We start from the raw sequence: 108487 nt of genomic DNA, 5'->3' as shown, positions 1-108487 counted from the left end.
GCGAAGCCACGGTGGCGCTGCCGACCGACGCGACCGGTTCGAACGGCAGTGCGACTCGTCTCGTCGTCAGCGCGACGCCTGCGGCACTTCCGAACGGGACGACGGGGCACGTCGTCCGCGCGCCGGCGGCGTTCGAACTCGCCAACGGCGGCGAGCGACTCCGTCTCGAACGGGACGGTGTCGTCGTCGACCGCGTCGCCTACGAGAACGCACCCGAAGGAGAGCGATGGCGTCGGAATCGAACGCCACGGTGGCGACCGCTCGGGTTCTCTCCTCGGTCGGTCGCCGTCGCGGGGTCGACGACGGCCGAGACGTTCGTGCTTCCCGACGCTCCCGGCGTCCCGCGACGGACGATCCGGAGCGCGGACCGGCGCATCCTCCTCGCCGGCTACACGTTCGCTTCCCCCCGCGTCGCCGACCTGCTCGTCGAGGCCGCCGAACGCGGCGTTCGCGTCCGCGTGCTCGTCGACGACGCGCCCGTCGGCGGGACGACGACCCGGCAGGCGGCCGCGCTCGACCGACTCGAAGCGGCGGGCGTCGACGTCGCCGTCGTCGGTGGCGAACGCGCACGGTACGACTATCACCACCCGAAGTACGCCGTCGTCGACGGTCGGGCGCTCGTGCTCACGGAGAACTGGAAACCGAGCGGGACGGGCGGCCGGAGCAACCGCGGGTGGGGCGTCCGGGTCGCGTCGACGGCGACGGCCGACGAACTCGCCGCCGTCTTCCGCACCGACGCGACCGGACCGGACACCACCTCGTGGTCACGGTTCCGCCGCGGTCGGTCGTTCACCGCGAGCCAGCCGGCGAACGGAACGTATCGGACGCAGTTCGACCCTCGGTCGGTCGCCGTCGACCGCGTCCGCCTCGTCACCGCACCCGGCAACGCCGAGCGAGCGATCGTCGGCGTCGTCGACAACGCGACCGACCGCGTCTCCGTCGTCCAGCCGACGGTCGGCGGCCGTCACCACCCGTACCTGCGTGCGACGCTTCGGGCCGCCGAGCGCGGCGTCGACGTCCGGATCCTCCTCTCGAGTGCGTGGTACGTCGCGGAGGAGAACCGCCGACTCGTCGACTGGCTGAACGAGCGGGCCGAACGTCGGAGCCTGCCGCTGGAGGCTCGCGTCGCCGCTCCCGACGGCCGATTCGAGAAGATCCACGCGAAGGGCGTCGTCGCCGACGATCGCGTCGTCGTCGGCAGCGTCAACTGGAACAACAACTCCGTCCGCGAGAACCGCGAGGTCGCGGTGGTTCTCGAGGGCGAGGAACCGGCGAGTTACTACCGCGAGGTGTTCGCGGCCGACTGGCGCGGTGGAGGCGGCAGTGGACGGCTGCCGGTGGGCGTCGTCGCCGTCGCGGCGCTCGCGGTGCTCCTCGGCGTCGCTGTCGCACGGCGGAGAATCGAGTTCGCGGACGGGACCTCAGTCGGTGACGGAGTGTTCGAGACCGATTAGTCGTTGATCGTCGGCGTACTCGAGAGATCCTCGTCGAGGTCGGCGTCGGCCATCTTCTCGACGAGGCTGTCGATGACCTCCTCGCGCATCCCCTTGACGAACTTGATGGAGCCGACGACGAGGTGACCGCCGCCGTTGACGCCGCCGCCGACGACCTCCTCGTTCAGTTCGGCGACCATCTGCGGGATGTCGAGGCGGACGCCGTCGGAGCGGAGGACGGCGAAGTCCGGTCCGTAGCCGATGGTGATGACGGGTTCGCCCGTCTCGGTCACCTTTTCGTCGTGGAGTTTGCCCGTGGTTTTCCCGGGTGCGGGGTAGGTGAAGCGGTGGGCGAAGCTGTCGAGGTCGATGCGGTAGAGGTGGGCTCCGCTCTCGAGGCGTTCGTGGTCGACGTGGGACTCGACGGCGTCGAGCTGTCGCTGGACGTCGCGCTCGGCGCGCGTCGAGAGGAACTCGACGAGTTCGCGGTGGCGCTCCTCGTCGTCGCAGCCGACGTTGAGCACGTCGTTGACGAACGACTCGCCGTCGGAGTAGCGCAGCCAGTGGGCGGCGTAGTCGAGCGCCTCGCCCATGTCGAGCAGTCTCTCGCGGTCGTACCCCTCGGCTTCGGCGAGGTCGACGAACTCGCTCATGGCTTCGGCCTTCGAGCGGTCCGAGAGACCGGCGACCGCCGGAACGTGGCGGAGTTCGTCCGTCACCGTCGGGTCGATCATGCGCGCGAGTTCGACACACATCATCCCGGTAGTGATGCGGTAGTCCTCGTCGTAGAGGTAGGGGTTGACGTGGGCGTCCAGCAGGTGGTTCACCGCCTCCGGGTCGGGGTGGTGGTGGTCGACGACCGCGATCGGCATGTCGTAGTGTGCGAGGTTCTGGTAGGCCGGGACGTCCTCCTCGGTCGATCCGTTGTCGAGCATGAGGAGGAAGGGGAGCTTCTGTCCGTGGCGGGCCTGTCCCTCCAGCGCGAAGTTCAGGTCGCGGGTGACGTCCTCCATCTCGTAGAACGGAGCCTTCGAGGGGAGACGCTTGAACAGGTGTCGCGGCGCGTCGGGGTCGGTGTGGACCTCGGCGATGTAGTTCTCGAGAGCCAACTGGACCGGCAGCGACGCACACATGCCGTCACCGTCGGCGTGGTGGCGGACGCGGATGGGACGTCCCTCGAGGACGGTCCGTCGGAGGAGACGGGCGACCTCGCGGAGGTCGTCGCGGAGTTTGTCGAAGGCGGGCCACTCGACGAGTTTCTCGATCTCGTGAGGTTCGGCGCGTTCGTCGAGCGCGGCGTCGCGACGCTCCCGAGCCGACTCGGCCTGTTCGTCGGTCAGGCGGGTCATCGTGTCGACCTCGAGCTGGATCGCCCCCTCGTGTTCCTCGACGCTCCCGCCGATACGGACGAGATCGTCGAGTTCGACGTCGGGGTGGGCGCGGACGCCGGCCTCCTCGAAGGCGGCGCAGGCGACGATGCCGCTCTCATCGCTGACGTGGAAGATGGTCGGCCCACCGGTCTGTTTGATCTGGACGACCGCCCCCTCGACGTGGACGTCCTCGCCCGTGCGGAGGTGCTCGATGCTGGTCCGTTCGGGTTCGTGGTCGACCGTCTCCGTCCGGTAGTCGTCGAGTTCGGCGGCGACGAACGCGAGGTCGCCGTTCTCACGGACGTCCGTGAGTTCGACGACGAGACGGTCACCGACGTCGTAGGAGTCGTTCAGGTTCGATTCGTGGACTAGCCCAGACACCTTGTCGGAGACGTCGACGAAGACGCCGTAGTCGACGACGCCGTTGACGACGGCGTGATAGCGGCGTCCAACTTCGACGTCGTCGACCGTACAATCTGGTGCGAGGTCGTAGACGACGGGTCGCGAATCTGACCCAGTGCCGGAATCCCCGGCGTTCTCGCTGCTCATAGGCGTGATAGTGTGGGGGTCGGGGTTAACCTTTCCATGTGTCTCGCCACCTTCCGCAACCCTTAGATGGCGACGAACCGGACGTTTACCCATGCGACTGTTCCGGTCGGGCGAGATCATCGGCATCGCCGCCGACACCCTCGACTTCGCGCTCGAGGCCTCCGAGGAGACCCACCCCCACGAGTACATGGGACTGCTCCGCGGCGAAGACGCCCGCGACCTCGGACTCGACCGGGAGGGGACCGTCGTCACCGACGTGCTCGTCGTCCCCGGGACGGAGTCGAACCCGGTGAGCGCGACCGTCCAGACGAGCATGATCCCCAACGACATGCGAGCGGTCGGCTCGATCCACTCTCACCCGAACGGCGTGCTCGAACCCAGCGACGCCGACCTGGCGACGTTCGGAAACGGCGACGTGCACATCATCGTCGGCTTCCCCTACCGTAAGAGCGACTGGCGGGCGTTCGACCGCGAGGGCAACGAACGTAAACTCGACGTGCTCACCGTCGACCTCGCGGACCCCGAATCGTTCTTCGACTTCACGCAGGAAGACATCGACAGCGAACTCTCCGAGAAATGACGACCGTCATCGCGCAGGGGACCTTCGACCTCCTCCACCCCGGCCACGTCCACTATCTGACCGACGCCGCCGCCCGCGGCGACGAACTACACGTCATCGTCGCCCGCCGCGAGAACGTGACGCACAAGGCGAAACCCGTCCTCCCGGACCGCCAGCGCCGCGACATGGTGGCCGCACTCGACGTCGTCGACGAGGCGCACCTCGGTCACCCCGAGGACATCTTCGTCCCCATCGAGCGCATCCAACCCGACGTCATCGTCCTCGGCTACGACCAGCACCACGACGACGACGGTATCCGCGCGGCGCTCTCGGACCGCGGCATCGACTGTGCCGTCGAACGGGCCTCGGCCCGCGAACCCCGATACGAGGGCGAACTGCTGTCGACGGGGCGCATCATCGAGCGGATCATCCGCGAACGCGTGGAGTAGCGACTGCGACAGTGCCAATCGCTCTCACGGACACCAACGCTTAGGAGCGACGGCGTTCCACCTCTCGGCCATGGACACAGAGACCCTCACGGACCGTCTGGACGCCCCCGTCGAAGTTCACGGCAGCATTCCGAACACCACCGACGAACTCAGACGACTCGCCCACGACGACGCCCCGCACGGGACGACGGTCGTCGCCGACGAACTCACCGCCGCCCGTGGTCGAACCGGGTCGGCGTGGAGCGCCCCCTCGGGCGGCCTCTGGACGAGCACGCTCGTCCGCCCGTCGTTCGACGCCGACCACGTCGGCCGGCTCACGTTCGCCGCGGGCGTCGCCGTCGCCGACGCGGTCGCCTCGTTCGGCGTCGACGCACGGCTGAAGTGGCCGAACGACGTTCTCGTGAGTAACGCGAACGAGAGCCAGTCAGTGCGAAGCGCTGACGACGCCCCCGTCGACGAGGCGAAGCTCGCCGGGATCCTCACCGAGTCCGTCCACGACGGCGTCCCGGTCGCGGGCAAACCGATCGACGAGGTGTTTCCGGCCGGAGACGCACCGCTCGACTACGTGACACTCGGTATCGGTGTCAACGCCAACGTCGACCCGGCGGCCATCGAGGCCGACAGACCGGTGACGTCGCTCCGCGCGACGACTGGCGGCGACGTCGATCGAACCGAGTTGGCGGTTCGACTCCACGAGAACCTGCTGCGTCGCTGTCGGCAGGCCGAGTCGGACGAGGGGTTCGCGGCGGTGCTCGACGACTACCGAGCGGCGAGCGAGACGCTCGGTCGGACGGTTCGAATCGAACGCCGCGGTCGAGCGTCGGTCGAAGGAGTCGCACGCGACGTCACCGAGACGGGTGCGCTCGTCGTCGAGACGGGAGGGGAAACAGTCGTCGTCACGGAGGGCGAGTGTCGGCGACTTCGAGGGCGATAGCTCGGCACGGAGTAGGCGAGAGAAAGGAGCGGTCGAGAGAAGGTGAGAGTCGATCAGTTCGCAGGCGCGAGGAGGCTTGCGGAGGCGTTACCGCCCGACTCGTTGCCGGAGGCAGTCGCGTTAGATGCCGACTCGTTACCGGAGGCGGACTCGTTACCCGACCCGTTGCCGGCGGACTTCTGTTCCTGAAGCCACTGGTCGTACTGGTCCTGCGGGAGCACCTCGACCGTGAAGTACATCTGTGAGTGGGCGACGCCACAGTACTCCGTACAGTAGCCCTGGTAGGTGCCCGGTTCCGTCGGCACCGTCTTGATGACGTTCTCCTGTCCGGGCATCGCGTCCTGCTTCAGGCCGAGTTCCGGCACGGCGAAGCCGTGTATGACGTCCTGTGAGGTGACGACGATGTAGACGTCCTGGTTCGCGGGCAGGACGATCTCGGTGCCGGTGTTGATACCTTCCTCAGGGTAGCTCATGTTCCAGCCCCACTGGAACGCCTCGGCGTGGACGACGACGTCGTCGTCTTCGGGAGCGACAGGCTGATCGGCCATGTACGTGACGTTCGGGTTCGCGAGCACGCCGTAGGAGGCGACGCCGACGAACAGCAGGATGATGGCCGTCGCGATGGTCCACGTGATCTCGAGCCGTCGGTTCTCACGAGTCGGCTTCGGTGAGTCGTTGTTCTTGAACTTCAGAACGGTGTAGATGAGGATGACCTCGACGAGGATCGTGATGGGCACCCCGATCAACAGCAGCCGCTCGTTGAGACCGTTGATGAGATCGATGGTCGTCGACTGCGCCGCGACCGGCTCGACGGCGAAGGCGAGGAGCGCCGCCGAGAGCACCGAAACGAGCGCGAAACGCTTGCCTTTCATGCTGTTCGGGGGTTAGGAGAACACGCGTAAATAGCTACTGACTCGGGGTTGCGTACGCGGGTTGACGACCGCGTTCGCGCGAGAAGCGCGTCGACTAAATACCGCGATTCCCAACCATCGGATAAGTGACTTAGCCGTGTCAGACACAGAGACACCCGACCGGTTCACCGGCCTGCTCGCTGCCACGGCGATGGGCGTCTATCTCCTCCTCGCCGTCGGCGCGACGACGGCCATCACCGACGCCACCGCCGCCTGTACCGCCTGGCCCGTCTGCGGTGACGGCTGGACCCTCCCCACGACCACCGACGGCTACGTCGCCGTCGGCCACCGTCTCGTCGCCTTCGTCGTCGGCGTGCTCGTCGTCGCAACCGCCGTCGTCGGCTGGCGACGCGGCGAGTCGCGGCGCGTCCGCGCCGCCCTCGGCGTCTCGGTGCTGCTCTACCCCGTCCAGTCCGCACTCGGTGCCGTCGTCGCCACGACGGGTGGGACGGTCACGCTCTCGGCGCTGCACCTCGTCGTCGCGATGGTGATCTTCGCCGGCCTCGTCGCGGCGCTCGCGTGGACGCTCGAGGCACAGACCGGCGACCCCGACGACGTCCCCGACTCGACCGCGACGCTCGAACCCGACCTGCCGCCCGCGGACGACCACACCCCGAACGTCCCGACCGACCCCGTCGCTCGGGCGAAGGCGACCGCTGCCGCCTACTTCCGACTGACGAAGCCGCGGCTGATGTGGCTGCTCTGTCTCGTCGCCTCCGCGGCGATGGCGCTCGCGGGCGGTCCCGGTCTCAACCCGCAGACCGTCCTCGCGACGCTCGGCGGCGGCGCGCTCTCCATCGGCGCCTCCGGCACGTTCAACCACGTCCTCGAACGCGACATCGACCGCCGGATGAACCGGACCAGCGACCGTCCGCTGGCGACCGATCTCGTCCCCGTTCGCAACGCCATCGCCTTCGGCGTCCTGCTGGCGGCCGTCTCGCTGGCGCTGTTCGCGACGGTCAACCTGCTGGCGGCGGCGCTCGGCCTCGCGGCCATCCTCTTCTACAGCGTCGTCTACACGCTCGTCCTGAAGCCGAACACGGTCCAGAACACGGTCATCGGCGGCGCCGCGGGGGCGCTCCCGGCGCTCATCGGCTGGGCCGCCGTCACCGGCGAGGTCGGTCTGGGAGGGCTTGCGCTCGCGACGCTCATCTTCCTGTGGACGCCCGCGCACTTCTACAACCTCGCGCTGGCGTACCAAGACGACTACGAGCGCGGCGGCTTCCCGATGATGCCCGTCGTCCGCGGCGAGACGACGACCCGACGACACATCCTCTGGTATCTCGGCGCGACGTTCGTCGCCGCCGGGGCGCTGGCCGCCTCCGAGGCGCTCGGCTGGGTGTACGTCCTCTCGGGCGTCGCCGTCAGCGCGGTGTTCCTCTGGGCGGTCGTCCGCCTCCACTACGAACAGACCGAAGCCGCCGCGTTCCGCGCGTTCCACGCCTCGAACGCCTACCTCGGCGTCACCTTGCTCGCCATCGTCGTCGACACGCTCGCGATCTGACTCCACCCATGTCCTTCAGCACCCTCTCGACACCCGACTGGCGCCCCACGCGACAGGAACTGCTCGTCGGTGCGGCGGTGGTGAACGCGGAGTTGCTCGTCGTCCTGCTGTATCTCGCGTTCGTCCCCGTCCGCATCCAGTCGTGGCGGTTCGTCGCCTACGGCTTCCTCTGGATCAACGTCGGCCTCTACGCCGTCGCGAAGACCGACCCCGCACCGACCGACCCGCGGACGCGGCGTCTCGCGCTGCTCGTCGCCGGCGGCTACTTCCTGCTTCTCGCCGTCGCCGGCGGCATCCTCGGACCGAGTCACTCCAGTCCGCTCGCCGCGCTCATCACCGACGGCCACACGCACAGTCACACGGCGAACGCGGCCGGCGCGAGTTTCGACGTACGGATGCTCCCACCGGGGTGGGGGCCGTCGTTCCTCTATCAGGGTGGCTGGTTCTCGATCATCCTGATGCCGTACAAGGTGGTCGGTTACGTCGCGCTGGCGTATCTGGTCTACGCGACGGTCATCGACGCCGTCACCGCCAGCCTCTCGGGGGCGCTCGGCCTGCTCTCCTGTATCAGCTGTGCGTGGCCCGTCCTCGGATCGCTCGTGACGAGCATCTTCGGCAGCGGGTCGGCAGTCGCCGTCGCCGCGACGACGTGGCCCTACGACATCTCCACCGTCGCCTTCCTCGGCGCGGTGGGATTGTTGATGTGGCGGCCGCTCGCCGGTGACGGCTGAGTCGCGACCCGAGGACCGGACTTTTGCTCCGCCGGTACCAACGCCCACACATGACCACCGTCGACATCGAGTACTGCGTCCCCTGCGGCTTCCTGAACCGCGCCGAAGACATCCAGCACGCGCTGTTGAGTCAGTTCGGCGACGAACTCGACGCGGTGGCGCTCGTGACCGGCGACCACGGCGTCCTCCGCGTCGACGTCGACGGCGAACCCGTCTGGGACAAAAGCGAGGACGACTACGACGTCGACGAGATCACGCGCCGAGTGCGCGCCGAACTTTAGACGACGTACGCCAACACCAGCGGGAACTCCGCGTCGTCGTTGCCGTCGTCGAGGTCGTCGTCGAGCACCCACGTCTCCTCGACGCCGAATCCGACCGTCTCCAGGAGATCGTGCGTCTCGTCCAACCCGAGGATATCCCACTCCATGGCGACGCCGCTCTCCAGCCAATCGGCGTTCTCCCCGTCCCAGTTGCTGCAGCCGGTCGTGAACAGCAGCCACCCGTCCGGTCGGAGCACTCGTCTGAACTCCTGCAGGACGGTCTCGTGCTCCTCGTCCGGGACGTGGATGAAGGAGTTGAACGCACAGACCGCGTCGAAGCTGTCGGCCGCGAAGGGAAGCGAGGTCATGTCACCCTGTACGAGCCGGCCGGTCGAGAGTCGCTCACGTGCCAGTTCCAGTTGTGCCCGCGAGAAGTCCAGACTCGCGACCTCGTCGTCGCCGAACCACGTCGACGCCGGCCGGCCGTCGCCACAGCCGGCGTCGAGGACGCGTGGGATCGCCGGCAGTCGCTCGGTGAGGCCGGCGAGCAGTTCCTCGTTGCGTGCAGAGTCACCTCGCGCTCGCTGGTAGTCCTCGGCGAGCGCGTCGTAACCGCGGCGGACGGCGTTCCGGTCGGTCATCGGTTGTTTCTCCGACAGCCGGGATAAGTGTCTTCGGGTGGTGTGCGAACCGCTCGCTAGTCGCGGTGACCCCAGCGCTTCCCGTCCTCGGCGTAGCGCGCCTCCGAGATGCGCTCGAACTGGTCGGTGCTGAGATCGACGTCGGCCGCGCCGACGTTCTCGTCCAGTTGGTCGGTCGTCCGCGCGCCGACGATGGGGATGCAGGTGAACGCCTCCTGATCCATCAGCCAGCGGAGGGCGACCTGGGCGGGCGTCGCGTCGTTCTCGTCGGCGACTGCGCGGATCGCGTCGAGCACCTCCCAGCCGCGGGCAGAGAGATAGAAGTTCGAGAACCGCTCGTCGAAGCTCCCTCGCGACCCGTCGGGAGCCTTCACCTGTTTCGGGTCGTCCGGGTCCGCCCGCTCGTACTTGCCGGTGAGGAACCCCCCTGCGAGCGGCGAATACGGGCAGACCGCGAGGTTCTGGTCTGCACACACGTCGAGGTAGTCCGCCACGTCGTCGCGGTAGGCCGCGTGGAACAGCGGTTGGGTCACCTCGAACCGTTCGAACCCCTCGGCCTCCGACTTCCAGAGCGCCTTGGTCAACTGCCAGGCGGCCATCGTCGACGCGCCGAGATGGTTCACCTTCCCCTCGTCGACGAGGCCGGTGAGCGTCGAGAGCGTCTCCTCGATGGGCGTCTCCTCGTCCCAACGATGGATGTAGTAGACGTCGAGGTAGTCGGTACCCAACCGATCGAGCGTTCCCTCGATCTGCGCGCGGATGTGTTTCCGGCCCAGCCCGGAGTCGTTCGGGCCGGGGTCGCCCCAGCCGTCGAACGGGAAGTAGACCTTCGAGGCGAGCACGAAGTCCTCGCGGTCGCGCTCTGCCAGCCAGTCACCGATGTACTCCTCGCTGGTCCCGTTGGGGTTGCCGTAGACGTTCGCCGTGTCGACGAAGTTGCCGCCGTGTGCCTCGAACGCGTCCAGCAGGTCGTGGGCCTGCTCGCGGTCGGTCTCGAGGACGCCGCCCGTCTCCCGCCCGAAGCGCCACGTGCCGAAGCAGAGTTCCGAGACTTTCGTCCCCGTCGACCCGAGTCGTCGATAGTCCATACTCGGACGTCGTCGGCAGCTGCAAAAAAACTGTGAGTCGCGGAACTCGGCGTTACTCGTCGGTCTCCTCGCCGTCGTTTCGCGCCGCCGCGATGCGCTCGAACTGGTCGACCGAGAGCGAGAGCTCCGTCGCGCCGAGGTTGTCCTCCAGCTGGTCTGTCGTCCGCGCGCCGACGATGGGGATGCAGGTGAACTCCGCCTGGTCCATCAGCCACCGGAGCGCGACCTGGGCAGGCGTCGCGTCGAGTTCGTCGGCGACGGTCTCGACGGCGTCGAGGACGCGCCAACTCGTCTCCGAGACGTAGGCGTCCTGGAAGTAGTCGACGAGGTCCGCCCGCGACCCGTCGGGGCCGACGGCGCTCCCGTCGTCCGCCCGCTCGTACTTGCCGGTGAGGAACCCCCCCGCGAGCGGCGAGTACGGACAGACCGCGAGGTCCTGGTCGGCACACACGTCGAGGTAGTCGTCGACCTCCTCGTAGGCGGCGTGGTACATCGGCTGGGTCACCTCGAACCGTTCGAACCCCTCGACCTCCGACTTCCAGAGCGCCTTGGTCAACTGCCAGGCGGCCATCGTCGACGCGCCGAGATGGTTCACCTTCCCCTCGTCGACGAGGCCGGTGAGCGTCGAGAGCGTCTCTTCGATGGGCGTCTCCTCGTCCCAACGATGGATGTAGTAGACGTCGAGGTAGTCCGTCCCGAGACGGTCAAGTGTGCCCTCTATCTGCGCACGGATGTGTTTCCGGCCGAGTCCCGAGTCGTTCGGACCGGGCTCACCCCAGCCGTCGAACGGGAAGTAGACCTTCGAGGCGAGCACGAAGTCCTCGCGGTCGCGCTCTGCCAGCCAGTCACCGATGTACTCCTCGCTGGTCCCGTTGGGGTTGCCGTAGACGTTCGCCGTGTCGATGAAGTTCCCGCCACCGGCCTCGAACGTGTCCAGCAGGTCGTGCGCTTCGCTCCGCCCCGTCTCGACGACGTCGCCGGACTCCATCCCGAAGCGCCACGTGCCGAAGCAGAGTTCCGAGACCGTCGTCCCCGTCGATCCGAGTCGTCTGTAGTTCATGCTTCCACTCTCTGTGGGCGGACACAAAAGTGCTCGTGACGGTCGCGGTCGTCGTCGGACTCGCAGGGGACTCGTCGCCGGACCTCCAGCAGACTTTTGTCCGCACCCGACAGGGGTTCGACATGCTCAGAGTCGCAGGAATCGGTGTCGGCGACCTCGGTCGGCTGGAGCTCCGTCTGCTCGCGGATCTCGACGACGTCGACGTCGTCGCCGGCGCGGACCCCTCCCACGACGCCCGTGCGGCGTTCGCCCACGAACTCGGCGTCCCCACCTACGAGGACTACGAGGAACTGCTCGACGAGGAGGACGTCGACGCCGCCTGTATCGTCACCCCGCACACGCTGCACTACGAGCAGGCGAAGGCCTGTCTCGAACGCGACGTCCACGTCCACCTCGAGAAGCCGATGGTGACGGACGTCGACCACGCCCACGAGCTCATCGACCTCGCCGACGAGCGCGACCTCGTGCTCGCGGTCGGCTACCAGCGACACTTCGACCCGCGGTTCTCGGAGATCAGACGTCTCGTCGACTCGGGGCGGATCGGCGAGGTCCACATGGCGACCTGCCACCTCGAACAGGTGTGGATCCGCTGGACGAAAGACCAGTGGCGCGGCAACCCCGACCTCTCCGGCGGCGGCCAACTGTACGACTCCGGGTCGCACCTGCTCGACGCACTCCTCTGGTCGACGCGGAGCACGCCCGTCTCCGTCGCCGCGACGGTCGACGACCGCGGTCACGACGTCGACGTCAACAGCGCGCTGGCAGCGACGCTCGAACGCGACGACGAGAGCCGGATCACCGCGAGCATCGGCGTCTCCGGCGAGGGGCAGAGCACACCTTCACCCGGCGAGATGCTCACGCTCCTCGGAACCGAAGGCACCATCAGTTTCGACGGCGAGACCATCACTGTCATCGAGGGCGGGATGACGTACACCGCGACGCCTGACGATCCCGGTTTCGACGCCGTCACTCGCCGCAAACTGGAGAACTTCGTCGACGCCATCCGCGGAGACGTCGAGTTAGAGATTCCCGCCGAGGACGCGCTGAAGGTGACCGCGCTGACCGAGGGTGCCTACGAGGCGTCGGCGACGGGGCGGACCGTCGACGTCGGCGACCGACTCGACCGACCGTAGCCGTCGGCGAGTCGGTAACTCGTCTCTCGTCACACGCTAGTCGTTAACCCGTCTCAGACCAACTAGTAGACGCCATGCAGGCAGCCACCTATCACGGCCAGCGAGACATCCGTATCGAAGACGTCGACGAGAGAGACGTCGGCCCGGAAGACGTTCGGGTCGAAGTCGACTCCTGTGGGATCTGTGGATCGGACCTCCACGAGTACGCCGCCGGCCCGATCTTCATCCCCGAGGGTGAACCGCACCCGGTCTCGGGCGAGGTCGCACCCGTCACGATGGGCCACGAGTTCAGCGGCACGGTGACCGAACTCGGGGCCGACGTGACGGCGCTCGAGGTCGGCGACCCCGTCGCCATCAACCCCATCCTGTACTGCGGTGAGTGTCGCCAGTGCAGGGAGGGCAACTACCACATCTGCGACTCCATCGGCTTCACCGGTCTCTCGGGCGGGGGCGGCGGGTTCGCCGAGAACATCGTCGTGAAGGCCGAACAGGCCGTACCGCTCGTCGAGGGGGTGCCGCTGGAGTACGGCGCGTTGGTCGAACCGCTGGCCGTCGGCCTCCACGCAGTCCGACGGTCGGGCGTGCAGGCGGGCGACAACGTCGCCGTCTTCGGCAGCGGCCCCATCGGTCTCTCGGTCGTTCAGTGTCTCCGCGCGGCGGGCGCGGGCCACATCTACGTCTCCGAACCCCGTGCGGCGCGGAGAGACCGCGCGCTCGACTGCGGTGCGGACGAGACGATCGACCCGACGGAGACCGACGCCGTCGAGTTCGTCACCGGCGAGACGGGCGGCGGCGTCGACGTCGCCTTCGAAGTCGCCGGCATCGAGGCGACGTACAACGCCGCGCTCCAGAGCACGAGACCCAGCGGGACGATGACCGTCGTGAGCATCTGGGAGGAGGAGGTCAGCTCCCACCCGAACAGTATCGTGCTGGGCGAACGGACGGTGACGGGGACGCTCGCGTACCTCGGCGGTCCTCGCTCCGACGAGGAGTACGGGATGGTCATCGACATGTTGGCCGACGGCCGTCTCGACCCCGACCCGCTCGTCACCGACCGCATCGGCCTCGACGACATCGTCGACGACGGGTTCGAGTCGCTGCTCGACCCCGACAGCGACCAGGTGAAGATCCTGGTGAAGCCGTGAGTGAGGAATCGGATCGAACTCTCCCCGCCGAAAGGGAAGCCTTACCTCCGAAACGCCGCCAGGGTGAGGTATGGATGCGGCACTCGTCGCCGACGACGTCCGTCGGACGTACGGCGACACGGTTGCGCTCGACGGCGTCTCGCTCTCCGTCGACGAGGGTGAGGTGTTCGGCCTCATCGGTCCGAACGGCGCGGGCAAGACCACGCTGGTTCGCGCACTGACGGGGACGACCGACGCCGAGGGGACGGTCCGCGTCCTCGGCGAGCGTCCCAGGGAGGTCGACACCCAGCGCGTCGGGCTGCTCCCGCAGTCGTTCACGCCACCCGAGCGGCTGACGGCACGAGAACTCGTCGACTACTACGCCGGGCTCTACGAGGAGGCACGTGACTCCGACAGCGTCCTCGCCGACGTCGGTCTCGGCGACGTGGGCGACACGTGGTACGAGAACCTCTCCGGCGGCCAGCGACGGCGGGTCTGCGTCGCCACGGCGCTCGTCAACGACCCCGACGTACTCTTCCTCGACGAACCGACCACCGGCATCGACCCGGCCGGTCGACGGGCGCTGTGGGGACTCGTCGAGGACCTCGCCGACACCGGGACGACCGTCTTCCTCACCAGCCACTCGATGGACGAGGTCGAACGGCTCGCAGACCGCGTCGGACTGCTGAACGACGGCGAACTCGTCGCCGTCGGGTCGGCGGCCGACCTCGTGGCCGACCACGGCGGCGAGACGCGACTCGTCGTCCGCACCGGCGCCGGGACCGACGCCGTCGTCGACGCCGGGTTCGTCGTCGAAGCCGACGCGGAGACGCTCACTTTCCACGACGTCGACCCGAGAGACATCGGCCGCGCGGTCGAGGCGCTGGAACGGGCCGGCGTCGACTACGACTCGCTCACGTGGAAACAGCCCGGACTCGAGGAGGTGTATCTCCGACTGACGGGCGAGACGTTCGAGGGGATGCGACCGGCTGAGACGCCTGCCGCGACGCCGGAGGCGAGCAGATGAGTCGGCTGAAGCGGGTCACGGCCGCCACCCGCGCGGGCTGGCACTCCTTCCTCCGCCGCCGGACGGCGGTCTTCTTCACGTTCTTCTTCCCCGTCATCATCGTCGCCATCTTCGCGGGTCTCGTCCAGACTCAACCCACCGGCGGCGGAATCTTCGCCGAACCGCCGGCGTACTACATCCCGGGCTACCTCGCCGTCGTCGTCCTCTTCACGCCGCTCTCGCGGGTCGGCAGCGAGATCGCCCGTCACCGCGACGGCAACCAGTTCGAGAAACTGGCGACGACGCCGCTACAGCGCTGGGAGTGGCTGCTGGCGCAGACGCTCGTCAACGTCGTCGTCATCGGTCTGGCGGGGCTGCTACTGCTGGTGCTGACCGTCCTCGTCACTGGCGTGTCGATTCCGGTCACGCCCGCGACGCTCCTCTTGATCCCGTTCGTCGCCGTCGGCGTCGCGCTCTTCTGCGGCATCGGCGCGCTGCTCGGCAACTTCGCGGACTCCCAGGACGGCGTCGTCGCCGCCAGCAACGCCATCGCGCTGCCGCTGCTCTTCCTCTCGGAGACGTTCGTCACCCCGGATCTCCTCCCCGCGTGGTTCCGACCGGCGGTGGGGCTGTCGCCGTTGACGTACTTCTCGCGGGGCGTCCGGGCGTTGACCTACAGCGGCGAGACGCTGTCGGCCGTGACGACGAACCTCGCCGTCCTCTGCGTGCTCGCGCTCCTCTTCTTCGCGGCGGGTGCGGCGACGATCCCGCGGACGGACTAACCGTCGAGCCCGAGCGTCTTCTTCCCGACGTCGACGACGAGCAACAGTCCGAACAGAACGAACGCCGGTGCGCCGAAGCGCAAGAGGTCGACGTACCGCGGCGACGTCAGGAACCGAAGCACACCGACCACCGTGAACTCGGGGGCGAGGAGTAACGCGCCGACGAGCGGGAGGAGCGCGAGTGCCAGCAGTCCGCCGGCGACGTGTTTTCCGAAGCGCACGACGAACAGCGTCACGACCGAGTCGGGGAGGGCCGACCGCGCGAGCAGTGCGACCGATTCGATCCCAGCGACGACGAGGAGCGAGACGGCCGTGACGACGACGGTGACGACTGCTCTGAACTGCATTCCGGTGAGCATAGCTCGGGGTGGTTCCGTCCTCGTTGAAAAACGTTCGCGGTGTCGGCGACTCAGTCGATGGGGATGCGTCCACCGCTGTCGTCTCGGTCGCGCCGGTCGTGCCGTCCACGACCACGGCGACGCCGGCTCCGTTCCCGTTTCGGCTGCGGACGCTCGCCGAGGACCAGCCGCAGCGTCGTCGGGTCGCCGTCCCGGAGCACGTCGATGTCGACCGGTTCGCCGGGACTCGTCTCGGTGATGAGGATACGCATCAGCTCCTCGTGGGTGTGGACCTCGTTGCCGTCGATGCCGACGATGATATCACCACCGACGGGGATCTCTCTTCCCCGCACCGTCCGTGTGGAGCGCGACCCCCGTAGGTCGTCGCCCTCGATACCGTCGCCGACGTCGACGACGAGCACGCCACGCGCCCGGTCGAGTCCGTTCGCCTCGGCGACGGTTGGCGTGACGTCGAGCGTCCGCGTCCGGAGGTAGGAGTGGCGGTACGCGCCGTCTTCGACGAGCGCTGGCACGACTCGGTTGACGATGGCCGGCGAGACGGCGAAGCCGATACCGTCGCCCTGCCGGGCGCGGTTGACGCCGACGACCTCGTACTTCGGCTCACCGCTCTCGTCTTCGTCTCCAGTTCCGTTCACGACGCCGACCAGCGGCCCCCCGCTGTTGCCGGGGTTGATAGCGGCGTCGGTCTGAACCACGTCAGGGATCGCAAACCCGTTGGAGGTCGCCATCGAGCGACTTGCACCCGAGACGATACCGGTCGTGATCGAGCCGTCGAGGCCGAGCGGGTTGCCGAGCGCCGCGACCTGCCGACCCGGTTGGGGGTTCTCCGTGGCGATGGTGAGCGCCGTCGCGGACGCCGGAAGGTTCGAGACGTGAATCACCGCGAGGTCGGTGTAGACGTCGGTTCCGACGACGTGGCCGGTCCGCCAACTGCCGTCACTGAAGCGAACCTCCACGTCGTCGATAGCGCCGACGACGTGCTGGTTCGTGACGACGTAGTTTCCCTCGGAGACGAAGCCCGAACCGGAACCCATCCCCGGCCCGTCGCGACTCACGTAGATGGAGACGACGGAGGGGATCACGTCGCGATACAGTCGTTCGAGGTCGATGTGTGCTGTCATAGCGTCGGTGGCACGGAGGACACTGCTCCGGCCACGCTCACCCGAGGTAAGCGCCGTGTAGTATATTAACTTGTCGAGAGTTGTCACGGGAGATGATCGCACGGGAGTCGAGGGAATCCGCAGCGAACGCTGGCGACGTCGCCGGTGTTTATGTGCGTCCACCGACGACGCTCACCCGAATGACGACACTCGACAAGCACGAAGACATGCAGCGACTCGTAGACAGCGGCGTCGTCGCCGTCATGCGCGGCGCGGACGCGGACACCGTCATCGACGTCGCCGACGCACTCTCCGAGGGCGGCGTCACGGCCATCGAACTCACCGCCGACACGCCCGGCGTGATGGAGATGATCTCGGAGGTCTCGGCCTCCTTCGACGACTCGGAGACGATCATCGGCGCGGGGACCGTCCTCGACGCCGAGACGGCCCGCTCGGCGCTGCTGGCGGGTGCGGAGTTCGTCGTCTCCCCGACGCTGGAGGAGGACGTCATCGACGTCGCCAACCGTTACGGTAAACTCGTCGCTCCCGGCGTCATGACGCCGACCGAGGCGCTCCGCGGCTACGAGCGCGGCGCGGACTTCGTGAAGGTGTTCCCGGCCTCCTCGCTCGGCCCCGGTCACGTCAGCAGCATCAAGGGACCGCTCGGGCAGATCCCCATCATGCCGACCGGCGGCGTCGACGTCGACAACGCCGCCGACTTCATCGAAGCGGGCGCCGTCGTCGTCGGTGCGGGGAGCGCCCTCGTCGACGACGAGGCCGTCGAGGCCGGCGACTTCGAGGCCATCACCGAACAGGCCCGCAAGTTCTCCGAGGTCGTCGACGACGCACGCGGCGAGTAACGATCGTCGGTCGCCGCGCAGCTCTCCTCGTCCGGCGGCGCATCCGGCGGACGACGAACCGGTAGCTCTCTCGTCGAACGCTGTTTCTGACGGTCTTCGTCGGCGACGCTGCCCGCGGAGAACCGCAAACCCGACGTCCGACGTCTACGCACCGCTCGGGTTCGAGTCATCGCGCGCGTCGCTCCGCTCGTCGGCACTGGCGTCGTCGCTCGGGTCCGACCCCTCGTTCGGGGTCGAGTCGTCTCCCCCCGGTTCGACCGGACCGAGGAGCGGTCGTCGGTCGCGTCGTCGCCGCGACCGTCGGTCGGCGACCGCGGAGACGAGTCGGTCCTCCAGCGCCGCGCGGACGCGTTCGGCGTCGTCGGCTTCGATGTCGACGGCGGCGGCGTCCTGTGCGGCCAAGGAGAGCGACCCGGCGGTGTCGACGGTGACCGTGGCGACGCGCCAGCGACGCTGGAAGATCGTCCGCGAGTCGATGACCGTCTGGATGCGGTAGTAGGGGACGACCTTCGTCTGGCGCTTCCAGAAGCCGTTTCGAGTGACGACGTGGTTCTCCCCGAGCCAGTAGCCGCGGTGTTTCCACTTGTAGTGAGCGGCGACCGGGATGACAGGGAGGACCGCGAGCGTCCCGTACCAAGGGATGGCGGCGTCGAGCGCCGTCACGACGGCGAACAGCGCGCCCGTGACGACGCCGAGGACGATGAGGTAGCGCGCGGCGTAGCGTCGGCGGATGCGCTTCGGTGGCCGAGTGAACGTCGGCGTCCCGAACGCCTCGATGTCGTTAGCGAGCGAGACGACTCGCTCCCGCGTGGCGAGCGGGACGGCCGCCTCCGATCCGCGCTCGCTGCCCTGTCCGGGCGCGTAGCCGGCCGTCTCGATCGCCAGCGTCGCGTAGCCGAACCGCCGTTTCAGCGGGTTGTCCTCGATGGTGAGCGTCTGGATCTTGTCGAACGGGATCGCCCCGTCGTACCGCTGGAGCAACCCGCGCTCGTACAGCAGTTCGTCGTCGGTCCGCGACAACTGAAAGCCGTAGTAGTTGACGACGGCGATGACGAACCCGGCGAGCCACGAGACGAGGAGGATTGCGACGAGGACGACGAGGCCGCCGAGCGCCAACACCAGCGTCTCGCCCCCGAACGAGAAGAACGACGAGACGACCGGGATCGACCCCGAGAGGAGGAAAAACAGGATGCCCAGACCGCGCGGGTCGAACGAGAGCGCGCCGACGATGGCGAGTTCGCGATCCGAGAGCGCGAACAGTTCGTCGGACTCGATTTCGGGTGCGTCCGCGGCGTCGCCGCGCTTCAGTCGGGCGATCTCGTTCTGCAGGCGTTTTGCCTCCGCGAAGGTGACGTAGCGGATGGCCGCTTCGGTCCCGCTGCCGCCGGCCGTCTCGAAGTTGAGCGCGGCGATGCCGAGCACCCGTTGGACGACGTTCCGGCTGATGTCGACGTTCTGGATGCGCCGGAGCGGGATCTCGCGGTTGCGTCGGGAGACGACGCCCGACCGGATGTCGAACGTGTCGGCAGTCAGTTCGTACTCGTAGCGCCGGTAGTAGAGCACCTCGTAGGCGACGAGTAGGACGACGATCCCACCGAGGAGACCGACGGTGACGAGCGGTCCGCCGAGACCGCCGAGCACGGCCGAGGCTCCCGAGAAGAGGACGAACGCGACCGTGAAGACGATGCTCGCGCCCTTCTGGACCGCCTTGTACGGCACCGAGAGCGGCGAGAGCTTCATACCGCGTCGTCACCCTCGGCCCGGATGGCCAGTCCCTTCAGCCGGTCCTGTAGCTCGTCGGACCCCTCGGGCGTGAGTCCCGGTATCTGGACGTCGGCCCCGCGCGACCCGGCGGTGTAGACCACCGTACTCGCGAGTCCGAGCAGTCGCTCGACCGGGCCGCGAGCCGAGTCGACGTGCTGGATGCGGACGAACGGGACGACCGTCCGGACGCGCGTGAGCACGCCACGTTCGAGATACAGCGAGTCCTCGCGGACCTCGTACCCCCACAGCCGATAGCGGAGTATCGCGAAGCCGACGCCGACGACGAGAAAGACCACGAAGACTCCGACGGGAACGTACACGGGGAGTTCGAGCGTCACTCGGTTGAGTACGTAGGCGACGGCGCCGACGACGCTCGCGAAGACCACGGCACGGAGCATCCACACCCACCGGACACGGGGATGCAGTCGGTTCATGCCCGGTCGTTCTGTCGGCGGCGATATAAGTACCCCGTACGTCGCTCTCGCGTTTGCGGGTCTGTTCGTGATCACCACGGGGATCTCCCTGTGGGTCGCCGGGCGTCTCTGAGAGGGATTATCGTCGCCAACCGCGGCCCTCTGTTTAGCCTCACGCCTCGTGTGAATCGGTTCCCGGACGAGGGATCTCTGAACTCCTCCCAGAATCCCTACGAGCTTCCGGTTGGCGACGATACCCTCTGTCAGCGCACTCGCCGGATCCGGTCGGCCGTCACGTGCAGTTCGTCGGCGTAGTGGACGAGCGGTTCGCCGTCCGGGCGGTCGAACCCGTTCGCCTCGAACAGGGTGTTCGCGCGGACGTCGACGGTGGCCTCCTGCAGCGGCCACGGGTCGTGGCGGATGTCGCCGTGGTAGAGCCGTCGTCCCCGCGTGTAGAAGCGGTAGTTCTCGACGAGGAACTCCTCCAGCGAGCCGGTCTCGGCCCGGAAGACGTCGCCCGTCGGTCGGTAGACGGCGTCGAAGTGAGCGGGCGTCGCCCCGGGATGTCGTCGCTGGTGGGTGAACTGTACCTCCTCGCCGTGCCGAGAGACGTGCATCTCGGCGCGGTAGTAGGGGAGTGCGAACAACAGGCGGGCGAGAGAGACGCCGATCGGGTCGCGTGCGTCGAGGTTGAAGAAGTAGACCCCGCGCCGACCGCCGCCTTCGGGTTCGACGTAGGTGCGGAGGTTGAGCTCGGGGAAGCCGAGACCGACGGGGAACCCGCGGGGACGGATGTCGGTCATCTCGAAGGCGACGACGCCCAGCCACGCCTCGCCGTCGTACGTCGCCACCTCGAGTCCGGCGGGCAGTCGGTCGTCGACGACGGCGGGGTCGACCGGCCAGTGGACGAACAGCCCGTCGACCCACGTCATCGTCACCAGTTCACGCTTCATACGTCCGATTGGCAGGGTAGGCACTTGCGCTTGACGGCGCGACCGGCCGGCCGCGTAGCGGTTCTTCGTGAGCGCGACTGACCGCCCGACGGTTGCGTCGCCGACCGTCGTTGCCGGCACACACGGTTGGTGAAACGATTCTTTGACTCTTGGCAACGGTTAACGACCGACGTCTCCTCTCTCCGGCCATGCGACGACGACCACGACTCCTCGTGACCGTGCTTCTGGCCCTCCTCGTCGTCTTGGCGGGCTGTTCGGGTGCCGGAGACAGCGCAGCGGGCGGGAACGACGCCGGCGGTGAGGCGACGAACCTCGACCAGTCGACCCCTGCCGCGTCGAGCGGTGGCGGCGACGGTGGGAGCGGCGGTGACGGCGGGAGCGCCGACGAAGCGGCACAGTCCGGCGACACCGAGAGCGCCAGTTCCACGCAGTTCGCCGCTCGACGGGAACTGATCAGGACGGGCGAGGTCCGACTGCTGGTCGACGACTTCGCGTCCGCCGAGGCGAACCTGACGGCGGCCGTCGAGGCCCGCGGCGGCTACGTCAGCGACACGTCACAGCAGGTTCGCGGTCGGGAGAACGAGACGTGGACGACCGGGACGGTCGTCCTCCGCGTACCGAAGGAGAACTTCAGCGGCCTCCTCGAAGACGTGAGAGCCGAGGGCGAGGTCCAGGAGTCGAAGACGGCGACCGAGGACGTCACCGAACAGGTGGTCGACCTCGAGGCGCGCCTGGAGAACCTCAGAGCCGAACGCGACCGCCTCCGGACGCTCTACGAGAGCGCCAACGAGACCGAGGACGTGCTCCGGGTCGGGCAGGAACTCTCGGAGACCCAAGAGGAGATCGAACGGACCGAGGCGCGACTGCGTGCGCTCGAAGGCCGCATCGCCTACTCGACGCTCACGGTCGAACTCTCGGAGCCACGACCCGAGTACGAGCAGATCCGTCGCGCGGCGTGGTACGACACGAGCGCCGTCACGGCCTTCCTCGACTCTATCGACGGCGTGCTCGTCGTCCTCCGGGCAGCGTTCGTCGGGGCCGCCTACGCCGCTCCCTACGTCATCGTCTTCGGGCTACCGCTCGTGGGTGCGGCAGTGTTCGTCCGTCGGCGGCGGTGGCTCCGACGGCTGTGGTAGCTCAGACGCCGTCGACGACGGCGAGCAGTTCGTCGCGGGTCTCGGCGTCGCCAGCACCGACGTACAGTCCTTCGCGGGAGGTCGAGACGACGCCCGCCTCCCGTGCGAGCAGTTCGCCGGCGTGCTGTTCGTACACGTCGGGGTGGAAACAGACGATACCCTCCAGCGCGCCGCGGGCGACGAGTCCCCAGTCGACACACGGCGACCACGTGTTCAGCACGCGCTTGCAGCGACCGTCGAGGGCGGTCTCGATCGTGTCCGCTCGTGCGGCCAGCGCCTCGTCGCGGACGGCGGGGAGGCCGACGACGAACGAGACGGTGCCGTTGCCGAGAGCGACGTCGCTTCCGGTCGTCAACGGGCGGCCGTCGACCGTCGCGCCCGCCCCGTCGCGGGCGACGTAGAGCGTGTCCGGGAGCGGTTCGTAGATGGCCGAGACGACGGGGTCACCGTCGCGGAGGACGGCGACCGCGGTGGCGAAGCAGGGGAGACCGCTGGCGAAGTTGTTGGTGCCGTCGAGCGGATCGACGACCCACTCGTAGCGACTCTCTCCTACTCGTCCCGACTCCTCGCCGTGGAGGGCGTGCTCGGGATACGCCTCGCGGATCACGGCCAGCACCCGAGACTCGGTCTCGCGGTCGGCGACCGCCTTCACGTCGTCGCTGCCGTACTCGCCGTCGACGCGACCGTTCCGAAACTCGCCGGCGAGGTAGTCGCCGCCGGCCCGCACCGCTCGCGTCGCGACGTCCGCGAGCGCGTCCCGACTCGGGCGCTCGTGGGGTTCGTCCATACGACTGGCAGTCGGTCGTCCGGCAAGAGGCGTTCGGTCGCCCAGTGCTGTGTGAGAACGAGACACACGCTCCCCGCAACCTTTTGTATCCGCCCTCGCTCCGAGAAGTCATGTCGTCTGACTCATCGGAACTGCCGCTCGACGCCCTCTACGATCTGACGCGGCCGACGTCGATCGCGCTCTCGCCCGACGGCGACCGCGTCGCGTTCACGACGACCGAGTACGCGCCCGACGAGGACGAACAGGTCGCCTCGCTGTTCGTCGCGCCGACGGACGGCAGTCGCGACCCGCACCGACTGACCCGCGTCGCCGGCGCGTCGAGTCCGGCGTGGAGTCCCGACGGGGAGCGACTCGCCTTCCTCGCCGCCCGCGAGGCGGACCCGGAGCGTCGAGTGGGGCGGCAAGAACCGGACGAGGAAGACGAAGAGACGGCATCCGACGAGGGTGACGAGGACGAAGGCGACGACGCGGAGGACGAAGACGGCGCGAACGGCGACGAACCGAAATCGCAGGTGTGGCTGTTCGACCTCGCACTCGGCGGCGACGCCCGGCAGGTGACCGACCGCGAACAGGGCGTCTCGGAGTTCGACTGGGCACCCGACGGCGACCGGCTCGTCGTCGCCGCCCGCGACCCCACCGACGAAGAACAGGAGTATCTCGACGAACGCGAGGACGGCGGCCCCATCGTCACCGAGCGCCTCCAGCACAAGGTGAACGGAAAGGGCTGGCTCGACAGCGTGACGACGTACCTGTTCGTCGTCGACGCCGAGACCGGCGAGGAGACGCGACTGGACGACGCACACAGCAGTGGTACCTCGAACGCCTTCTCGGGGCTCCAGCCACGCTGGGGACCGGACGGCCGCATCGCGTTCGTGTCGACGCGAACCGAGAACCCCGACGACACCTTCGTCGCGGACCTCTACACCGTCGACCCCGCGGGCGAGGACCTGCGAAAGCTCACGGACTCGGACCTGATGCTCCACTCGCCGCGGTGGAGTCCCGAGGGTGACCGACTCGCGTTCGTCGGACAGGATCCCGAGAACTGGTATCTCCCGTCGCAGATATACGTGTACGGCGACGAGACGGACGAGTACGGGTCGCTGACGGCCGACCTCGACCGGACGCTCGCCTGGGGCGGAACGCCGCAGTGGGTCGACGACGAGACGCTCTGTACTGTCGTCGCCGACGAGGCTCGGTCACGGTTGGTTCGCACTTCCGTCGACGGTGACGAGGAGACCGAGCGGACCTTCGAGGCACAGGGAACCGACCGCGCGATCCAGTCGTTCGAGGTCGCCGACGACACCGCCGTCCTGGTGTTCTCCCACCCCGATGAGGGCGTCGACCTGTTCGCCGTCGACGTGGCGGATCTCGACGCCGGCGCAGACGACGACCCCGAGTCGCTCCGCCGACTCTCTGCGCTGAACGCCGACCTCCTCGAGGAGTACGCGTTCCCGGCGTGTCGACGGTTCAGCTACGAGAGCGACGGCTGGGAGATCGACGGCCTGCTCTATCACCAACCCGACTTCGACCCCGAGGACCCCGAGGAGTCCCGACCGCTCGTCGTCGCCATCCACGGCGGTCCCATCTCCTACGACGAGCCGACCTTCTACTTCCCGCACGCGGTGCTCGCCTCCCGCGGCTATCTCGTCTTCCGCCCGAACTACCGCGGCGGGTCGTCGTACGGACGGGCGTTCGCCGAGGAGCTGTACGGCCAGTGGGGGACCGTCGAAGTCGACGACATCGTGGCCGGCGTCGAGGACGTCGTCGACCGCGGGTGGGCCGACCCCGAGCGCGTCTTCGGCTACGGCTTCTCCTACGGCGGTATCGCACAGGGCTACCTCGTCACCCAGACGGACGTCCTGGCGGCTGCGGTGCCCGAACACGGCCTCTACGACATTCGGTCGGCGTTCGGCACCGACGACACGCACGTCGGGATGGAAAACGAGTTCGGCCTCCCCTGGGAAGACGGCGAGACGTTCGAGGCGGCGTCGAGCATCACCGACGTCGGGAACCTCGACACGCCGCTGCTGGTCATGGCCGGCGGGCAGGACTGGCGCTGTCCGCCCAGCCAGTCCGAACAGCTCTACGTGAGCGCGAAGAAGCAGGGCGTGGACGCCAAACTGGTGGTGTATCCCGACGAGCACCACAACGTCGGCGACCCGGACCGGGCGATTCACCGACTGGAGGAGATTCTCGGGTGGTACGAGCGACACGACCCGACAGTAGAGGAGTCTGAAGAGTAGAATACGGTAGGTGTCGGCTACTCGTGCAGTTTCGGCGGGTTCGACCTGGTGCAGGCTACTCGGCAAAGCCCCCGTGCTCTCGACCCTCCGGGGCTCGCTGTGCTCGAAAATCGCTGATTTTCGGCATGACGAGAGCAAAGTTCTCTCGAACCACGGTGCTTACGTCGCACGGGAGGAATCGAGGAGCACTCGCCCTTTGCTATTCCGCCAGAACCACACAGCACCGCACTGCGCCTACCCTTCCCCATGTCGGCCGCGCCGACGCGCGGCCAGCGCCCGTAGATTGACTAAGCGTCGTGGCGCGTGGCTTCGCGCCGCTCGTCGGCGCGAGCCACTCGTGCGAGGGACGACTAAGCGAACGAGCGTCAGCGAGTGAGCGAAGGAGTCGGTTGGGGAGGGTGTGGTTGCGGCGGGTGGGACTGAAAGGGGACGCGTCACCGGAAGCGAAGCTTCCGGTTGCTCGCGAGAGCTCCGCTCTCGCCCCGTTCTCGGCGAAGTCCGAGGAAGCGAGCACCGCAGGAACGAACGCAGTGAGTGACGAGGAGCGTAGCGACTCGCACGAGTCGAGAGCGCGTGGCTTTCGAGGAGTTCTCAGTCGCAGTGCGCTAGCGTGGATACAGTCTCGTGCCCTCGCCGAGGTCGGCCAATTCACCACCTCCAACCGAAACTAGCGCTACCAAGGAACAGTTCTATATCTACTCCCTCAAACCGCACTCTCATGGTCACACTCGGACTCGTGGTGGCGCAGTTCAACGAGAGCGTCACCCACCCCATGGAGGAGGCTGCCCGCGAGGCGGCCGCCGACGCGGGTGCCGACATCGCCGAAGCGTACGAAGTGCCCGGCGTCTACGACGCGCCGCTCGCCGCCGACCGACTCGCCCGCCGCGACGACGTCGACGCCGTCGCCGTCCTCGGCGCGATCGTCACCGGCGACACGAAACACGACGAGGTCATCGCCGACGCGGCCGCGCAGGGGCTGACGGACGTCAGTCTCGACCGCGACAAGCCGGTCACCTTCGGCGTCGCCGGGCCGGGGATGAGCGGTGCCGAGGCTCGCGAACGCGTCGGCAAAGGAGCGGAAGCGGTTAGTGCCGCCATCGAGATGGTGGAGGTACTAGCATGAGCATGGAGTTTGCGGACCGCGTCGGCCGTGTCGAACCGAGCGCGACGCTGGCGATCAGCGACCTCGCGAGCAAGTTGGAGAACGAGGGGAAGGACGTCGTCGACCTCTCGGTCGGCGAACCCGACTTCCCGACGCCCGAGAACGTCATTCAGGCCGCGAAAGACGCGATGGACGCGGGGCACACGGGCTACGCGCCGTCGAACGGCGTCCCCGAACTGAAAGACGCCATCGTCGAGAAGCTAGCGGCCGACGGCATCGACTGCGGCCCGGAGAACCTCATCGTCACGCCCGGCGCGAAGCAGGCGCTCTACGAGACCGTCCAGTCGCTCGTCGACGACGGTGACGAGGTCGTGCTGCTCGACCCCGCGTGGGTCTCCTACGAGGCGATGGTCAAACTCGCCGGCGGCGACCTGACGCGCGTCGGCCTCTCGGAGTACGACTTCCAGCTCGAACCCGCGCTCGACGATCTCGAAGCGGCCGTCTCCGACGACACCGAGCTCCTGATCGTCAACTCCCCGTCGAACCCGACCGGCGCGGTCTACACCGAGGAAGCCCTCGAGGGCGTCCGCGACCTCGCCGTCGAACACGATATCACGGTGATCGCCGACGAGATCTACGACGAGATCACCTACGACGTCGAACAGACCAGCCTCGGCGCGCTCGACGGGATGGGCGAGCGGACGGTCACGATCAACGGATTCTCGAAAGCCTACTCGATGACTGGGTGGCGACTCGGCTACCTCTGTGCCCCCGAGGGACTCGTCTCGCAGGCGGGCAAACTCCACTCGCACTCGGTCTCCTCGGCCGTGAACTTCGTCCAGCACGCCGGCATCGAGGCGCTGCAGAACACCGACGAGTCGGTCGAGGAGATGCGCGCCGCCTTCGAGGAGCGCCGCGACATGCTCGTCGAGTTACTCGCTGAACACGACGTCGACGTCGCCGTCCCCGACGGCGCGTTCTACATGATGCTCCCCGTCGACGACGACGACCAGTCGTGGGCCGAGGCCGCACTCGAAGACGCCCACGTCGCGACAGTGCCGGGGAGCGCCTTCGGCGCGCCGGGCTACGTCCGAATCTCCTACGCCGCCAGCGAGGAGCGCCTTCGTGAGGCTGTCGATCGACTGGCTCAGCACGGCTACTTCTAAATCGTCGGCGCAGTCGCTTTCTCAACATATTTGTCCACCCAGTGAGAGGAATCGCCCGTGTCTGCCCTCCCAGTCCCCGTCACCGCTCTTCCCTTCTTCGCCGTCTGGCTGTCGATCCTCCTCGTCGTCTCCTACGCCGTCTCGGCGGACGCACGGGCTCGTGGTGTTCGGTTCGCCTCCGTACTGGGCGCAGTCGCCGCCGTCTTCGGCCCGGTTGCGTTCGTCTACTACCTCACGCGCGAGAGCTACGGGGAGCGCGCCTACCCGCCGTCGCGGATCGAACGCACGTCGTGGACCGTCCTCGCCGCCGTGACGATCTCGTTCCTCGTCGCCGCGGCACTCGCGCCACCAGACCCGTTCACACAGGGGCTCTACGCGGTCGGGTCGCTCGTCGTCACCCTCCCGCTCGCGTATCTCGTCGTCTTCCGGAACCTCTGGGGTCGCGTGCGGGCCGAAGTACGCTGAGTCTGCTCGTGACCTCGACTACTCGCCTACTCCCCCTGTACGCGCCCGTCGACCAGTCGCACCGTCCGGTCGGCGTAGGTGCTCACCTGCGGGTCGTGCGTGACGGCGACGACGGCCACGTCGCGCTCGGCGCGGAGTTCCGTGAAGAGATCCAGCACGCTCTCGCCGGTCGCGCGGTCGAGGTTCCCCGTCGGCTCGTCGGCCAGGAGGATTCGGGGGTCGTTCACCAGCGAGCGGGCGATGGCAACGCGCTGTTTCTGCCCGCCCGAGAGTTCGGCGGGTCGGTGGTCCAGCCGGTCGCCGAGTTCGACCCGCCGAAGGAGTTCTTCGGCGCGCTCGCGACCCCCTTCGTCGCCGGCGAAGAGCGTCGGCATCTCCACGTTCTCGACGGCCGAGAGCGTGGGGATGAGCGCGAAGTTCTGGAAGACGAAGCCGATGGAACGTCGTCGCTCTTCGGTCTGCTCTTCGTCGGTCAGATCCGTCACGTCGCGCCCGTCCAGCAGCACCGTCCCCTCCGTAGGGACGTCGAGCAGGCCGAGCACGTTCAGCATCGTCGACTTTCCGCTCCCACTCGGCCCCATCACGGCGACGAACTCGCCGGGTTCGACGGCGAAGTCGACGCCCTTCAGCGCCTCGACGACCTCGCCACCGGTGTCGTAGCGCTTGACGACGTTCCGGAGTTCGATGACGCTCACGACCGGAGAGAGGCGACCGGCGAAGAAAGCTTCCGCGGCGGCGTGGGTTTTTATGCGGTCGGGCTACCAGACACGAGTAATGCACGTCCGGGACCTCCCACTTCCTGCCCCGGTCCTCGACCACTACGAGTCGTTAGGGATCGAGGAGCTCTATCCGCCACAGACCGAGGCGGTCGAGGCCGGCGTCGTCGACGGCGACCGGGTCGTCGCCGCCATCCCCACCGCGTCGGGGAAGACGCTCGTCGCCGAACTCGCGATGCTCACGGCCGACGGCCCCGGACTCTACATCTGTCCGCTCCGCGCGCTCGCCCGCGAGAAGTACGAGTCGTTCTCCGCGTTGCCGGGCGTGAGCGTCGGCATCTCGACCGGCGACTACGACTCGCCGGCCGACGAACTGGCCGACCACGACATCGTCGTCGCGACGAGCGAGAAGGTCGACTCGGCCATCCGGAACGGCGCAGACTGGGTGGCCGACCTGGCCTGCGTCGTCGTCGACGAGGTCCACCTCCTCGGCGCGGAGGGCCGCGGACCGACGCTCGAAGTGACGCTCGCGAACCTCCAGCGACGTGCGCCCGGCGTCCAGATCGTCGCGCTCTCGGCGACCGTCGACAACCCCGAGGACATCGCTGACTGGCTCGACGCGACGCTCGTCGAGTCGACGTGGCGGCCGGTCGACCTCCGGACCGGCGTCTACGCCGACGGCCGCGTCGAGTTCAACGACGGGACCGACCTCACAGTCGACGTCGACGGCGACGACGAGATCCCCGTCGGCGAGGACGACGAGACCGAAGCGACGGTCGCGCTCGTCGACGACGCCGTCAACGGTGTCGGCGGCCAGTGTCTCGCGTTCGTCCGCTCGCGCCGCGAGGCCGAGGCGCTCGCCCAGCGACTCGCGCGCGAAGAACTCGGCTCCGAGGCGGCCGCGGCCGTCGCAGACGACCTCACGGCTGTCGACGACACCACCACCGGCCAACGACTCGCCGACTGCGTCCGCGCCGGCGTCGCCTTCCACCACGCCGGCCTCCGGAGCACGCACCGCGCGGTCGTCGAGACCGCCTTCCGGAACCGAGACTTGGCGGTCATCTGCGCGACGCCGACGCTCGCCGCGGGGGTGAACGTCCCTGCCCGTCGGGTCGTCGTCCGCGACCAACAGCGCTACACCGGGTCGTCGATGGAGTATCTCCCCGTCCTCGAAGTCCAGCAGATGTGTGGCCGGGCGGGTCGCCCTCACCTCGACCCCTACGGCGAGGCGGTGCTGGTCGGCGACGAGTCCTCGAAGGGGGAGTTAGACGAGCGCTACGTCGACGCCGACCCCGAGGCCGTCGAGTCGAAACTCCGCGACCGTAACGCCCTCCGGACGCACGTCCTCTCGATCGTCGCCACGGGGTTCGCCGACTCCCGAGAGACCGTCCTCGACGTGCTCGGAGCGACGTTCTACGCCCACCGGACGCCCGTCGCGGAACTGTCGGGCATCGTCGACACGGTCATCGCGGAACTGGTCGAGATGGGGATGCTCACCGACAGCGGGTCGGGGACGCTCGCCGCGACCGACCTCGGCGCGCAGGTGTCGAAACAGTACGTCGCCCCCGAGACCGGCGCGCGAATCGTCGCGGGACTCCGACGGGCCGTCGAGATGGGCGCAGAGAACGTGACGGGGCTGACCGTCCTCCAACTCGTCGCCGACACGCCCGACATGCAGGACACCTACCTCGGAAACCGCGAACGGGCGGCGATGTACCAGTACGCCCGCGACCACGACGACGAGTTCACCGTCGGGATGAACGAGACCGAGGAGTTCGAGCGGTGGCTGGAGACAGTCAAAACTGCCCGCATCCTCTACGAGTGGACCGAAGGGGAGAGCATGGAGATCATCGTCGAGAACTACCGCATCGGCCCGGGCGACCTCGAGTCCCGCGTCGAGCGTACCGAGTGGCTGCTCGGTGCGGCCGACGCGCTCGCGACGCTCTTGGACCTCGACGTCCCCGAGATCGGTCGCGTGCGGAGTCGCCTCTGAGGGGCACGGATGTTCCTCGGCTCCGTCGCCGTCGAACTCGCGCTGTTTCTCGTCGGCCTCGTCGCGCTCGTCGTCGGCGCGGAACGTGCCGTCGCGGCCGCGGCCGACATCGCCCGCTTCTACGGCGTCTCGGCGTTCTTCGTCGGCGTCACCGTCATCTCGATCGGGACGTCGGTGCCGGAGATGACCACGTCGGTCTACGCCGCACTCTACGGTGCGGGCGACATCGTCGTCGGCAACATCGTCGGCTCCGAGACGGCGCAGATCACTCTCGCCGTCGGCATCGTCGCCCTCGTCTCGCCCATCGTCGCCGAGCGGCGAAACGTGCTCATCTACGGCGGGGCGATGACGCTCGCGATGATCGTCATGCTCCTCACGCTCGACGACGGCCGCATCCAGCGCTCCGAGGGGTTCTTGATGATGCTCGCGTACGTCAACTTCATCTACACGCTCTACACGAACGAGGGTGGTGCCGAGATCACCGAGGAGGTCGTCGACGAGGAACTCGACCGGCCGGGGCGAGAGCTCCCGTGGGTCGTCGGGGGGCTCGCGCTCGTCGTCGTCGGTGGCCATCTCCTCGTGACGAACGGGACCGCGCTTGCCCGCGTCGCCGGCATCTCGGAGTACACCATCGGACTCCTGACCGGACTCGGGACGACTGCACCGGAGATCGTCGTCGCCAGCGTCGCCGCTCGCCGCGGCCACGGCGGCATCTCCGTCGGATCGCTGCTCGGGAGCAACATCACCGACCCGGTGTTCTCACTCGGCGTCGGGGCGCTCGTCGCGGACGTCGTCGTCACCGACGTCGCCTCGATGACGCGAACGACCACGTACATGCTCGCCGTCTCGCTTCTCGTCGTCGGGTTGCTCTACTGGCGACGCGGCCTCTCGCGTCGCTTCGCGGTCGTCTGTCTCTTGCTGTACGTGCCGAGTGTCGTCGCCCTCTGACAATCGTGTCAACGCGACTGTTCGAACCACCGATTTATCACCTTCGACAACGTATGCCACGGCATGTCCGGAATCACCTACGAGGACTTCTTGGACCTCTCGTACACACCGACCGAGACGGATCTCGTCTGTACGTTCCGCCTCGACCCCGCCGAGGAGATGAGTATGGAGGCCGCTGCGAGTCGCGTCGCCTCCGAGAGTTCCAACGGGACGTGGGCCGCGCTCCACACCGACGATAGCTTCACCGACATGGGAGCGACGGCTTGCGGAATCGACGGCGACACCATCCGCGTGGCCTACCCCGCCGGTCTGTTCGAACCGGGCAACATGCCGCAGGTGCTCTCCTGTATCGCCGGCAACATCATGGGGATGAAGGCCGTCGACACGATCCGCCTCGAAGACTGCGAGTGGCCCGAGGCCATCGTCGAGGGCTACCCCGGTCCGCAGTTCGGGTCGAGCGTCCGCCAGGAGATCTTCGGCGTCGACGACCGCCCCATCCTCGCGACGGTCCCCAAACCGAAGGTCGGCCTCTCGACCGAACGTCACGCGGAAGTCGGCTACGAGGCGTGGGTCGGCGGCGTCGACCTGCTGAAGGACGACGAGAACCTCACAGACCAGTCGTTCAACCCCTACTCGGACCGTCTGACCGCGAGTCTCGCCATGCGCGACGAGGCCGAGGACGAAACTGGAGAGAAGAAGAGCTACCTCGTCAACGTCACCGCCGAGACGAACGAGATGCTCGAACGCGTCGACGAGGCCGCATCGCAGGGCAACGAGTACGTCATGGTCGACGTCGTCACCTGCGGCTGGGCGGCCGTCCAGACCGTCCGCGAGCGCTGTGAGGAACTGGGACTGGCCATCCACGCCCACCGTGCGATGCACGCCGCCTTCGATCGGATTCCCGACCACGGCGTCTCGATGCGCGTCATCGCACAGATCGCGAGACTCTGCGGCGTCGACCAACTCCACACCGGGACGGTCGGACTCGGCAAACTCGCCAACGAGGATACGGTGGGGATCAACGAGTGGTTGCGCTCAGAGCTCTACGGGCTGAACGACGTGTTGCCGACGGCTTCTGGTGGCCTGCATCCGGGACTCGTCCCGCAGTTGATGGACGCCGCGGGCGACAACCTCTGCATCCAGGCCGGCGGCGGCATCCACGGCCACCCCGACGGGACGCGGGCCGGTGCCGCAGCGCTTCGGCAGGCGGTCGACTCTGTGACCGAGAACGTACCGATCGAGGTGTACGCCCAGGGGCACTCCGAACTGGCGACTGCGCTGGAGAAGTGGGGGACCGAGACGCCGCGGTGAGGGTCAGACCGCGTCTTCGACCGCGTCTCGCGTCTCCGCGACGAGCTCGTCGAAGTCGGGGTTGTCGCCCTCGCGGACCCACCGGTAGGTGACGACGCCGTCGGCGTCGACGACGAAGACGCTGCGCTCGGCGACCTCGATCATCCCGTACATGTCGTCGAGCACGACGTCGTACTTCCGGATGACGTCGTGGTCCCAGTCTGACAGCATCGGGAAGTTCAGGTTCTCCTCCCGAATCCAGACGTTCTGCGAGAACGGGAGGTCGACGCTGACGCCGTACACCCGGGCGTCGAGGTCGTCGAACAGTCCCATCGAGTCCCGAAGCGCACACATCTCCGCCGTACAGCCGCTGGTGAACGCGGCGGGGTAGAACGCGAGGACGGTCGGCCCGTCGTCGACGACGTCGCCGAACGTGAACTCCTCGACGTCGTCGTACGCGTCGCCGCCTGCCTTCGGCACCGTGAAGTCGGGTGCCGTCTCGCCGATGTCGACCATACGACTCAGTCGGGCGGGCGATATTTCACGGTTGCCCCGTGCTCGGTCGACGCGGCCGGTCGACGCGAGCGGTCACCCGCGTCGACGACTACGTCAGCGACTGCAGCCACGGCTCGGTCGTGTTCTCGCCGAACAGTTCGCGCATCAGCATCACGATGCTCTCCGGCGGGAACTGCCCGCGTTCGGTGACGATGGCGTCGACGTACCGCGGCGGCGTCACGTCGAAGGCGGGGTTCTCGACGGTCGGGTTGCCGATCGCCGCTCGCTCCTCGGCGGAGACGATCTCCGCCTCCTCGCGCATCTCGATGTCGACGCTGTGGCCCGTGAGCGTCCCCGGATGCAGTTTGAACGTCTGGGCGGCGACGACGACCGGCGTCCCCCGGTCGCGAGCGTTGACCGCGAGTCCGCTCGTCCCGATCTTGTTGATGACGCTGCCGTCGGCGGCGATGCTGTCGGCACCGACCATCACGTGGTCGACGTCGTTGAGATACCGCCGGGCGGCGCTGTCGACGATGAGCGTCACCGGGACGTCGAGTTCGTGCAGTCGCTCGGCGGTGATGTGACCCTGATTCCGCGGGCGCGTCTCCTTGACGACGGCGGTCAGTTCCTTCCCCTGGGCGACTGCGGCCTCGACGCAGGCGAGGACGGCCGTCGAGTGACAGTGCGTCATGATTCGGTCGCCGTCCTTGAGGCGGTTTGCTCCGACGGCACCGAGATCCGCCTGCGACCGTTCGAGTCGTTCGCGGAAGCGCTCGACGGCCACGACGGTGTTCTCGCGCAGTTGCTCGACGGTCGACCCCTCCATCCCGTGGAGGACGTAGCGGAGGGCGTTCGGGAGGCTCACCGCCGTCGGCCGGGTGTCGTGGAGAGTTCGAGCGGCCGCCCGTATCTCCGAGCGGAACGCCTCCGGCGTCGACGCGTCGCTCTCTCTCGCCTGTGTCGCGAGTGCCGCCGCCGCCGCGTCGGCGATCTTGGCCGCACCGCGGATCTCCATCGATCCGATGTCGTCGGCGACGCGGCGGACCTCGGGGTGAACGTGCGATCCCATACCACATCTAAGGCAACCGAACAATAAAAGGGTCGCCCGGGGAGTGCGCGACTCAGACCAACTCGACCAGCGCCTCGTCCCGACTCCGGACGCGGATCGTCTCGCTGCGTTCGACCAGTCGCTCGGCGTCTGCGAGTTTCTCCTTGCTCTCGGCGTGGACGGTGAAAAGCGGGTCGCCGAGGCCGATCTCGTCGCCGACGCGACAGTGGAGCACCATCCCCGCTCCCTTGTCCTTCGGCGCGCCGGCACGGCGAGCGACGTCGCTCACGAGTCGGTTGTCGATGTGGGTGACGAGGCCCTCGCGGTCGGCCGCGATCGGGAGTTCGTGGCGGCCGGGGACGAGGTCGTCGACCGTGACGTCGGGGTCCCCATTCTGGGCGGCGACGATGTCGCGGAACGCCGCCATCGCTCGTCCGGAGTCGAGGATCTCCGCGGCGTCCTCCGCACAGCCACAGGAGTCGAGCAGGATGTCGGCGAGTCGAAGGCTCTTCAGCCGGAGTTCCTCGGGGCCGCCCCCGGCGAGCGTCTCGAGGACGTCCCGCGCCTCGAGCACCGGACCGATGCCCCGACCGATGGGCTGTGACCCGCGAGTGATGGTACACTCGATGGCCATCCCGAGGTGGTCGCCGACGCGCTTGAAGTCCTCCGCCAACTCCCGGGCCTCGGCGAGACTCTCGACTTTCGCCCCCTCGCCGTAGGGGACGTCGACGACGATGTGGGTCGACCCGGCGCTCTTCTTCTTCGAGAGCACCGAGGCGATGATCTGCCCCGGCGGGTCGATGGAGAGCGGCGTCTCCGCGCGGATGATCTTGTCGTCGACGGGCGAGAGGTTGACCGACCCGCCCCAGACGAGACAGCCGTTCGTCTCGGTGACGATCTCCTTGATCTCTTCGAGCGTGAACTCGACGTCGCAGAGCACCTCCATCGTGTCGGCGGTGCCGGCGGGGGAGGTGACCGCCCGCGACGACGTCTTTGGGATCTTCACCCCCGCCGCGGCGACGATGGGGACGATGATGGGCGTGACGCGGTTGCCGGCGACGCCGCCGATGGAGTGTTTGTCGGCGACGACGGCGGTGTCCTCCCACTCGATGACGTCGCCGACCTCCGCCATGCACTCGGCGAGATGCATCGTCTCCTCCAGCGACAGCCCGTTCGTGTACGTCGCCGCCACGTAGGCTCCGAGTTCGACGTCCGACAGGCGGTCCTCTTTGATGTCGAGGACGATGCGGTGCAGTTCGGGTTTGTCCAACTCGATGTCGTCGAGTTTCTTCTTGATGTAGTGGACCGCCCGCGGCTGTGGGGCGGGGATGACGTCGACGGGACCGGAGAGGTGGCCCAGGCGACGCGTGACGGCGAGCGTCCCCGGATCGACCAGTTCGTCGGTGAACTCGACGATGCCGATGCTGATGCGACCGTCGTGTTCGATCTGGACGCGGTCGAGTTGGTGGACGCCGAGTTCGGCGGCGTCGGCGGTGTTGAGGAGGACGGTCGGCGACCGAGAGCCGATGTCGATCTCCTGAGCGGTCAGTTTCATGCGTGACGTAGTGTGCCAAGAGAGATAAACTTCCGCGGGCGGAACGACCTCTGACACTGCGACGCAGTCACTCGTTCTCGGCGGGTGAGAACCACCCGCCCTTTATAACCACTCGCCGGGCGTCTGACTATCTGTACAAGGTGAACAACGATGAGCACTAACACATTCCAGAGCAAGATCGGCGGTCTGACTGTCACCGGAGAAGCCCACAGCCTCAGCGCGTGGTTCGTCCTCGCGCTCCGTCTCATGCTGGGCTACGCGTTCGCGTACGCCGGCGTCGAGAAGATTATCGGTCCCGAAGCGTTCAACGCGAGCGGCTACCTCCTGTTCGCGGTTCCGGAGAACGGCGGGCCGGCGGTGGGGTTCCTCCAACTGTTCGCGACCAACGACCTGCTCCTGCAGTTCGTCAACGTCGCGGTGCCGTGGGGTGAACTGGCCATCGGGCTGGCGCTCATCTTCGGCGTCCTGACCCGCTTTGCGGCGTTCTGGGGTGCCGTCATGATGCTCATGTTCTACCTCGGAAACTGGGACGTGGCACACGGTGTCATCAACGGTGATTTCACCTACATGCTGCTGTTCCTCGCACTCGCCGCGTTCGGCGCGGGCCGCATCCTCGGCCTCGACGCCTACATCGAGCAGTACGAGGTCGGCGGCGTCCCCCTCATCGAGAAGTACCCGGCGCTCGACTACGTCCTCGGCTGAACGCTTCGACCCGGTCCTCGCTTTCGATCGATTCCTCCCCTTTTCGTGACCTACCGACAGCGAGCAGTCGCTCGGTTCTGTGCTTCGCCGCGACCCGACTCGTCTACGTTCCGTCGCGACGCACGCCGACCGGCGTGGGCTGTTCGCTCGACTTCGAGACGAGGACCTACGGGACTATCTTTCTGCAAGGAGAGAATCCCGCCGTTTACGGCGAGGAGGATGTCACTCGGCGTACAGCGAGTAGAAGATGACGACGAACCCGACGAGCGTCAGAAGCGAGTCGATGAGGACGCTCGTCGCGAGTTCGATGCCGAGCAGTTGATCGAGCACGCCGCCGAGCAGCGACCCGAAGGTGACGATACCGAACCCCAGTGCCAGGAGTCGTAACGGTCGCGACCCGGTCCGTCGGTACGCCCTGTAGCTGAAGTAGGTGATGAGTCCCCCGAGGACGAGGATCCCCGTCTTGGCGACGACGATGGCCGTCGCCACCGACGGCGACGTCGCCATCAGGCCTCCCTCCGTACCTCGGACCACATCGTCGCGAGACGGCCTTCGGGCGTCGGTGCTCGGTGTGCGATCGTCACCTCGAGCCGCCGGTCCTCGGCGAGCGCGATGGTGACGGAGTCGAAGGCGACGTCGTAGCGGGCCGTATGGTGGCCGTCGGTCCGGACGTCCGTCGACTCCACCAAGAGTCCCGCCTCGGTCAGCCGTTCGAGCTTGCGATACGTCGTCGACAGCGGGATGTCACAGACCTCCGAGAGTTCGCTCGCGGTCATCGGCTCCGAGAGTCGTCTGATGATCGTCCGCGAGGCAGCGTCGTCGAGCACGGCGAGCACGGACTGGAGGTCCGTCTCCTCGCGCGTAGACCGCTCACGTAGCATTGTCGACGGGTTGATACTGGGCAGTGCTAACGTTTGTGGTTCGGTCGGTCGAGATCGTACGCGTGTCGCCGTCGTAACTCGCCGGCACGTTTCAACACGGACGGCGTCCGGCAGATGCCCGGCGCACCGGTCGCCTGCGGGACGGTACAGTTGTTGCAGTTCTCACAGACGACGCGCGTCTCCGGCGCGACGTGCTCGCCGTCCCCGTCGGCGAGCAATCGTGCCGGCAGTTCCGGTTCGGCGTAGAACGGGCGAGCCATCCCGACCATGTCGCAGTCCTGCCCGAGCAGGCGGTCGATCTGCCCACGCTGGCGGATGCCGCCCTCCGCGAGCACCGGCACGTCGACGACGTCGCGGACGTCCCGACAGAGCCCCGCGTTCCACGCCGGTTCGAAGTCGTACCACTGGGATTCGATCCAGTTGCCGAGCGCGACGAGCAGGGCCCGCGTCCGTCCGCCGAACGTCTCGACGTAGCCGTCGCGGAACTGGCTGTCCCGCCAGGCGCGAGCGGGGAACGCGCCGCGGATGATGCTCATATCCCAGACGACAGAGCCGTTGACCGGGGCGAGCGCGTCGTAGCCGATCTCGGCGAGTCGCCGACAGACGCCGACGGTCTCCCCCCGCGTGAGTCGCGGGCGGACGAACGACGGAGCCGCCGTCTCCGTGGGGACTTTGGTCGCGAGCGGAACGTCGCCCGCCCGGTCGCGGATCTCGTCGTGGACGACCTCGAGGAACCGGACTCCGTCGCCGAACTCGTCGTTCCGGCGGTTGTAGAACGGCGAGAGAAACTGGTGGACGATGCCCATGTTCGCCCCCGCGAGGTGGACGACGTCGTAGCCAGCGTCGACGGCGTTGGCGGCAGCGCGACCGAAGTCCGCCGCGAGGTCGTACACCTCCGCCGTCGACAGCACTTTCGCGTCGTAGGAGAGCAGGCCGGCACGGTCGAGCAGCCGGAGCGGAAACGGCGGACGCGAGACGGCGAGTTGCTGAAGGGTCGGATGCTCCCGTCGATAGGCGGCGTGCCACGTCTCCATGCTCCGGAGTCCGCCGTGTTCCAACTGGATGGCGATCTTGCTCCCGTGGGCGTGCACGGCGTCGGTGAGTCGTTCGAGGTCGGCGACGAACGACGGGTCGGCGACCGACGTCATGTTCGGCGCGGCACACCCGCCTTCCTCGCGGACGATGGCTGCCCCCTGACAGACGAGACCCGCACCGGCCCGCGCGGCGGGTTCGAGGTCGGCGACGAGGGTATCGACCGCGTCGGGACCGTTGCCGGCACACTCCAACAGCGGCGCCCGATAGAGTCGGTTCGGAACGCGCACGCCACCGACGTCGAGCGGATCTTCCAACCGCGTCATAGCCGTCTGTCTCTCTGAAATATCAAAATAGTAAGCATTGTTCGGCTTTCCGAAACGTCGGTCACGGAGACGTCGGCCGCTCGCCGGAGTAGTCGTCGGCACCGACCTGCTCGTGCGTGTGATGGTAGAACCGGACCCGCGGTTCGTCGTCGCGGGCCGTCGGTTCGAAACAGACGCGGCGATACCGGGCGTTGTCGAGGAGGTTCACCATGACGCCGGCGTGGTGTTCGGACACCGAGTCGTAGGCGACGTCACAGACCGGGCAGCGCTCGGGTGCGTCCGCGGGGACGTCCATCACTCGCCCTCGACGACCTCGTCTGCGACGCGCCGGACGGTCGCGAACTCCTCGTCGCTGTAGGCGACGAACCGGACGTCAGTGAGCGACGTCGGGTCGAAGGCGGCGATCTCCTCGCAGATGACCCGTGCACCCGCTTCGAGCGGGAAGCCGGCGACACCACAGCCGAGCGCCGGAACGACCAGCGACGCACAGCCCAACTCGTCGGCGGCCGCGAGGCTGTTGCGCGTCGCCTCGCGGATGCTCGTCTCGGTCGCTCTCCCGTCGCCGTAGTGCGGCATCGCGGCCGCGTGGACGACGTAGTCGGCCTCGAGTCCGAACGCGTCGGTGACGGCGACCCCACCGAGGTCGACCGGCCCCTGGGCCATCGCAGCCTCGTTGAGCTCCTCACCCCCTCGCCGACGGAGCGCGCCGGCGACGCCGGAGCCCATCCGAAGACTCGTCCCGGCGGCGTTGACGAGCGCGTCGGCCCCCTGTGCCGCGATGTCTCCCTGTACGACGGTGAACTCCATACGAGAGACGTCTGTACGGCGGCGCAAAAGCGTTTGTGCGGTGAACACTCGAAAACCGGTGTGGGGTCGTGACGGTCGGGGACGGGCGAGGTGGTCGGAGGCGAACGACGGCAGTCGTCGACGGCCGGTGACGACGCGACTCGCGGTGTGGGAACACAAGAGTTGTAACGACCGGTAGAGCAAGGGTTGGTATGAGCACGGACGACAGGGTTGGTCCCCGGTCTGCCGACCGCACCCTCCTCGCGGTTCTCGCCGTCACCGCTCTCGCCCTCGTCGCTCGCCTCGTCGGTCTCGGGACGCGAGTCATGCACTGGGACGAGGGGCGGGTCGGCTACTGGATCCTCCGCTACCACGAGACGGGCGAGTTCTACTACCGGCCGATCATCCACGGTCCGTTCCTCCCCATCGTCAACGACTACGTCTTCACCGTCCTCCCCCCGTCGGACTTCAGCGCGCGCCTCGTCGTCGCCGTCGTCGGCGGGCTTCTCCCGCTGACCGCGCTGCTGTTCCGAACTCGCCTCCGCGACTCGGAGACGGCCGCACTCGCGCTGTTTCTCGCCGTCAATCCGCTCTTCGTCTACTACTCGCGGTTCATGCGCAACGACGTCCTCGTCGCGGCGTTCTCCTTCGCCGCCCTCGGCTTCTTCGTCTACGGCTACGACCGGCAGGATCCGAAGTATCTCTATCCGGCCGGCGCGGCGCTGGCACTCGGGTTGACCGCCAAGGAGAACGGTCTCATCTACGTCGTCTGCTATCTCGGCGCGGCGTTCCTCCTCTTGGACCACCGATTCGTTCGGGCCGCACAGGCGGGCCGACCGATCGGGGAGACGGCTCACGACTACCTGATCTACGCGAAGACCGGGCTCAGTTCGTGGGCGGGCGACGTCAGAACGGGCGTCTTCTGGCTGTTGACGCACACCGCCGGCGGCGTCGCGGCGTTCCTCCTCGTCGTCGTCTTCTTCTACGCACCCCGGCCGGAGCTCTGGCAGCTGTTCGGCGACGCGACGATGGCTCCCGACGTGCTCGAACGGGCGACGGTCGGCGCGTGGGAGCGGTTCTACGGTCAGTGGGCCTCGGGTTCCCACCAGGCGCACGACTACCTCCCGTTCCTCTTCGACCTGCTGGAGACCATCGTTTACGGGTCGGGCGTGCTCGTCGTGTTCGCGCTCCTCGGGTTCGTCGTCGACGGCTACTCCAGCGACCGCTCGCGCGACCTCGTCGCCTTCGCCGCCTACTGGGGGATCGCGAGCGTCGTCGGCTACCCCGTCGCGACCGACATCCAGGCGCCGTGGGCGGCGATTCACGTCGTCCTCCCGCTGGCGATCCCGGCGGCCGTCGGCGCCGGCTACGTCTATCGGACGGCCCGCCAGTCGGTCGCCATCGAGGACGCCGTCGGGACGACCATCGCCGCGCTGGTCATCCTCTCGGCGGTCGTCGGCGTCGCCGGTGCCAACGTCACCTACGTCGACAGCACGAGCGAGGACGACAAACAGGTGCTGCAGTGGGCACAGCCGAACAACGACCTCAAGGACACGCTGCTGAAGATCGAGCAGATCTCGCGGACCAACGAGGGCCACGACGTGCTGTTCTACGGGACGAAACATCCGACGACGGACGAGTCGCTGTTCTACGTGAAAGACGAGTCGGCACCGCTGGAGAACTGGCAGGTCTCGAACTGGCACAGTCGCCTCCCGCTCCCGTGGTACACCGAGATGTACGGCGCGAACGTGACGAGCACGCCGCCGAACGTGACGGCGACCGAGATGGCACAGGACGCGCCACCCGTCGTGATCGCCTACGACTGGAACCGCTCGGAGCTCGAGGAGGCGCTGCCGGGCTACACGGTGTACGAACACAAGTTCAAACTCTGGAGCGAGGAGATCGTCGTCTTCGTCGACGAGTCGCAACTCCCCGACTCCCGACAGGCGGACGTCCGACACCCCGACTCACGTTCCCGTGACACGACCGCTCGTCTCGACTCCGCGACGCTCGCCTCTCCCCGTTGAGATACCCACGTTCTCGCATATCGAATCCCTCCGGGTGGTAACTCTTATGCAGGTTCGTACGAAACGGCCGACCGTGACAGTGACCTTACCCGGCCCGACGCTCGGCGTCGTCGGCGGCGGGCAACTCGGGCGGATGTTGGCCGAGGCCGCAGCACCCCTCGGCGTCGAGGTAATCGTCCTCGACCCGACGCCCGACTGCCCGGCGGCGACCGTCGCCCGCGACCAGGTGGAAGGCGACTTCGACGACCCCGAGGCCGTCCGCGACCTCGCCGCCCGCGTCGACGCGCTGACGTTCGAGATCGAACTTGCGGACCCCGACCTGCTCGAAGACGTCCAAGACGAGTACGACGTACCGGTCCATCCCTCGCCGGACACGTTGCGCACGATCCAGGACAAACTCGTCCAGAAGCGGACGCTCGGCGACGCAGGTATCCCCATCCCCGAGTTCCGCCGCGTCGACGACGCCGACGACCTCCGGGCCGCCGTCGAGGAGTTCGGCAGCGTGATGCTCAAAGCCCGGACCGGCGGCTACGACGGTCGCGGCAACGTCCCGGTCACCTCGCCCGACGAGGTCGAGGAGGCGCTGGAGTACATCGGTCACGCCCCCGCGATGGCCGAACGGTTCGTCGACTTCGTCCGCGAGGTGTCGGTCATCGGCGTGAAGGGCAGAGACGAAGTTCGGGCGTTCCCGCTCGGCGAGAACGTCCACGAGGAGGAGATCCTCCGCGAGACGGTCGTCCCCGCCCGGACGAGCGACGCGGTGACGGCGCGCGCGAGAGACGTCGCCCACGACGTCCTCGACCAGTTGGAGGGCCGTGGCGTGTACGGGATCGAACTCTTCGAGACGAGCGGGTCGCGAAGCGACCCGGAGACGTCGAGCGGGCAGCGCCCGCGAGACAGCGCTGGCGAGATCCTCGTCAACGAGATCGCCCCGCGGCCGCACAACTCGGGGCACTGGACCATCGAGGGCGCGCTGACCTCCCAGTTCGAGCAGCACGCCCGCGCAGTGCTGGGGTGGCCGCTCGGCGCGACCGACCTGCGCGCGCCGACGGTCAGCGCGAACATCCTCGGTGACGTAAAAGAGTCCCAGCCAGCCGAACTCCACGGCGTCGACCGCGTGCTCGCCGCCGACGGCGTGAGTCTCCACTGGTACGGCAAACAGGAGGTCCGACCCCTACGGAAGATGGGTCACGTCACCGCCGTCGGCGACGCGGACGGACTCGCCGGCGACGGTGGCGTCGATTCGTCCACTGCCGTCGACGACCTGCTCGAATCGGCTCGCGACCACGTCGACTCGCTCACCTTCGACCGATGAACGTCCAACAGCTCGTCGACCGACTCGAATCGGAAGCGAAACAGGAACGCGACCCGGAGACGACGCCCGACGTAGGCATCATCATGGGGTCGGACTCGGACCTCGACGTGATGTCGGGGGCGTACGACGCGCTGGAGGAACTCGGCTTCGAGGAGCAGACCGACTTCGAGAACCCGCCCGAGGCGCGGTTCACGTACGAGAGCTACGTCGTCTCGGCGCACCGGACGCCCGAGTTGATGTACGCCTACGGAGAGACCGCGGAGGCCCGTGGGCTGGACGTGATCGTCGCCGGCGCGGGCGGGAAGTCCGCCGACCTGCCGAACATGACCGCCTCCATCGCGTACCCGCTACCGGTCGTCGGCGTGCCGGTCCAGGAGAAGTCCGTCGACTCGGTGATCGGGATGCCGACCGGCGCGCCGATCGTCGCCGTCGACGCGGGCAAGTCGTTCAACGCGGCGCTGTCGGCGGCGCAGGTACTGGCGCGACAGCACGAGGCGGTGCGCGAGGCGCTGATCGCGTACCACGACAGACTCGTCGAGGACGTGGCCGACGTCTCCCGTGATCTGCACGACCTCGGTCACGTCTCGTTCCGCGAACGTTCGGAGTAACCGACTGTTTCTCTCGCTTCCCAGTCTCCGCCGCGGGGTTCACGGTTGAAACCGCCGTAATCGCCCGAACGAGCAAGAATCAATGCTTATAGGGGAGCACCCCTAACCCGCGGACGTTACGGAGAACTCGGTATGAATCCATGGATAGCTATCGGCGCATTAGGAGTAGTCAGTGTCGGCATTCCGCTCGGTATGATGGCGGTGTCGGCGTTGCTTCGTCCGAGTGTGCCGGAACAAGGTAAAAGCGCCATCTACGAGAGCGGTGAGATCCCGACGGGGACGGCACGCATCCAGTTCAACATCCAGTACTACATGGTTGCGTTGCTGTTCGTCGTCTTCGACATCGAGACCGTCCTCATCTTCCCGTGGACGGTCATCTATCGCTCCGCGTTGGAGCAGGGAGCAACCCTCGCTGAGGTGCTGCTTCCGATGCTCGTCTTCATCGGGATCCTCGTCGTCGGTCTCGTTTGGGCATGGCGCAACGGCGCGGTCAAGTGGGTCAGAAGCCCGCTTGCCGAGAGCCGGAAGACGGAGAGACAAACATGAGTAGCCAAGACAAGCCATTCGTCACGGAGGACTCGAAAGTACTGACCGACACTCGGGACGCCCGGATGTCCGGACAGGACAACCGGTTCAACTCGAAGCTCCGTGAGGCGTTCGGTTCGTCACCGTTCATCCTCACGAAGTTCGACAAGTTCATGAACTGGGTCCGGGGGTCGTCGATGTTCATGCTGCAGTTCGGGATCGCCTGCTGCAGCATCGAGATGATGCACACCTACGCCGTCAAGCACGACCTCGACCGCTTCGGTGCCGGTGTCCCCCGCGCGTCGCCGCGACAGGCCGACGTGATCATCGTTCCGGGGACCATCGTCTCGAAGTTCGCCCCGCGCATGAAGCGGGTGTACGACCAGATGCCCGAACCCAAGTTCGTCATCGGAATGGGTTCGTGTACCATCTCGGGCGGCCCGTTCCAGGAGGGGTACAACGTCGTCAAGGGCGCAGAGGAGGTCATCCCGGTCGACATCCACGTCCCCGGCTGTCCGCCCCGCCCCGAGGCGCTCGTCTACGGCGTCGCCAAACTGCAGGAGCGGATCGCCAACGGCGAGTCGAGTCCGGTGACGGTCAAACCGTACGAACTCGAACAGTTCGGCGACCTCACCCGAGACGAGATCGTCGACCAACTCGCCGCAGAGATCGACGAGGACGACCTCGTCATGCGGTACAACTGGGCTGATTCACCATGAGTCTGGAGGAGCCAGAGGACGCAGAGCAGCCTGCCGTCGAGGGACGCTCGCTGGGCGACGAACTCGCCGACCTGCTCGGCGACCACGTCCTCGCCCGCGAGGAGCACCTCAACGCACCGGGGTTCGTCATCCGACCGGACGAGGTGCAGGACGTGCTCTTCACGCTCCGCGACGAGGCGGGGTTCGACCACCTCTCCTGTGTCACGGCCGAGGAGCGCGAGGACCGTTACGAGTCCATCTACCACCTGAAGAAGTACGACGACCCCACGCAGGAAGTGAGCGTCGTCGTCCCGACCGACAAGACGAACCCGGTCAGTCAGACGGCCGAACCCGTCTACCGGACGGCCGACTGGCACGAGCGGGAGGCGTACGACCTCGTCGGCATCGAGTACGAGGGACACCCCGACCTGCGCCGCATCCTCCTCCCGGAGACGTGGCAGGGTCACCCGCTCTCGATGGACTACGAGCAGGACCGCCCCCAGCTCGTCCCACTGCGTGAGAACGCCAACCCGCTGCAGGACGACCACAAGGGCGAGGGTGGCGACACGATGTTCCTCAACATCGGACCGCACCACCCGGCGACTCACGGCGTGCTCCACCTGAAGACGACGCTCGACGGCGAGCAGGTCGCCGACGTCGAGTCCGACATCGGCTACCTGCACCGCTGTGAAGAGCAGATCTGTCAACAGGGGACCTACCGCCACCAGATCATGCCGTACCCCGACCGCTGGGACTACATCTCGGCCGGCCTGCTCAACGAGTGGGCCTACGCGCGTGCGGCCGAGGACCTCGCGGACATCGAGGTGCCCGAGTACGCACAGATCATCCGGACGATGGGTGCGGAGCTGTGTCGGATCGCCGCCCACATGCTGGCGGTCGGCACGTTCGCACTCGACGTCTACGGGGACTTCACGGCCATCTTCATGTACGCGATCCGCGACCGGGAGAAGGCCCAGAACATCCTCGAGGACCTCACCGGCCAGCGGCTGATGTTCAACTACTTCCGCCTCGGCGGCGTCGTCTGGGACCTCCCCGAACCCCGCGAGGAGTTCTTCGAGAAGATCCGGGACTTCCTCGACGATCTGCCGCAGGCGCTCGAGGAGTACCACGACCTCATCTCGGGCAACGAGATCCTGCAGATGCGGACCGTCGGTACGGGGGTTCTCCCCGGAGACGTCGCCAAGAGCTACGGTGCGACCGGTCCGGTCGCCCGCGGCTCCGGCGTCGACTACGACCTCCGACGCGACGACCCCTACGGCTACTACGAGAACCTCGACTGGGACGTCGTCGTCGAGGACGGCTGTGACAACTACAGTCGCCTGCTCGTCCGGCTCCGTGAGGTCGAGGAGTCCGCGAAGATCATCGAACAGTGCGTCGACCTGCTGGAGGACTGGCCCGAGGAGGATCGGACGATCCAGGCGAACGTCCCCCGGACGCTCAAACCCGACGACGACACGGAGGTCTACCGCGCCGTCGAAGGTGCGAAGGGCGAACTCGGGATCTACATCCGCTCGGACGGCACCGACAAACCCGGACGGTTCAAGATCCGCAGTCCGTGTTTCTCGAACCTCCAGACGCTGCCGGAGATGGCACAGGGCGAGTACGTCCCTGACCTCATCGCCGCGCTCGGCAGCCTCGACATCGTGCTCGGCGAGGTGGACCGGTGATGGAGACGCTGCTGCTTCAGGCGCAGTCGCAGACGCCGCTCGTCGACACCATCGCGGGCCTCCTCGGCCTGGACGGGCTGCTCGGTGCGGTCGTCGGCGGACTGCTCGGCGCGTTCCTCATCGCCAACGTGATGCTCATCACGACGGCCGTCGCCGGGCCGTGGGCGAAGCGGAAGATCACCGCGTCGTTCACCGACCGCATCGCCGTCAACCGGATCGGGCCGTTCGGCCTGCTCGTCATCGTCGCCGACGCGGTTCGGCTGATGTCGAAGGAACTCATCGTTCCCGACGGCGTCGACCGTCCCGCGTGGGACATCGCACCGATCATCGTCCCGTTCTCGGCGCTGATGGGGTTCGCCGTCATCCCGATGGGGAGCGGCATCCACCTGGCCGACCCCGAGTCCGGTCTCGTCTACGCGTTCGCGGTGAGTTCCATCGCCTCGCTCGGACTCGTGATGGCGGGGTACTCGTCGAACAACAAGTACTCGCTTCTCGGCGGACTGCGCTCGGTCGCACAGAACATCGCCTACGAGATCCCGCTCATCGTGACGGCGGCGTCCGTCGTCATCTTCACCGGGACGCTCCGGATGAGCGAGATCGTCGCCGTGCAGGCCGAACCGCTCTTTACGGTCGCCGGCGTCACGATCCCGCAGTGGTTCGCGTTCGTCAACCCCTTCGCGTTCGTGCTGTTCCTGGCGGCGAACCTGGCGGAAGTCGGCCGTAACCCGTTCGACACGCCGGAGGCACCGACCGAGATCGTCGGCGGGTACCAGACCGAGTACTCCAGCATCTACTTCGTCCTGTTCTACCTCGGGGAGTTCATCCACATCTTCCTGGGCGGGGCGCTCATCGCGACGCTGTTCCTCGGCGGCCCGGCCGGTCCGGGTCCGGAGGCGCTCGGCTTCCTCTGGTTCACGATCAAGATCTGGGCGGTGTTCCTGTTCACGCAGTGGGCCCGCTCGGCAGTGCCGCGCGTGCGTATCGACCAACTCATCGAGATCGGCTGGAAGGGCATGCTCGTGCTGTCCTTCGCCAACCTGGTGCTCACGGCCATCATCGTGGGAGTGATTGCATGATTGGAATTCTGAAAGGGATGGCGACGACGATGAAACACGCACTGGACGGCCAGACGTTCACGGTCGAGTACCCGGACGTCGCGCCGGAGGTGAGCCCCCGGTTCCGTGGGGTCCACAAGTTCAGCCAGGAGCGCTGTATCTGGTGTCGCCAGTGTGAGAACGTCTGTCCGAACGACACGATCCAGATCGTCCAGGACGACAAGCGCAACGGCGAGCAGTACAACCTCCACATCGGCCAGTGCATCTACTGCCGACTGTGCGAGGAGGTCTGCCCCGTCGACGCCATTCTGCTGACACAGAACTTCGAGTTCACGGCAGACACGAAAAACGAGTTCGTGTACAACAAAGAACAGCTGAAGAACGTCCCGTGGTACAAGGACATTGACCCCCTCAACTCGCGTAACCCCGACCGTGGGGCCTGGATCGGCGAGGGTGAGGGAGAAGTGGATTACCAGTAGAGTGACCCTCGAGATTTCGACCGTGAGAGGCCTCGAATCGGCCTCCACCGTCTCGAAATCTTCAAAGGGATATCTCAAGGAGATACAAACAATGGTTTATGAAACCATCGCGTTCGCGCTGTTCGCCCTCGTCACCGTGGGCTGCAGCCTCGGCGTCGTCCTCGTTCGGGACGTGTGGCATTCCGCACTCCTGCTCGGGGGCGCGCTGTTGAGCGTCGCGGTGCATTACGTGATGTTGCAGGCGGAGTTTCTCGCCGCTATGCAGATTCTCGTCTACGTGGGCGGGGTTCTCATCCTCATCGCGTTCGCCGTGATGCTGACGCGTACGAATCCGGAGGTGAGTAGCACATGACAACGAAACCGCAGTTGAACGACGACCTGAACCTGCTACCGGGGCTCGCCGCCCTCGGACTGTTCGTCGTCCTGGCTGTCGTCTTCCTGCAGACGGAGTTCGGATCCCCACAGGGGTTCCCGGCCGACGCGAGCATCGTCGCTAGCATCGGCTACGCGATGTTCAACCTCGATCTCGGTGCGGTGCCGGGAGAGAGCTTCCTCGTCGCGTTCATGGTGATGGCCGTCACGCTCGACGTCGCCATCGACGCCGCCGTCTACCTCGCACAGCGCGAGGACGAGGGCTCGTTCCTGCAGTCGGCAGCGAGCAGCGCACGCGGCGCAGTGACGGGTGAGGGCGTCCGGACCGACGGCGGTGCCGACGACACGGAGGGGGAGCGCTAATGGTGCCCGCAGAGTGGTATCTGCTCCTCTCGGGGCTGATGTTCTGTATCGGCCTGTTCGGCATCCTGACGCGGCGCAACGCGCTGCTGTTCCTGATGTCCGTCGAGCTGATGCTGAACGCGGCGAACATCAACCTCGTCGCCTTCTCCTACCAGTGGGGGAACGTGACGGGTCAGACGTTCAGCCTGTTCACGATGGCGCTCGCGGCCGCCGAAGTCGCCATCGGTATCGGCATCATCCTCGTGCTGTATCGCAACTTCAACGACCTCGACGTGACGAAAGCAACGACGATGAGGTGGTAACTGATGGCTGCATTCGACTACGCTCCGGCGATCGTTCTCCTGCCGTTCCTCTCGTTCCTCGTCTCGGTCGGCGTCGCCGTCAGCGGTCGGGACCTGCTCCCGAAGGGTGGCGCACTGCCGGGCATCGCAGCGACCGCGGGCTCGCTCCTGCTCTCGCTGTGGATGTTCTTCACCGTCTCGAACGGCAACTACTACGACGAAACGATCTACACGTGGGTGACGACGGATCAGAGCTTCGAGCTGACGTTCGGCCTGCTCGTCGACCCGCTCAGTGCGATGATGCTCGTCATCGTGACGCTCATCGCGACCCTCGTGCACGTGTTCTCGCTCGGCTACATGAACGACGACGGCCAGACCGGGCTCCCCCGGTACTACGCCGGTCTCGGGCTCTTCACCGCCTCCATGCTCGGGTTCGTCGTCGCCGACAACCTGCTCATGGCGTTCATGTTCTTCGAGCTGGTCGGGCTCTGCTCGTACCTGCTCATCGGCTTCTGGTTCCGCGAACCGGGCCCGCCGAGCGCCGCGAAGAAGGCGTTCCTCGTCACCCGCTTCGGTGACTACTTCTTCCTCATCGGCGTCGTCGCCGTGTTCGCCACCTTCGGCACCGCACAGTTCGCGGGCGAAGGCGCGTTCCCGGCGCTCGCAGAACAGGTGTTGAACGGCGAAGCCAGCGCCAACACGTTCGGCTTCGAGCCGCAGACGTGGTTCACCATCGTCGGACTGCTCGTGCTCGGCGGCGTCGTCGGCAAGTCCGCGCAGTTCCCGCTGCACACGTGGCTGCCGGACGCCATGGAAGGTCCGACCCCCGTCTCCGCGCTCATCCACGCGGCGACGATGGTCGCGGCCGGTGTGTACCTCGTCGCTCGGATGTACGGCTTCTACGCGCTCTCGCCGACGGGGCTCGCCATCATCGCGTTCATCGGCGGCTTCACCGCCCTGTTCGCGGCGACGATGGGCGTCGTCAAGCGCGAGATCAAACAGGTGCTCGCGTACTCCACCATCTCCCAGTACGGCTACATGATGCTCGCGCTGGGGTCGGGTGGGTACATCGCGGCGACCTTCCACCTCATGACGCACGCGTTCTTCAAGGCGCTGCTGTTCCTCGGGGCGGGGTCGGTCATCATCGCGATGCACCACAACGAGGACATGTGGGACATGGGCAACCTGAAGGAGAAGATGCCCGTCACCTACGCGACGTTCCTCGCCGGCTCGCTCGCGCTCGCCGGCATCTTCCCGTTCTCGGGCTTCTGGTCGAAAGACGAGGTGCTCTACGAGGCGCTCGTCCACGGCCTAGGCGGCAGTCCGCTGTTGTTCGGCGCGTGGGCGATGGGCCTGCTCGCCGTCTTCTTCACCGGCTTCTACACCTTCCGGATGGTGTTTCTCACCTTCCACGGGAAGGCTCGCACCGACACCGCGCGTAACCCGCACGGCGTGGGCTGGAACGTGAAGGGGCCGCTGACCGTGCTCGGCGTGCTGGCGGTCGTCGCCGGCTTCGTCAACATGGTGCCGGTCGCGAAGCTGACTGGCATGCCCATCGAGTACCTGCACCAGTGGCTCGGACACGGTCCTGCCGGACTGACGAGCGAGCACTACGGCGAACTCACGCACGACTTCGCCCACTACAGCGTCGGCACGCTCGCCGGCGGCGAACTCGGGACGGCGCTCATCTCGGGCGGCGTCTCGCTGACGCTCGCGCTCGCGGGCGTCGCGCTCGCACACGTGCTGTACAACGTCCCCGAGCCGGTCGAACACACCGACAAGCTCGGCGGTATCAAGACGCTGCTGTACAACAACTACTACCAGGACGAGTACCAGGTCTGGCTGGCGACGGGACTCACGTTGCCCGTCGCCCGCGCGGCCGACAAGTTCGACCAGGGCGTCGTCGACGGCGTCGTCAACGGCGTCTCCAGCGTGAGTCTGTTCTCCGGGAGCCGCGTCAAACAGCTCCAGACGGGCGTCGTGAGTAACTACGCGATGCTCCTCACGCTGGGGCTGACCGTGCTTCTGGTCGTCTTCGGTCTGCTCGGAGGGTGGTTCCTATGATCGTCGAAGCACTAATCGCGTTCACGTTCGCCGCTGCGCTGGTGACCTTCGTCGCCCCGAACCGGGTCGCCGGCAAGCTGGCGTTCGGACTCAGTCTGGTTCCCGTCCTCGGGAGCCTCTTCATGTGGAGTCAGTACGACGCGAGCGGCAACGCCCTCTTGGGCGGGTCGCTCGCGTTCGAAGAATCGTTCGCGTGGCTCAGCCTCGCGGGCTACGAACTCTCGTGGCACACCGGCGTCGACGGCATCAGTATGCCGCTCATCGTGCTCACGACGGTGCTCACGTCGCTGGCGATCGTCAGCGCGTGGACGCCGATCGACAGCCGACAGTCGCAGTTCTACGGCCTCTTCCTGTTCATGGAGGCGAACCTCGTCGGGGTCTTCACCGCGCTGGACTTCTTCATGTGGTTCGTCTTCTGGGAGGCCGTGCTCATCCCGATGTACCTGCTCGTCGGCGTCTGGGGCGGCCCGCGCCGCAAGTACGCCGCGATCAAGTTCTTCGTCTACACGAACATCGCGTCGCTCGTGATGTTCATCGGCTTCTTCGCGCTGATCTTCGGGCTGGGCGACTCCATCTCGTCGCTCGGACTGCCGGAGATCGCACAGGCGCTCCGCGCCGACGAACTCGGCGGGTTCGCGGGCCTCGACGCCACGACGCTGCGGACCGTCGCCTTCGTGGCGATGTTCCTCGGCTTCGGCGTCAAGGTGCCCATCGTCCCGCTGCACACGTGGCTGCCGGACGCTCACGTCGAAGCGCCGACCCCGGCCTCGGTGATGCTGGCCGGCGTCCTCCTGAAGATGGGGACGTACGCCCTGCTGCGGTTCAACTTCACGATGCTGCCGGAGACCGCGACGGCGCTGGCGATTCCCATCGCCGTCATCGCGGCGCTCAGCGTCATCTACGGCGCGATGCTCGCGCTGGCCCAGCAGGACCTCAAGCGCATCGTCGCCTACTCCTCCGTGTCGTCGATGGGGTACGTCATCCTCGGCCTCGTCGCCTACACGGTGTACGGGGTCGGCGGCGCGACGTTCCAGATGATCGCCCACGGCCTCATCTCCGGTCTGATGTTCATGGCCGTCGGCGTCATCTACAACACCACGCACACGCGGATGGTCGGCGACATGTCAGGCATGGCCGACCGGATGCCCATCACGGCGGGCATCTTCGTCGCCGGCGCGTTCGGTTACATGGGACTGCCGCTGATGGCCGGCTTCGCCGGCGAGTTCTTCATCTTCGTCGGCTCGTTCGGCTCGCAGTCGCTTCCCTTCGCGCCCGTGTTCACGGCGGCGGCGATGTTCGGCATCGTCATCGTCGCAGGCTACCTGCTGCTCGCGATGCAGCGGACGCTGTTCGGGTCGTTCCGACTCGAGACCGACTACCCGGTCGGGCGCGCACCCGTCCACGACACGCTCGCGCTGGCGACGCTTCTGGTGCTCGTCATCGCGCTCGGCGTCGCTCCGGACCTGTTCTTCAGCATGATCACTGACGCGGTTAATCCGATCCTCGAGACGGGAGGTGGGCTCTGATGTTGCTGCAGTCGCAACTGCCCAACTGGATGGCGCTGGCACCGGTGTTCGCACTGGCGCTGACGGCGCTGCTCCTGCTCGTCGTCGACAGCATCGACCCGGATTCGACCAACAGCACGGCACTCGCCGGCATCTCCGTCGTCGGGTCGCTGACGTCGCTCGGTCTCGCCGGCTGGTTCCTCACTGCGGGGACCGGCCAGGTGTCGACCGGCGGCGGCATCTCGCTGTACGGCGACGCGCTCGTCGTCGACGGGATGGCGCTGTTCTTCATGGCCATCTTCGCCAGCGTCACGGCGATGGTGACCATCGCGAGCTACGACTACCTCCGGACTGACGCCCATCAGGCGGAGTTCTACACGCTGGTCGTACTCGCGGCGACCGGCATGGGACTCATGGCCAGCGCCAACTCGCTGGCGACGGCGTTCATCTCGCTGGAACTCGCCTCGCTGCCGTCGTACGCGCTCGTCGCGTTCCTCAAGAAGAACCGCGGGAGCGTCGAGGCGGGGCTGAAGTACTTCCTCATCGGCGCGGTCTCCTCGTCGGTGTTCGCGTTCGGTATCAGCCTCGTCTACGCCGCGACGGGGTCGCTCGTCTTCGGCGACGTCGCCGAGGCGCTCTCCGGTACCGAGTTCGTCGGCGTCGCCGGCGTCGGCGTGCTGATGATCGCCGGCGGGTTCGCGTTCAAGACCGCCTCCGTCCCGTTCCACTTCTGGGCGCCGGAGGCCTACGAGGGCGCACCTGCACCCATCAGTGCGTTCCTCTCGTCGGCGTCGAAGGCCGCCGGGTTCGCCGTCGCCTTCCGCGTCTTCACCGAGGCGTTCGCGCTGACGGCCATCCCGCAGGGGATCGATTGGGTGCTGCTGTTCCAGGTGCTGGCCGTCGTCACGATGACGCTCGGTAACTTCGCCGCGGCGACCCAGGAGAACGTCAAGCGGATGCTCGCGTACTCCAGCATCGGTCACGCCGGCTACGCGCTCATCGGTCTCGCCGCGCTGTCGGCGGGGAGCGCACAGAACGGCAACGTGATGGGTGCCAGCATGGCGCACCTGCTCGTCTACGGCTTCATGAACACAGGCGCGTTCCTGTTCATCGCCCTGACCGAGCACTGGAACGTCGGCCGTCGCTTCGAGGACTTCAACGGACTGGGATCGCAGGCACCCGTCGCCTGCGCGGCGATGACGGTGTTCATGTTCAGTCTCGCGGGCCTGCCGCCGTTCGGCGGGTTCTTCTCGAAGTACTTCCTGTTCGCCGGCGCCATCGGGGCCGGCTTCTGGTGGCTCGCGGCCGTCGGCGCGATCAACAGCGCGCTGTCGCTGTTCTACTACTCCCGCGTCGTCAAGGCGATGTGGATCGAAGACGCCACTCGGGAGTTCGAGATCGTCTCGAAACCGCTCGGTCTCTACGCGGCCGTGATGATCGCGGCACTCGGCACCCTCCTGCTCCTGCCCGGCTTCGGGCCGGTCATCGAGGTCGCCCAGTCGGTCGCCACGGCGCTGTTCGCGTAACACCGCCCCGAGTTCTCTTCCGTTCGCAGTTCGTCGTTCGCCGCTTTTCGGTGCCGCTCTCGTCCTCCGCTCGAGCGTCGCCCGACCGATTCGTCCGTCGGCACTCACGACTCCGAATCCGCGTGACGGTAGGGTTTTGAATCGGCAGTGCCACGAATCCGACATGGTCAGTCGGTTGGTACTCGGCTGTGGCTCCGTCGGTCACGACATCGTCGAACGGGCCATCGGCTGGACCGGACGTCTCCACGTCATCACCGACGAGCAGAGTCGGGTGACGGCACTCCGTGACGAACACGTCAGAGCGACGGTGGCCGACCCGACGGACCCGTCGAGATATCCCGAGCGGGCCGACATCGTCATCGTCGCCGCCGACGACCCCGAACGCAATCGTGCTGCGGCGACCACCGCCCGCGAGCAGTTCCCCGACGCCCTCTTCGTCGTCTCGACGGGGTTCGGTGCGGACGCTGAGACGAAGGCGGCCATCGAGGCGGTCGCTGACCGCGTCGTCGACCCCGAACGGTCGGTGGTCGACCGCGTGCTGAACGTCTCGACCGGCGACGGCGCTCGACGGATGCGGAAACTGTTGACCGTCCTCCGCGACCTCGAGGGGCCGCTCGCCGTCGTCACCCACGACAACCCCGACCCCGACGCCATCGCCAGCGCACTCGCACTCACTCGCGTGGCCGAGTCCGTCGGCGTCGACGCCGACGCCTGTTACTTCGGCGAGATCTCCCACCAGGAGAACCGCGCGTTGGTCAACCTCCTCGACATCCAGCTGCGGGGACTCGACTCCGAGACGGACCTCGACGGCTACGCCGGTATCGCCCTCGTCGACCACTCCCGTCCCGGGGTGAACGACGGGCTCCCGGCGGAGACGACCGTCGACATCGTCGTCGACCACCACCCGCCGCGCGCGCCGGTGGAAGCCCGCTTCGTCGACCTCCGAAGCGACGTCGGGGCGACGAGCACCCTCCTCGCGAAGTATCTGGAGTTCTTCGGGCTCACGCCCGACCGGACGGTCGCGACGGCACTACTGTACGGCATTCGCGTCGACACGAAGGACTTCACCCGCGAGGTGTCGGGGACGGACTTCGAGGCAGCAGCGTTCCTGTTGCAGTTCGTCGACGCCGCCGTCCTCGAACGGGTCGAGACGCCGAGCATGAACGCGGAGGTGTTCGAGACCGTCGCTCGGGCCATCCGAAACCGCGAACTGCGGGGGTCGGCGCTGGCCTCGTCGGTCGGCGAGATCCGCGACCGGGACGCGCTGGCACAGGCCGCAGAGCATCTGCTCAACATGGAGGGCGTCACGACGACGCTCGTCTACGGGATCATGGACGGCACCGTCTACGTCTCCGGTCGCGCGCGCGGCGCGGATCTCGACCTCGGCGAGACGCTCAGAGACGCGTTCGACCAGATCGGGAGCGCGGGTGGTCACGCCGACATGGCCGGCGCACAGATCCCGCTCGGTATCCTCGGCGACGTCGGTGCCGACTCGAAACAGTCGTTAGAGGGGGTCATCCACGAGATCATCTCCGGACGGTTCTTCGAGACGCTCGGCGACGCACCCACCGCACCGGACCGCGACATCGGTCCCAGTCTCGCCTTCGAGTATCCGACCGAGGACGACCGGGGGACAGAACCGCCGTCGACCGGCGAGGAGACCGTCGGCGACCCGGCCGACGGCGACACGACCGACGGCGACGACGAGAACGACGCGTGACGCCGGAGGGCACCAGCCTTTTGCTATCGAGTGACGTACCCCCGGCAATGACTGGGAAGGCAACCGTAAAGGAGTATATGACGCGAGACGTCCAGACCGTCTCTCCGGACGACACGGTCGCGGACGTCGCCCGTCGTATCGTCGAGAGCGACGGACACAACGGCTTTCCCGTCTGTCAGGGTCGTCGCGTCGAGGGGTTCGTGACGGCTCGCGATCTGCTTCTCACCGACGACGAGGCACCGATCTTCACCGTGATGACCGACGACCTGATCGTCGCCCACCCGGATATGGCCGTCACGGACGCCGCCCGGGTCATCCTTCGGTCGGGGATCCAGAAACTCCCCGTCGTCGACGACGCGAGCAACCTCGTCGGCATCATCTCGAACACCGACGTCGTCCGGAGTCAGATCGAGCGGGCGACCCCCGAGAAGGTGGGGAAACTGATGCGGACGCTCGAACAGATCCACGGAATCGACGTCAGCCAGGAGAAACGGCGGGTCGAGTTGGAGAAACTCATCCCGACGCAGGCCCGCGTCTACGCCGACGAACTGGCGGGCCGGCAGTACGAACTCGAACGCGGTCTCGCGGAACCGCTCGTCGTCATCGACAACAACGGGACGCTCCTGCTGGCGGACGGCCACCACCGCGTGATGGGCGCTCACCGCATCGACGTCGACGAGATGGACGCCTACGTCATCGTCGTCGACGACGACGTCGAACTCGGGATGCAGCGCACGGCCGAGAAAGAGGGGTTGCAGTCGATCGACGACATCGACGTCGTCGACTACGCGCGACATCCACTCATCGAGACGACGAAGCGGTTCCAGTAGTTCCGGTAACGTGGCTCTCCCGGCCGAGCTCGCTCGTCCCCTCCTACTCTTCCGTTCGGAGTCGACTGCCTGACCGACGCTCGATCGAGACGGGTTCTCGACACTATCGAGAGGGAGAAACACTCACTCGACGTCGAACTCGGTCTGCCAGGTCGCGATGATGGCTCTGGCGGCCCCCTCCGTCTGGGCGGTCTCTCGCTGGTAGAACTGCCCCTCGGGAGCCTGAAACAGGCGGTCGAACCGGACGGCGAAACTCCCGTCGTGGCGACGTCGCATGCGGATGTTCGCGTGGCCGTCGGAGCGTTCCCACTCGGTCGTCGCGTCGTCGGATGTGGACTCTGTCCAACTCACGAGGCTGGCTTCGACCCCCACCGACAACAAACTACTCGCCACCGACCGTCGACGCGACAGCGTCGGGCGGCGCTCGCGGACCCACTCGGTGGAGCGGTGCCCACGACTCGATCCGCTCTGTCGTTCTCACGGCCGTTCGGCCAGCGGACCGTCGGTCCGTCCACAGCGCGGACAGACTGGATAGCCGAGACGGTCGTAGTCGACGGCGTCCGCTCTGTCGGTGATGCCGCAGTTCCCACACTCGAAGAACGACTCCCACTCGAACACCATGGCCATACCAAGATTCGTGTCATCTTGACTAAGTGTCCGTTAACGTGGAACTGGGTCGGACTAACGGGTCGTTACCCGGTGGGACCGTCCTCGTCGATCCCGCCGCGACCCGGTGGCTGTGGGACGACGGCGACACGTATTTGACGGATGCGTAACTCTTTCGCGCCATGCGTACCGCCGTCCGGCGTCGACTCGATCGGTACAGACAGCCAGAGTACACCGGCGAAAACAGGTGTACTCCGTGTACAGTAGTCAACCTCGCGATCGCCGCCGTCCTCAGCGTCGCCGTCGGCGTCGCGTTCACCCCGTTGGGCGTCGTCGTCGCCGGCGCGTCGGTCCTCGCGATCTACCTCCGCGGCTATCTCGTCCCCGGGACGCCGACGCTGACGAAGCGGTATCTCCCGGATCGAGTGCTCCGGTGGTTCGACAAGACGCCGACGGTCGCCCTCGACGCGGATCTCGACGTCGAGTCGCAGCTGTTCGCCGTCGACGCCGTCGAACCAGTCGACGACGACCTGCGGATCACCGACGAGTTCGAGACGGCGTGGGACGAGGAGATCACGCGTGTCCGTGGAGATCTCGAGCGTCGCGTCGGATCGCTGTTAGAGTTGGAGGACCCGGTCGTCGAACGAGGGACAGACGTCTGTCGCGTGCTCGACGGCGACAGACTGGTCGCCCGCTGGCCGTCGACGGCCGCGCTCGTCGCCGACGTCGCGGCCATCCCACTGCTTCGCGACCGGGCGACGAACTGGGACGACCTCTCGCGGGCCGAACAGGGGCAGTTGCTCGCGGGGCTCCGACTCTTCGTCGAGCGGTGTCCGGACTGTGGCGGCGAACTCCTGTTCAGCGAGGACCACGTCGAGTCCTGCTGCCGGACGGTCGACGTCGTCACCTACGACTGCGACGCGTGTGAGGCCCGCGTGATGGAGGTCGAACGCTAGGGACGCCCGGTGACCCCGGCGACTCCCTCCCGTCTCACCCGGTCGCACCGGTGCGGTCGCTCCCGTCGCCGACGTCCGCCCGTACCGACGCCACGAGGTTGAGCGCCGGGTCGAACTCGCCGAGCACGAACAGCGCGTAGTACCGGAAGTACGTCACCACCGGCACCTGGACGAACAGCCCGACGACGACGACCGAGAGCCCGTAGAGCGCGCCGACGATTCCGAGAGCGACCCAGCCGACCGTTCCGGGACCGCCCGCCGAGAGCAGCGCGACGTAGAGCACGCCACCGACGACGACGAACGGGAGCGCGACGACGAGCGCCAGTAGAACGACGACGAGGCCGACGACGATGGCCGCACCGATGGCGAGCGCGTACCGAACGAGCACGTACAGTGCGGTCTGCTCCCACTCACTCCGAAGCAGCGGATACACGCGTCGCCACCCGTCGAGCACGCCGCGGTCCTCCGCGAGCATCGTCGGAACGACGAGGTCGGTCGTCAGCTGGAGGACGACGCCGACGACGAGCGCCACGAGTCCGACGACGAGCAAGAGGGGGAGTGCGAGGAGGAACAACGCCGGCGAGAGACCGATCCCACCGAGGACGGCGCCTGCCAGCGGGACCACGACGAGTGCGAGTATCAGCAGCCCGACGAGCACTCTGAACGCGAACAGCCGCAGCCCGAGGTGGAGATGCTCTCGGAAGGGAGCGCGGATGCGGACCGACCGGCTACTGACGCCGTCGACGAAGACGAACTCCATCACGGAGCCGACGAGCACGTAGCCGAGTCCGAGGAGCACCAACACGACGAGGACGACGGCGACGACGGGGACGAGCGATCGGATCGGCAGTGCGTCGACCGGCGGGACCCCGTCGGCGAACCCCGGAAGCGGCTCGTCGAACGAGTAGTTGATCGTCCCCTGTCCGCCGCCGCCACCGCCACCGCTCCCGCCACCGATTCCGCCGACGAAGAAGGCGACGAGCGCCAGTCGAAGCCAGCGCCCGACGTCGACGGGGAACAGCAGCGACGTCGTCGCTCGACGGGCGTCGTCGAGCGTCGTGAGGGCGTACCAGGACATACCTGTGGTGTGACGTCGGCGGTGGACAAAAGAGTACGTCCGGTCGCGCTCTACTCTCGAACTGCCGCCAGTGGGTCGAGGAACCCGGCACCGTAGTAGGTCTTGTCGTAGCCGTCGGGGACCGTCGCGGTCCGTTTCAGACGCGCCTCCACCTGGTTCGCGTCGAGGTCGGGGGCGACGGACCGCACGAGCGCCGCGGCAGCGGTCACCTGCGGGGCGGCCATGCTCGTCCCTGCCTTCCAGCCGTAGCCGTGGGTCGTGTCGACGACTGCGCCGTCGTCGTCGAACTCGACGGTCGAGACCGTGTTCAAGACGAGGTCGTAGTACCAGGTGACTGACTCGGGAGCCGTCAGGTCGGCGTCGCCGCCGGGCGCACCGAGGTCGACGGCGTTCGTCCCGTAGTTAGTGTAGAACGCGGGGCTCTCCGGCGGTTCGCGGAGACCGTCTTCGCCCCACTCGAAGCCGATCGGACCGGTCGCGCTGACGCTCAGCGCCTGTGCACCCTCGTTCGGGAGGCTGATCAGGTTCGCGTCGTGCTGGAGGTCGGCGGCGTCGTTGCCGGCGGCGATCACGAGCAGCGTTCCGTTTCGGTTGGCGTACGTCATCGTCCGATTGAGCGACTTCCCGTAGAACTCCCGTAGTTCCTGACGTGGGATCGGGTAGGCACCGAGACTGAGATTCGCAGCGTCACAACCGACGTCGGTGGCGTAGACGATGGCAGCGAGGATGTCGGCGAAGGAGGCACCTCCCTCTCGGGAGAACACGCGGCAGTCGACGACGTCGGTGGCAGGGGCCGACCCGACGACTCCCACCTCGTTTCGGTCGTTCGCGGCGACGATGCCGGCGACGTGCGTCCCGTGGTCGCCGCCGAACGCACCACCCGCTCCGTAGCCGTCGCCGGTGAAGTCCCGCGAGAGCTCGCGGTCGACGGCGTGTTCGAGGTCAGGGTGGTCTGCGGCGACGCCGGAGTCGATGACCGCGACGCGCGTCCCTTCGCCGCGTGTCGTCTCGTGGACGTCGGCGATCCGCTGGGACTGTTTGTCCCACTGGAGGTCGTAGTTCGGCTCGTCGACGGCGCTGGCGCTCTGTGCACCGTCGACGACGGGGTCGGAGAGCGACAGTTCGACGTCGGCCGCGAACGCGTCGGTGACGGCACGCAGGTCGGACGCTCGCCCCTCGACGACCGCGAGGTCGACAGCCGAGAGGTCGCGTACGACGGCGAGTCCTGCCTGCTGGAGGTCGCTCGTATCGACCCCTTCCGTGTCGACGACGAACCGGTCGGTTCGAGCGGCCGCAGTGACGGTGGTTCCGACGGCAGCCCCTCCGAGGAGTGAACCGCTGACTTTCAGAAACGTTCGGCGGGTGTGTCGTGACATGACGTGGTCTCAAAGCACCACCGTGACAAATATATTATGGCTAGTATTACTAGTTGAAATTAGTTTTCTCGGCATTTTCTCAGACAGAACTCACATCCGAAAAAGAAGTCGAGAGCGCTAGCCCTTTTGTCCGTCCGAGAGTAGCGACGGGAGATGACACCGTTCGAACGCCGTACCCGCGACTGTCAGTCCCGACTCCGGAACGGTGCTGGCGACGCTCTCGTCTTGTTCCCCAGTCAGAACCTGTTTTACCTCTCGGGGTTCAGCGAGTCGCCCGGCGAACGTCACCTGCTGCTGTTCGTCCCCGCCGACGGCGATCCCGTCTTTCTCGTCCCCGACCTCTACGCCGAGCAGATCCGTGAGACGTCGTGGGTCGCCGACGTGCGCACGTGGAGCGACGACGAGGACCCTCGCGAGTCGCTCCGGACGGTCGTGACCGATCTCGGTCTCGAGGGGGGGCGGCTCCTCGTCGACGACACCATGTGGGCACGGTTCACGCAGGACCTCCGCGAGGTGCTGCCGGGCGCGTCGTTCGGACTCGCGAGCGAGGTGGTCGCGCCGTTCAGACTGCGGAAGGACGAGGCCGAGCTGGACGCGCTCCGCCGTGCGGGCCGCGTCGCCGACCGCGTCGTCGACGACGTTCGCGCACTGGGCGACGAGGTACTCGGAACGACCGAGGCGGAACTCGCCGCGGAGATCGAACGGCGGTTGGTCGACGCCGGCGGCGACGGCACCGCCTTCGAGGTCATCGTCGGCTCCGGGCCGAACGGCGCGAAGCCGCACCACAGCCACGGCGACCGTCGAATCGAAGCCGGCGACCCGGTCGTCCTCGACTTCGGCACCCGCGTCGACGGCTACCCCTCCGACCAGACGCGGACGGTCGTCTTCGCCGGCGACCCGCCGACCGAGTTCGTCGAGGTCCACGACGTGGTTCGCGAGGCCCAGCAGGCGGCCGTCGACGCCGTCGAACCGGGTGTCACAGCGGGCGCAGTCGACGCCGCTGCGCGCGACGTCGTCGAGGCGGCGGGCTACGGCGAGCGGTTCATCCACCGGACCGGACACGGCGTGGGTCTCGACGTCCACGAGGAGCCGTACATCGTCGCCGGCAGTGACGTCGAACTCGAAGCGGGGATGGTGTTCAGCGTCGAACCGGGCGTCTACCTCCCCGGTGAGTTCGGTGTGCGCATCGAGGATCTCGTCGTCGTCACCGACGACGGCTGTGAGCGGCTGAACGACACCGACCGCGGGTGGCAGTAGTCACTCTTCGGCCCACGGGTCGCGTTCGAATCGCTTACCGACGGCGTTGACGACGGCGAGGAAGACGAAGCCGACGAGCGACGCCGTCCCCGCGTCGTCGGGGAGACGGGAGGACTCCTCCTCGACTCGCCACGGCTCTTCCTTCGCGGCCTCTTTCGCGGCCTTCCGGTGCTGGAGGAGTTTGTAGACTGCCGCAGCGAACCCGCCGAGCGAGGCGACGGCGAGACCGATCCACGCGGTGGGACGACCTGGACCGTCGTCCGTCTCGTCGGTCTCGTCTCCCCCGTCGACCTCACCGACGTTCCGCTCGGTGGCGACGTCGGTCGGCGCGTCGACGACGACCGTCGCCACCGCGTCGCTCTCGTACTCCTCGTCGTCGTCGCTCCCGGGGCGGAACCGGAGCAGCGTGCGCTTGACAGCAGCCATGTTCCTCCCTTCGGTCCCGACGCTCTTGGAGTTACGGGCAGCGGTGACGCGGCGCATACGTTTATCATCCGTCCGACCCCCGGTGTTGCTATGCGCGTCGCTGTCCTCTCGCCCGACCTCGAACTGACGCTCGAAGAACGCGACCGACCGACGCCGGCGGCCGACGAGGTGGTGGTTCGGATGCGCTCTATCGGCATCTGTGGCTCCGACGTCCACTACTACGAACACGGCCGGATCGGCGACTACGTCGTCGACAGCCCGCTGGTCCTGGGCCACGAGAGCGCCGGCGAGGTCGTCGCTGTCGGAGAGGACGTTGACGACGCTCGCGTCGGCGAGCGGGTCACGCTCGAACCGGGTGTCCCCTGTCGGCGGTGTGAGCACTGTTCGCGCGGCGAGTACAACCTCTGTCCCGACGTGACGTTCATGGCGACGCCGCCGGACGACGGCGCGTTCGCCGAGTACGTCGCCTGGCCCGCCGACTTCGCGTACACGTTGCCCGACGGCGTCTCGCTGGACGAGGGAGCGCTCGTCGAACCGCTGTCGGTCGGCATCCACGTCGCCCGCCGAGCAGACGTCGGTGTCGGCGACTCGGTGCTCGTCACTGGCTGTGGCCCCATCGGGCTGCTCGCGATGGAGGCGGTCCGCGCCGCCGGCGCGACGGACGTCATCCTCTCTGACGTGGTGTCGGAGAAGCTCGCACTCGCCAAGGAACGCGGGGCGGACCTGACGGTCGACGTGAGCGAGACAGACCTCGTGGCCGCCGTCGACGAGGCGACGGACGGACGCGGCGTCGACGTCGTGATCGAGGCCTCCGGTGCACCGCCGGCCGTGCAGAGCGCGTTCGACGCCGTTCGCCGTGGTGGGTCGGTCGTCCTCGTCGGACTGGCACCGGACGGGGAGACGCCGCTCGACACCAACGAAATCATCGACAACGAACTCGACGTCTTCGGTTCGTTCCGCTACCGGAACACCTATCCAGCGGCGATCGATCTACTGGCCGACGGCGCGGTCGACGTGGCGGGGATCGTCGACTTCGAGGCTGGCCTCGACGACGTCGACGCGGCGTTCCGGCGAGCGCAGGAACCGGAGACGGTGAAGGGGATGGTTCGACTCGACGGCGAGTAGAGAGGGCGAGCAGGTGGCACGATCGGTCGGTCTGTCGACGAAGCGATGTGCCACGCACCCGCAGTACGCTTCGCCGTACGTCGTCAGCTCATACGACTGGTGGTCCCGTTCTCGGACATGAACGTTCGGTTCCGGCGCCTCGGTTCCCCGGCTGGACGGTGATCCCTATCCGTCGTCGAGCGTCGATCCGTCGTCTACTTCGGTTCGCGCCGAAGGACGGTGACGTATCGTTCGCCGTCGCAGTGGACGTCGGAGACGCTCCACGGGGTGTCGGCGGCGACCTCCCGGAACCGCTCGACCGAGAGCATGAGCAGCGTGACCCACGGATCGAAATCGCCGTCGTAGGCCAGCCGAAACCGTCGGGTGACGACACCTCGGGCGACCCGGTGGTCGGACATGTACGACTCCTGTTCCGATGGTGCCTCCGTCGGGTCGGCGACGTCGCCGACGAGCATCCCACCCGGACGGACGACCTCGGCGAGGTCACAGAGCAGTCGGCGGAACCGGTTTCGCGTGCCGGCGGCACACCACTGCTGCCCGACGACGAGCGCCGCGTCGAACGGACCGTCCGTCGCGGGTGAGAACAGGTCCATCACGACCGCGCGTTCGACGCCACGTTCGCGGGCGACGGCGACGGCACCGGGGCTCACGTCGACGCCGAGCACGTCGTGACCGACGGACTGGAGGCGGAGCGTCGTCCGGCCGACGCCACAGCCGAGATCGAGCGTTCGGGGGACCGACGCCGCGTGAGTCGTCTCGGCGTCGACTGTTTCTACCGCGTCGACGGCGGTCTGGTCGAGCTCCGTCCACTCGTCGTACTCGTCGAAGTAGTGTCCGAGATGGGCCTCGGTCGTCTCGCCGTCGTCGCGGTGGTACGTCGGTGGCGCGGCGAGTCCGCCGCGAGCGTAGTCGCGACACATGCGACCGAAAGCGTCTGTCACCGGCACAGCCCCGTCGTCCTCGCAGTCATCGTTCCGGTCGTCGGGGCCGACACCGTTGAAACTTCCTCTCGCCGTCGATGCGTTCGTCCCAACCTTCATCCCGGAGGACGGGGGCACCGACGGTGTGATCTGACGCTCACCGCGTGACGGGTTGCGGCTGTACGGCACACCGTCTCGCGTGTTTCCGTGCCGTCTGTTCGCCTCGAGACCACCGACGCTGTCGCTCGCGACGCCGAAAGAATCGAGAAGTCGAGTGCGGGTCGGAGTTACTCGTCGTCGACAGCGGGGGGGACGAGCGCGTCGACGTCCGCGTGCTCGAAGAGCAGGTCGCGGAGCAAGCCGACGGTCTCCTCGTCACGGGTCCGACCGCTGCGGATGAGGTCCTCGGCGCGGTCGACGACCGACATCGTGTCGGCGTTGACCAGGAGGACGGGGACGCCCTTCTCTTCGGCCTTGCCGAGCACTGCGGCCGGGGGTCGGTGTCCACCGGTGAGGATGAGTGCCTTCACGCCGGGCGCTTCGAGCGCCGCGGTGTGGATCTCCGAGCGGTCGCCGCCCGTGATGACCGCGGCGTCCTTCGTCCGACGGAAGTAGCGCAACGCGGCGTCGCCGCTCATCGCGCCGACGAGGAACCGCTCGACGAAGGCGTCGGTCGGGACGTTCGTGGCGACGTCTGCGCCGAGTTCCTGTGCGAGCCCTTCGACGGTGACGCCGGCGAGTTCGCGCTTCCGCGGGAGCACGCCCAGCACGTCGATGCCGCGCTGTTCGAGGAACGGGACGACCTCCGTCTCGAGTTCGTCGTAGACGGAGTCGGTGACGCGATTGAACAGGACGCCGGCGAGGTCGTCGCCGATGTCGTCTGCGGCGGCGAGCACCTCGTCGACGTCCCCCGGCTGCGTGTAGTCGGCGACGAGCAGCACCTGTGCGTCGAGCAGGTCGGCCATCTCGGGGTCGGTGAGGTCGATGATGCCGCCGGTGGTGTAGCGGCCGGCACCCTCGACGAGCATGAGGTCCTTGTCGGCCGAGAGCTGGTCGTAGTTCTCGCGGACGATCTCGGCGAGTTCGTCGCCGTCTTCCTGTCCGCGGATGGCACCTTGGACGAACGTCGGCGAGTAGACGATCGGCTCCATCTGGTGCATCTCGGCGTCGAGACCGAGCAGTTCGCGTGCGAGCATCGGATCCTGGTCGAGCGTCTTGCCGACGTTCGACTGCAGGCGCGTCCCCTTCGGCTTCATGTAGCCGACGTCGAGGCCACGTTCCTGTGCGAGGAGGCCGAGCGCGAGGGTGACGGCCGTCTTTCCGGTGCTGTCCTGAGTCGAGGTGACGAGTAGCGTGTTCATGGCTGAATCGTGGGCGGGAAGGGTCATAGCTCGTCGGGGTCGACGGTCAGTCGAACGTCGACCGCCTGCGCACCGTCCGGCAGAGCGACGAGCGGGTTGATGTCCAGTTCGAGGATGGCCGGGAAGTCCGTGACCAGCTGTGAGAGCCGTTGGATGGTCTCCGTGACCTCGTCGACGTCGACGGGGTCACGACCACGGGCGCCGCGGAGCAGCGGCGCGGAGTCGATCTCCTCGGTCATCGCGTGGGCCTCGTTCTCGGCGACGGGGGCGACGCGGAACGTCGTGTCCTCCATCACTTCGACGAAGATGCCGCCGAGACCGAACATGAGAAGCGGCCCGAACTGCGGGTCGCGATTCATGCCGACGATGGTCTCGACGCCGGCGTCGAGGTCCACCATCTCTTGGACCTGCACACCGATGATGTTGGCGTCGGGCTGGTAGTTCCGTGCGCGAGTGATGAGGTCCTCGTAGGCGTCGTAGACGTCCTCGTTCTCGACACCGACCTTCACGCCGCCGATGTCGGACTTGTGGAGGATGTCGGGACTGACGATCTTCATCACGACGCCGCCGTCGATCGCTTCGGCGACGTCGAGCGCGTCGCCCGGCGAGTCGACGATCTCTCCCTGCGGCGTCTCGATGCCGTACGCGTCGAGCAGGTCCATCGCCTCGACACCCAGTCGGGTGTCGTCTCGACCCTCGACGGATTCGAGGATCTCACGGGCGCGCTCGCGGTCGACGTCGAACTCGGTCGGTTCGTCGTATGCGCGCCGACTGATCTCCTCGAAGTCGGCCAGCGAGTCGAGTGCGAACACCGCACGCGAGGGGTCGAAGTAGTTCGGGATCCCCGAGTCCTGCAGGATCTCCGCGGCGGGTTTGACCCGTTCGCCACCCATGAAACAGGCGGCGACCGGCTTGTCGTGTTCCTCGCGGAGTTCGACCGTGTCCTTGGCCAGTTGCTCGTAGTCGAGCACGGCCGTCGGACACGTCAAGACGAGCGCCATTCCGACGTTCTCGTCGGCGAGCGCGACGTCGAGCGCCTCACGGAACCGATCGTTGTCGGCGTCGCCGACGATGTCGACCGGGTTGTAGATGTTCCCCTCCTCGGGCAGTTTCTCGGCGAACGCCTCGAGCGTCTCGTCGGAGAAACTCGCCATCGAGAGACTCGAGTCGCCGACGGCGTCCGTCGACATCACGCCGGGACCGCCGGCGTTGGTGATGATGGCGATCTCCTTGTTGTCGGGCAGCGGCTGGTTGGCGAGCATCTGTGCGGAGTCGAACAGCTCCTGCACCGACTCCGCGCGGATGACGCCCGCCTGTTCGAGGCCGGCTTCGTAGGCTTGGTCGCTACCGGCGATGGTGCCGGTGTGGCTCGAAGCGGCCTGTGCCCCGGCGTCCGTTCGTCCGGACTTGACGAGGACGATCGGCGTGTCCTGTGTGACCTCGCGAGCGGTGTCGATGAACTCGCGACCCTCCTCGATGCCTTCGAGGTAGCCGATGACGACGTCCGTCTCCTCGTCTGTCCCCCACGCGTCGATGAAGTCCGACTCGTCGAGGACGGCCTTGTTCCCCAGCGAGACGACGTCTTTGAACCCGATTCCTTCGTCGTTCGCCCAGTCGAGGACGGCCGTGATGAAGGCTCCCGACTGGCTCATAAAGGACATGCTGCCGGGGGTGGCGTTCTCGGGGCCGAAGGTGGCGTTCATCCCCTTCGGGGTACTCATGATTCCTAAACTGTTGGGTCCGACGAGGTTGAGGCCGTACTCCTCGGCGACCTCGGTGAGTTCTTGCTCTCGTGCCGCGCCCTCACTGCCGGTTTCGCCGAATCCGGCGGTGATGACGACGACGTTCTGGATACCCGCCTCACCGGCCTGTCGGACCGCGTCCACGGCGATGTGGGGCGGAACGACGACGACCGCGAGGTCGGCGTCGGTCTCACCGACGTCGGCGACGGCGGGGAGGCCGAACACCTCGTCGTACTTGGGGTTGACCGGCACGACCTCACCGTCGAAGTCCTCCATGAGGTTCTCGACGATGGCTCGGCCGACCGACCCTTCACGCTCTGTCGCGCCGACGACGGCAACCCGTCCCGGTGCGAACAACTCGGATAGGTCTCCCATCAGTCTCGTCTTCCCGCCGTACGCGCATAAATTCCTGTGTGTGAACCGTCTCACGGACGCTGTCATCATGCCACAGACGAGAGAACGATCAGGATGTTTGTCCATCGAGAAGTCGACAGACCACCAAAACACACGAGCCCGGCGTCCTCCCAGGAGGTCGGAGTCGGTGTATCCCACTGACCGGACACGAGCAACGTCGCTTGACGCTTCGGAACCTGTACCGACGACGTTCGTCGGCGGGTCAGAAGAGTGTCGGCCTCGTCAGCCGAGGACGCCGAACCCGAACAGCGGGCCGAAGGCGAGATGCAGCGCGACGCCGACGACGAGCGCCGGGATCGTCGTGTAGATACTCGCGATGACGGCGGCCTTCTTGTCGATGGCGATCAGCGGGAACAGCGCGTCGCCGTCCTGACTGATGGCGTTGGCCGTCAGCGCGGAGAACGGGATCGCACCCTGCGAGTAGGCAGTCGCGAGCACGATCTGCGGCCCACAGCCGGGGATCAACCCGACGAGTGCGCCCATGACGGGGGCGAGTAGCCCGGCCGCGGCGGCGACCGCCTGTATCTCGATGCCGGTGAAGACGATGCCGTACTCGTAGACGAGGTACGCACCGATGACCCACACCGTGACGAACGACGTCTCCATCGCCGCGTGGGTCAGCGTCTCCCGGACGTTGGCGAACGTGTCCTTGGCCCGACCGACGTGTCCGTGGCCGACGTAGTGGCGGCCGACGAAGTAGAGGTAGAACGACAGCGCCGTCCCGGTGATGCCGAAGACGGTGAACGCACCCGCGAAGGTCGGCTCAACCACCATCGGCACTTCGGGCGCACCGCGCAGGAGATAGAGCACACCGGCGACGAGCGCGACGGCGGCCGCGACCCACCACGCACCGAGCGCGATCTTGCTCACCGGCGTCAGGATCGGCGAGTCGCGGGTCCGGTCGTGGTCGTGGACCTCACACCCCTGTGCCTCCTCGTAGTGGTGGACCTGACTCCCGATCGGCGGCGACGCGAACCCGCCGTCGGTGACTGTCCGGCCGATACGACTGACTGCGCGGTCGATACGGCCGACGCCGAGCCCGACCGTGTCGACGGCGTAGCCGAAGACGACAGCCGAGACGAACGCGATGGAGTAGGCGTACAGCGCTGCCTCCGGCGCGAGCGCGAGGATGACGAACGCCGAGTCGCCGGCGGTCGCGATGAGCGTCGCGACGACCGTCCCGAACGAGACGCTCCCACGGACGTAGAGCGGCATCATCACGATGGCTCCCCCACAACCGGGTGTGAGTCCCATCAACGCGCCGACGAGCGGCCCCGCCTTCCGATTCTGTTCGAGTCGACGGACGAGTCTCCCGTCGGTCTTGTACTGGACGTAACTGAATACGAGAACGGTGACGGCGACGAACGCACTGACCTGGACGAAGCCGTCACGCACGGACGCAACGAAGATATCTGCGAGCTCTGACATTTGAGATCCTCTGAATTAGACGTATCTAAACTTTAATTTGCCTCGCTACAACTTATAGGTTCGTACTCGGTTATTCGACGGTACTGGAACCAAACTCGTTGCCAGAGACGTTACTCGCCGGACCCGGTGGTCGCGGTCGGTTCGAGTCTGCTCTCGTACCCGGTGTCGCGCCGTCGTTGCTCGACTCGGTGGCGTTGTCGGGGTCGTCGTCGCCGACTTCCTCGGTGACACCACCATGCGGACCCGTGCTGCGACGCAGACTCGATACACCGGAGCGTTCGCGACCGGCACTCGAACGCTCCTCTACTTCGTCGCCGTCGTCGGTCTGAGCACGATGGAGATCGACGTCTCACTGCTCGAAACGTTCGGACAGGCGTTGGCGTGGGGCTCCGCGGCCGCTATCGCCACCGGCGTCGGGGTCGCACTCGGCTGGGGCGGAAAGGACTCCGTCGCCAACCACATCGAAAAGCGGGTCGAAGGAGCGCGGTGCGCCACCAGCTCCTCGGGCGGGTCCGACGTCTCCGGCGGTGCCGCACAGGCAGACGGCGGCGTCGCTCGGACTGGCCTCGTCAGCAGATCACACTGTAAAAAACGGCCCACCAGTCAGATCTTTGATGCTCGCCTCACAGCAGGAGTGAGATCACCGCCAGCACGAGGAAGATGAGTACGAAGATCTTCGCGATACTCATCGAGATGCCGGCGACGCCGCGGAAGCCGACGAGCGCGGCCACCAGTGCCAACACGAAGAACACCAGTGCGTAGTAGAGAAACCCACCGCCCGACTGGAGTGGGATCGTGGTCAGCGCGCTGTACATGTCTCCTCCGTGTCGCCTGCCCGTCGGTCTATTCGAACCATACGGCTCACCGTACGACAGCAGCCCGTATAGTTGCCAGTCACCTAAGAACAGTCTGTTCGCTGCAACTGTTCGACGAAACGGTCTCGGCTTCCGAACGACGGAAACTTAGGCCGACCGAAAGCCATCACAAGTCTGACAACACTTTTACCCGACGCCGTCCAACGATTCGTATGGCACTCGAGCTCGGCAACCTGCTTTTCGTCTTCGTCGCCGGACTCGTGACCGCGTTGGCGACAGGGCTCGGTGCGGTCCCGTTCTTCTTCTTCGACGACATCGGCGACCGCTGGAACGTCGCCCTCTGGGGACTGGCTTCCGGGATCATGGTGTCGGCGTCGATCTTCGGACTCGCCTCCGAGGGGTTGGCTACGGGCCAACACGTCGAACTCGTGGGGGGCGTGCTCGCGGGAGTCGGTCTCGTCATCGTCGCCCACGAGGTCATCGAGGGAGCGGAGGTCGACCCGAGACAGTACGAGGAGGCGGACTTCCGCAAACTCCTCTTGATACTCGGCATCCTGACCGTCCACAGCTTCCCGGAGGGTGTCGCCGTCGGCGTCGCCTTCGCCGACCTCGGACTGGAAGGCGGGGTGGAGTTGTTCGGACTCGCAGTCCCCGTGTTGGCGGTGTTCATGACGGTCGCCATCTCCATCCACAACGTCCCGGAGGGCGTCGCCATCTCTATTCCGCTGCGTGCGATGGGCGTCTCGAACCCCAAACTCGTGTGGTGGGCGGTCTTCTCCAGTCTCCCGCAACCGATCGGCGCGGTCGTCGCCTTCTACTTCGTCCGTCTCGCCCGCGAGTTCCTCGCGTTCGGATTCGGCTTCGCCGCCGGCGCGATGGTGTATCTCGTCCTCTCGGAGTTCATCCCGGAGGCGCTCGAACAGGGCCAGAACGTCCCCGGCGGCGGCAGAACCGAACTGGGGTTCGGACTCGTCGTCGGCGCGGCGGTGATGCTGCCGCTGGCGTTCATCTGACGCTCGCCCCTGCGTCGACCGGTTCAGAAACAGTACGCGATAGTCGTCGAGTTAGTGGTCGTGGCCCGTCGCCTCGGCGAACGAGACGCCGAAGCGCTCCTCGAACAGTTCCTCCGCCTTCTCGTTGATCTCCAGCAGGTCGTCCGGCACCTCGCCTTCGGCGTGGTGGACGATGGTGTGGGCGCGCTGGACGAACGAGAGGAGCGTGATCTCTGCGACGACGGTGGCGGGCTCCTCGCCCTGTTCGGAGAGCACGTCGACGAGGCCCTCGGGGAGTTCGACGCTGTCTGTGTCGCCGTTCGGTCCTTCGATGGTGTAGGTCTCGGTGTCGACCATGCCCCCGACTCGGAGACGGACGCTAAAGGGTCTGTGGGAATCGGACGAGGAACGCGACAGTTCGTCTCGTAGACGAACCGGGATAACGGTCAGTTTATACAGAATAGGCGAGAAAGCCCACGACTTCAGTCGTGGGAGGAGGTCACCCGAAAGAGCCTCCGGCTCTCAGTCGTCGGACTCGGCCGTCGCCGGTTCGCCGACGTCGGACTCGGCGCGCTCGAGGTCTTCCAGATAGTCGTCGGCGTCGATAGCGGCCTTACAGCCCATTCCGCCGGCCGTGATGGCCTGCTGGTAGTGGTAGTCGACGACGTCACCGGCCCCGAAGATGCCGTCGACGTCCGTGGCGGTTTGCCCGCCGTCGAAGCCGCCTTTCGTCTTGAGATACCCCTCCGCGTCCATCTCGACGCCAGTGCCCTCCAGATACTCCGTGTTCGGCGTGTGGCCGATGGCGTAGAACACCGCACCGACGTCGAACTCTAACTCCTCGGTGTCGGGGTCGTCCAGTTTCTCCGTCGGGTGGCCTTCGGGGTTGCGGACGAGCGTGACGTGGTCGACGCCGTCCTCGGGCGTCCCGTGGAGTTCCGTCACCTCGGTGTTGAGCATGAGTTCGATCTCGCCGGCGTCGACCTTCTCTTGGACGCGGTCGATCCAGTAGTCCTCGGCGCGGAACTCCTCGCGGCGGTGGACGAGATACACTTTCGAGGCGAACTTGGTGAGGAAGTTCGCCTCCTCCATCGCGGCGTCGCCGCCGCCGACGACCATGATCTTCTGGTCGCGGAAGAACGCGCCGTCACAGGTCGCACAGGTCGACAGCCCGTAGCCCATCAGGTCGTCCTCGCCGGGGATGCCGAGCGTGCGGGCGCTCGCGCCGGAGGCGGCGATGACGGCGTCGGCCGTGTAGACGTCGCCGTTGGTGAGCTCGACGCGGAACGGCCGCGAGGAGTCGTCGACCGACTCGAGCACGCCGTTCTTGACCTCCGCGCCGAAGCGCTTGGCCTGCTCTTTCATGTTGTTGACCAACTCCGGCCCGGAGATGCCCTCCGGGAACCCCGGATAGTTGTCGACTTCTGTGGTCAGAGTGAGCTGGCCGCCCGGTTCCGACCCCTCGAAGACGAGCGGTTCGTTGTTCGAGCGGGCGGCGTAGATGGCCGCGGTCAGCCCGGAGATGCCCGTGCCGGCGACGATGAGTTTCCGATGCTCGACGACCCCGCCGTCGGTGGCTGGTGTGTCGCGAGAAGCGTCTTCAGACATGAACAGTTGTTCGTGAGCGGGCGTCATTTAATTTGCGCTGTCCGGTGAACGTGCCGCCATCGCGGACGGTTCTCGCGCCCGGCGATTCGGGAGTCGAAGCGCTTACGACGGTCGGAGAGTTCCGCCGAGACATGGCTGCGGACCTCGAAGAGAAGACCGACCGCTACGAGCGGATGTTCGCCGACGCCCTCGACGAGGCCGAGATCGCCGTGCCACCGGAGACGCCGCTCGGGGAGGCGGCCGCCGAGTGCCGCGAGATGGCCGAGTCGTACCTCCGCGACGGGCGTCACTTCCGCGACGACGACGACCTCGTGAACGCGCTCGCCTCCTTCTCCTACGGCTACGGCTGGCTCGACGCGGGTGTCCGAATGGGGCTGTTCACGATTCCCGACGACAGCCACCTCTTTACGATGTGACGAGCGACGAACCCCCAGCTCGTTGCCGATACGTCCCGACGCGCTTACATTGACCCGGTGTCTGTAGAGAGATAGGATGGAAGGGGTGCTCTGGTACGTCCTGACCGGGACGCGCGGTGGAAAGAACCGCGTCCGGCTGTTGCAGGCGCTCGACGAGCGTCCACGTAACGCCAACCAGCTGGCGGAGGACCTCGACCTCGACTACAAGACGGTTCGTCATCATCTCGACGTGCTGATGGAGAACGACGTCGTCGAGAACAGCGGCAACGGCTACGGCACGGTGTATCTCCCCAGCGACCGTGTGAGAAACAACTGGGACACAGTCGAGACGATCATCACGAAGGTGGACTGAATATGGAGAGATTCGGGAAAGAGTATATGCTTGCGTCAGAGCAAAGGAGTACGAGATGAGCCTCTGGTTCGACCTCGCACGGGCCGCCCACGCGCTGAACGTCCTACTTCTCGTGGGACTCGGCTACGTGTGGGTCCGAAACTACGTCGAGTTCCGGTCGAAACACACGCTCGGGCTCCTGTTGTTCTCCGTCTTCCTCCTCGCCGAGAACGCCTTCGCGCTCTACATCTACACGATCGACGGCACGCTCGCCCAGTGGTTCGCGAGCGACGTCCCCGACATCGCCTGGCAAGGGCTGATGATGCTGCCGATGTTGGAGGCGGTGGCGCTCGTCTTCCTGCTCTGGATCACCTGGGACTGACTCTCACAATCACGCCGCCGGCGGCCGTTCCTCTCGTTCTCCGATCTCGCCCATCTCGCTGAGTGCCTCCGGGAGCAGTTCGCGACCGAACAGCGCGTACTCCAGCGACAGTCTCCCCGGCCCCGACAGTGCGACGCTCACCGCCGCGAGCGTGAGCAGCAGGGTGAGCTCGTAGCCGCCGTCGGCGACGCCGAACCCGTTCGGGAGGTGGACGAGCAGCGTCGCCACCGCCATGTCGACGGCGACGAGCACGGCCATGTATCGCGTCAGCAGACCGAGGATGATGAGCAACCCGCCACCCGCCTCCACGAGCGTGACCAGCCACGCGAACAGCGTCGGTGCGGGGATCCCGAGCGACCCGAAGAAGCCGGCGACGCCGGCGACTCCGCCGCCGTTCGCCAGCGGACCGACGTCGAGTTTCCCGATGCCGTGGACGAACATCACGAGGCCGAGACCGAGTCTGAGTGGAAGCGGTCCCCATCTCGTCGAATTAAATTTGAATGACATGTTTCGGAAGATAGATACCACTCGTGAGATATTAGCTCTTTTTGCGGCGACTACGGACGCTCTCGTCGGCAGTGTGTCCAGAATCACTGGACAGTCCGGGGAATTTGGGTGAGATCCGGGAGAAAATTTCAATAAATTCGGCCGTAATAGTTTTTCTTGGAGAGTCCTCCGACTCTCACGGAGATGTCTGAGACAAACCGCAGAACGTTCCTCAAGACGGTCGGAGTGGCAGGCGCAGCGACGATGGTCGGTGGCGCCGGCGTCGTCGGTGCCGACGAACACGGGTCGGACGACGGCGCCGGTGCGGCGGTTCGCGTCGTCCACGCCTCGCCGGACGCACCGAACGTCGACGTCTACGTCGACGACTCGAAGGTCCTCTCGGACGTCCCGTTCCGGGCGGTCAGCGACTACCTCTCGCTGGAGGCGGGCACCTACAGGGTGAAGATCACCGCTGCAGGCGATCCCGAGACTGTCGCCTTCGAGGGCGACGTGACGGTCGAAGACGCCGACTACACCGTCGCCGCGGTCGGCGAACTGAGCGAAGACACGTTCGCACCGCTCGTACTCGAGGACGCACCGAGCGCTCCCGCCGAGGGGAAGGCGCAGGTGCGTCTCGTCCACGCCTCGCCGGACGCACCAGCGGTCGACGTGACGGTGAAGGGCGCGGAGCTGACGCTGTTCGACGACGTCGAGTTCGGCGAGCACTCCGACTACGTCGAAGTACCGACGGGTGACTACACCCTCGAAGTCCGCGGGGCGACCGAGAAAGACGACGGCGACGTCGTCGCCACGTTCGACGTGACGGTCGAGGCGGGGATGTCCTACACGGCGTTCGCGACGGGCTATCTCACCCCCGACGACGAACCGGAACACCGGGCGTTCGACCTCCTCGTCGCCGCCGACGGGTCGGGGATGGACGAGAAGCAAGGCGAAGACGAGCAGTCGAAGAAGGAGAAGAAAGAGAAGAAAGCCGCCGTCCGCGCGGTCCACGCCATCCCGGACGCGCCGAACGTCGACGTCTACGTCGACGACTCGAAGGTCCTCTCTGACGTCCCGTTCCGGGCGGTCAGCGACTATCTGGCGCTCCCGGTCGGCGAATACACGGTAAAGGTCACGGCCACAGGAGAGCCCCACACGGTCGTCTTCGAGGAGACGCTCACCGTCGAGAAGGCGGCCTACACGGTCGCCGCCGTCGGCGAACTGAGCGAGAAGACGCAGATGCCGCTCGTCCTCGCCGACGACGCGACGAAACCGGCCGACGACACCTCGAAGGTGCGTCTCGTCCACGCTTCGCCGGACGCCCCCGCAGTCGACGTGACAGTGAAGGGCGCGGAGCTGACGCTGTTCGACGACGTCGAGTTCGGCGAGCACTCCGACTACGTCGAAGTACCGGCGGGCGACTACACGCTCGAAGTCCGCGGGGCGACCGAGAAGGACGACGGCGACGTCGTCGCCACGTTCGACGTGACGGTCGAGGGCGGGATGGCCTACACGGCGTTCGCGACGGGCTACCTCACTCCCGACGACGAGCCGTCGAGCTGTCCGTTCGACCTCGTCGTCGCCTCGGACGCGACGACGAAAGGCGAGCGAGATGCGAAAGACGACTCCTCGAACGGCAAAGACGGCGAGGACGGCGACTACTGAGCGTCGTCGACCGTCGGTCGACCGAACTCCCCCTCCCCGTTCTCCGTTTTTCGACTGCAGAGCCGCGAGGCTCGAGAGTCGTGCTTGCCGCCGGAGATGCAGGCTCCCGGAATCGGAGGGTCGACGAACGGCTCCACACTGTCGAGCAGTCTCCTTCGGACGGTGGCAGAAGTCGTGTGCCGAACAGCGAGTGCGTCTCGGTCGTCGGTTCGGCGCTCGATGTGAGCGAATCACGCCGCTACTGTGAAACCAAGACGACTCCGACGACTGCGAACGCGATCCCGGCAAGTCTCGTTATCGTGACCTTCTCTCCGAGGACGACCATACCGATGACGGCCGCGACGACGAAGTACATCGCACCGAGCGTCGAGATGGTTGTCGTCGACCCTCTGGAGAGGCCGACGTACATCGAGATGAGGCCGATTCCGGTGAACAATCCGGCCGTGCCAGCGAGCAATCCCCCTCTCGCATTGATGGCGAGCGATGCGTCCGAAACGAGGATGAACCCGAGCGCGAGGGGTCCCGCAACGAGATAAGAGATCGCGGCGGCCGTCCTCGGGTCGATGGACTCCGACGCAGCGTTGCCCAAGACCACCCAGATACCCCACGTTACCATCGTAATCGAACCGAAGAAGACGGCCGAATCTATCTCGGGGAAACCCATTGGTGTAGCATCTACATCGGCCCTCGGAAAACACCTTTCCCTTCACTATCTGTGGTCGTTAAACAGCCTCCGGTCGAGAAGAGTGCGCCTCGTGCACGGATCTGCAGCACCACTCACCAACGATCACGGTAGCTGATCGCGACGCTCCCGTTCAGACGTGGACCTCGGCAGGTGAGAGAGCTGTGACGTCGAAGAAGACGAAGGTTCCTTTGTCGCTCTCAGAGTCGGTAGCTGGGCCCGTCGTCGCTGTCTTCGACCTCGACGCCGAGTTCGGTCAGCGCGTCGCGGAGCGCGTCGGCCCGCTCGTAGTTGCCCGCCTCGCGTTCTTCTTCGCGCACGTCGAGCACGAGTTCGACGAGGTCGCCCGCGAGCGACACGTCGCCGTCGGCCGACGCCTCGCCGAAGGTCAGGCCGAAGACGTCGCCGCCGAGTTCCTCGAACGTCTCGATCGTCCGGCGGAGCCCCTGGTAGTCGTACTCCGCGGCGTCTTCGAGGTGGCGGTTGCTCGCGGAGGCGAGTTCGAGCAGCGCCGAGATCGCCTCCCGGACGTTGAAGTCGTCGTTCATCGCCGCGGCGAACTCCTCGCGGGTCTCGTCGACGGCGGCGCGGAGGCCCTCGTCTTCGACCTTCGTCCGGGCGTCGACGCTGTCGCAGGCCTCGACGGCGGCCTCGTAGGCGCGTTCGAGTCGCGACCAGCGCTCCTCGGCCTCCTGCATCGCGGCCTCCGAGAAGGTCTGTTTCGATCCGTACTCGGTGGAGAGATAGAACGTCCGGACGACGTTCACGCCGAACTCCTCGAGCGCCCCCGAGACGGTGAAGAAGTTACCGAGCGAGGAGGACATCTTCTCGCCTTTCGTCTCCAGCAGGCCGGTGTGGAGCCAGTAGCGGGCGAACTGCTCGCCCGTCGCGGCCTCGCTCTGGGCGATCTCGTTCTCGTGGTGCGGGAAGACGAGGTCGTGGCCGCCGACGTGGATGTCGATGGTCTCGTCGAGATGGGTCATCGACATCGCCGAGCACTCGATGTGCCAGCCGGGTCGCCCTTCGCTCCACGGCGAATCCCACGTCTCGCCGTACTCCTCCTCTTCGTCGACGGGGCGGTCGTCCTTTCGGTGTTCGGCGACGTCGTCGGGGGAGACCGCGCCGGCCTTCCAGAGCGCGAAGTCCGCGGCGTGGCGCTTCTCGGAACGCTCGCTGGCCTCGCCCTGTGCCTCCATCTCGTCGACCTGCTGGTTCGAGAGTTTGCCGTACTCGGCGAACTCGGTCACGTCGAAGTAGACCGACCCGTTGGACTCGTAGGCGTACCCCTTCTCGACGAGCGTCTCGACGAGGTCGACGATCTCGGGGATATGTTCGGAGACACGGGGGTACACCTCCGCACGCTTGAGATTGAGGCCGCGCATGTCGCGGATGACCGAGGCCATGAACCGTTCGGCGACGGCGGCCTCGTCTTCGCCGAGGTCGTCCTCGCCGGCGCGGGCCGCGATCTTCTCGTTGACGTCGGTGAAGTTCTCGACGTGGTGGACCGTGTACCCCTCGTGTTCGAGCCAGCGGTGCATCACGTCGGCGTGGGTCCAGACGCGAGCGTGGCCGAGATGGGCGTCGTCCGAGACCGTCAGCCCGCACACGTAGAGCAGGACGTCGTCTTCGTCACCGGGCCTGAACTCCTCGCGCGCTCTCGTGAGCGTGTTGGTCACGGACAGTGTCATCGAAGGAGGGTTCCGCCGCGGGTCGCTTGAACCTGTTGAACGCGTGCGGCCGCGGTGCGGCGGTCACGCCGGGACCGACGACAGCGCAGACTCGACCACTCGCACCGCGGTCGCCCCGTCGCGGCGGCCGACGACGACCAGCAGCGTCCCGCCTGCGACGGCGGCGACGTCGACGGCGACGTCGTCGACGGCGAGGCGCTCGAGCACGGCGGCCAACCCGGCGGCGTCGACCTCGCCCGTCGCCAGCACGGCCGTCTGTGACCCGCCGTCGGCGACGGACGTCCCACCGAGCGAGAGGAGCGGTTCGGTGTCGTCTGCGTCGCCGTCGCCGCTCTCCGCAGTGTCGACCTCGACCCCGCTCTGCATCGTCACGCGGACGCGACGCTCTTCGGTCGCGTAGTCGTCGAGGTCGTCGGAGAACCGCCGCAGCGCCGTCGCGACGGCCTCCCGCTCCCCGTCGAGTGCGAGGAAGTCGGCGGCAGCGGTGTGGTTGACGACTCCGGCCCGCAGGGCGTCGTGGAGGAACGGCCGTTCGCGGACGGCCTCGCGCGTGTCGGCGGCGAGTGACATGGGCGAGCGATTCGCCGGCGGGGGTAAAAGTGTCTCGGCGAGTCGCGAAGAGCGACAGCCACTGAACTGAGTTTCAGTAACTCAGCGGACAGAAATGTAGTTCAGATTATCATTATGGTGCCGGGGGTACACTGTCTAGCTGTGATGAAGCGGAACGAGACGACCCCGAACCCGGTGTACAGACCCGGACAGATACTCGTGGCGACGGGGGTCATGTTCGCTGCCATCCTGACGCTCCTCGTCGCGGTCGCGAACCCGGTCGCCGTGGCCGGGGCGGTCGTGGCGGCGGGCGTCGCGACGGTCGCGACCACGCTGACGCTCGACTACCGCCGGAAGGTGGGACGGACGCGCGAACTGTGCGTCCCCCGGACGGGCGTCTGCGTCGAGGCCTGACCCCCACAGACAGCCGCCGCTGACCGCCGTCTCTCGGCCCTCCCATTCCGTTTGCGAAGTCACTAAGGCGGTTCCGTCCCTGGTTTCGCACATGAGCCAAGCGCTGGTCATCGTCGCCCACGGGTCGCACCTCAACCCGGACTCCGCCGCGCCGACGCACGCGCACGCAGACACCATCCGCGAGACGACTGCGTTCGACGAGGTGAAAGTCGGCTTCTGGAAGGAGGAGCCACACCTCCGGGAGGTGCTCCGCACCGTCGAGTCCGACGAGGTGTACGTCGTCCCGCTGTTCGTCAGCGAGGGCTACTTCACCGAGCAGGTCATCCCGCGCGAACTGCGGCTGGAGGGGTGGGACGTCTCGGAGTGGGACTCCGACGGTCTCTCGGCGGACGACGTCACGCTCACCGCCGCCGACACCGGCCAGCAGGTCACCTACTGCGGCCCGGTCGGTACCCACGAGTCGATGACCGACGTCATCGTCCGCCGTGCCGAGACGGTCACCGGCGACCCGGACGTCGGTCCGGGGTTCGGCCTCGCGGTGGTCGGCCACGGCACCGAACGCAACGAGAACTCCGCGAAGGCGATCGAGTACCACGCCGAACGCATCGAGGAGTCGGGGCGGTTCGACGAGGTGCAGGCGCTCTACATGGACGAGGAACCGGAGGTCGACGACGTCACTGACCACTTCGAGTCGCCGGATATCGTCGTCGTCCCGCTGTTCATCGCCGACGGCTTCCACACGCAGGAGGACATCCCCGAGGATATGGGCCTCACGGACGACTACCGGAAGGGGTACGACGTCCCCGCCGAGGTCGAGGGACACCGCATCTGGTACGCGGGCGCCGTCGGCACCGAGGGGCTGCTGGCGGACGTCATCCTCGAACGCGCCGCCGAGGCCGGCGCGGACGTCGGCGAGGCCGTCGAACTCGTCCGCGAACGGACGCGGAACGTCTCGACGATGGAGGCCTGAGATGGGGAGTGCACGAACCCAGTTCGAGGCGCTCCGCGAGGCCGCGGCGGCCGGTCCGGGCGTCCAGTTCGACGGGCTCTACGTCCACGCGGGCGACGAGGACTACGACCGCGACGGCGGCTACACGTTCGGCACGCCCGAGGGCGAATGCTCGAGCCTCTCGGAGTCGGCGTTCCACGCCGCCGCCGAAGAACACGCGGAGTACGTCTCGAACTGGTACTTCTGGACCCACGTCGTCGGCGGGTCGAAACTGAAAGGCGGCGTCGACGTCGGCGAGGACGACCACCACCGCCGCAGCTTCCTCCGGTGGCTCGAACTGGCCGACCAGACGCAACACGACGTCCCCGGCCGCTACGAGGCGTTGCGCGACGGTCTGACCCACGAGTGGGGCGAACTCCAGATCACCGCGACGCTCGGCGAGGACGGTCACCGCCGCTACGAGATCCGCCACGAGGAGGACGCAAACGTCGACGACGCCGACCTCGACAGCTACACCGACCCGTTGGACGTGCGGGAACTGGTCAGGTACGACGAACGAGGTCGCTACCGCCCGCTGAAGACCGCTCCGACGCTCCAGACCGGGTGGGTGCTGACCGACCTCGACCAACGGGAGGTGTTCGAGGCCGTCGACGACGTGATCTACCCGGCGACGGTCGTCAACTGGAACCTCGAACGGCACGGCGAACTCGACGTCGACCACTGGGAGGAGACGATCGGTCGGCAGTCCGGCATCTACAGCGTCGTCCAGACGTGGAACCGCGGCGACGGCCACGAACACGTCGACTGGGTCGCCGAGAGTTGCTGTGTCGACTCGCAGTGTCTCAAGCGCCGCGAGTGGCAGTACGACGAGGAGACGGAGCTCGACGTCGACGGCGGCGACGGCGTCTTCCCCTGTCGAGAGCCGTGTTCGATCGTCGTCGCCGCCGCCCGCAAGTGGACCCGACTGGAGGGCGAGGAGACGAAGACCTACGAGTTCGAGCTCACCGAGAGCGAGAAAGAGCAGGTCGAGGAGATCATCGACGCCGTCGCCGACGGGCGTGCAGACGAGATCCGGGAGGCGGACGTCTACGACGGCGCGAACCGCTACCGTGCACGGTTCCTCCGCGCCAAGCGGTTCGACGAGGAGGGAAACCTCTCGGGGACGCCGACCCAATCGGAAGACGGAGCGAGCCAGGAAGCCGACGGCGACGACGACCGCGACGCGCACGACGACGAGGAGTACGACGACGACTGACCGGAGACGGGAGAACGGCCTCTCTCAGGTCAACTGTAGCGCGAGCGCCACGAGGACGCCGCCGACGACGACGCCGACGCCGAGGAGTATCACGGCGTTGTCGACGAGGAGGCCGACGGCGAGCGCAAAGAGGAGGAGGAGTCCGCCGATCGCGACGACCGGGAGCCCCCCGCCCGACGACGCCGAGGACATCCCGGCGAACTGCTCGCTCAGCGACGGCTCGCGCTCGGCGGAGTCGCGACGCTGTGGTTTCCCGAGCTCCTCGTCGACGTCGACGCCGTCGTCCTTCTCCTCGAACGGTTCGACGGTGACGTCGACGTAGGTCGTCTCCGCTCCGTAGCCGGTGACGATCTTGAGCTTTCCCGTCACCGATTCGTCGTCGGGGTCGACGTCGACGCGGACGGTCTCGGTCGACCCCGCGTCGACGTAGTGGTTGCCACCCGCCAACTGCGCGACCGTCGACAGCGTGTCGTCGAGATGGAGATGGATGTGGACGGCCTCACCGTGGTTCTCCAGAGCGACGTAGAACGCCTCGTCGGTCGTGTACGTCTTTGGGGCCGCAACGTCGTGCAGGCGGTCGCGGTTGAGGTCGACGGTCAGCGCTGAAGACACGTCTGCTGAGACACGGCGGGAGACGAAAAAGGTTCAGGACCTCAGTCGCGCATATCCGGCGGCAGCAGGTTCGGGATTCCGTCCTCGATGGGGTAGCGCTCGCCGCACTCCGTACAGACGAGCGTCCCCTCGAGCACCTCGGTGTCGTCCTGCTCGTCGATCTCGAGGTCGAGGTCGTGTTTGTCCATCGGGCAGCAGATGATGTCCATCAGCGACTCTTTCATTGTCGGAAGCGAGGGACGGACCGGTCAAAAACGTAGGGGTTCCAGCCGAGCGACGGCGCACCGTCTCGTCGCCCCCGAGCGGGGATGACCGTTCGACGCGCCCGTTCTCAGGCGTCGGGGCGGCGGTAGCCGACGGCGAACCAGGTGCCGGCGGCGACGACCCCGGCAGCGACGACGAACACCCAGAACGCGCCCCACGCCGCCGTCGTGAGACTCTCCGTCCAGACGCCGACGGCGACCCCGACGAGCGTCGCGACCGCGAAGGGCGCGAGGAACACCGGGTCCGTCCACTCCCCACCCGCGTTGTGGTACTCAACGGCGTACCCCCAGAGGTTGCCGACGGTGAACTGGAAGACGAGGAGTGCGAGCAACCCGGAGACGACCGCTTCGAACCAGGCTGCGAACGCGTAGTCGCCGGTGCGGAACAGCGACAGGCCGGTGCCGACGAGGAAGACCGCGACCATCACTGCGTGCCACGGTCGAAGACGGTTCTGGAGGGACATACGTCGAGTCGTCGTCGAGTCGACAAGAACGTTCCGGACGAAGAGCTCGACAGGTCGCGCCGAGCGGTCGACCGCCGTCGCCGATCGCCTTCCGGCGTCGACGACGCCCGACTGCTCAGTTGTCGAAGGGGTTGGTCAGTTCGACCGTCTCCGCGCGGTCCGGGCCGACGCCGACGGCGTACACGGGTGCGCCCACCTCGTCGCTGACGTAGTCGAGGTAGTCGCGTGCGGCCGCCGGGATGGCGTCGTAGCCGTCGGCGGCGACCTCGGTCCAGTCGACCTCGGGCCACGTGTCGAACTCTTTCAGGACGGGTTCGCAGTCGCCCCAGCGTTCGGTCGTCGCGGGCATCGTCTGCAGTTCCTCGCCGTCGAGGTCGTAGGCGTGGCCGACCTTGATCTCGTCGAGGCCGGCGAGGACGTCGAGGTGGTTGACGGCGATGCCGGTGAACCCGTTGACGCGAGCGGCGTGGCGGAGCATCGGCATGTCGAGCCAGCCGATCCGGCGCGGCCGACCCGTGACGGTGCCGAACTCGCCGCCCTTCTCGCGGATGTAGTCGGCGAGGTCCTCGTCGTCGCCCACCAACTCGGTCGGGAGCGGGCCGGTGCCGACGCGCGAGAGGTAGGCCTTGACGATGCCGACGACCTCGCCCTGCCCGACGACGGTCGGGCCGACGCCGCTGCCGGTGGACGCGCCGCCTGCGGTCGGGTTCGAGGAGGTGACGTACGGGTAGATGCCGTGGTCGATGTCGATCGAGGTCCCCTGTGCGCCCTCGAACATGAGGTTCGCACCGTCGTCGAGTCGATCGCCGAGGAAGTCGCCGGCGTTGACGGTCATGTCTTCCTCGTCGAATCGCTCGCCGACCTCCTTGTACTCCTCGTAGAGCGCGTCGACGTCGAACTCCTCGCCGGTCTCGATGCCGAACACCTGCTCGGCGAGCGCCTTCTTCTGCGGGACGACGTACTCGAGTCGTTCGCGGAGCACCTCGGGGTCGAGCAGGTCGCCGGCGCGGATGCCGCGTCGACCGGCCTTGTCCTCGTAGGTCGGACCGATGCCGCGGCCCGTCGTACCCGCGTCGAGACTCGAGTCGCTCTTGACGTCCTCCTCGATGCCGTCGAGGACGCGGTGGTACGGCATGATGATGTGTGCGCGTCGAGCGACGCGGACGTCGGGGTCCAGCCCTCGCTCGCGCAGCTGGTCGAGTTCGTCGAACAGCGTCCGCGGGTTGACGACACAGCCGTTGCCGAGGACGCCCACCTTGTCGCGGACGGCACCGCTCGGTACGAGCGAGAGCTTGTACTCCTCGCCACCTTCGACGACGGTGTGGCCGGCGTTGTCGCCGCCCTGATACCGGACGACGATGTCGGCGTCTCCGCCCCAGAGGTCGACGAGTGCACCTTTGCCCTCGTCACCGAGCTGAGAGCCGACGATAGTTACGGTCATATCCGCCGCTTGCTTCTGTCTCACCTACTAAACCGGTTACGGTCCTCGGCCGTGAGCTATACACGTCTGTGTGGTTTCGTGTTCAGACACCACACAGACTACACAGACCCGTGTATCACTCACCGGTCGTCTCTCGTCCCACCGTTCGCACGAGCAACCCGAAGTGTTAACTCCACTCATGAGAAAGATCCGAATCAGTCGTCGTCGCGTCGTCTCCGACAGCAACTTTTAAAACCCTAAAAGACAAGTTAACAAATGGCATGATAGACCGACTTGAGAAGGAAGTGGATATGCTTGAACGCCACTTGCAGGTCCTGAAGATGGTTATCGAGAGCGAACCGATCGGCATCGTCAAGATGTCGAACGAGACCGGCTACCCGCACCACAAGGTGCGCTACAGCCTGCGCGTGCTCGAGGAGGAGAACCTCATCGAGCCGTCGAGTCAGGGTGCGATCACGACCGAGCGCACCGCCGAGTTCGTCGACGAACTCGACGACAAACTCGACGACATCGTCGACAAGCTCGGCTCGATGCGCATCGAGGACGCCGCAGAGATCGAGAGCTAACCTCGCAAGTAGGAGGGGCTTAGAGCTCCGGCACGTTCAGGTGGAAGTCCCCGTTCCGAGTCTCTACCAAACACAGATGGAAGCCCTGTTTTCTGGATAGTTTCACGAAACTCTTCCGTCGCCCGCGACTGAGCAGTCCTCCGCCAGTCGCGTCGGCGGCGGTCTCCAGCGCGGCCGGGTCGAAGTAACTCGCCGTGACGAGGAACGCCGCCCCGAGCGACTCGTTGGACTCGCGGAGCCGACTCGTGTTCTCGACGAGCGACGTCATCATCCCCTCGGTCGCCGGGTCGCGCGAGTCGTTGACGTTGGCGACGACCAGCGGATTTCCCATCCGGTCGCGCAGCACCACGTCGAACGTCTGCTGCTCACGGTGTTCCTCGCCGCCCTCGGTGTACTTCAGGCTCACGTCACCGTGTAACTCGGCTCGGTCCACCTTCGGGATCGCGTCGAACAGTTCGTCGAGATGCCCCTGGTTCCCCGTCTCGCGGATCTCGTACAGCAGATCCTCGACGGCCCACCGGACGAACCCGTACTCGATGCTGTCGTGGAGGAACGACTCGTAGGGGTCGCCGTCGACGACGACGCCGTCGGTCTCGAACCCGGTGTGGTGTTCGAGTCTGAGGTTCTCGTTGACCGCGGCGCGCTCGCTCTCGCCCTCGTGGGCCTTCTCCAGCGTGCCGCCGCTCTTCGTGCCGTACCGGACGAACAGGTTGGTGCCGTCGAGCGCCGCCTCGGCCGATATCGACTCGGTCGCCGTCTCCGGTGCCGACGACGCCGTCGCCTCCGACGAGGACGAGCGGGCCGCCGCCAGTTCGGTCTCGAGGCGTTCAACCTCGGCTTCGAGTTCCGAGACGCGCGACTGGAGGCGCTCGACCTCCTCGCGGTAGTCGTCGCGCTCGGCGGCGACGCGCTCGCGGGCCGTCTCGAGTTCCGCTTTCGCCTCCGTAGCCGCCTGCAACTGCGCTTCGAGTCGGTCGACGTCGCCACGCTGTGACTCGCCCTCTCTCTCGTCCGATCGTTGCTGCGACCGGGCCGCCGACTCGTCCTGCCGGTGTCGCTGCCTCGTCGACGACTGTGGCGTCTGTCGTCGTCGCTTCCGTGCCCGCTGGCTGATCGCTGCCGACGAACGGGACGTGGCGGCGGTGTTCTCTCCGTCTCCCGTTCCGCTCTCCTTCGGGTCGAGCGCCGGAATCGACGTCGCCTCGCGCCACTCGGCCTCCTCCGAGAAGACGTCCTCGTCTGCGTCCGAGGGCGTCGGGGCGGCCGTCGTGTCCGTCGACGCGTCGTCGACGGCGGCGTCGGTGGACGAGGCACTCCGTTCCTCGCGTGTCGACTCTGTGGCCGCATCCGGCACCGGTTCGGGCGTCGACGCCGCCTCCCCTGCGCCCGAGTCGGCCGCACCGGCGGGTTCTGGCTGGTCGGCCGCCGCTCGGGAGACGTCCGCCGGCTCCTCCGGCGTCGTCTCGTCGTCGCCCGCTCTCTCGTCGCCCTCGGCGGTCGTCTCCGTCGGAACGTCGTCGTCCGAGGCCGTCTCGTCCGGGACGGGGTCGTCTCTCGGCGCGTCGCGCGCGCCGTCGGCGGTCGACGCTCGCTCGTCTGCCTCGACGGCGACCTCCGACTCGGCTGCAGGGGAGTCGGCGTCGGAACTCGCCTCGCCCGGTGCGTCGGGGGCGTTCGCCGCGTCGGTCGCGCCCGGGTCGACGGCGGCGTCCTGGCCAACGGCAGCGCTCTCCGTCGGCTCGTCGTCCCGTGGCGGTTCGGGGATGTCGACGATGTCGACGCTCGCCTCGTTGACGCGGTAGATCCCCACCTCGTCGTCGGCGCGCTCGAACGCCTCCTCGCCCGCCAGCAGCGTTCGGTTGTTTCCGACGAAGGCGACGCTCATCGACCTGCCGCCGTAGTAGACGACGTAGTAGTCCCCCGAGAGAACGTTCTCGGAGAGTTCGACGTACCCTGTGAAGTTGCCCGAAGAGAGCGTCGCGTCCGCCGAGGAGAGCGGCGTGTCGTTCGAGTAGTACTTCGCTCGCGTCTCGCTGTCGCCGGCCTGCATCGCGTACAACAGCGGGAGCGCCGGGTCGGGTGCGCGGTACGCGGTCGCCTCCGCGTCGGCGAACGCCTCGATGCCGCCGTCGAAGACGCCGATGACCTTCCCGTTGAGTACGAACGCCCAGACCGACCCCTCGCTGACGGCACCGGTGAACTCCCGGTCGGCGAGGTCGTGGAGACCGGCGTAGCCACCCGAGACGGGCGTCGACTCCCACTCGGCGACGACGTCGATTATGTCACTGTCCATTTGCCACTATGTCCCGTCAACCTGATTAAATAGTTTCCGGCACGGATATGATGAATTTCAGAGAGCTCCGGCGGTCGCCCGCGACGGAGACAGCCCGTTCGGCGGTAGCTCTTTCCTCGCACCGTCCGACGCTCGACCGTGTCCCGTCCCGAGGAGTTCTCGTTTCGACGCTATCTCGCCGCCAAGCGGACGGTCGACGACCGGGCGCTCGACCGCCCGACGCTCGACCGCCTGACCGAGACCGTCGCCGGTCGCGACTCGCTCGCCGTCCTCGAAGTCGCCGCCGGCGTCGGAACCGGCCTCCAGCGACTGCTCGCGTGGGACCGTCTCCCCGACCGACTCGACTACACGCTCCTCGACCGCGACGCCGCGAACGTCGACGCCGCCCGTCGACGGCTGTCGTCGTGGGCGGGCGACGTCGGCTACGCCGTCACCCGGTGCGACAAGACGCTCGAACTCGCCCGCGGGAGCGAGTCGGTCGTCGTCCGCTTCGAGACGGCCGACGCGCTGGCGTACTCGGAGCGGGTCGACGGGCGGTTCGACCTTCTCGTCGGGCAGGCGTTCCTCGACCTGGTGAACCTCGCGGACGGTCTCCCCGCACTCTTCGACCTCGTCGCCGACGGCGGACTCGCGTACTTCCCGATCACGTTCGACGGGGTGACGGCGTTCTCGCCGACGCCCGACCCCGAACTGGAACGTCGCGTCCTCGACGCCTACCACGCGACGATGGACGCACCGGACCGCGCCGGCGGGAGCACGACCGGCAGGGAACTGCTGACCGCCGTCCCCGAGGCGGGCGGCGAGGTCGTCGCCGCCGGTGGGTCGGACTGGGTCGTCCACCCGCCGTACCCGGCCGACGAGGCGTATTTCCTCCACCATCTCGTCGACACCGTCGCCGGCGCGGTCGACGGCGACGTCGACGACGCCGACCGGCGGACGTGGGCCGCGGACCGACACGACGCCGTCGCGTCCGGCGAACTGACCTTTCTCGCGCACAACGTCGACGTCCTCGCTCGGGTCGTTCGGTAACGTCCTCACCCAAGTCGTCTTCCGAGTCTCAGTCCACGGTCCGTTCGCCGGAGTCGCTCCCGGCGTCGCCGTCTCTCGCGTCGTCGACGAGTCGCCCGGAGACGTAGAGCCAGTCGCGGCCGAAGCCGAGGAGGAGCGCGCCGCCGAAGAGCGCTGCGCCCAATCGTCCCAGCGCGGGCGAGACGGCCGGCGTGAGCGCGGCGGCGACGAACGCCATCTGCAGGCCGGCGAGCAGCCGCCTGCTCGTCCGCGGCGGGAGGTCGGCGACGGGGAGCGCCCGGTACTCGCGGAGGCGGACGCCGGCGACGAACGCGTAGCGCGCGAGGCCGACGGCGAGATACCACCACGGAAGCTGCCCGGCCGCCATCGCGACGACCGGCGCGACGAGTAGGCCGGCGGCGTCGAACGCCACGTCGAGCCGCTCGCCGAGTACGGTCGTGCGGTCGAGTCGGCGGGCGAGTGCGCCGTCGACGGCGTCGAGCGCGGCGGCCAGTCCGTACAGCAGCGCCGGCAACCACGCGAGCAGTACGCCGCGCTCGGTCCACGCGAGGGGGAGGAACCCGGCCACCCACGCGAGCAGCACGCCGCGAGCGAGCGTGACGAGGTTGGGAAACCCGAACCGGGCGGCCGGGGTCGCGTCGACATCGGGCGGCCGGTTGTCGTCGAACCCGGCGACGAGACGGCCGAACACGCCCACGAGCGTCGCGACTGCGAGCGTCCTCCACTGGAGGGCGGCAGCGGTGCCGACGAGCCGCGTGAGACCTCCTCCGGCGACGACCGTCGCCACGACGGCGACGACGGCGAGAAGGAGCGTTCGCCACCACAGCCCGCGCCGGTGGCGCTGCGGCTCCGCTCGTGAAGAACGGTTCACAGTCGAGAGACGGCGGGGTCGCTCTTAGTTCTACGGCGAGTGGGAAAAAGGCGTGTCGGAGCGGTCAGATCGGTGGAACCAGTCGGATCGGCCGGCTCGGTCGCGACGTGCTCAGTCGTCGCCGTCGTCGTCGTCGTCACGCATCTGGTCGAGTTTACCGATGAGGTCCTCGTTCGACGCGCCGGCCTCGAACTTCGACTCCCCGTCGTGGTCGTGTTCGTGAGTCGCGACCGCCTCGCTCTCGTCGAGGTCGGCACTACTCTGCTGGTTCTCCTGTTCGGACTCGTCGTAGCTGCCAAATCCCATACTGTACTCGTGGCGGTCTACACCTAAAACGCCCCGGGTTCACCGGAACGGTGGGACGTATTGGCACCACGCAACTTATGGCGCTGGCCACCGCTCCACGGCTAGATGTCTCGCCAGCAGTCGTCGGACGCACCCGTCTTCACTCGTCTCGCCGGCCACGCCGCGCCTGTCGTCACCCTCGGGGCGATCCTCCTCGCGACAGTTGTCTCCGACACGTTCGCGTGGACCGACAGCGCCCTCTCGGATCTCGGCGTGACGGCCGCGACCGCGCCGCTGTTCAACGGCGGCCTCGTCGCCGGCGGACTGCTCGCCCTCCCGTTCGCCTACGCACTGTGGGTCGACGGACGGGGGCCGTTCGGCCGCCTGACGGCCGTCGCGTTCGCGCTCGCGGCGACGACGATGGGTCTCGTCGGCGTCTTCGTCAGCAGTCATCCGCTCCATCTCCCCGTGGCGCTCTCGTTTTACCTCCTCGTGACGGCGACGCTCGTCCTCGACGGGGTCGCCCGCAGAACCCAGCGGGCAGGGAGACTCTCGGCGCTGCTCGGCGTCGCACATCTCGCCGGATGGCTGCTCTGGGTCGGAGGCTATCGGTTCGGCACCGGCCTCGCCGTCCCGGAGACCGTCGGTGCGGTCGTCTTCGCGGTGTGGTTGCTCGGGTTGAGTCCGTCGTCGGTGTCGCGGTGACCCGAAGAACCGGAGACGAGGACGGTCGCTTCCGAGAGTGGAGTTAACTCCCGGCGTCGGCGACGCTACTCGATGAACCCCAGACACCGGGACGGACTCCTCGCGTCGGTCGTCGCGTTCGCGGTCCTCCTCCTCGCGTGGGTCGAGGGCGTCGAAGCGGGCGATCTCCTCCGGCCCGGACCGCTGCTCGTCGGCGCCGCGGGCGCGTTGGCGCTCGAACTACTCATGGCACGGTTTCCCGACCGGAGTCGACGGCTCTGGGCCCGACCGTCGGTGCAACTGCTCTCCATCGTCGCCGTCCTCGGCGGTGGCGTGCTCCTCGCCAGATTGGCGGGTGCATGGGTGTTCACGGCCGTCGGCGGCGGTCTCGCGACGTACTTCGTGCTGCTCGTGTTCGTCCTGACGGACGTCGTCCCGGGGCCGGAGACGTGGTTCGACGCCGAGGACTGACACACTCTCACCCCCCCCCTAATAAAAGTTGTAAGTACTGGGCCACTTCGCTTAATCCCGTTGGGGACGCAGTGTCTGATGCGGTTCGGCAACCGCCCGTCAAGGTCGGATGGTGTCGAACCGTGGCATTCCGGCGTCCACGCGTTGCAGGTTCCACGGCCTGCACCCGTGGATTCGCTTCGACTCCGAGTTCTGAAGTGGGTTCTCGACCGACGCGGGCGTCGTCACTCGACGCCGAAGTGGGCCAAAGAAGGGACCGCGCGTCTACTGCAGTGCGCCGCCGAGTTCTGCGCCGAAGTACAGCACGACGACCAGGAAGATCCAGACGGCGTCGACGAAGTGCCAGTACATGGAGGCGGTCGTGACGGAGACGTGGCGTTCGGCCGAGTACTGTCCGCGGAGCGCGCGGACGAACACGATCCCGATGAGCACCGCACCGAGCGTCACGTGCAGTCCGTGCAGCCCGGTCAGTCCGAAGAAGGCCGAGGCGAAGATGCCCTCGGTGAGGGTGAACCCCTTGTGGACGATGAACTCGTAGTACTCGAGGATCTGTCCGCCGATGAAGACGGTCCCGAGCACGAGCGTCGAGAACAGTCCGAGGATGAAGCTCCGGCGGCTCTCGTTACGGAGCGACACCTCCGCCCAGTGAAGCGTGAAACTCGACGCGACCAGCAGCGCGGTGTTGGCCAGGACGAGCGAACTCGTCAGTTCGGGGAGCCCTGCTGGCGGCCACGTCGCTCCTGCTCGGATGTAGAAGTAGTAGCCGAACAGTGCGCCGAACGTCCCGAGTTCGGAGCCGAGGAAGGCGATCATCCCCCAGCGGAGTCCGGAGCCGTGGTCGTCGCTCGCACCGCGTTCCCAGAAGTTGACGATGAACGCGTGGTACAGCCAGCCGTAGATACCGACGAGGAAGATCCCGACGCTGGCGATGCCGACGGCCGGTCCGGCGACGGGGGTGATGAGCGGGTCCTCACCGTTGCCGATGATGTACAACGCGGCGGCCAGGTAGATGCCTGCCCCACCGATGGCGGTGACGAACGGCCACCAACTGGCCTCGCCGAACCCGCGCGGCCAGTCCTCGACTGCGGGGAGATGGTGTCCGTGGTCGTCGTGTGAATCTTCGGTACTCATACGCGTGGGTTCCAGTTGGACTACCAAAAATCCTCCCAAGCGCGTCGCCCGGCGTCGCCGCCGAAAAGCGGCATATATTGCCACGTCGACTGGTACGATCCTCGTAATCGACGGTCGTTCCGCAAGCTACTCTTACTCGACCGACCCAGTTTGGATACGAACGCCCGGGTCAAAAGAGACAATACGGTCCTGCCGTAATCTCCGCCGTTGGCTCGGTGCACTCATCAATCTATGACACACCCGTACTCGGCCTCACGTCGGTCGGTCCTCCGGGGGCTGACCGTCGGCGGTCTCGGCTCGGTTGCAGGGTGTCTCGGTGGATTCGAGACACAGTCCGCGTGGCGTGACCCCCCACTCGTCGAGAACCGCCCGAACGCGGTCTACGTGCCCGCAGTCACCGAGGGGATGAAGATGTACGGCCAGCAGACGGCGGGGCCGTACGGCGTCGCACTCACGTACTCGTACCCCCACCGCTTCTGGACGGTCGCAGGCACCGACCGGACCAAGACGCCCGTTCAGAGCGAGGACTCGATCCATCTGATGATCTCGCTGTGGGACGACGAGACGGAGACCGTCCTCCCGCTCGACGCCGGCGTGAGTATCGAGATCACGAAGGGAGGGAGTCTCGTCTCGCAGGAGGTCGCCTATCCGATGCTCTCCCAGCAGATGGGCTTCCACTACGGGTCGAACTACGAACTCGACGGCGGCGGCGACTACACCGCGACCGTTCGAGTCGGGGGCGTCGGCCTGAACCGAACCGGGTCGTTCGCCGGCCGATTCGAACAGGTCGAGACGGTCGCGTTCGACTTCACCTTCGACACCGACGACCTCTACGACGTCGAGATCACTCGTCTCGACGACCGGAAGGGGACGAGAGACGCGATCGAACCGATGGAGATGGGGTTCCCGGTCGGCCGCGCACCCGCGGTCGACTCGCTCCCCGGACGGAAACTCGGTTCCGCCACGAGCGGCGACGCCGTGTTTCACGCGTTCGCCGTCGACGACGGCAGTCGGTTCGGCGTCGACGGCTCGTATCTCTACGTCTCCGCGCGGACACCACACAACGGGGTCGTCGTTCCGATGATGGGTCTCGAGGCGACGCTGACGCGCGACGGGGAGCGCGTGTTCGACGGGACGCTGGCTCGCACGCTCGACCCGTCGGTCGGCTACCACTACGGCGCACAGGTCGACGCCGTCGAGTCCGACGACACGCTCGAGTTGACCGTCGCGGTGCCGCCGCAGGTTGCCCGCCACGACGGCTACGAGACCGCGTTCTTCGAGATGGCGCCGATGACGCTGAACGGTTCCGAACACTCCACATGAACGAGACACGCCCGACACCAACGCCGGAGTCGACACCAGACGCAGCCAACGTCGCCGACGCGGCCGACGCAGCCGACGCTCCGTACCGCTGTGACTCCTGCGGAGGAGCGTATCCGACGGAGACGCTGCTCATCCACCACCGCGGCGTTCGTCATCCGGACGAACTCAGCGAGACGGAGTTAGAGCAGTACCGCGATGCGTACGAAGAAGAGGAGTCGCAACTCCGGCGGTTCCGTATCGTCGCACTCGGAGGCATCGTCCTCCTGTACTTCGCGTTCCTGTTCATGTACGCCCTCTTCGCACTCTAATATGGATTCTCGAGACGACACACCGCCGCGATCGATCGCCCACCTGACGAGTCGACTCGTCGTGGTCGCGCTCGCCGCCGTCGCGTTCGTCGGGACGGTCACCGCGAGCAACGCCGCCGTCGGACTCGACGGGGCGTCCCAGGAGTCGCTCAGCGTTCCGCGGTGGCTCTACGTCGCGACCGGCGGGGCCGTCATCGGCGCGTCCGGTCTGTTGGCGAGCTTCGTCACCGACCGGCGGTTCATCGAGTCGATCCACTCGTGGCGACGGTCGCTGGGCGACGGTCGGACCGTCAAACGGGGCGGTCGTCTGGTGCTCTCGGCGCTGGGGCTCCTCCTGCTCTCTCTCGCCGTCTTCCGAGGGTTCACCGGTCCGCAGGTGCCTACGGTGAACTTCGCGATCGTCCTCGTCTTCGCCGGGATGCGTGCAGGGCTCACGATGGCGACGTACCTCCTCGGCAACGTCTGGCCCGCACTCGACCCCTGGCGGACGATCGCCGAGCTGCTCCCGAACGGGTTCGTCGCGTACCCCGAGCGGTTCGGCCGCTGGCCCGCGGTCGCCGGACTGCTCGCTCTCGTCTGGGTCGAGACGGCGACCGGGGTGACGAGACTCCCCTCGTCGCTCGCGACGGCACTCGTCGTCTACTCCGCACTCACGGTCGCTGGCGCGGTGCTGTTCGGCCCCGACGACTGGTTCGACTTCGTCGACCCCGTCTCGGTCTTCTTCGCGTTCTACGGCCGGGTCGCACCCCTCACGTGGACGAAGGAGGGTCTGCAGCTCCATCTGCCGGGGATGCGACTCGTCGACGACGGCTTCGTCGACGAGTTAGCCGACGTCGCGTTCGTCGTCGCGCTCGTCTGGGAACTGACGTTCAGCGGGTTCGTGACGACGACGGCCGGCGCGTCGTTCGTGGAAGGACTCGCCGGACTCGGCCTCCCGCCGCTTCTGATCTACGTCGTGACCTATCTCGGCGGGTTCGCCGCGTTCCTCGGCCTCTACGTGCTCGCCGCCCGGGTCGCCGCAGACTACCTACGAACGTACCGCTCCACCCGCGAACTCGCCGTTCTGTTCGCCCCGCCGCTCGTCGCGATCGCCGCGGGGTATCATCTCGCACACTACTTCGGGTTCTTCGTCTCGCTTTCTCCGTCGCTCGTCGCCGTTCTCGGGTCGCCGCTCACGCCGCCATCGAACCCGCTGGTGCTCTCGCTGCCGGCGTGGTTCGGGAGTCTCAACATCGTCTTCGTCCTGCTCGGCCATCTGGTCGCGATCTGGGCCGCTCACTCCATCGCGTACGGACTGTTCCCCAGTCGGCTACAGGCGATCCGGAGCCAGTACTCGTTCGTCCTCGTGATGATGCTGTACACTGCACTGAGTCTGTGGCTCATCTCGCTGCCGACGACGGAGCCGCCGTTCCTCTGACGGCGAGCACCCCCTTCGCGCTTACTCCTCGGGGACGTGCTGTCCCCAGAACCCGCCGTGTTTGGTGACGACGAGATCGCCGTAGACGCGGGTCTGACAGGCGAGTCGGAGCCCGCTGTCGGGCGAGTGCGGCGGGAACGACAGTCGCCGCCGCTCGCGGTCGGTGAGGTCGTTCACCGCCGGAGCGTCTTCGCTCTCGTCCGGAGCGGTCAGTTCGACGGCGCAGGTCCCACAGGTGCCGTGTCCGCGACAGTTCAACTGCTGTGCCCGGCCGTTGTGTGGCGTCTCGCCCGCGGCCAGCAGTGCGTCGCGGAGGATCGCTCCCTCGGCACACTCGATCTCGGTCCCCTCGAAGTCGACGGTCGGCATAGTGTACTGTTAGCGCGTCTCGTCCAAAGACCTGAGGGTTAAATAGCCCGACCACTCTGTCTCAGACATGGATACGACTCGCCGTGCTCTCCTCGCGACGCTCGGAGGGGGCGCAACGCTCGGACTCGCCGGTTGTCTCGGTGTCGGTGGAAGCAGCAACGGTGATGCTGGCGACTGCGACATCGCCGAGGAGTCGCCGGTACAGGAGCTCCCGGCACCAAGCATGGGTCCGGAGGACGCGCCCGTCGTCGTCAAAGCGTGGGAGGACTACGTCTGTCCGCACTGTGCGACGTTCGCGCTCGACGTCCTGCCGAAGATCCAGTCGAACTTCGTCGAGTCCGGCGACGTCCGCTACGAGCATCACGACTTCCCGATCCCGATGAGCGAGAAGTGGTCGTGGGCGATTCCGAGCGCGGCCCGCGGCGTCCAAGACTCGATGGACGACGAGGCGTTCTTCGAGTTCTCCCACCAGATGTTCGCCAACCAGGACAGCTACTCGATGGACCTCGTCCAGAACGAGGCCGAGGCGGTCGGCGCCGACGGCTGTGGCATCCGCGGCGACGCTATCAACGGAACCTATCGTCCGGTGCTAGAGGCCGACAAACAGCGCGGCCAACAGCGGGACATCCCGGGGACGCCAGCGGTGTTCGTCAACGGGACGCTCCTCCAGGACACCTCGTGGGGGAACGTGAAGTCGAAGATCGAGTCCGAACTGTAGGCCGCTCGCGCGCCGCGACCATCGGGGTCGACGGTCACGAAGCCGCGAATCGACTACGTCTTCCATTCCTGCCGATTATGTCTTCCATTCCTGCCGGTTACGTCGCGGATGCGACGTCGACGCCACGTCCTCTCTCGTCGCTCGGAGTCTCGCTGCTCGCGGCTCCCGCCTCCACCGACACCTCGAACGACGCGTCGTGAGAGGCGAACAGACGGGACGAGTCGAACGAACCCACGAGTCGTCGTCCCGTACTCCCGCGAACCGACTCGTGGCGCTGGTCAGACCACGGGGTCGGTGGGCTCGTTCTCACACTTGAACTCTCGTTCGCGCTGATCGGAACGCCCTCCGCCGCTCGCTCCGCTCGCTCGACGCGTCGCTACTCGCTCTCGCCCGTCGGGGTCGGGAACGAACGGAGACGGCGCGGCGGGACGAGGAAGTTGCCGCGACGACGGACGAAGATGTACTCGAGGATGCCGTTGTTCACTCGCTGGCGGATCGCCGGGTTCGACGTGAGGTCGGTGCCGTTCATCGCCTCGCGGACCTCCTCGAAGACGGAGATACCCGTCTGCAACGACGGGAAGTGGAGGCTGGCGACGTCGTCGTCGGTCGACTCGAAGTGCCGTCGGAGGGTGCGGACGTTCCCCTCCTCGTCGCGGTTGGCCCGTGTGGCCTTCTGGGCGTGACCGACGCGGCCGTACTGTGTGGCGTTGTCTTCGATGCTCTCGATGATCTCGGGTGTGAGACCGCTGTCGTCGCCGAGGTTGTCGCCGACGCCGTCGACCATCCCCTCGGCGGCGTGGACGGGGCTGAACAGCTCGGCGACCCGGTCGTCGTAGTCCTGTTCGACGTACCAGTCTTTGAGACGCTGCCGAAGGTTCGAGACGTGTTTCGTCGTCCCGCCGGCGAACGGTCCTTCCTGCAGGGTGACGTAGTCCTCGGTCGCCTGGTTCTTCGCGAAGCCGGCTTTGAACCCCATGAACAGCGGCGACGCCTCGGGCACCGGTTTCGAGTCGGGGATTCCCTCGACGTCCTGTCGCTCGGCGGGCATCCCCGGGCCGACGAACCCGGTCCGTCGCGAGTCGACCGTCAGCACGTCCGTGAGCGACGACTCGACGGTGACGCCGTTGGCGGCGTCCCGTTCTCCCGTGAGCGCCTGTTCGGCCTCCAGCAGCGCGTCGGCGCGCGTCGATCCCAGATGGAGCAGCGCGTCCTGCCGGTCGAACTCGGGGTCCTCGAACGGTGCGAGCGACCGTGGTTCGGGGAGGTCGAGCCCCTCCGGCAGCGACTCGTCGAACCGATCGAAGTACGTCGGCGAGTAGGCGATGGAGTAGATCATCCCCTCGTGGCTCCGCTCGTAGGCTCGGTCGAGCGCCGTGAGCGCCGACTCGACGACCTCCCGGTCGTCCGCGGTCGGCGGGCCGTCGTGGTCGAGGTTCAGATACAGCAACAGCTGGTGGCGCGGCCCCTCGACGTTGCCCGCCTCGTCGTGCTGGAGCACGTCGTTCCAGGCGTGTTGGCGGTCCGGTAGCGACGACGGGTCGTCCGTCCCGCTCGGGATCGGCTCGTCGTCTTCGGTCCGGTCCAGACAGGCCGCGAGGGCGCTGGCGCCGCCGGCGGCGACGGCCGCCTTCATGAACGCTCTGCGCGAGGACGCCCCTTCGAACATACGCGGGCTAGGGGACTGCGCCGTTAAGGGGTTCTGGTCCGGTTCACGAATCAGTCCGACCCCCTTCAGCCGTCCCCCGGACCGGGCGAGGTTTCGAGCGACACACCAATCGGCATTTGAGTCTCCGGCGAGTAGGGCCGGCTAATGAACAGCCGGTCGTCTCTCCGTTCCGCCCCTCCTGCGGGGGGTCGCTCGTGAACGGGTTGCTCGTCGTCCCCTGTCACGTCGCCACGACGGTGACGCCGATGCTGGTCGTCGCGGTGTCGCTCGCCGGCCTCGGTTCGGCCGTCGTCGCCGCGCTCGGCATCGCCGCCTTCGCACAGCGTCGGTCGGGGTCGTACCTCCTCGTCGCGCTCGCGCTGTCTGCGGTGCTGGCCCGGAGCGCCGTCGCCGTGCTCACTATGAGCGGCGTCATGCCGTTCGGTCCGCACCACACCGCCGAGCACGCGCTGGACTTCGTGTTGGTGACGCTGGTGCTCGCGGCGGTTTACTACGCTCGCCGCGTCGAGTCGGCGGCGGGGGTGAACCGATGAGCGCGACCCGAGACAGCATCGCGAGCTACGTCCGCGACCATCCGGGCGTCCACTTCAACGAACTCGTCCGCGGCACCGACTTCGCGCCGGGACAGGTCCAGTACCACCTCCGGCGACTCACCGGGTCGGAGACGGTCGCCGCCGAGGAACTGTACGGACGGACCCACTACTACCCGCCGACGTTCTCCGAGTGGGAGCGCGGCGCGCTCGCGCTCGTCCGACGGGAGACCGCCCGCGACGTCATCGGCTACCTGCTCGAACACGGGCCGAGCGACCCGGCGACCGTCGCCGACGGCGTCGGTGTCGCCCGAAGCACGCTGGAGTGGCATCTCGACCACCTCGTCGAGCAGGAGGTCGTGACGAAGGAGCGCGACGCTCGAAACCGGGTGACGCTCGTGCTCGATCGCCCCGACGCGACCACGGAGCTGCTCTCGTCGGTGTCCCCCTCGCTGCCCGACCGCTTCCTCGATCGCTTCACTCGCCTCGTCGACGACCTGCTCGCCGGCGAGTAGGCGGTCGATCGTCTGACGGCCGCTCGTTCGACGGCTGTACCAGAACCCGTAACCCGCTGAGTTCCTAAACTGGGCGTAATGCAACGACGGACGTTTCTCGGTGCGGCCGGTCTCGGCCTCACCGGCTCGCTCGCCGGCTGTACGAGCGTCACGAACCTCTTTCAGACGTCGACCAATAGCGAGCCGCCGCTCGTAGAGAACCGGCCGGACGCGATCTACATCCCGACGCACAAGGAGGGGATGGAGATGATCGGGATGGGCGACGCCGGCGACCTGAAAGTGGGGCTAATGTACAGCTACGCCCACCGGTTCTGGATGGTCGAGAACGACGGCGGCGAGTGGACCTCGACGGAGGTGCCGCTTCAATCCGACGACACCGTCCACCTCATGGCAATCGTCTGGGAACCCGAGACCGGCGTCGTCGTCCCCTCCACCGACGTCACGGTCGAAGTCACCAACGACGATGGCCTCGTCTACCAGGAGGTCGTCTACCCGATGTTCTCCCAGCAGATGGGCGTCCACTACGGCGACAACGTCGCGCTCGACGGCAACGACGTCTACACGGTGAACGTCACCGTCGCGGGCGTCCCGTTCGAGCGGTTCGGCTCCTTCGAGGGGAAGTTCGCCGAGGCCGCCACCGCCGAGCTCCAGTTCGACTACCGCGAGGGGAAGCGCAACGACATCCCGTATCAGCTCCTCGAGGACCGACAGGGCGAACGCGGCGCGCTCCCGGCGATGGAGATGGAGATGCCGACCGGGGTCGCTCCCGACTCGCTGCCCGGCGACGCAATCGGCGAAGGGAAAAGTGAGAGCGAGGACCTCGCCTTCAGCGCCCAGGTCGTCACCGACGAGCGGTTCGGCGACGTCCCCTACCTCCTCGTCTCGGCGAGGACGCGGTACAACGGCTATCTCGTCCCCGGCATGTCGCTGTCGGCGACGGTCGACCGCGACGGCGAGACTGCCTTCGACGGCGAACTGCAGGCGGGGCTGGACCCCGAAGCCGGGTTGCACTACGGTGCGCCGGTCGAAGGACTCACCGTCGACGACGGCGTCACCGTCGCGGTCGACGTCCCGACGCAACTCGCCCGTCACGAGGGGTACGAGACCGCCTTCTTCGACGTCGGCGACGTCACCGTCGCCTGAGCGAGTCGACGGGAAGACGCCAAGGATTTCACGCTACCGACCGTCAGTCAACTCATGGGCTCACAGCGCCGAGACCGGGTCGTGCTCGCGGGTGCCGTCTGGGCGGTGCTCGTCTCGCAGGTCTTTCTCTACCCCGGCGTCTCGGATCTCGTCACCGCGCTCGGAGCGACGGGCGACCTCGACGCCGGGATGTACTTCCTCGTCGCCGAGTTCGTCGCCTTCGTCCTCTTTGCACCCGTCTGGGGTGCGCTCAGCGACACGCTCGGTCGACGCGTCCCGCTCGTCGTCGTCGGTGCACTCGGCGGTGCGGCGTCGTATCTGGCGCTCGCGTTCGCACCCCAGCTGGGGCTCCCGTTCGCCGGGGTGCTCGCCGTTCGCGCCGTCGGCGGCGCGTTCACCATCGGCGCGTTCTCGCTCTCCATCTCGATGCTGTCGGATCTCTCCGGCGGCCACGGCCGCAACATGGGGGCGGCGGGCATCGCCATCGGCCTCGGGGCCGCCCTCGGCTCCGTCGTCGGCGGCCGACTCACCGTCGTCGACCCGTTGGCGCCGCTGGTCGCCGCCGCGGGCGTGCTCGTCGTCGTCGCCGGCCTGCTCGCGACCGTCACCGACCGTGCGGAGCGGTCGACCGACCGTGACGTCGGCGGCGCACTCGGCCGCCTGACCGACCGTCCGGCACTGCTCGTCCCCTTCGCGTTCGGCTTCATCGACCGCATGACGGCCGGCTTCTTCGCGCTCGTCGGCGTCTACTACTTCCGCGAGACGTTCGGCCTCGACGCGGCCGGCGCGGGCGCGATGCTGGCCGCGTTCTTCGTCCCGTTCGCGCTGTTTCAGTATCCTGCCGGGATCCTCTCGGACCGCGTCGGCCGGTTCGTCCCCGTCGTCGTCGGGTCGCTCTGTTACGGTCTGACCATCGTCGGCGTCGTCGCCGCACCGACGCTGCCGCTGGCGGCCGCGGCGATGGTGCTCGTCGGGATCGCCGGTGCGCTCGTCGCTCCGGCGACGATGGCACTCGTGACGGACGTCGCCGCCCCCGACGAGCGAGGCGCGGCGCTCGGCGGGTTCAACGTCTTCGGGAGTCTGGGCTTCCTGACCGGGTTCCTCCTCGGCGGGGCTGCCACCGAGGCCGCGGGCTACGTCCCGGCGTTTCTCGTCGTCGGCGGGGCCGAGATCACCATCGCCGTCGTGGCGTCGCGGGCGGTCAAGCGACTCTCCGAGAAGACGGTCCTGTCGCGGGGGTCGATGACGACGGGCGACGACTGAGTGGCCGCTTCTGTAGAGCTGACCGCTAAGTGACTGATCTTAGAGTTCGTGCTGAATAGAGAGCGCAAGTCGGTCAGTCCACAACCGGGAGTGTTTGGTTCTTGTCCACTCTCACTCGGTGTCAAAGACGCGGGTTACGGAGTGCCCACAAATCGATGTCGCTGAACGAGGTAGATACTCGACACGAGAACGTTCAGTAGCGGGATAAAAACGAGCAAGTAGAGAAGGGTTGGCGTCCACTCAGACCGTTCGCTGACGTACTTTCGATCGTGATAGAGCGCAAATGGCGCAAATAGAGAGACAACGAAACTCACGAGGATTGGTGCTGATGCAACCGCAACGAGATATCCAGAAAACTGCCCTCCGAGAGAGGGGGCAAAGGAGATGTTAACTAGTGTAATCGAGAGCCACAGGAGGAATAGCACTGGAATCATCAGAATTGGCATCCACCACCTTCCAGAGAACATCACTTGGCGAGTTTGTGTCGTAGACATAAATTCAACTCAGTGATATCACTTGCATGCAATCGGATAAATTTCTTCTGCTGAACACACACTCTGAGTTCACCTATGGAAATTCTGCTGGCTCAACTAACCACCGCTGGCGATAAAGTTGTTCGCACGATCTCACGTCTCTCGCTCTTCAACGGCGCGAAACCACTAGGCTGCGTGGTGATTGAGACCTCCACAACCGGTAGGCGGTCGGAACGAGTTCCGCTATAGCTGTCGCTCACGCTGGCTCCACCCGGCCACTGAGGGACGCCGGACCGGCGTCCCTCAGGTTCCCTTTCTCAGGCGCTCACCCCCGGTGGGTCGTAGACTTCCTCCCGGTCAAGCATGTGGTAAATCGATACCAGTAGCTTCCGCGCGGTTGCCACGATTGCTTTCTTGGAACTCTTGCGACTTGCCAAGCGGTCGTAGAACCGACGCAAGTACTCGTCGTTACAGGTGTGAACTGCGACGTACGTACACTGGACGAGGATCCATCGTACCCGTCCTGATCCTCGTTTCGAGATGCCACCCTCGAACCGCGAGTCGCCAGACTCGCGGATCACCGGGTTCAATCCCACGTAACTCACGACTTGTTTGTCCTCGTCGAACCGCTCGATCTCGCCGAGTTCAGCGTAGATCGTCAACGCTGAGTAGTAGCTGACACCAGGAATCGTCATCAGCAGCTGGGTCTCCTTCAGAGACCCAGCGCGTTCCTCGATCTCCATTTCGAGCGACTCGATTTCAGCGGTGAGCGTCTCGATTATCGTCGCGTAGGAGTCTAACAACGAGTTCCACGGTGCCGGGAGCGAGAGTTCCCGCAGGAACTCTCGCCCCTCTACACTCAGCGGTTTCACGTCTTCAGTGATGCCGTGCTCAGAAAGCAACCCGTGAACTTTGTTCGCGTAGCTGGTTCGGTTTTCGACCAACTTCTGTCGCCCGCGCACGAGTGCGCGGGCTTTCCGAACCTCATCGGTAGGGACGTAACTCTCGGGGATGGAGTTGAGCCGAACCATCCGCGCGAGCTGTTTCGCATCAACGCGGTCGGTTTTCTTGTCTGAGTGAGCGATGAGCTTCAGTTTGCCAGGGTTGGCGACAACCACGTCCAAGTACTCTGAAAGAGTATCATGGACGTGGTAGTAATTGCTGGTTGCCTCGATCGCTGCTGTGGCTCCAGCGTAGCGCTGGGCGAGGTCGTCGAGGTTCGCGTTTTTGACGCGAACCTCTTCGACAAGCTCACCAGCCTGATCGATTACTGCCACTTGCGCGTACCGCTTGTGTAAGTCGATTCCGAGGTACATGGTTTGTTCCTCCGGGATGGGACGCCGGTGCGTGAACAGAAATTCACCTATGCGGGCTTTCCCGGATGCCGCCGAGCGGCATCCGGGCTGTCTCGCCCAAGTCTCGGCTTCCTGCGCACTCGGACCAGTCAGCACGACGTGCTCTCGGGCACGGAACTCAGCTCGGTCTCTTGCGCCCCATACTTTGTTCACGCGCTCTATGGGTAGCAGAATTTCCATCGAGTCAGCACGCACCTTCTGACAGCGTTCGGTAAGGTTGCTGTGGCCGTGCCGAACTCAAGGCGCAAGTCGGCCGGGAGTTAACCAATCTACAGACGAGTGGCACGCTGAACCAGTCCCCCGGGGTTGTTCTGGCTGATTACCAGCGAGAGACCACGGCGATTGCCATCAGCACTGGATCGATTCTAACGCCGAAAAGCAGGAACCTATCTATGCCGAGATCAATGGCGGTGACGACATCTCATCACCATTCTCTCGGTCCGTATGCCCTCGTATCCCTGCGATTCCGGCGCCGACAAGGAGAACTCCACCGGCGATGAGCATGAAGGGCTCTGCGCCGAGAATAAACATGACGGGCTCCCCAGACGTTCGGTAGGTCGTTTCCGTGAAAAGCGGATAGGGGAGCGCATTCCAGGCGACAATGATAGTCCGGAACGCCTCGAATAGGACGATTCCCCCTCCCACCACTGGCACGACGGAGAGACGCTTCCTCCGGATGGACAAAGCCGCTCCAACAACTCCAACGACCCCTACTCCTGCGAGTAACCACTCCCGTCGACCGAGTGCTTCCCCACCGGCGTTAATCGTCCCCTGGTAGCCCGGTGCAACGTGGAAAATCCCCTGATGTACCCCGACAACCACCGTCACGAAGCCAGCTACTGAGAGGATTATCGGACTGACACCGTGGTTATTGACGAGCCGACGTATCTCTCTAACTTTCATGCACCTACTATATGAAAATAGAGATATAAATATTAGGGTCAGTATGCGGGTCCACCGGTGATGATGGATTCACCCTCTCTATTCAGCACGCCGATTCTGACAGCGTTCGGGGAGGTTTCTGAGGTCATGCTGAATACAGAGCGCAAGTCGGTCACGATCCGCTCACAGAAATTTTTTGTCGTACGGATAACAATAACTAGTATGAACCGTCGTTCCCTCCTCTCATATCTTGGATTACTCTGAGTCGTACCTCTCACGGGGTGTAATCTTCGCAGAGGAACCGTTCAAATCCAGCTGTCGAATGCTACTGGTGCCCCGTTGAATGTGGTAGTAGTGGGAAGGCGTATAAATGGGGGAGACCAGATACGGAGAGAATACCAGCTGGAAGAACACGAATTCTACGAAGACCCTGATGAACTCCCAGCGGGTCAGTACGAATTTAGTGTTTCTGCTGGAAACAAGACCCAGCATCATACGTTGAAAATGCAAGGATGCAATGAACAAGAATTAGACATCTCTGTATCACCTGATTACATTCTGCTCACTAGCAACATTTGTTAATCGGGCCTTCTCAACCCAATTCTACCAAAATAGTCACGCGAAACGGTATGACCGACACACCCTCTACATTCAGCACGCCATCTCTATCCGTCGACGAACAGTTTCACGAGAGCAGGTGCTGAGTCGGAACGTCCCGATTAGTCGTGTCCCGACACACGAACCGGCTGGTACGGTTCCTCAAGATACTCCATCTCGCTCGACGACAGTGAGATATCCAGCGCCTCGACGGCCTCCTCCAGATGCTCGACGCTCGTCGTGCCGACGATGGGGGCGTCGACCCACTCCTTGTGGAACAGCCACGCGAGACCGATCTGTGCCATCTTCACGCCCTTCTCGTCGGCGAGTTCCTGCACGCGCTCGTTGATCTCGCGGCCGCCGCCCTCCAGATACGGGTGGTCGTGTGCGAGACTGTCCGTCTCGCCGCGTGTGGTCGAACGTGCCTCTTCGTGGGGGCGGGCTAACCACCCGCGCGCCAGCGGCGACCACGGGATGACGCCGACGTTCTCCTTCTCACAGAGCGGCAGCATCTCGCGTTCCTCCTCGCGGTAGAGCAGGTTGTAGTGGTTCTGCATCGTGACGAACCGCTCTACCCCCAGCGAGTCGGCCGTGTGGAGCGACTCGGCGAACTGGTGGGCCCACATCGACGACGCGCCGACGTACCGGACTTTCTCGCGTCGGACGGCGTCGTCGAGCGCTCGCAGCGTCCCCTCGATGGGCGTGTCGTCGTCCCAGCGGTGGATCTGATAGAGGTCGACGGTGTCCATCCCCAGTCTGTCGAGGGAGTTCTCCAACTCCTGTTCGATCGCCTTCCGCGAGAGGCCGCCCGAGTTGGGGTTCTTCTCGTCCATCTGGAAGTACCCCTTCGTGGCGACGACCGACTCCTCGCGGCGACCCTCCAGCGCCTCGCCGAGGACGCGCTCGGACTCGCCCTCGGAGTACATGTTGGCGGTGTCGAAGAAGTTGATCCCGAGGTCGATCGCGCGCTCGACGAGTTCCTTCCCCTCCTCCTCGTCGAGCACCCAGTCGCGCCAGTCGCTCGTTCCGAAGCTCATACAGCCGAGACAGATGCGAGAGACCTCCATCCCGGTGTCACCGAGTGTCGTGTACTCCATATTCGGGACTCGATGGCAACTCACAAAAACGTAAGTTCCGCGGAACTGTGGTCCGAGCGACGAGCGTCGTTCCGCTGACGATTGCTGTCGAACGTCACTGCGGATTTTATGTCTCAGAGACACGTATCTACACTCGACGAGAGCCCTCCGCTCTCGCGGTGATTTCAATGATTCACAACGTTCGACAGACGTGGCACCGGCTCGGCGTCCTGCTCGTCGTCCTCCTCGTGGTGGCGGGGTCGGTCCCGGCGCTCGCGCTGGCACAGGCGACGGAAGACGACCGGGGCGACCAGACGCGCGCCGGCGGTATCGTCAGAATCGGGCCGGACGAGACGGTCTCCGGCGACCTCGATGCGACCGGTGGCACCGTCCTCGTACTGGGGACGGTCGACGGTGACCTCGAAGCGGTCGGCGGCACCGTCGTCGTCTCGGGCACCGTCACCGGCGACGTGCAGGCGGTCGCCGGGTCGGTCACCATCGAAGGCGACGTCGACGGCAGCGTTGACGCGCTGGGTGGGAGCGTGCTCGTACGCGACGGCGCACGCATCGGCGGGTCGCTCGAGGCGGCCGCCGGCGCCATCCAACTCGACGGCGAAGTCGTCGGCAACGCTCGCCTCGGCGGCGACGAAGTGACGCTCGGGCCGACCGCGGTGGTCGGCGGCAACCTCGAGTACGACGCCGAGACGTTCGACGTCGCCCCCGGCGCGTCCGTCGCCGGGGCGACCACGCAGAACGACGACCTCTCGTTCAACGTCGGGTCGCCGTTCGCCGGCGGCGTCGACTTCGCGGTACCGACGATCCCGCCCATCGTCGTCGTCGCCTACGGGTTCCTCGCGAATCTCCTGCTCGGGGCGGTGCTGCTGCTGGCCGTCCCGCGGTTCGCCGAAGAGGTCGTCGACGTCGGCACGAACCGGGCGCTCCGGAGCGGCGGCGTCGGACTGCTGACGCTCGTCGGCGTGCCGATTCTGCTGGTGATCCTCCTCCTCACCATCGTCGGCATCCCGCTGTCGCTGCTCGGGGTCGTCGTGTTCGCGTTCGCGCTCTGGGTCGGACAGGTGTTCGGCGCGTACCTCGTCGGGACGAAGGCGCTCGACCTCGCCGACCGGTCGTCGCGCTGGGGTGCGCTCCTGCTCGGACTGCTGGCGCTGGCCGCGCTGGAACTCCTCCCGTTCGGTCTCGGCGGCGTGGTGAGCTTCGTCGTCCTCCTGCTCGGACTCGGCGCGCTGGCGCTCGCCTTGTACGAACGGTCGCGCGGTGAACGCCGCCGGACGGCGGGCGTCGCTGCCGACGACTCCGAGGGACGGCCGACCGCCTGAGCGTCCACGCCCACCGCCTCACCGACCGACGGTGAGGAGTCCGCATCACCCAAATGATTATCCCTGAGCTTTTCGACTCTCGGTTATGGCAATCGACTACGACGACGCCGTCGCATCGTTCGAGTGGGACATCCCCGCCGACTACAACCTCCCGTCGGTCGTCGAGTCCCACGCCGACTCGTTCGGCGACCGGGTCGCCGTCTACTTCCGCGACGCCGACGGGACACGGGAGGAGCGAACCTACGAGGACCTCCGCCGGGACATGAACCGCTTCGCGAACGCGCTCGCGGAGTTGGGCGTCGGGAAGGGCGACCGCGTGATGCATCTGTTCCCGCGGCATCCCGACGGGTTCGCCGTCCAACTGGGAGCGCTGAAACGCGGCGCGCTGCTCGTCCCCTGTTCGGAGATGCTGAAACCGAAGGACCTGCAGTTCCGCGCCGACGACTGCGAGGCGACGACGGTCGTCGCCCACGCCGACCTGACGGAGATGGTCGACCCGATCGCCGACGACTCGCCGCTCGAGACGTTCGTCTCGCTGGACGGCGCACCGGGCGACTGGCAGGCGTTCGGGGACTTACTCGACGGCCAGTCGGACGAACACGACGGCCCCGACCTCGCCGCCGAGGACCCGATGTCTATCAACTACACCTCCGGGACGACGGGCAACCCGAAACCGGTTCGCCACAAACACCGCTGGATGCGCTGTTTCGAGCTCGTCAACGCGCCCTACTGGTGGGGCGTCACCGCCGAGTCGGACCTCGAAGACGAACTGCTCTGGGCGACGACGGGGACGGGGTGGGCCAAGTGGTTCTGGAGCCCCGTCGGCGTCGGCCTGACGACCGGGGCGTCACAGCTCATCTACGAGGGCGAGTTCGACCCCGAGACCTTCTTACAGGTGATGGACGAAGAGGGCGTCACCCGTCTCTGTGCGGTCCCGACGCAGTACCGGATGTTCACGCAGGTCGACCTCTCGGAGTACGACATCGACCTGACGGCCGCGCTCTCGGCGGGCGAACCGCTCAACCGCGAACCGATCGAGCGCGTCGAAGAGGCGTTCGGCGTCACCCCCCGCGACGGCTACGGCCAGACCGAGACGGTCGCGCTTGTCACCAACTACCCCGGCATCGACGTGAAGCCCGGCAGTATGGGGAAGCCGACGCCCGGTCTCGGGACCACCATCGTCGACGACGACGAGAACGAACTGCCGCCGGGCGAGATCGGCGAGATCGCCGTCCCCGTCGGCTGTCCCGGCATCTTCGACGGCTACTACGAGAAGCCCGACCTCGACGAACAGACGTTCTCCGGAGAGTACTACCGCACCGGCGACCTCGCCTCCCGCGACGAGGACGGGTTCTTCTTCTTCGAGGGTCGCGCCGACGACATCATCATCTCGGCGGGCTACCGCATCGGTCCGTTCGAGGTCGAAGACGCGCTCATCTCGCACTCCGCGGTCGCCGAGGCAGCAGCGGTCGCCAGCCCGCACGAGGAACGCGGCGACGTCGTCAAAGCCTACGTCGTCCTCGCGGAGGGGTACGACCCGAGCGACGAACTGGTCGATGAGTTGCAGGCGTTCATGAAGGAGGAGACGGCCCCGTACAAGTATCCTCGACGCGTCGAGTTCGTCGACGAACTGCCGAAGACGTCGAGTGGGAAGATCCGCCGCGTCGAACTCCGCAAGCAGGAGGTCGAGCAGTTCGGGCAGTAGCTTCGATCTCTCTAGTCGCGAAAGCTCGCCGTGTAGACGAGAAACGCGCCGGTGGCGATGACGAACGTC

At 66.7% G+C, this 108487-nt stretch carries 114 protein-coding genes (2 of these 114 only partly in view); 63 read left to right on the top strand and 51 right to left on the bottom strand.

The annotated features are described in order from the left end of the window. Window positions 1-1454, top strand: partial view of a phospholipase D-like domain-containing protein gene (locus EOHIBHHM_RS00920; RefSeq protein ID WP_497253726.1) — the 3' portion only. Its footprint begins 277 nt before the window's first position; 1454 of the gene's 1731 nt are visible here — the last part of the coding sequence; the start codon falls outside the window, past its left edge; it ends in the stop codon at window positions 1452-1454. Here EOHIBHHM_RS00920 and han read toward each other — a convergent pair. After that, a complete protein-coding gene (han, locus tag EOHIBHHM_RS00915; RefSeq protein WP_497253724.1) occupies window positions 1451-3352 on the bottom strand; it encodes a Hef-associated nuclease in 1902 nt (633 codons plus the stop codon). The genes EOHIBHHM_RS00920 and han overlap by 4 nt on opposite strands. Window positions 3353-3443: 91 nt before the next feature. Here han and EOHIBHHM_RS00910 point away from each other — a divergent pair, with 91 nt between their 5' ends. From EOHIBHHM_RS00910 to EOHIBHHM_RS00900, 3 genes are all read left to right on the top strand, one after another. Further along, on the top strand, window positions 3444-3932 hold the full coding sequence (locus EOHIBHHM_RS00910; protein ID WP_497253722.1) for a Mov34/MPN/PAD-1 family protein: 489 nt from the start codon (window positions 3444-3446) through the stop codon (window positions 3930-3932). Beyond that, complete coding sequence (locus EOHIBHHM_RS00905) at window positions 3929-4360, top strand: FAD synthase family protein (protein ID WP_497253720.1); 432 nt, start codon at window positions 3929-3931, stop codon at window positions 4358-4360. Before EOHIBHHM_RS00910 ends, EOHIBHHM_RS00905 begins: the two co-directional genes overlap by 4 nt. A 70-nt stretch (window positions 4361-4430) precedes the next feature. Next, complete coding sequence (locus EOHIBHHM_RS00900; protein WP_497253718.1) at window positions 4431-5294, top strand: biotin--[acetyl-CoA-carboxylase] ligase; 864 nt, start codon at window positions 4431-4433, stop codon at window positions 5292-5294. Window positions 5295-5347: 53 nt separating this feature from the next. Here EOHIBHHM_RS00900 and coxB read toward each other — a convergent pair whose 3' ends face one another. Then, window positions 5348-6166: a cytochrome c oxidase subunit II gene (gene coxB, locus EOHIBHHM_RS00895; RefSeq protein ID WP_497253716.1), complete on the bottom strand. Its 819-nt coding sequence runs from the start codon at window positions 6164-6166 to the stop codon at window positions 5348-5350. 190 nt (window positions 6167-6356) lie between these two features. Between coxB and EOHIBHHM_RS00890 the strand changes: the two genes are divergently transcribed. Genes EOHIBHHM_RS00890 through EOHIBHHM_RS00880 form a run of 3 tightly spaced genes read left to right on the top strand, consistent with a single transcriptional unit; the run spans window position 6357 to window position 8721 of the window. After that, window positions 6357-7709 (top strand): heme o synthase, encoded by a 1353-nt coding sequence (locus EOHIBHHM_RS00890; protein ID WP_497257059.1) that lies wholly within the window; start codon window positions 6357-6359, stop codon window positions 7707-7709. An 8-nt stretch (window positions 7710-7717) separates the two neighbouring features. Next, a complete protein-coding gene (locus EOHIBHHM_RS00885; RefSeq protein WP_497253714.1) occupies window positions 7718-8440 on the top strand; it encodes a DUF7546 family protein in 723 nt (240 codons plus the stop codon). 50 nt (window positions 8441-8490) lie between these two features. Then, on the top strand, window positions 8491-8721 hold the full coding sequence (locus EOHIBHHM_RS00880) for an Rdx family protein (RefSeq protein ID WP_089825676.1): 231 nt from the start codon (window positions 8491-8493) through the stop codon (window positions 8719-8721). Here EOHIBHHM_RS00880 and EOHIBHHM_RS00875 read toward each other — a convergent pair. Genes EOHIBHHM_RS00875 through EOHIBHHM_RS00865 form a run of 3 tightly spaced genes read right to left on the bottom strand, consistent with a single transcriptional unit; the run spans window position 8718 to window position 11489 of the window. Beyond that, a complete protein-coding gene (locus EOHIBHHM_RS00875) occupies window positions 8718-9341 on the bottom strand; it encodes a class I SAM-dependent methyltransferase (protein WP_497253712.1) in 624 nt (207 codons plus the stop codon). The genes EOHIBHHM_RS00880 and EOHIBHHM_RS00875 overlap by 4 nt on opposite strands. 56 nt (window positions 9342-9397) lie before the next feature. Then, window positions 9398-10429, bottom strand: coding sequence for an aldo/keto reductase (locus EOHIBHHM_RS00870; RefSeq protein WP_497253710.1), 1032 nt, complete (start codon window positions 10427-10429; stop codon window positions 9398-9400). A gap of 52 nt (window positions 10430-10481) precedes the next feature. Next, on the bottom strand, window positions 10482-11489 hold the full coding sequence (locus EOHIBHHM_RS00865; protein ID WP_497253708.1) for an aldo/keto reductase: 1008 nt from the start codon (window positions 11487-11489) through the stop codon (window positions 10482-10484). Between the two features lie 122 nt (window positions 11490-11611). On the opposite strand from EOHIBHHM_RS00865, the gene EOHIBHHM_RS00860 reads away from it, so the two are divergent. The 4 genes from EOHIBHHM_RS00860 (at window position 11612) to EOHIBHHM_RS00845 (ending at window position 15534) form a co-directional block, all read left to right on the top strand. Continuing rightward, window positions 11612-12622 (top strand): Gfo/Idh/MocA family protein, encoded by a 1011-nt coding sequence (locus tag EOHIBHHM_RS00860; RefSeq protein WP_497253706.1) that lies wholly within the window; start codon window positions 11612-11614, stop codon window positions 12620-12622. Window positions 12623-12696: 74 nt separating this feature from the next. Then, the gene (locus EOHIBHHM_RS00855; protein ID WP_497253704.1) at window positions 12697-13767 is read left to right on the top strand and encodes a 2,3-butanediol dehydrogenase; all 1071 of its coding nucleotides are present in this window, start codon (window positions 12697-12699) and stop codon (window positions 13765-13767) included. Window positions 13768-13837: 70 nt separating this feature from the next. Continuing rightward, window positions 13838-14773, top strand: a complete 936-nt coding sequence (locus tag EOHIBHHM_RS00850) for an ABC transporter ATP-binding protein (RefSeq protein ID WP_497253702.1) — start codon at window positions 13838-13840, stop codon at window positions 14771-14773. Continuing rightward, a complete protein-coding gene (locus EOHIBHHM_RS00845) occupies window positions 14770-15534 on the top strand; it encodes an ABC transporter permease (RefSeq protein WP_497253700.1) in 765 nt (254 codons plus the stop codon). The genes EOHIBHHM_RS00850 and EOHIBHHM_RS00845 overlap by 4 nt, the downstream gene beginning before the upstream one ends. Here EOHIBHHM_RS00845 and EOHIBHHM_RS00840 read toward each other — a convergent pair. Further along, the gene (locus EOHIBHHM_RS00840; RefSeq protein ID WP_497253698.1) at window positions 15531-15893 is read right to left on the bottom strand and encodes a hypothetical protein; all 363 of its coding nucleotides are present in this window, start codon (window positions 15891-15893) and stop codon (window positions 15531-15533) included. The genes EOHIBHHM_RS00845 and EOHIBHHM_RS00840 overlap by 4 nt on opposite strands. 50 nt (window positions 15894-15943) lie before the next feature. Beyond that, window positions 15944-17014, bottom strand: coding sequence for a S1C family serine protease (locus tag EOHIBHHM_RS00835; protein WP_497253696.1), 1071 nt, complete (start codon window positions 17012-17014; stop codon window positions 15944-15946). A gap of 179 nt (window positions 17015-17193) precedes the next feature. Between EOHIBHHM_RS00835 and EOHIBHHM_RS00830 the strand changes: the two genes are divergently transcribed. Further along, window positions 17194-17853, top strand: a complete 660-nt coding sequence (locus EOHIBHHM_RS00830) for a bifunctional 4-hydroxy-2-oxoglutarate aldolase/2-dehydro-3-deoxy-phosphogluconate aldolase (RefSeq protein WP_497253694.1) — start codon at window positions 17194-17196, stop codon at window positions 17851-17853. 144 nt (window positions 17854-17997) lie between these two features. Here the strand turns inward: EOHIBHHM_RS00830 and EOHIBHHM_RS00825 are convergent, their stop codons facing one another. From EOHIBHHM_RS00825 to EOHIBHHM_RS00815, 3 genes are all read right to left on the bottom strand, one after another. Continuing rightward, complete coding sequence (locus EOHIBHHM_RS00825; RefSeq protein WP_497253692.1) at window positions 17998-19593, bottom strand: PH domain-containing protein; 1596 nt, start codon at window positions 19591-19593, stop codon at window positions 17998-18000. Continuing rightward, window positions 19590-20051 (bottom strand): PH domain-containing protein, encoded by a 462-nt coding sequence (locus EOHIBHHM_RS00820; protein ID WP_497253690.1) that lies wholly within the window; start codon window positions 20049-20051, stop codon window positions 19590-19592. Before EOHIBHHM_RS00820 ends, EOHIBHHM_RS00825 begins: the two co-directional genes overlap by 4 nt. 242 nt (window positions 20052-20293) lie before the next feature. Then, complete coding sequence (locus EOHIBHHM_RS00815) at window positions 20294-20983, bottom strand: YqjF family protein (protein ID WP_497253688.1); 690 nt, start codon at window positions 20981-20983, stop codon at window positions 20294-20296. 188 nt (window positions 20984-21171) lie between these two features. Here EOHIBHHM_RS00815 and EOHIBHHM_RS00810 point away from each other — a divergent pair, with 188 nt between their 5' ends. After that, a complete protein-coding gene (locus EOHIBHHM_RS00810) occupies window positions 21172-22119 on the top strand; it encodes a DUF4349 domain-containing protein (RefSeq protein WP_497253686.1) in 948 nt (315 codons plus the stop codon). A 1-nt stretch (window position 22120) separates the two neighbouring features. Here EOHIBHHM_RS00810 and EOHIBHHM_RS00805 read toward each other — a convergent pair whose 3' ends face one another. Beyond that, a complete protein-coding gene (locus tag EOHIBHHM_RS00805; RefSeq protein ID WP_497253684.1) occupies window positions 22121-22906 on the bottom strand; it encodes an inositol monophosphatase family protein in 786 nt (261 codons plus the stop codon). A 110-nt stretch (window positions 22907-23016) separates the two neighbouring features. On the opposite strand from EOHIBHHM_RS00805, the gene EOHIBHHM_RS00800 reads away from it, so the two are divergent. The 4 genes from EOHIBHHM_RS00800 to EOHIBHHM_RS00785 all read left to right on the top strand — a co-directional run bounded on the left by EOHIBHHM_RS00800 (window position 23017) and on the right by EOHIBHHM_RS00785 (window position 27882). Then, the gene (locus EOHIBHHM_RS00800) at window positions 23017-25149 is read left to right on the top strand and encodes a S9 family peptidase (protein WP_497253683.1); all 2133 of its coding nucleotides are present in this window, start codon (window positions 23017-23019) and stop codon (window positions 25147-25149) included. A 718-nt stretch (window positions 25150-25867) separates the two neighbouring features. After that, the gene (gene ribH / locus EOHIBHHM_RS00795; RefSeq protein ID WP_497253682.1) at window positions 25868-26272 is read left to right on the top strand and encodes a 6,7-dimethyl-8-ribityllumazine synthase; all 405 of its coding nucleotides are present in this window, start codon (window positions 25868-25870) and stop codon (window positions 26270-26272) included. Further along, complete coding sequence (locus EOHIBHHM_RS00790) at window positions 26269-27417, top strand: pyridoxal phosphate-dependent aminotransferase (RefSeq protein WP_497253681.1); 1149 nt, start codon at window positions 26269-26271, stop codon at window positions 27415-27417. The genes ribH and EOHIBHHM_RS00790 overlap by 4 nt, the downstream gene beginning before the upstream one ends. Before the next feature lie 57 nt (window positions 27418-27474). Next, window positions 27475-27882: a DUF7534 family protein gene (locus EOHIBHHM_RS00785; protein WP_497253680.1), complete on the top strand. Its 408-nt coding sequence runs from the start codon at window positions 27475-27477 to the stop codon at window positions 27880-27882. A 26-nt stretch (window positions 27883-27908) separates the two neighbouring features. On the opposite strand, the gene EOHIBHHM_RS00780 is transcribed toward EOHIBHHM_RS00785, so the two are convergent. Next, complete coding sequence (locus EOHIBHHM_RS00780) at window positions 27909-28577, bottom strand: ABC transporter ATP-binding protein (protein ID WP_497253679.1); 669 nt, start codon at window positions 28575-28577, stop codon at window positions 27909-27911. Between the two features lie 79 nt (window positions 28578-28656). Here EOHIBHHM_RS00780 and EOHIBHHM_RS00775 point away from each other — a divergent pair, with 79 nt between their 5' ends. The 3 genes from EOHIBHHM_RS00775 (at window position 28657) to rbcL (ending at window position 32850) form a co-directional block, all read left to right on the top strand. Then, a complete protein-coding gene (locus EOHIBHHM_RS00775) occupies window positions 28657-30591 on the top strand; it encodes a DEAD/DEAH box helicase (RefSeq protein WP_497253677.1) in 1935 nt (644 codons plus the stop codon). Between the two features lie 9 nt (window positions 30592-30600). Beyond that, window positions 30601-31539, top strand: coding sequence for a calcium/sodium antiporter (locus EOHIBHHM_RS00770; RefSeq protein WP_497253675.1), 939 nt, complete (start codon window positions 30601-30603; stop codon window positions 31537-31539). Window positions 31540-31602: 63 nt separating this feature from the next. Continuing rightward, window positions 31603-32850 carry a type III ribulose-bisphosphate carboxylase gene (gene rbcL, locus EOHIBHHM_RS00765; protein WP_497253673.1) on the top strand — a complete coding sequence of 416 codons (1248 nt, stop codon included), beginning with the start codon at window positions 31603-31605 and terminating at the stop codon, window positions 32848-32850. A 3-nt stretch (window positions 32851-32853) separates the two neighbouring features. Here rbcL and EOHIBHHM_RS00760 read toward each other — a convergent pair whose 3' ends face one another. From EOHIBHHM_RS00760 to EOHIBHHM_RS00750, 3 genes are all read right to left on the bottom strand, one after another. Continuing rightward, window positions 32854-33345: a redoxin domain-containing protein gene (locus EOHIBHHM_RS00760; RefSeq protein WP_497253671.1), complete on the bottom strand. Its 492-nt coding sequence runs from the start codon at window positions 33343-33345 to the stop codon at window positions 32854-32856. Between the two features lie 88 nt (window positions 33346-33433). Then, window positions 33434-34393: a ribose 1,5-bisphosphate isomerase gene (locus tag EOHIBHHM_RS00755; protein ID WP_497253669.1), complete on the bottom strand. Its 960-nt coding sequence runs from the start codon at window positions 34391-34393 to the stop codon at window positions 33434-33436. Window positions 34394-34445: 52 nt separating this feature from the next. Beyond that, the gene (locus EOHIBHHM_RS00750) at window positions 34446-35927 is read right to left on the bottom strand and encodes an AMP phosphorylase (RefSeq protein WP_497253667.1); all 1482 of its coding nucleotides are present in this window, start codon (window positions 35925-35927) and stop codon (window positions 34446-34448) included. Window positions 35928-36077: 150 nt separating this feature from the next. On the opposite strand from EOHIBHHM_RS00750, the gene EOHIBHHM_RS00745 reads away from it, so the two are divergent. Then, window positions 36078-36629, top strand: coding sequence for a DoxX family protein (locus EOHIBHHM_RS00745; RefSeq protein ID WP_497253665.1), 552 nt, complete (start codon window positions 36078-36080; stop codon window positions 36627-36629). Between the two features lie 222 nt (window positions 36630-36851). Here EOHIBHHM_RS00745 and EOHIBHHM_RS00740 read toward each other — a convergent pair whose 3' ends face one another. From EOHIBHHM_RS00740 to EOHIBHHM_RS00720, 5 genes are all read right to left on the bottom strand, one after another. Beyond that, window positions 36852-37136 carry a DUF7521 family protein gene (locus tag EOHIBHHM_RS00740; RefSeq protein ID WP_497253663.1) on the bottom strand — a complete coding sequence of 95 codons (285 nt, stop codon included), beginning with the start codon at window positions 37134-37136 and terminating at the stop codon, window positions 36852-36854. After that, entirely contained in the window at window positions 37136-37510 is a 375-nt protein-coding gene (locus EOHIBHHM_RS00735) for a helix-turn-helix domain-containing protein (RefSeq protein ID WP_497253661.1), read from the bottom strand. The genes EOHIBHHM_RS00740 and EOHIBHHM_RS00735 overlap by 1 nt, the downstream gene beginning before the upstream one ends. A gap of 26 nt (window positions 37511-37536) precedes the next feature. Beyond that, window positions 37537-38868: an oxidoreductase gene (locus tag EOHIBHHM_RS00730; protein WP_497253659.1), complete on the bottom strand. Its 1332-nt coding sequence runs from the start codon at window positions 38866-38868 to the stop codon at window positions 37537-37539. Between the two features lie 61 nt (window positions 38869-38929). Beyond that, window positions 38930-39163 carry a DUF8145 family protein gene (locus EOHIBHHM_RS00725; protein ID WP_497253657.1) on the bottom strand — a complete coding sequence of 78 codons (234 nt, stop codon included), beginning with the start codon at window positions 39161-39163 and terminating at the stop codon, window positions 38930-38932. After that, window positions 39163-39675: a macro domain-containing protein gene (locus EOHIBHHM_RS00720; protein WP_497253655.1), complete on the bottom strand. Its 513-nt coding sequence runs from the start codon at window positions 39673-39675 to the stop codon at window positions 39163-39165. Before EOHIBHHM_RS00720 ends, EOHIBHHM_RS00725 begins: the two co-directional genes overlap by 1 nt. A 191-nt stretch (window positions 39676-39866) precedes the next feature. Between EOHIBHHM_RS00720 and EOHIBHHM_RS00715 the strand changes: the two genes are divergently transcribed. From EOHIBHHM_RS00715 to EOHIBHHM_RS00640, 16 genes are all read left to right on the top strand, one after another. Continuing rightward, window positions 39867-41681 carry a flippase activity-associated protein Agl23 gene (locus EOHIBHHM_RS00715; RefSeq protein ID WP_497253653.1) on the top strand — a complete coding sequence of 605 codons (1815 nt, stop codon included), beginning with the start codon at window positions 39867-39869 and terminating at the stop codon, window positions 41679-41681. A gap of 73 nt (window positions 41682-41754) precedes the next feature. Beyond that, window positions 41755-42996: a 5-(carboxyamino)imidazole ribonucleotide synthase gene (locus tag EOHIBHHM_RS00710; RefSeq protein ID WP_497253651.1), complete on the top strand. Its 1242-nt coding sequence runs from the start codon at window positions 41755-41757 to the stop codon at window positions 42994-42996. Further along, window positions 42993-43604: a 5-(carboxyamino)imidazole ribonucleotide mutase gene (gene purE / locus EOHIBHHM_RS00705; RefSeq protein WP_497253649.1), complete on the top strand. Its 612-nt coding sequence runs from the start codon at window positions 42993-42995 to the stop codon at window positions 43602-43604. The genes EOHIBHHM_RS00710 and purE overlap by 4 nt, the downstream gene beginning before the upstream one ends. 132 nt (window positions 43605-43736) lie before the next feature. Then, complete coding sequence (locus EOHIBHHM_RS00700; protein ID WP_497253647.1) at window positions 43737-44150, top strand: NADH-quinone oxidoreductase subunit A; 414 nt, start codon at window positions 43737-43739, stop codon at window positions 44148-44150. Then, window positions 44147-44848, top strand: coding sequence for an NADH-quinone oxidoreductase subunit B (locus tag EOHIBHHM_RS00695; protein ID WP_089825740.1), 702 nt, complete (start codon window positions 44147-44149; stop codon window positions 44846-44848). Before EOHIBHHM_RS00700 ends, EOHIBHHM_RS00695 begins: the two co-directional genes overlap by 4 nt. Further along, window positions 44845-46515: an NADH-quinone oxidoreductase subunit D gene (locus EOHIBHHM_RS00690; protein WP_497253645.1), complete on the top strand. Its 1671-nt coding sequence runs from the start codon at window positions 44845-44847 to the stop codon at window positions 46513-46515. The genes EOHIBHHM_RS00695 and EOHIBHHM_RS00690 overlap by 4 nt, the downstream gene beginning before the upstream one ends. Further along, window positions 46515-47591, top strand: coding sequence for a complex I subunit 1/NuoH family protein (locus tag EOHIBHHM_RS00685; RefSeq protein ID WP_497253643.1), 1077 nt, complete (start codon window positions 46515-46517; stop codon window positions 47589-47591). The genes EOHIBHHM_RS00690 and EOHIBHHM_RS00685 overlap by 1 nt, the downstream gene beginning before the upstream one ends. After that, entirely contained in the window at window positions 47588-48049 is a 462-nt protein-coding gene (locus EOHIBHHM_RS00680; protein ID WP_089825746.1) for a NuoI/complex I 23 kDa subunit family protein, read from the top strand. The genes EOHIBHHM_RS00685 and EOHIBHHM_RS00680 overlap by 4 nt, the downstream gene beginning before the upstream one ends. Before the next feature lie 91 nt (window positions 48050-48140). Next, a complete protein-coding gene (locus EOHIBHHM_RS00675) occupies window positions 48141-48401 on the top strand; it encodes an NADH-quinone oxidoreductase subunit J (RefSeq protein WP_089825911.1) in 261 nt (86 codons plus the stop codon). After that, window positions 48398-48784, top strand: coding sequence for a proton-conducting membrane transporter (locus tag EOHIBHHM_RS00670; RefSeq protein WP_497253640.1), 387 nt, complete (start codon window positions 48398-48400; stop codon window positions 48782-48784). Before EOHIBHHM_RS00675 ends, EOHIBHHM_RS00670 begins: the two co-directional genes overlap by 4 nt. After that, a complete protein-coding gene (gene nuoK / locus EOHIBHHM_RS00665; RefSeq protein ID WP_089825749.1) occupies window positions 48784-49086 on the top strand; it encodes an NADH-quinone oxidoreductase subunit NuoK in 303 nt (100 codons plus the stop codon). Before EOHIBHHM_RS00670 ends, nuoK begins: the two co-directional genes overlap by 1 nt. 3 nt (window positions 49087-49089) lie before the next feature. Then, window positions 49090-51129 (top strand): NADH-quinone oxidoreductase subunit L, encoded by a 2040-nt coding sequence (nuoL, locus tag EOHIBHHM_RS00660; protein WP_497253638.1) that lies wholly within the window; start codon window positions 49090-49092, stop codon window positions 51127-51129. Next, window positions 51126-52655 carry a complex I subunit 4 family protein gene (locus EOHIBHHM_RS00655; protein WP_497253636.1) on the top strand — a complete coding sequence of 510 codons (1530 nt, stop codon included), beginning with the start codon at window positions 51126-51128 and terminating at the stop codon, window positions 52653-52655. Before nuoL ends, EOHIBHHM_RS00655 begins: the two co-directional genes overlap by 4 nt. Beyond that, window positions 52655-54160, top strand: coding sequence for an NADH-quinone oxidoreductase subunit N (locus EOHIBHHM_RS00650; protein WP_497253634.1), 1506 nt, complete (start codon window positions 52655-52657; stop codon window positions 54158-54160). Before EOHIBHHM_RS00655 ends, EOHIBHHM_RS00650 begins: the two co-directional genes overlap by 1 nt. Window positions 54161-54323: 163 nt before the next feature. Next, a complete protein-coding gene (locus EOHIBHHM_RS00645; protein WP_497253632.1) occupies window positions 54324-55880 on the top strand; it encodes a DHH family phosphoesterase in 1557 nt (518 codons plus the stop codon). Window positions 55881-55927: 47 nt separating this feature from the next. Next, the gene (locus EOHIBHHM_RS00640) at window positions 55928-56710 is read left to right on the top strand and encodes a CBS domain-containing protein (RefSeq protein WP_497253630.1); all 783 of its coding nucleotides are present in this window, start codon (window positions 55928-55930) and stop codon (window positions 56708-56710) included. 123 nt (window positions 56711-56833) lie between these two features. On the opposite strand, the gene EOHIBHHM_RS00635 is transcribed toward EOHIBHHM_RS00640, so the two are convergent. Together EOHIBHHM_RS00635 and EOHIBHHM_RS00630 are read right to left on the bottom strand one after the other, a co-directional pair. Then, window positions 56834-57061, bottom strand: a complete 228-nt coding sequence (locus tag EOHIBHHM_RS00635; protein WP_497253628.1) for a DUF7543 family protein — start codon at window positions 57059-57061, stop codon at window positions 56834-56836. Between the two features lie 126 nt (window positions 57062-57187). Further along, window positions 57188-57337 (bottom strand): hypothetical protein, encoded by a 150-nt coding sequence (locus EOHIBHHM_RS00630; RefSeq protein ID WP_497253626.1) that lies wholly within the window; start codon window positions 57335-57337, stop codon window positions 57188-57190. A 161-nt stretch (window positions 57338-57498) separates the two neighbouring features. Here EOHIBHHM_RS00630 and EOHIBHHM_RS00625 point away from each other — a divergent pair, with 161 nt between their 5' ends. Then, window positions 57499-58272 carry a DUF8054 domain-containing protein gene (locus EOHIBHHM_RS00625; RefSeq protein ID WP_497253624.1) on the top strand — a complete coding sequence of 258 codons (774 nt, stop codon included), beginning with the start codon at window positions 57499-57501 and terminating at the stop codon, window positions 58270-58272. Window positions 58273-58306: 34 nt separating this feature from the next. On the opposite strand, the gene EOHIBHHM_RS00620 is transcribed toward EOHIBHHM_RS00625, so the two are convergent. Together EOHIBHHM_RS00620 and EOHIBHHM_RS00615 are read right to left on the bottom strand one after the other, a co-directional pair. After that, window positions 58307-59350, bottom strand: coding sequence for a DUF7544 domain-containing protein (locus EOHIBHHM_RS00620; protein WP_497253622.1), 1044 nt, complete (start codon window positions 59348-59350; stop codon window positions 58307-58309). Window positions 59351-59400: 50 nt separating this feature from the next. Continuing rightward, window positions 59401-60726: a S8 family peptidase gene (locus EOHIBHHM_RS00615; RefSeq protein ID WP_497253620.1), complete on the bottom strand. Its 1326-nt coding sequence runs from the start codon at window positions 60724-60726 to the stop codon at window positions 59401-59403. 153 nt (window positions 60727-60879) lie between these two features. On the opposite strand from EOHIBHHM_RS00615, the gene EOHIBHHM_RS00610 reads away from it, so the two are divergent. Beyond that, the gene (locus EOHIBHHM_RS00610; RefSeq protein WP_497253618.1) at window positions 60880-61983 is read left to right on the top strand and encodes a M24 family metallopeptidase; all 1104 of its coding nucleotides are present in this window, start codon (window positions 60880-60882) and stop codon (window positions 61981-61983) included. Here EOHIBHHM_RS00610 and EOHIBHHM_RS00605 read toward each other — a convergent pair whose 3' ends face one another. Beyond that, window positions 61984-62466 (bottom strand): hypothetical protein, encoded by a 483-nt coding sequence (locus tag EOHIBHHM_RS00605; RefSeq protein ID WP_497253616.1) that lies wholly within the window; start codon window positions 62464-62466, stop codon window positions 61984-61986. Between the two features lie 33 nt (window positions 62467-62499). Between EOHIBHHM_RS00605 and EOHIBHHM_RS00600 the strand changes: the two genes are divergently transcribed. Beyond that, window positions 62500-63534, top strand: coding sequence for an NAD(P)-dependent alcohol dehydrogenase (locus tag EOHIBHHM_RS00600; RefSeq protein WP_497253614.1), 1035 nt, complete (start codon window positions 62500-62502; stop codon window positions 63532-63534). Between the two features lie 194 nt (window positions 63535-63728). Here the strand turns inward: EOHIBHHM_RS00600 and EOHIBHHM_RS00595 are convergent, their stop codons facing one another. The 4 genes from EOHIBHHM_RS00595 to EOHIBHHM_RS00580 all read right to left on the bottom strand — a co-directional run bounded on the left by EOHIBHHM_RS00595 (window position 63729) and on the right by EOHIBHHM_RS00580 (window position 69399). Then, window positions 63729-64475, bottom strand: a complete 747-nt coding sequence (locus tag EOHIBHHM_RS00595; RefSeq protein ID WP_497253612.1) for a class I SAM-dependent DNA methyltransferase — start codon at window positions 64473-64475, stop codon at window positions 63729-63731. 266 nt (window positions 64476-64741) lie between these two features. Then, entirely contained in the window at window positions 64742-65815 is a 1074-nt protein-coding gene (locus EOHIBHHM_RS00590) for a phosphotransacetylase family protein (RefSeq protein WP_497253610.1), read from the bottom strand. Window positions 65816-65838: 23 nt separating this feature from the next. Further along, entirely contained in the window at window positions 65839-67932 is a 2094-nt protein-coding gene (locus EOHIBHHM_RS00585; RefSeq protein ID WP_497253608.1) for an acetate--CoA ligase family protein, read from the bottom strand. A 261-nt stretch (window positions 67933-68193) separates the two neighbouring features. Then, a complete protein-coding gene (locus tag EOHIBHHM_RS00580; RefSeq protein ID WP_497253606.1) occupies window positions 68194-69399 on the bottom strand; it encodes a putative manganese transporter in 1206 nt (401 codons plus the stop codon). Between the two features lie 235 nt (window positions 69400-69634). On the opposite strand from EOHIBHHM_RS00580, the gene EOHIBHHM_RS00575 reads away from it, so the two are divergent. Further along, window positions 69635-70063: a hypothetical protein gene (locus EOHIBHHM_RS00575; RefSeq protein ID WP_497253604.1), complete on the top strand. Its 429-nt coding sequence runs from the start codon at window positions 69635-69637 to the stop codon at window positions 70061-70063. Here EOHIBHHM_RS00575 and EOHIBHHM_RS00570 read toward each other — a convergent pair. Then, a complete protein-coding gene (locus EOHIBHHM_RS00570) occupies window positions 70023-70214 on the bottom strand; it encodes a DUF1328 domain-containing protein (RefSeq protein WP_089825784.1) in 192 nt (63 codons plus the stop codon). The two genes, EOHIBHHM_RS00575 and EOHIBHHM_RS00570, sit on opposite strands and share 41 nt — an antisense overlap. A 212-nt stretch (window positions 70215-70426) precedes the next feature. On the opposite strand from EOHIBHHM_RS00570, the gene EOHIBHHM_RS00565 reads away from it, so the two are divergent. Beyond that, window positions 70427-71227, top strand: coding sequence for a ZIP family metal transporter (locus EOHIBHHM_RS00565; protein ID WP_497253602.1), 801 nt, complete (start codon window positions 70427-70429; stop codon window positions 71225-71227). Between the two features lie 51 nt (window positions 71228-71278). On the opposite strand, the gene EOHIBHHM_RS00560 is transcribed toward EOHIBHHM_RS00565, so the two are convergent. Both EOHIBHHM_RS00560 and EOHIBHHM_RS00555 read right to left on the bottom strand, forming a co-directional pair. Next, window positions 71279-71563: a DUF7545 family protein gene (locus tag EOHIBHHM_RS00560; RefSeq protein WP_497253600.1), complete on the bottom strand. Its 285-nt coding sequence runs from the start codon at window positions 71561-71563 to the stop codon at window positions 71279-71281. A gap of 165 nt (window positions 71564-71728) precedes the next feature. After that, window positions 71729-72814 (bottom strand): NAD(P)/FAD-dependent oxidoreductase, encoded by a 1086-nt coding sequence (locus tag EOHIBHHM_RS00555; protein WP_497253598.1) that lies wholly within the window; start codon window positions 72812-72814, stop codon window positions 71729-71731. A gap of 131 nt (window positions 72815-72945) precedes the next feature. Between EOHIBHHM_RS00555 and EOHIBHHM_RS00550 the strand changes: the two genes are divergently transcribed. The 3 genes from EOHIBHHM_RS00550 (at window position 72946) to EOHIBHHM_RS00540 (ending at window position 73943) form a co-directional block, all read left to right on the top strand. Continuing rightward, on the top strand, window positions 72946-73230 hold the full coding sequence (locus EOHIBHHM_RS00550) for a DUF357 domain-containing protein (protein WP_497253596.1): 285 nt from the start codon (window positions 72946-72948) through the stop codon (window positions 73228-73230). A gap of 76 nt (window positions 73231-73306) precedes the next feature. Continuing rightward, window positions 73307-73582 (top strand): ArsR/SmtB family transcription factor, encoded by a 276-nt coding sequence (locus EOHIBHHM_RS00545; RefSeq protein ID WP_497253594.1) that lies wholly within the window; start codon window positions 73307-73309, stop codon window positions 73580-73582. A gap of 55 nt (window positions 73583-73637) precedes the next feature. Continuing rightward, window positions 73638-73943, top strand: a complete 306-nt coding sequence (locus EOHIBHHM_RS00540; protein ID WP_497253592.1) for a DUF8036 family membrane protein — start codon at window positions 73638-73640, stop codon at window positions 73941-73943. Window positions 73944-73952: 9 nt separating this feature from the next. Here EOHIBHHM_RS00540 and EOHIBHHM_RS00535 read toward each other — a convergent pair whose 3' ends face one another. Next, window positions 73953-74450, bottom strand: coding sequence for a DoxX family protein (locus EOHIBHHM_RS00535; RefSeq protein WP_497253590.1), 498 nt, complete (start codon window positions 74448-74450; stop codon window positions 73953-73955). Between the two features lie 183 nt (window positions 74451-74633). On the opposite strand from EOHIBHHM_RS00535, the gene EOHIBHHM_RS00530 reads away from it, so the two are divergent. Beyond that, window positions 74634-76094: a DUF4397 domain-containing protein gene (locus tag EOHIBHHM_RS00530; RefSeq protein ID WP_497253588.1), complete on the top strand. Its 1461-nt coding sequence runs from the start codon at window positions 74634-74636 to the stop codon at window positions 76092-76094. Window positions 76095-76332: 238 nt separating this feature from the next. Here the strand turns inward: EOHIBHHM_RS00530 and EOHIBHHM_RS00525 are convergent, their stop codons facing one another. The 3 genes from EOHIBHHM_RS00525 to EOHIBHHM_RS00515 all read right to left on the bottom strand — a co-directional run bounded on the left by EOHIBHHM_RS00525 (window position 76333) and on the right by EOHIBHHM_RS00515 (window position 79034). After that, on the bottom strand, window positions 76333-76758 hold the full coding sequence (locus EOHIBHHM_RS00525; RefSeq protein WP_497253586.1) for an EamA family transporter: 426 nt from the start codon (window positions 76756-76758) through the stop codon (window positions 76333-76335). A 218-nt stretch (window positions 76759-76976) separates the two neighbouring features. After that, window positions 76977-78464: a cysteine--tRNA ligase gene (gene cysS, locus EOHIBHHM_RS00520; RefSeq protein WP_497253584.1), complete on the bottom strand. Its 1488-nt coding sequence runs from the start codon at window positions 78462-78464 to the stop codon at window positions 76977-76979. A gap of 63 nt (window positions 78465-78527) precedes the next feature. Continuing rightward, window positions 78528-79034 carry a DUF7523 family protein gene (locus EOHIBHHM_RS00515; protein WP_497253582.1) on the bottom strand — a complete coding sequence of 169 codons (507 nt, stop codon included), beginning with the start codon at window positions 79032-79034 and terminating at the stop codon, window positions 78528-78530. A gap of 144 nt (window positions 79035-79178) precedes the next feature. Here EOHIBHHM_RS00515 and EOHIBHHM_RS00510 point away from each other — a divergent pair, with 144 nt between their 5' ends. The 3 genes from EOHIBHHM_RS00510 (at window position 79179) to EOHIBHHM_RS00500 (ending at window position 81631) form a co-directional block, all read left to right on the top strand. Next, window positions 79179-79427 (top strand): hypothetical protein, encoded by a 249-nt coding sequence (locus EOHIBHHM_RS00510; protein WP_497253580.1) that lies wholly within the window; start codon window positions 79179-79181, stop codon window positions 79425-79427. Between the two features lie 91 nt (window positions 79428-79518). Then, complete coding sequence (locus tag EOHIBHHM_RS00505; protein ID WP_497253578.1) at window positions 79519-80397, top strand: CbiX/SirB N-terminal domain-containing protein; 879 nt, start codon at window positions 79519-79521, stop codon at window positions 80395-80397. A gap of 1 nt (window position 80398) precedes the next feature. Continuing rightward, window positions 80399-81631 carry a DR2241 family protein gene (locus EOHIBHHM_RS00500; RefSeq protein WP_497253576.1) on the top strand — a complete coding sequence of 411 codons (1233 nt, stop codon included), beginning with the start codon at window positions 80399-80401 and terminating at the stop codon, window positions 81629-81631. Between the two features lie 24 nt (window positions 81632-81655). Here the strand turns inward: EOHIBHHM_RS00500 and EOHIBHHM_RS00495 are convergent, their stop codons facing one another. The 4 genes from EOHIBHHM_RS00495 to EOHIBHHM_RS00480 form a co-directional block, all read right to left on the bottom strand. After that, on the bottom strand, window positions 81656-82243 hold the full coding sequence (locus EOHIBHHM_RS00495; RefSeq protein ID WP_497253574.1) for a DUF7524 family protein: 588 nt from the start codon (window positions 82241-82243) through the stop codon (window positions 81656-81658). A gap of 41 nt (window positions 82244-82284) precedes the next feature. Continuing rightward, entirely contained in the window at window positions 82285-82467 is a 183-nt protein-coding gene (locus tag EOHIBHHM_RS00490; RefSeq protein WP_089825816.1) for a methytransferase partner Trm112, read from the bottom strand. 107 nt (window positions 82468-82574) lie between these two features. Then, window positions 82575-82970 carry a hypothetical protein gene (locus EOHIBHHM_RS00485; protein ID WP_497253572.1) on the bottom strand — a complete coding sequence of 132 codons (396 nt, stop codon included), beginning with the start codon at window positions 82968-82970 and terminating at the stop codon, window positions 82575-82577. 115 nt (window positions 82971-83085) lie between these two features. Continuing rightward, window positions 83086-84411 carry an adenylosuccinate synthase gene (locus EOHIBHHM_RS00480; RefSeq protein ID WP_497253570.1) on the bottom strand — a complete coding sequence of 442 codons (1326 nt, stop codon included), beginning with the start codon at window positions 84409-84411 and terminating at the stop codon, window positions 83086-83088. Window positions 84412-84671: 260 nt separating this feature from the next. Between EOHIBHHM_RS00480 and EOHIBHHM_RS00475 the strand changes: the two genes are divergently transcribed. After that, on the top strand, window positions 84672-84977 hold the full coding sequence (locus EOHIBHHM_RS00475; protein WP_089825822.1) for a hypothetical protein: 306 nt from the start codon (window positions 84672-84674) through the stop codon (window positions 84975-84977). Between the two features lie 19 nt (window positions 84978-84996). On the opposite strand, the gene EOHIBHHM_RS00470 is transcribed toward EOHIBHHM_RS00475, so the two are convergent. Beyond that, the gene (locus EOHIBHHM_RS00470) at window positions 84997-87270 is read right to left on the bottom strand and encodes a DUF7527 domain-containing protein (protein WP_497253567.1); all 2274 of its coding nucleotides are present in this window, start codon (window positions 87268-87270) and stop codon (window positions 84997-84999) included. A gap of 138 nt (window positions 87271-87408) precedes the next feature. Between EOHIBHHM_RS00470 and EOHIBHHM_RS00465 the strand changes: the two genes are divergently transcribed. Next, window positions 87409-88299 carry a class I SAM-dependent methyltransferase gene (locus EOHIBHHM_RS00465; RefSeq protein ID WP_497253565.1) on the top strand — a complete coding sequence of 297 codons (891 nt, stop codon included), beginning with the start codon at window positions 87409-87411 and terminating at the stop codon, window positions 88297-88299. A 28-nt stretch (window positions 88300-88327) separates the two neighbouring features. Here EOHIBHHM_RS00465 and EOHIBHHM_RS00460 read toward each other — a convergent pair whose 3' ends face one another. Together EOHIBHHM_RS00460 and EOHIBHHM_RS00455 are read right to left on the bottom strand one after the other, a co-directional pair. Continuing rightward, a complete protein-coding gene (locus EOHIBHHM_RS00460) occupies window positions 88328-89170 on the bottom strand; it encodes a CDP-alcohol phosphatidyltransferase family protein (protein WP_497253563.1) in 843 nt (280 codons plus the stop codon). Between the two features lie 111 nt (window positions 89171-89281). After that, entirely contained in the window at window positions 89282-89476 is a 195-nt protein-coding gene (locus EOHIBHHM_RS00455) for a DUF5786 family protein (RefSeq protein WP_497253561.1), read from the bottom strand. A gap of 105 nt (window positions 89477-89581) precedes the next feature. Here EOHIBHHM_RS00455 and EOHIBHHM_RS00450 point away from each other — a divergent pair, with 105 nt between their 5' ends. Beyond that, window positions 89582-90160, top strand: coding sequence for a DUF998 domain-containing protein (locus EOHIBHHM_RS00450; RefSeq protein ID WP_497253559.1), 579 nt, complete (start codon window positions 89582-89584; stop codon window positions 90158-90160). A 72-nt stretch (window positions 90161-90232) separates the two neighbouring features. After that, the gene (locus EOHIBHHM_RS00445; RefSeq protein ID WP_497253557.1) at window positions 90233-90610 is read left to right on the top strand and encodes a hypothetical protein; all 378 of its coding nucleotides are present in this window, start codon (window positions 90233-90235) and stop codon (window positions 90608-90610) included. Between the two features lie 264 nt (window positions 90611-90874). Here EOHIBHHM_RS00445 and EOHIBHHM_RS00440 read toward each other — a convergent pair whose 3' ends face one another. After that, entirely contained in the window at window positions 90875-91741 is an 867-nt protein-coding gene (locus EOHIBHHM_RS00440) for a cytochrome c oxidase subunit 3 (RefSeq protein WP_497253555.1), read from the bottom strand. A gap of 231 nt (window positions 91742-91972) precedes the next feature. Between EOHIBHHM_RS00440 and EOHIBHHM_RS00435 the strand changes: the two genes are divergently transcribed. From EOHIBHHM_RS00435 to EOHIBHHM_RS00425, 3 genes are read left to right on the top strand one after another with little or no spacing between them, the layout of a single operon-like run. Then, window positions 91973-93064 carry a DUF7350 domain-containing protein gene (locus tag EOHIBHHM_RS00435; RefSeq protein WP_497253553.1) on the top strand — a complete coding sequence of 364 codons (1092 nt, stop codon included), beginning with the start codon at window positions 91973-91975 and terminating at the stop codon, window positions 93062-93064. Beyond that, entirely contained in the window at window positions 93061-93372 is a 312-nt protein-coding gene (locus EOHIBHHM_RS00430; protein ID WP_497253551.1) for a DNA-binding protein, read from the top strand. The genes EOHIBHHM_RS00435 and EOHIBHHM_RS00430 overlap by 4 nt, the downstream gene beginning before the upstream one ends. A 1-nt stretch (window position 93373) precedes the next feature. Then, on the top strand, window positions 93374-94789 hold the full coding sequence (locus tag EOHIBHHM_RS00425) for a hypothetical protein (protein WP_497253549.1): 1416 nt from the start codon (window positions 93374-93376) through the stop codon (window positions 94787-94789). Between the two features lie 21 nt (window positions 94790-94810). Here EOHIBHHM_RS00425 and EOHIBHHM_RS00420 read toward each other — a convergent pair whose 3' ends face one another. Further along, complete coding sequence (locus tag EOHIBHHM_RS00420; RefSeq protein ID WP_497253547.1) at window positions 94811-95158, bottom strand: 2Fe-2S iron-sulfur cluster-binding protein; 348 nt, start codon at window positions 95156-95158, stop codon at window positions 94811-94813. 67 nt (window positions 95159-95225) lie between these two features. Between EOHIBHHM_RS00420 and EOHIBHHM_RS00415 the strand changes: the two genes are divergently transcribed. Continuing rightward, window positions 95226-95876, top strand: a complete 651-nt coding sequence (locus EOHIBHHM_RS00415; RefSeq protein WP_497253545.1) for a DsbA family protein — start codon at window positions 95226-95228, stop codon at window positions 95874-95876. A 97-nt stretch (window positions 95877-95973) separates the two neighbouring features. On the opposite strand, the gene EOHIBHHM_RS00410 is transcribed toward EOHIBHHM_RS00415, so the two are convergent. Together EOHIBHHM_RS00410 and EOHIBHHM_RS00405 are read right to left on the bottom strand one after the other, a co-directional pair. After that, window positions 95974-96111, bottom strand: coding sequence for a hypothetical protein (locus tag EOHIBHHM_RS00410; RefSeq protein ID WP_497253543.1), 138 nt, complete (start codon window positions 96109-96111; stop codon window positions 95974-95976). 141 nt (window positions 96112-96252) lie between these two features. Beyond that, window positions 96253-97542 (bottom strand): DUF7405 family protein, encoded by a 1290-nt coding sequence (locus EOHIBHHM_RS00405; RefSeq protein ID WP_497253541.1) that lies wholly within the window; start codon window positions 97540-97542, stop codon window positions 96253-96255. A 194-nt stretch (window positions 97543-97736) separates the two neighbouring features. On the opposite strand from EOHIBHHM_RS00405, the gene EOHIBHHM_RS00400 reads away from it, so the two are divergent. The 4 genes from EOHIBHHM_RS00400 (at window position 97737) to EOHIBHHM_RS00385 (ending at window position 100993) form a co-directional block, all read left to right on the top strand. Then, the gene (locus tag EOHIBHHM_RS00400; RefSeq protein ID WP_497253539.1) at window positions 97737-98075 is read left to right on the top strand and encodes a DUF7471 family protein; all 339 of its coding nucleotides are present in this window, start codon (window positions 97737-97739) and stop codon (window positions 98073-98075) included. Then, window positions 98072-98587: a winged helix-turn-helix transcriptional regulator gene (locus EOHIBHHM_RS00395; RefSeq protein ID WP_497253537.1), complete on the top strand. Its 516-nt coding sequence runs from the start codon at window positions 98072-98074 to the stop codon at window positions 98585-98587. Before EOHIBHHM_RS00400 ends, EOHIBHHM_RS00395 begins: the two co-directional genes overlap by 4 nt. A gap of 78 nt (window positions 98588-98665) precedes the next feature. Continuing rightward, the gene (locus EOHIBHHM_RS00390; RefSeq protein WP_497253535.1) at window positions 98666-99730 is read left to right on the top strand and encodes an iron transporter; all 1065 of its coding nucleotides are present in this window, start codon (window positions 98666-98668) and stop codon (window positions 99728-99730) included. 54 nt (window positions 99731-99784) lie between these two features. After that, a complete protein-coding gene (locus EOHIBHHM_RS00385; protein WP_497253532.1) occupies window positions 99785-100993 on the top strand; it encodes an MFS transporter in 1209 nt (402 codons plus the stop codon). Between the two features lie 790 nt (window positions 100994-101783). Here EOHIBHHM_RS00385 and EOHIBHHM_RS00380 read toward each other — a convergent pair. From EOHIBHHM_RS00380 to EOHIBHHM_RS00370, 3 genes are all read right to left on the bottom strand, one after another. Next, window positions 101784-102782, bottom strand: a complete 999-nt coding sequence (locus EOHIBHHM_RS00380) for an IS110 family RNA-guided transposase (RefSeq protein WP_497251491.1) — start codon at window positions 102780-102782, stop codon at window positions 101784-101786. A gap of 429 nt (window positions 102783-103211) precedes the next feature. Further along, the gene (locus EOHIBHHM_RS00375) at window positions 103212-103724 is read right to left on the bottom strand and encodes a hypothetical protein (RefSeq protein ID WP_497253530.1); all 513 of its coding nucleotides are present in this window, start codon (window positions 103722-103724) and stop codon (window positions 103212-103214) included. Window positions 103725-104422: 698 nt separating this feature from the next. Next, entirely contained in the window at window positions 104423-105397 is a 975-nt protein-coding gene (locus EOHIBHHM_RS00370; RefSeq protein WP_497253528.1) for an aldo/keto reductase, read from the bottom strand. 167 nt (window positions 105398-105564) lie between these two features. Here EOHIBHHM_RS00370 and EOHIBHHM_RS00365 point away from each other — a divergent pair, with 167 nt between their 5' ends. Continuing rightward, window positions 105565-106713, top strand: a complete 1149-nt coding sequence (locus EOHIBHHM_RS00365) for a bactofilin family protein (RefSeq protein WP_497253526.1) — start codon at window positions 105565-105567, stop codon at window positions 106711-106713. Window positions 106714-106798: 85 nt separating this feature from the next. Then, window positions 106799-108418 carry an acetate--CoA ligase gene (locus EOHIBHHM_RS00360; RefSeq protein ID WP_497253524.1) on the top strand — a complete coding sequence of 540 codons (1620 nt, stop codon included), beginning with the start codon at window positions 106799-106801 and terminating at the stop codon, window positions 108416-108418. 11 nt (window positions 108419-108429) lie between these two features. On the opposite strand, the gene EOHIBHHM_RS00355 is transcribed toward EOHIBHHM_RS00360, so the two are convergent. Next, on the bottom strand, window positions 108430-108487 hold the end of the coding sequence (locus EOHIBHHM_RS00355; protein ID WP_497253522.1) for a hypothetical protein. 137 nt of this gene lie beyond the right edge of the window; 58 of the gene's 195 nt are visible here — the last part of the coding sequence; the start codon falls outside the window, past its right edge; it ends in the stop codon at window positions 108430-108432.

The sequence above is a fragment of the Halogranum roseipondis genome, assembly GCF_059695585.1.
The sequence above is the reverse complement of the archived record's forward strand: the minus strand, read 5'-3'. Positions and strand labels throughout refer to the sequence as shown.

Excerpts from the sequence above, each read along its gene's own strand:
- EOHIBHHM_RS00500 (WP_497253576.1), top strand. The coding sequence starts at position 80,399 with ATGGGGAGTGCACGAACCCAGTTCGAGGCGCTCCGCGAGGCCGCGGCG.
- EOHIBHHM_RS00670 (WP_497253640.1), top strand. The coding sequence starts at position 48,398 with ATGACAACGAAACCGCAGTTGAACGACGACCTGAACCTGCTACCGGGG.
- rbcL (WP_497253673.1), top strand. The coding sequence starts at position 31,603 with ATGTCCGGAATCACCTACGAGGACTTCTTGGACCTCTCGTACACACCG.
- EOHIBHHM_RS00510 (WP_497253580.1), top strand. The coding sequence starts at position 79,179 with ATGAAGCGGAACGAGACGACCCCGAACCCGGTGTACAGACCCGGACAG.
- EOHIBHHM_RS00515 (WP_497253582.1), bottom strand. The coding sequence starts at position 79,034 with ATGTCACTCGCCGCCGACACGCGCGAGGCCGTCCGCGAACGGCCGTTC.
- EOHIBHHM_RS00485 (WP_497253572.1), bottom strand. The coding sequence starts at position 82,970 with ATGTCCCTCCAGAACCGTCTTCGACCGTGGCACGCAGTGATGGTCGCG.
- EOHIBHHM_RS00700 (WP_497253647.1), top strand. The coding sequence starts at position 43,737 with ATGAATCCATGGATAGCTATCGGCGCATTAGGAGTAGTCAGTGTCGGC.
- ribH (WP_497253682.1), top strand. The coding sequence starts at position 25,868 with ATGGTCACACTCGGACTCGTGGTGGCGCAGTTCAACGAGAGCGTCACC.
- EOHIBHHM_RS00695 (WP_089825740.1), top strand. The coding sequence starts at position 44,147 with ATGAGTAGCCAAGACAAGCCATTCGTCACGGAGGACTCGAAAGTACTG.
- EOHIBHHM_RS00775 (WP_497253677.1), top strand. The coding sequence starts at position 28,657 with ATGCACGTCCGGGACCTCCCACTTCCTGCCCCGGTCCTCGACCACTAC.
- EOHIBHHM_RS00610 (WP_497253618.1), top strand. The coding sequence starts at position 60,880 with ATGACACCGTTCGAACGCCGTACCCGCGACTGTCAGTCCCGACTCCGG.
- EOHIBHHM_RS00525 (WP_497253586.1), bottom strand. The coding sequence starts at position 76,758 with ATGGGTTTCCCCGAGATAGATTCGGCCGTCTTCTTCGGTTCGATTACG.
- EOHIBHHM_RS00360 (WP_497253524.1), top strand. The coding sequence starts at position 106,799 with ATGGCAATCGACTACGACGACGCCGTCGCATCGTTCGAGTGGGACATC.
- EOHIBHHM_RS00740 (WP_497253663.1), bottom strand. The coding sequence starts at position 37,136 with ATGGCGACGTCGCCGTCGGTGGCGACGGCCATCGTCGTCGCCAAGACG.
- nuoK (WP_089825749.1), top strand. The coding sequence starts at position 48,784 with ATGGTGCCCGCAGAGTGGTATCTGCTCCTCTCGGGGCTGATGTTCTGT.
- EOHIBHHM_RS00835 (WP_497253696.1), bottom strand. The coding sequence starts at position 17,014 with ATGACAGCACACATCGACCTCGAACGACTGTATCGCGACGTGATCCCC.
- EOHIBHHM_RS00365 (WP_497253526.1), top strand. The coding sequence starts at position 105,565 with ATGATTCACAACGTTCGACAGACGTGGCACCGGCTCGGCGTCCTGCTC.
- EOHIBHHM_RS00585 (WP_497253608.1), bottom strand. The coding sequence starts at position 67,932 with ATGGGAGACCTATCCGAGTTGTTCGCACCGGGACGGGTTGCCGTCGTC.
- EOHIBHHM_RS00680 (WP_089825746.1), top strand. The coding sequence starts at position 47,588 with ATGATTGGAATTCTGAAAGGGATGGCGACGACGATGAAACACGCACTG.
- EOHIBHHM_RS00755 (WP_497253669.1), bottom strand. The coding sequence starts at position 34,393 with ATGGGATCGCACGTTCACCCCGAGGTCCGCCGCGTCGCCGACGACATC.
- EOHIBHHM_RS00385 (WP_497253532.1), top strand. The coding sequence starts at position 99,785 with ATGGGCTCACAGCGCCGAGACCGGGTCGTGCTCGCGGGTGCCGTCTGG.
- EOHIBHHM_RS00395 (WP_497253537.1), top strand. The coding sequence starts at position 98,072 with ATGAGCGCGACCCGAGACAGCATCGCGAGCTACGTCCGCGACCATCCG.
- EOHIBHHM_RS00800 (WP_497253683.1), top strand. The coding sequence starts at position 23,017 with ATGTCGTCTGACTCATCGGAACTGCCGCTCGACGCCCTCTACGATCTG.
- purE (WP_497253649.1), top strand. The coding sequence starts at position 42,993 with ATGAACGTCCAACAGCTCGTCGACCGACTCGAATCGGAAGCGAAACAG.
- EOHIBHHM_RS00440 (WP_497253555.1), bottom strand. The coding sequence starts at position 91,741 with ATGAGTACCGAAGATTCACACGACGACCACGGACACCATCTCCCCGCA.
- cysS (WP_497253584.1), bottom strand. The coding sequence starts at position 78,464 with ATGACACTGTCCGTGACCAACACGCTCACGAGAGCGCGCGAGGAGTTC.
- EOHIBHHM_RS00905 (WP_497253720.1), top strand. The coding sequence starts at position 3,929 with ATGACGACCGTCATCGCGCAGGGGACCTTCGACCTCCTCCACCCCGGC.
- EOHIBHHM_RS00830 (WP_497253694.1), top strand. The coding sequence starts at position 17,194 with ATGACGACACTCGACAAGCACGAAGACATGCAGCGACTCGTAGACAGC.
- EOHIBHHM_RS00380 (WP_497251491.1), bottom strand. The coding sequence starts at position 102,782 with ATGTACCTCGGAATCGACTTACACAAGCGGTACGCGCAAGTGGCAGTA.
- EOHIBHHM_RS00810 (WP_497253686.1), top strand. The coding sequence starts at position 21,172 with ATGCGACGACGACCACGACTCCTCGTGACCGTGCTTCTGGCCCTCCTC.
- EOHIBHHM_RS00450 (WP_497253559.1), top strand. The coding sequence starts at position 89,582 with ATGTCTCGCCAGCAGTCGTCGGACGCACCCGTCTTCACTCGTCTCGCC.
- EOHIBHHM_RS00675 (WP_089825911.1), top strand. The coding sequence starts at position 48,141 with ATGGTTTATGAAACCATCGCGTTCGCGCTGTTCGCCCTCGTCACCGTG.
- EOHIBHHM_RS00615 (WP_497253620.1), bottom strand. The coding sequence starts at position 60,726 with ATGTCACGACACACCCGCCGAACGTTTCTGAAAGTCAGCGGTTCACTC.
- EOHIBHHM_RS00600 (WP_497253614.1), top strand. The coding sequence starts at position 62,500 with ATGCGCGTCGCTGTCCTCTCGCCCGACCTCGAACTGACGCTCGAAGAA.
- EOHIBHHM_RS00730 (WP_497253659.1), bottom strand. The coding sequence starts at position 38,868 with ATGACGCGGTTGGAAGATCCGCTCGACGTCGGTGGCGTGCGCGTTCCG.
- EOHIBHHM_RS00760 (WP_497253671.1), bottom strand. The coding sequence starts at position 33,345 with ATGGTCGACATCGGCGAGACGGCACCCGACTTCACGGTGCCGAAGGCA.
- EOHIBHHM_RS00540 (WP_497253592.1), top strand. The coding sequence starts at position 73,638 with ATGAGCCTCTGGTTCGACCTCGCACGGGCCGCCCACGCGCTGAACGTC.
- EOHIBHHM_RS00605 (WP_497253616.1), bottom strand. The coding sequence starts at position 62,466 with ATGCGCCGCGTCACCGCTGCCCGTAACTCCAAGAGCGTCGGGACCGAA.
- EOHIBHHM_RS00560 (WP_497253600.1), bottom strand. The coding sequence starts at position 71,563 with ATGGTCGACACCGAGACCTACACCATCGAAGGACCGAACGGCGACACA.
- EOHIBHHM_RS00865 (WP_497253708.1), bottom strand. The coding sequence starts at position 11,489 with ATGAACTACAGACGACTCGGATCGACGGGGACGACGGTCTCGGAACTC.
- EOHIBHHM_RS00550 (WP_497253596.1), top strand. The coding sequence starts at position 72,946 with ATGGCTGCGGACCTCGAAGAGAAGACCGACCGCTACGAGCGGATGTTC.
- EOHIBHHM_RS00620 (WP_497253622.1), bottom strand. The coding sequence starts at position 59,350 with ATGTCCTGGTACGCCCTCACGACGCTCGACGACGCCCGTCGAGCGACG.
- EOHIBHHM_RS00430 (WP_497253551.1), top strand. The coding sequence starts at position 93,061 with ATGAACGAGACACGCCCGACACCAACGCCGGAGTCGACACCAGACGCA.
- EOHIBHHM_RS00650 (WP_497253634.1), top strand. The coding sequence starts at position 52,655 with ATGTTGCTGCAGTCGCAACTGCCCAACTGGATGGCGCTGGCACCGGTG.
- EOHIBHHM_RS00820 (WP_497253690.1), bottom strand. The coding sequence starts at position 20,051 with ATGAACCGACTGCATCCCCGTGTCCGGTGGGTGTGGATGCTCCGTGCC.
- EOHIBHHM_RS00640 (WP_497253630.1), top strand. The coding sequence starts at position 55,928 with ATGACTGGGAAGGCAACCGTAAAGGAGTATATGACGCGAGACGTCCAG.
- EOHIBHHM_RS00790 (WP_497253681.1), top strand. The coding sequence starts at position 26,269 with ATGAGCATGGAGTTTGCGGACCGCGTCGGCCGTGTCGAACCGAGCGCG.
- EOHIBHHM_RS00880 (WP_089825676.1), top strand. The coding sequence starts at position 8,491 with ATGACCACCGTCGACATCGAGTACTGCGTCCCCTGCGGCTTCCTGAAC.
- EOHIBHHM_RS00475 (WP_089825822.1), top strand. The coding sequence starts at position 84,672 with ATGATAGACCGACTTGAGAAGGAAGTGGATATGCTTGAACGCCACTTG.
- EOHIBHHM_RS00850 (WP_497253702.1), top strand. The coding sequence starts at position 13,838 with ATGGATGCGGCACTCGTCGCCGACGACGTCCGTCGGACGTACGGCGAC.
- EOHIBHHM_RS00415 (WP_497253545.1), top strand. The coding sequence starts at position 95,226 with ATGGATACGACTCGCCGTGCTCTCCTCGCGACGCTCGGAGGGGGCGCA.
- EOHIBHHM_RS00470 (WP_497253567.1), bottom strand. The coding sequence starts at position 87,270 with ATGGACAGTGACATAATCGACGTCGTCGCCGAGTGGGAGTCGACGCCC.
- EOHIBHHM_RS00555 (WP_497253598.1), bottom strand. The coding sequence starts at position 72,814 with ATGTCTGAAGACGCTTCTCGCGACACACCAGCCACCGACGGCGGGGTC.
- EOHIBHHM_RS00455 (WP_497253561.1), bottom strand. The coding sequence starts at position 89,476 with ATGGGATTTGGCAGCTACGACGAGTCCGAACAGGAGAACCAGCAGAGT.
- EOHIBHHM_RS00630 (WP_497253626.1), bottom strand. The coding sequence starts at position 57,337 with ATGGCCATGGTGTTCGAGTGGGAGTCGTTCTTCGAGTGTGGGAACTGC.
- EOHIBHHM_RS00425 (WP_497253549.1), top strand. The coding sequence starts at position 93,374 with ATGGATTCTCGAGACGACACACCGCCGCGATCGATCGCCCACCTGACG.
- EOHIBHHM_RS00745 (WP_497253665.1), top strand. The coding sequence starts at position 36,078 with ATGAGCACTAACACATTCCAGAGCAAGATCGGCGGTCTGACTGTCACC.
- EOHIBHHM_RS00625 (WP_497253624.1), top strand. The coding sequence starts at position 57,499 with ATGCGTACCGCCGTCCGGCGTCGACTCGATCGGTACAGACAGCCAGAG.
- EOHIBHHM_RS00435 (WP_497253553.1), top strand. The coding sequence starts at position 91,973 with ATGACACACCCGTACTCGGCCTCACGTCGGTCGGTCCTCCGGGGGCTG.
- EOHIBHHM_RS00480 (WP_497253570.1), bottom strand. The coding sequence starts at position 84,411 with ATGACCGTAACTATCGTCGGCTCTCAGCTCGGTGACGAGGGCAAAGGT.
- EOHIBHHM_RS00890 (WP_497257059.1), top strand. The coding sequence starts at position 6,357 with ATGGGCGTCTATCTCCTCCTCGCCGTCGGCGCGACGACGGCCATCACC.
- coxB (WP_497253716.1), bottom strand. The coding sequence starts at position 6,166 with ATGAAAGGCAAGCGTTTCGCGCTCGTTTCGGTGCTCTCGGCGGCGCTC.
- EOHIBHHM_RS00490 (WP_089825816.1), bottom strand. The coding sequence starts at position 82,467 with ATGAAAGAGTCGCTGATGGACATCATCTGCTGCCCGATGGACAAACAC.
- han (WP_497253724.1), bottom strand. The coding sequence starts at position 3,352 with ATGAGCAGCGAGAACGCCGGGGATTCCGGCACTGGGTCAGATTCGCGA.
- EOHIBHHM_RS00370 (WP_497253528.1), bottom strand. The coding sequence starts at position 105,397 with ATGGAGTACACGACACTCGGTGACACCGGGATGGAGGTCTCTCGCATC.
- EOHIBHHM_RS00445 (WP_497253557.1), top strand. The coding sequence starts at position 90,233 with ATGAACCCCAGACACCGGGACGGACTCCTCGCGTCGGTCGTCGCGTTC.
- EOHIBHHM_RS00805 (WP_497253684.1), bottom strand. The coding sequence starts at position 22,906 with ATGGACGAACCCCACGAGCGCCCGAGTCGGGACGCGCTCGCGGACGTC.
- EOHIBHHM_RS00375 (WP_497253530.1), bottom strand. The coding sequence starts at position 103,724 with ATGAAAGTTAGAGAGATACGTCGGCTCGTCAATAACCACGGTGTCAGT.
- EOHIBHHM_RS00505 (WP_497253578.1), top strand. The coding sequence starts at position 79,519 with ATGAGCCAAGCGCTGGTCATCGTCGCCCACGGGTCGCACCTCAACCCG.
- EOHIBHHM_RS00390 (WP_497253535.1), top strand. The coding sequence starts at position 98,666 with ATGCAACGACGGACGTTTCTCGGTGCGGCCGGTCTCGGCCTCACCGGC.
- nuoL (WP_497253638.1), top strand. The coding sequence starts at position 49,090 with ATGGCTGCATTCGACTACGCTCCGGCGATCGTTCTCCTGCCGTTCCTC.
- EOHIBHHM_RS00885 (WP_497253714.1), top strand. The coding sequence starts at position 7,718 with ATGTCCTTCAGCACCCTCTCGACACCCGACTGGCGCCCCACGCGACAG.
- EOHIBHHM_RS00825 (WP_497253692.1), bottom strand. The coding sequence starts at position 19,593 with ATGAAGCTCTCGCCGCTCTCGGTGCCGTACAAGGCGGTCCAGAAGGGC.
- EOHIBHHM_RS00735 (WP_497253661.1), bottom strand. The coding sequence starts at position 37,510 with ATGCTACGTGAGCGGTCTACGCGCGAGGAGACGGACCTCCAGTCCGTG.
- EOHIBHHM_RS00875 (WP_497253712.1), bottom strand. The coding sequence starts at position 9,341 with ATGACCGACCGGAACGCCGTCCGCCGCGGTTACGACGCGCTCGCCGAG.
- EOHIBHHM_RS00580 (WP_497253606.1), bottom strand. The coding sequence starts at position 69,399 with ATGTCAGAGCTCGCAGATATCTTCGTTGCGTCCGTGCGTGACGGCTTC.
- EOHIBHHM_RS00725 (WP_497253657.1), bottom strand. The coding sequence starts at position 39,163 with ATGGACGTCCCCGCGGACGCACCCGAGCGCTGCCCGGTCTGTGACGTC.
- EOHIBHHM_RS00770 (WP_497253675.1), top strand. The coding sequence starts at position 30,601 with ATGTTCCTCGGCTCCGTCGCCGTCGAACTCGCGCTGTTTCTCGTCGGC.
- EOHIBHHM_RS00535 (WP_497253590.1), bottom strand. The coding sequence starts at position 74,450 with ATGTCATTCAAATTTAATTCGACGAGATGGGGACCGCTTCCACTCAGA.
- EOHIBHHM_RS00870 (WP_497253710.1), bottom strand. The coding sequence starts at position 10,429 with ATGGACTATCGACGACTCGGGTCGACGGGGACGAAAGTCTCGGAACTC.
- EOHIBHHM_RS00690 (WP_497253645.1), top strand. The coding sequence starts at position 44,845 with ATGAGTCTGGAGGAGCCAGAGGACGCAGAGCAGCCTGCCGTCGAGGGA.
- EOHIBHHM_RS00900 (WP_497253718.1), top strand. The coding sequence starts at position 4,431 with ATGGACACAGAGACCCTCACGGACCGTCTGGACGCCCCCGTCGAAGTT.
- EOHIBHHM_RS00530 (WP_497253588.1), top strand. The coding sequence starts at position 74,634 with ATGTCTGAGACAAACCGCAGAACGTTCCTCAAGACGGTCGGAGTGGCA.
- EOHIBHHM_RS00645 (WP_497253632.1), top strand. The coding sequence starts at position 54,324 with ATGGTCAGTCGGTTGGTACTCGGCTGTGGCTCCGTCGGTCACGACATC.
- EOHIBHHM_RS00565 (WP_497253602.1), top strand. The coding sequence starts at position 70,427 with ATGGCACTCGAGCTCGGCAACCTGCTTTTCGTCTTCGTCGCCGGACTC.
- EOHIBHHM_RS00860 (WP_497253706.1), top strand. The coding sequence starts at position 11,612 with ATGCTCAGAGTCGCAGGAATCGGTGTCGGCGACCTCGGTCGGCTGGAG.
- EOHIBHHM_RS00575 (WP_497253604.1), top strand. The coding sequence starts at position 69,635 with ATGCGGACCCGTGCTGCGACGCAGACTCGATACACCGGAGCGTTCGCG.
- EOHIBHHM_RS00855 (WP_497253704.1), top strand. The coding sequence starts at position 12,697 with ATGCAGGCAGCCACCTATCACGGCCAGCGAGACATCCGTATCGAAGAC.
- EOHIBHHM_RS00655 (WP_497253636.1), top strand. The coding sequence starts at position 51,126 with ATGATCGTCGAAGCACTAATCGCGTTCACGTTCGCCGCTGCGCTGGTG.
- EOHIBHHM_RS00845 (WP_497253700.1), top strand. The coding sequence starts at position 14,770 with ATGAGTCGGCTGAAGCGGGTCACGGCCGCCACCCGCGCGGGCTGGCAC.
- EOHIBHHM_RS00685 (WP_497253643.1), top strand. The coding sequence starts at position 46,515 with ATGGAGACGCTGCTGCTTCAGGCGCAGTCGCAGACGCCGCTCGTCGAC.
- EOHIBHHM_RS00420 (WP_497253547.1), bottom strand. The coding sequence starts at position 95,158 with ATGCCGACCGTCGACTTCGAGGGGACCGAGATCGAGTGTGCCGAGGGA.
- EOHIBHHM_RS00840 (WP_497253698.1), bottom strand. The coding sequence starts at position 15,893 with ATGCTCACCGGAATGCAGTTCAGAGCAGTCGTCACCGTCGTCGTCACG.
- EOHIBHHM_RS00570 (WP_089825784.1), bottom strand. The coding sequence starts at position 70,214 with ATGTACAGCGCGCTGACCACGATCCCACTCCAGTCGGGCGGTGGGTTT.
- EOHIBHHM_RS00720 (WP_497253655.1), bottom strand. The coding sequence starts at position 39,675 with ATGGAGTTCACCGTCGTACAGGGAGACATCGCGGCACAGGGGGCCGAC.
- EOHIBHHM_RS00590 (WP_497253610.1), bottom strand. The coding sequence starts at position 65,815 with ATGAACACGCTACTCGTCACCTCGACTCAGGACAGCACCGGAAAGACG.
- EOHIBHHM_RS00405 (WP_497253541.1), bottom strand. The coding sequence starts at position 97,542 with ATGTTCGAAGGGGCGTCCTCGCGCAGAGCGTTCATGAAGGCGGCCGTC.
- EOHIBHHM_RS00750 (WP_497253667.1), bottom strand. The coding sequence starts at position 35,927 with ATGAAACTGACCGCTCAGGAGATCGACATCGGCTCTCGGTCGCCGACC.
- EOHIBHHM_RS00715 (WP_497253653.1), top strand. The coding sequence starts at position 39,867 with ATGAGCACGGACGACAGGGTTGGTCCCCGGTCTGCCGACCGCACCCTC.
- EOHIBHHM_RS00545 (WP_497253594.1), top strand. The coding sequence starts at position 73,307 with ATGGAAGGGGTGCTCTGGTACGTCCTGACCGGGACGCGCGGTGGAAAG.
- EOHIBHHM_RS00815 (WP_497253688.1), bottom strand. The coding sequence starts at position 20,983 with ATGAAGCGTGAACTGGTGACGATGACGTGGGTCGACGGGCTGTTCGTC.
- EOHIBHHM_RS00910 (WP_497253722.1), top strand. The coding sequence starts at position 3,444 with ATGCGACTGTTCCGGTCGGGCGAGATCATCGGCATCGCCGCCGACACC.